General features: G+C 48.5%; 102 protein-coding genes and 3 tRNA genes (2 of these 105 cut by a window edge). 45 read left to right on the plus strand and 60 right to left on the minus strand.

Features of this window, described 5'->3' with window-relative positions; genetic code table 11:
* The 5 genes from BWI97_RS06585 to hisG form a co-directional block, all read right to left on the minus strand.
* Positions 1-718: the 5' portion of an exodeoxyribonuclease V subunit beta gene (locus BWI97_RS06585; RefSeq protein ID WP_102200446.1), read on the minus strand. Its footprint begins 2609 nt before the window's first position; the window shows 718 of its 3327 coding nt (coding positions 1-718); it begins with the start codon at positions 716-718; the stop codon falls past the left edge of the window.
* 98 nt (positions 719-816) lie between these two features.
* Entirely contained in the window at positions 817-1353 is a 537-nt protein-coding gene (locus tag BWI97_RS06590) for a hypothetical protein (protein WP_102200447.1), read from the minus strand.
* A 92-nt stretch (positions 1354-1445) separates the two neighbouring features.
* Positions 1446-2510, minus strand: coding sequence for a histidinol-phosphate transaminase (hisC, locus tag BWI97_RS06595; protein WP_102200448.1), 1065 nt, complete (start codon positions 2508-2510; stop codon positions 1446-1448).
* A gap of 24 nt (positions 2511-2534) precedes the next feature.
* Positions 2535-3812 carry a histidinol dehydrogenase gene (gene hisD, locus BWI97_RS06600; protein WP_094815416.1) on the minus strand — a complete coding sequence of 426 codons (1278 nt, stop codon included), beginning with the start codon at positions 3810-3812 and terminating at the stop codon, positions 2535-2537.
* A gap of 27 nt (positions 3813-3839) precedes the next feature.
* Positions 3840-4703, minus strand: a complete 864-nt coding sequence (hisG, locus tag BWI97_RS06605) for an ATP phosphoribosyltransferase (RefSeq protein ID WP_094815414.1) — start codon at positions 4701-4703, stop codon at positions 3840-3842.
* A 264-nt stretch (positions 4704-4967) separates the two neighbouring features.
* Between hisG and BWI97_RS06610 the strand changes: the two genes are divergently transcribed.
* The 5 genes from BWI97_RS06610 to BWI97_RS06630 all read left to right on the plus strand — a co-directional run bounded on the left by BWI97_RS06610 (position 4968) and on the right by BWI97_RS06630 (position 9082).
* Complete coding sequence (locus BWI97_RS06610) at positions 4968-5420, plus strand: GNAT family N-acetyltransferase (RefSeq protein WP_102200449.1); 453 nt, start codon at positions 4968-4970, stop codon at positions 5418-5420.
* 189 nt (positions 5421-5609) lie between these two features.
* On the plus strand, positions 5610-6419 hold the full coding sequence (locus BWI97_RS06615) for a glycosyltransferase family 2 protein (RefSeq protein ID WP_102200450.1): 810 nt from the start codon (positions 5610-5612) through the stop codon (positions 6417-6419).
* Positions 6406-7248: a glycosyltransferase family 2 protein gene (locus BWI97_RS06620; protein ID WP_102200758.1), complete on the plus strand. Its 843-nt coding sequence runs from the start codon at positions 6406-6408 to the stop codon at positions 7246-7248. Before BWI97_RS06615 ends, BWI97_RS06620 begins: the two co-directional genes overlap by 14 nt.
* On the plus strand, positions 7248-7955 hold the full coding sequence (locus BWI97_RS06625; protein WP_102200451.1) for a glycosyltransferase: 708 nt from the start codon (positions 7248-7250) through the stop codon (positions 7953-7955). The genes BWI97_RS06620 and BWI97_RS06625 overlap by 1 nt, the downstream gene beginning before the upstream one ends.
* A 137-nt stretch (positions 7956-8092) precedes the next feature.
* Positions 8093-9082, plus strand: coding sequence for a glycosyl transferase (locus BWI97_RS06630; protein WP_102200452.1), 990 nt, complete (start codon positions 8093-8095; stop codon positions 9080-9082).
* A gap of 95 nt (positions 9083-9177) precedes the next feature.
* Here the strand turns inward: BWI97_RS06630 and BWI97_RS06635 are convergent, their stop codons facing one another.
* The 3 genes from BWI97_RS06635 to BWI97_RS06645 form a co-directional block, all read right to left on the minus strand.
* On the minus strand, positions 9178-12627 hold the full coding sequence (locus tag BWI97_RS06635; protein ID WP_158242702.1) for a sialate O-acetylesterase: 3450 nt from the start codon (positions 12625-12627) through the stop codon (positions 9178-9180).
* A 132-nt stretch (positions 12628-12759) separates the two neighbouring features.
* Positions 12760-13161, minus strand: coding sequence for a DUF2809 domain-containing protein (locus tag BWI97_RS06640; protein ID WP_199181995.1), 402 nt, complete (start codon positions 13159-13161; stop codon positions 12760-12762).
* Positions 13158-13394 carry a DUF3820 family protein gene (locus BWI97_RS06645; protein WP_102200454.1) on the minus strand — a complete coding sequence of 79 codons (237 nt, stop codon included), beginning with the start codon at positions 13392-13394 and terminating at the stop codon, positions 13158-13160. The genes BWI97_RS06640 and BWI97_RS06645 overlap by 4 nt, the downstream gene beginning before the upstream one ends.
* 361 nt (positions 13395-13755) lie before the next feature.
* On the opposite strand from BWI97_RS06645, the gene BWI97_RS06650 reads away from it, so the two are divergent.
* Entirely contained in the window at positions 13756-14361 is a 606-nt protein-coding gene (locus BWI97_RS06650) for a pseudouridine synthase (RefSeq protein WP_094815398.1), read from the plus strand.
* A gap of 48 nt (positions 14362-14409) precedes the next feature.
* Here BWI97_RS06650 and BWI97_RS06655 read toward each other — a convergent pair whose 3' ends face one another.
* Complete coding sequence (locus BWI97_RS06655) at positions 14410-16935, minus strand: ATP-dependent Clp protease ATP-binding subunit (RefSeq protein ID WP_094815396.1); 2526 nt, start codon at positions 16933-16935, stop codon at positions 14410-14412.
* Between the two features lie 95 nt (positions 16936-17030).
* Positions 17031-17699 carry a WbqC family protein gene (locus BWI97_RS06660; protein WP_102200455.1) on the minus strand — a complete coding sequence of 223 codons (669 nt, stop codon included), beginning with the start codon at positions 17697-17699 and terminating at the stop codon, positions 17031-17033.
* Positions 17700-17818: 119 nt separating this feature from the next.
* Here BWI97_RS06660 and BWI97_RS06665 point away from each other — a divergent pair, with 119 nt between their 5' ends.
* On the plus strand, positions 17819-18694 hold the full coding sequence (locus BWI97_RS06665) for a lysophospholipid acyltransferase family protein (RefSeq protein WP_102200456.1): 876 nt from the start codon (positions 17819-17821) through the stop codon (positions 18692-18694).
* 56 nt (positions 18695-18750) lie between these two features.
* Here BWI97_RS06665 and BWI97_RS06670 read toward each other — a convergent pair whose 3' ends face one another.
* The 21 genes from BWI97_RS06670 to BWI97_RS06770 form a co-directional block, all read right to left on the minus strand.
* Positions 18751-19368, minus strand: a complete 618-nt coding sequence (locus BWI97_RS06670) for an L-threonylcarbamoyladenylate synthase (protein WP_094815388.1) — start codon at positions 19366-19368, stop codon at positions 18751-18753.
* A gap of 28 nt (positions 19369-19396) precedes the next feature.
* Positions 19397-20350, minus strand: a complete 954-nt coding sequence (locus BWI97_RS06675; protein ID WP_102200457.1) for a glycosyltransferase — start codon at positions 20348-20350, stop codon at positions 19397-19399.
* A gap of 11 nt (positions 20351-20361) precedes the next feature.
* Positions 20362-21279 (minus strand): YihY/virulence factor BrkB family protein, encoded by a 918-nt coding sequence (locus BWI97_RS06680; RefSeq protein ID WP_233207769.1) that lies wholly within the window; start codon positions 21277-21279, stop codon positions 20362-20364.
* Positions 21280-21338: 59 nt separating this feature from the next.
* A complete protein-coding gene (locus BWI97_RS06685) occupies positions 21339-21755 on the minus strand; it encodes a thioesterase family protein (protein ID WP_102200760.1) in 417 nt (138 codons plus the stop codon).
* A gap of 66 nt (positions 21756-21821) precedes the next feature.
* Positions 21822-22862 carry an endolytic transglycosylase MltG gene (gene mltG, locus BWI97_RS06690; RefSeq protein WP_094815382.1) on the minus strand — a complete coding sequence of 347 codons (1041 nt, stop codon included), beginning with the start codon at positions 22860-22862 and terminating at the stop codon, positions 21822-21824.
* A 13-nt stretch (positions 22863-22875) separates the two neighbouring features.
* Entirely contained in the window at positions 22876-23973 is a 1098-nt protein-coding gene (locus BWI97_RS06695) for an Ldh family oxidoreductase (protein WP_094815380.1), read from the minus strand.
* 85 nt (positions 23974-24058) lie between these two features.
* On the minus strand, positions 24059-24910 hold the full coding sequence (locus tag BWI97_RS06700; protein ID WP_102200458.1) for a 5'-methylthioadenosine/adenosylhomocysteine nucleosidase: 852 nt from the start codon (positions 24908-24910) through the stop codon (positions 24059-24061).
* Positions 24911-24922: 12 nt separating this feature from the next.
* The gene (locus tag BWI97_RS06705; protein WP_233207770.1) at positions 24923-26203 is read right to left on the minus strand and encodes an NCS2 family permease; all 1281 of its coding nucleotides are present in this window, start codon (positions 26201-26203) and stop codon (positions 24923-24925) included.
* Between the two features lie 55 nt (positions 26204-26258).
* Positions 26259-26840 (minus strand): Crp/Fnr family transcriptional regulator, encoded by a 582-nt coding sequence (locus tag BWI97_RS06710; RefSeq protein ID WP_094815374.1) that lies wholly within the window; start codon positions 26838-26840, stop codon positions 26259-26261.
* Positions 26841-27192: 352 nt separating this feature from the next.
* On the minus strand, positions 27193-28428 hold the full coding sequence (locus tag BWI97_RS06715; RefSeq protein WP_102200459.1) for a 3-phosphoshikimate 1-carboxyvinyltransferase: 1236 nt from the start codon (positions 28426-28428) through the stop codon (positions 27193-27195).
* Positions 28429-28586: 158 nt separating this feature from the next.
* Complete coding sequence (locus BWI97_RS06720) at positions 28587-29150, minus strand: hypothetical protein (RefSeq protein ID WP_141217563.1); 564 nt, start codon at positions 29148-29150, stop codon at positions 28587-28589.
* Positions 29151-29279: 129 nt separating this feature from the next.
* Entirely contained in the window at positions 29280-29864 is a 585-nt protein-coding gene (locus BWI97_RS06725) for a DUF502 domain-containing protein (RefSeq protein WP_102200460.1), read from the minus strand.
* A gap of 170 nt (positions 29865-30034) precedes the next feature.
* Complete coding sequence (locus BWI97_RS06730) at positions 30035-31102, minus strand: M20/M25/M40 family metallo-hydrolase (protein ID WP_102200761.1); 1068 nt, start codon at positions 31100-31102, stop codon at positions 30035-30037.
* A 90-nt stretch (positions 31103-31192) separates the two neighbouring features.
* Positions 31193-31768, minus strand: a complete 576-nt coding sequence (locus BWI97_RS06735) for a hypothetical protein (RefSeq protein WP_094815366.1) — start codon at positions 31766-31768, stop codon at positions 31193-31195.
* Positions 31769-31795: 27 nt separating this feature from the next.
* Complete coding sequence (locus BWI97_RS06740; RefSeq protein WP_102200461.1) at positions 31796-32335, minus strand: helix-hairpin-helix domain-containing protein; 540 nt, start codon at positions 32333-32335, stop codon at positions 31796-31798.
* Positions 32336-32383: 48 nt separating this feature from the next.
* Positions 32384-33394 (minus strand): OmpA family protein, encoded by a 1011-nt coding sequence (locus BWI97_RS06745; RefSeq protein ID WP_102200462.1) that lies wholly within the window; start codon positions 33392-33394, stop codon positions 32384-32386.
* Positions 33395-33688: 294 nt separating this feature from the next.
* Positions 33689-35557 carry a transcription termination factor Rho gene (rho, locus tag BWI97_RS06750; RefSeq protein WP_094815360.1) on the minus strand — a complete coding sequence of 623 codons (1869 nt, stop codon included), beginning with the start codon at positions 35555-35557 and terminating at the stop codon, positions 33689-33691.
* Between the two features lie 225 nt (positions 35558-35782).
* Positions 35783-36931: a mechanosensitive ion channel family protein gene (locus BWI97_RS06755; protein ID WP_102200463.1), complete on the minus strand. Its 1149-nt coding sequence runs from the start codon at positions 36929-36931 to the stop codon at positions 35783-35785.
* Positions 36932-36955: 24 nt separating this feature from the next.
* The gene (locus BWI97_RS06760) at positions 36956-37561 is read right to left on the minus strand and encodes an NTP transferase domain-containing protein (protein WP_102200464.1); all 606 of its coding nucleotides are present in this window, start codon (positions 37559-37561) and stop codon (positions 36956-36958) included.
* A gap of 9 nt (positions 37562-37570) precedes the next feature.
* A complete protein-coding gene (gene moaC, locus BWI97_RS06765) occupies positions 37571-38041 on the minus strand; it encodes a cyclic pyranopterin monophosphate synthase MoaC (RefSeq protein WP_102200465.1) in 471 nt (156 codons plus the stop codon).
* Positions 38042-38124: 83 nt separating this feature from the next.
* Positions 38125-40338 (minus strand): DPP IV N-terminal domain-containing protein, encoded by a 2214-nt coding sequence (locus BWI97_RS06770; protein WP_102200466.1) that lies wholly within the window; start codon positions 40336-40338, stop codon positions 38125-38127.
* A gap of 199 nt (positions 40339-40537) precedes the next feature.
* Here BWI97_RS06770 and BWI97_RS06775 point away from each other — a divergent pair, with 199 nt between their 5' ends.
* The 3 genes from BWI97_RS06775 to BWI97_RS06785 all read left to right on the plus strand — a co-directional run bounded on the left by BWI97_RS06775 (position 40538) and on the right by BWI97_RS06785 (position 44076).
* On the plus strand, positions 40538-41728 hold the full coding sequence (locus BWI97_RS06775; protein ID WP_102200467.1) for a molybdopterin molybdotransferase MoeA: 1191 nt from the start codon (positions 40538-40540) through the stop codon (positions 41726-41728).
* 218 nt (positions 41729-41946) lie between these two features.
* A complete protein-coding gene (locus tag BWI97_RS06780) occupies positions 41947-43134 on the plus strand; it encodes an AGE family epimerase/isomerase (RefSeq protein ID WP_233207771.1) in 1188 nt (395 codons plus the stop codon).
* 237 nt (positions 43135-43371) lie between these two features.
* Positions 43372-44076 (plus strand): hypothetical protein, encoded by a 705-nt coding sequence (locus BWI97_RS06785; RefSeq protein ID WP_141217562.1) that lies wholly within the window; start codon positions 43372-43374, stop codon positions 44074-44076.
* Positions 44077-44154: 78 nt separating this feature from the next.
* Here BWI97_RS06785 and BWI97_RS27605 read toward each other — a convergent pair whose 3' ends face one another.
* On the minus strand, positions 44155-44613 hold the full coding sequence (locus BWI97_RS27605; RefSeq protein WP_141217561.1) for an endonuclease/exonuclease/phosphatase family protein: 459 nt from the start codon (positions 44611-44613) through the stop codon (positions 44155-44157).
* A complete protein-coding gene (locus BWI97_RS06795; protein WP_102200469.1) occupies positions 44565-45125 on the minus strand; it encodes a hypothetical protein in 561 nt (186 codons plus the stop codon). The genes BWI97_RS27605 and BWI97_RS06795 overlap by 49 nt, the downstream gene beginning before the upstream one ends.
* Before the next feature lie 278 nt (positions 45126-45403).
* On the opposite strand from BWI97_RS06795, the gene BWI97_RS06800 reads away from it, so the two are divergent.
* The 5 genes from BWI97_RS06800 to BWI97_RS06820 all read left to right on the plus strand — a co-directional run bounded on the left by BWI97_RS06800 (position 45404) and on the right by BWI97_RS06820 (position 51250).
* Positions 45404-46423 carry a dipeptide epimerase gene (locus BWI97_RS06800; RefSeq protein WP_102200470.1) on the plus strand — a complete coding sequence of 340 codons (1020 nt, stop codon included), beginning with the start codon at positions 45404-45406 and terminating at the stop codon, positions 46421-46423.
* Between the two features lie 44 nt (positions 46424-46467).
* Entirely contained in the window at positions 46468-47559 is a 1092-nt protein-coding gene (locus BWI97_RS06805; protein WP_102200471.1) for an aminotransferase class I/II-fold pyridoxal phosphate-dependent enzyme, read from the plus strand.
* A 51-nt stretch (positions 47560-47610) separates the two neighbouring features.
* Positions 47611-48753, plus strand: a complete 1143-nt coding sequence (locus BWI97_RS06810) for a C40 family peptidase (protein WP_102200472.1) — start codon at positions 47611-47613, stop codon at positions 48751-48753.
* Between the two features lie 104 nt (positions 48754-48857).
* A tRNA-Arg gene (locus tag BWI97_RS06815) sits at positions 48858-48931 on the plus strand.
* A gap of 231 nt (positions 48932-49162) precedes the next feature.
* The gene (locus BWI97_RS06820; RefSeq protein WP_102200473.1) at positions 49163-51250 is read left to right on the plus strand and encodes a glycoside hydrolase domain-containing protein; all 2088 of its coding nucleotides are present in this window, start codon (positions 49163-49165) and stop codon (positions 51248-51250) included.
* A gap of 85 nt (positions 51251-51335) precedes the next feature.
* Here the strand turns inward: BWI97_RS06820 and BWI97_RS06825 are convergent, their stop codons facing one another.
* On the minus strand, positions 51336-52133 hold the full coding sequence (locus BWI97_RS06825; protein WP_102200474.1) for an Ig-like domain-containing protein: 798 nt from the start codon (positions 52131-52133) through the stop codon (positions 51336-51338).
* 132 nt (positions 52134-52265) lie between these two features.
* Complete coding sequence (locus tag BWI97_RS06830) at positions 52266-52976, minus strand: Ig-like domain-containing protein (protein ID WP_102200475.1); 711 nt, start codon at positions 52974-52976, stop codon at positions 52266-52268.
* Between the two features lie 918 nt (positions 52977-53894).
* Between BWI97_RS06830 and BWI97_RS06835 the strand changes: the two genes are divergently transcribed.
* Positions 53895-55487, plus strand: a complete 1593-nt coding sequence (locus tag BWI97_RS06835) for a hypothetical protein (protein WP_102200476.1) — start codon at positions 53895-53897, stop codon at positions 55485-55487.
* Between the two features lie 278 nt (positions 55488-55765).
* On the opposite strand, the gene BWI97_RS06840 is transcribed toward BWI97_RS06835, so the two are convergent.
* From BWI97_RS06840 to BWI97_RS06850, 3 genes are all read right to left on the minus strand, one after another.
* A complete protein-coding gene (locus BWI97_RS06840) occupies positions 55766-56899 on the minus strand; it encodes an efflux RND transporter periplasmic adaptor subunit (RefSeq protein ID WP_102200477.1) in 1134 nt (377 codons plus the stop codon).
* Complete coding sequence (locus BWI97_RS06845; RefSeq protein WP_102200478.1) at positions 56896-60114, minus strand: efflux RND transporter permease subunit; 3219 nt, start codon at positions 60112-60114, stop codon at positions 56896-56898. The genes BWI97_RS06840 and BWI97_RS06845 overlap by 4 nt, the downstream gene beginning before the upstream one ends.
* 93 nt (positions 60115-60207) lie before the next feature.
* Entirely contained in the window at positions 60208-61620 is a 1413-nt protein-coding gene (locus tag BWI97_RS06850; protein WP_102200762.1) for a TolC family protein, read from the minus strand.
* Between the two features lie 648 nt (positions 61621-62268).
* On the opposite strand from BWI97_RS06850, the gene BWI97_RS06855 reads away from it, so the two are divergent.
* Positions 62269-63585, plus strand: coding sequence for an MFS transporter (locus BWI97_RS06855; protein ID WP_102200479.1), 1317 nt, complete (start codon positions 62269-62271; stop codon positions 63583-63585).
* A 16-nt stretch (positions 63586-63601) separates the two neighbouring features.
* Here the strand turns inward: BWI97_RS06855 and BWI97_RS06860 are convergent, their stop codons facing one another.
* Entirely contained in the window at positions 63602-64750 is a 1149-nt protein-coding gene (locus tag BWI97_RS06860) for a cysteine desulfurase family protein (protein ID WP_102200480.1), read from the minus strand.
* Between the two features lie 650 nt (positions 64751-65400).
* Between BWI97_RS06860 and BWI97_RS06865 the strand changes: the two genes are divergently transcribed.
* Positions 65401-68688: a TonB-dependent receptor domain-containing protein gene (locus BWI97_RS06865; protein WP_102200481.1), complete on the plus strand. Its 3288-nt coding sequence runs from the start codon at positions 65401-65403 to the stop codon at positions 68686-68688.
* Between the two features lie 221 nt (positions 68689-68909).
* Complete coding sequence (locus BWI97_RS06870; RefSeq protein ID WP_233207772.1) at positions 68910-72176, plus strand: TonB-dependent receptor; 3267 nt, start codon at positions 68910-68912, stop codon at positions 72174-72176.
* Between the two features lie 223 nt (positions 72177-72399).
* Here the strand turns inward: BWI97_RS06870 and BWI97_RS06875 are convergent, their stop codons facing one another.
* From BWI97_RS06875 to BWI97_RS06905, 7 genes are all read right to left on the minus strand, one after another.
* A complete protein-coding gene (locus BWI97_RS06875) occupies positions 72400-73341 on the minus strand; it encodes an aldose 1-epimerase (protein ID WP_158242703.1) in 942 nt (313 codons plus the stop codon).
* Between the two features lie 89 nt (positions 73342-73430).
* Positions 73431-74180: a LytTR family DNA-binding domain-containing protein gene (locus tag BWI97_RS06880; protein ID WP_102200484.1), complete on the minus strand. Its 750-nt coding sequence runs from the start codon at positions 74178-74180 to the stop codon at positions 73431-73433.
* A 78-nt stretch (positions 74181-74258) separates the two neighbouring features.
* Positions 74259-75323 (minus strand): sensor histidine kinase, encoded by a 1065-nt coding sequence (locus BWI97_RS06885; RefSeq protein WP_094815314.1) that lies wholly within the window; start codon positions 75321-75323, stop codon positions 74259-74261.
* Between the two features lie 145 nt (positions 75324-75468).
* Positions 75469-76137, minus strand: coding sequence for a DUF3291 domain-containing protein (locus BWI97_RS06890; protein ID WP_102200485.1), 669 nt, complete (start codon positions 76135-76137; stop codon positions 75469-75471).
* Positions 76138-76446: 309 nt separating this feature from the next.
* Entirely contained in the window at positions 76447-77292 is an 846-nt protein-coding gene (locus tag BWI97_RS06895) for a phosphatidate cytidylyltransferase (RefSeq protein WP_094815310.1), read from the minus strand.
* Positions 77261-77482 (minus strand): hypothetical protein, encoded by a 222-nt coding sequence (locus tag BWI97_RS06900; RefSeq protein WP_094815308.1) that lies wholly within the window; start codon positions 77480-77482, stop codon positions 77261-77263. The genes BWI97_RS06895 and BWI97_RS06900 overlap by 32 nt, the downstream gene beginning before the upstream one ends.
* A 177-nt stretch (positions 77483-77659) precedes the next feature.
* Positions 77660-78577: a CPBP family intramembrane glutamic endopeptidase gene (locus tag BWI97_RS06905; RefSeq protein ID WP_102200486.1), complete on the minus strand. Its 918-nt coding sequence runs from the start codon at positions 78575-78577 to the stop codon at positions 77660-77662.
* Positions 78578-78768: 191 nt separating this feature from the next.
* On the opposite strand from BWI97_RS06905, the gene dusB reads away from it, so the two are divergent.
* The 12 genes from dusB to BWI97_RS06970 all read left to right on the plus strand — a co-directional run bounded on the left by dusB (position 78769) and on the right by BWI97_RS06970 (position 91305).
* The gene (gene dusB, locus BWI97_RS06910) at positions 78769-79761 is read left to right on the plus strand and encodes a tRNA dihydrouridine synthase DusB (RefSeq protein WP_102200487.1); all 993 of its coding nucleotides are present in this window, start codon (positions 78769-78771) and stop codon (positions 79759-79761) included.
* 202 nt (positions 79762-79963) lie between these two features.
* The gene (locus BWI97_RS06915; protein WP_094815302.1) at positions 79964-80863 is read left to right on the plus strand and encodes a DMT family transporter; all 900 of its coding nucleotides are present in this window, start codon (positions 79964-79966) and stop codon (positions 80861-80863) included.
* A gap of 468 nt (positions 80864-81331) precedes the next feature.
* Complete coding sequence (gene pyrH / locus BWI97_RS06925) at positions 81332-82051, plus strand: UMP kinase (RefSeq protein WP_094811016.1); 720 nt, start codon at positions 81332-81334, stop codon at positions 82049-82051.
* A gap of 125 nt (positions 82052-82176) precedes the next feature.
* Entirely contained in the window at positions 82177-82737 is a 561-nt protein-coding gene (gene frr, locus BWI97_RS06930) for a ribosome recycling factor (protein WP_094811014.1), read from the plus strand.
* Positions 82738-82994: 257 nt separating this feature from the next.
* Entirely contained in the window at positions 82995-83585 is a 591-nt protein-coding gene (locus tag BWI97_RS06935) for a TetR/AcrR family transcriptional regulator (protein ID WP_158242704.1), read from the plus strand.
* 176 nt (positions 83586-83761) lie between these two features.
* Entirely contained in the window at positions 83762-84043 is a 282-nt protein-coding gene (locus tag BWI97_RS06940) for a hypothetical protein (RefSeq protein ID WP_094811010.1), read from the plus strand.
* Positions 84044-84085: 42 nt separating this feature from the next.
* Positions 84086-85684, plus strand: a complete 1599-nt coding sequence (locus BWI97_RS06945) for a glycosyltransferase family 39 protein (protein ID WP_102200489.1) — start codon at positions 84086-84088, stop codon at positions 85682-85684.
* A 181-nt stretch (positions 85685-85865) separates the two neighbouring features.
* Positions 85866-86843 (plus strand): GDP-mannose 4,6-dehydratase, encoded by a 978-nt coding sequence (locus BWI97_RS06950; protein ID WP_233207773.1) that lies wholly within the window; start codon positions 85866-85868, stop codon positions 86841-86843.
* Between the two features lie 4 nt (positions 86844-86847).
* Complete coding sequence (locus tag BWI97_RS06955) at positions 86848-87813, plus strand: glycosyltransferase family 2 protein (protein WP_094811006.1); 966 nt, start codon at positions 86848-86850, stop codon at positions 87811-87813.
* Positions 87806-88678 (plus strand): lysylphosphatidylglycerol synthase transmembrane domain-containing protein, encoded by an 873-nt coding sequence (locus tag BWI97_RS06960; protein ID WP_146010887.1) that lies wholly within the window; start codon positions 87806-87808, stop codon positions 88676-88678. The genes BWI97_RS06955 and BWI97_RS06960 overlap by 8 nt, the downstream gene beginning before the upstream one ends.
* Positions 88679-88739: 61 nt before the next feature.
* A complete protein-coding gene (locus BWI97_RS06965) occupies positions 88740-90368 on the plus strand; it encodes a glycosyltransferase family 39 protein (RefSeq protein ID WP_102200491.1) in 1629 nt (542 codons plus the stop codon).
* A 22-nt stretch (positions 90369-90390) separates the two neighbouring features.
* The gene (locus BWI97_RS06970; protein WP_102200492.1) at positions 90391-91305 is read left to right on the plus strand and encodes a Ppx/GppA phosphatase family protein; all 915 of its coding nucleotides are present in this window, start codon (positions 90391-90393) and stop codon (positions 91303-91305) included.
* On the opposite strand, the gene BWI97_RS06975 is transcribed toward BWI97_RS06970, so the two are convergent.
* Both BWI97_RS06975 and BWI97_RS06980 read right to left on the minus strand, forming a co-directional pair.
* Positions 91302-91856 carry a hypothetical protein gene (locus BWI97_RS06975; protein WP_102200493.1) on the minus strand — a complete coding sequence of 185 codons (555 nt, stop codon included), beginning with the start codon at positions 91854-91856 and terminating at the stop codon, positions 91302-91304. The two genes, BWI97_RS06970 and BWI97_RS06975, sit on opposite strands and share 4 nt — an antisense overlap.
* A 116-nt stretch (positions 91857-91972) precedes the next feature.
* Complete coding sequence (locus tag BWI97_RS06980) at positions 91973-92395, minus strand: OsmC family protein (RefSeq protein WP_369826551.1); 423 nt, start codon at positions 92393-92395, stop codon at positions 91973-91975.
* 188 nt (positions 92396-92583) lie between these two features.
* Here BWI97_RS06980 and BWI97_RS06985 point away from each other — a divergent pair, with 188 nt between their 5' ends.
* Positions 92584-93168, plus strand: a complete 585-nt coding sequence (locus BWI97_RS06985) for a DUF4082 domain-containing protein (RefSeq protein WP_102200494.1) — start codon at positions 92584-92586, stop codon at positions 93166-93168.
* 49 nt (positions 93169-93217) lie between these two features.
* Here BWI97_RS06985 and BWI97_RS06990 read toward each other — a convergent pair whose 3' ends face one another.
* Complete coding sequence (locus BWI97_RS06990) at positions 93218-94192, minus strand: polyprenyl synthetase family protein (protein WP_094810994.1); 975 nt, start codon at positions 94190-94192, stop codon at positions 93218-93220.
* A gap of 187 nt (positions 94193-94379) precedes the next feature.
* Here BWI97_RS06990 and BWI97_RS06995 point away from each other — a divergent pair, with 187 nt between their 5' ends.
* The 5 genes from BWI97_RS06995 (at position 94380) to BWI97_RS07015 (ending at position 98631) form a co-directional block, all read left to right on the plus strand.
* The gene (locus BWI97_RS06995) at positions 94380-95150 is read left to right on the plus strand and encodes an alpha/beta fold hydrolase (RefSeq protein ID WP_102200495.1); all 771 of its coding nucleotides are present in this window, start codon (positions 94380-94382) and stop codon (positions 95148-95150) included.
* 22 nt (positions 95151-95172) lie between these two features.
* On the plus strand, positions 95173-95892 hold the full coding sequence (locus tag BWI97_RS07000) for an SAM-dependent methyltransferase (protein ID WP_102200496.1): 720 nt from the start codon (positions 95173-95175) through the stop codon (positions 95890-95892).
* A 208-nt stretch (positions 95893-96100) separates the two neighbouring features.
* Positions 96101-96757, plus strand: a complete 657-nt coding sequence (locus tag BWI97_RS07005; RefSeq protein ID WP_094810988.1) for an MBL fold metallo-hydrolase — start codon at positions 96101-96103, stop codon at positions 96755-96757.
* Between the two features lie 18 nt (positions 96758-96775).
* Positions 96776-97474 (plus strand): CDP-diacylglycerol--serine O-phosphatidyltransferase, encoded by a 699-nt coding sequence (gene pssA / locus BWI97_RS07010; RefSeq protein WP_094810986.1) that lies wholly within the window; start codon positions 96776-96778, stop codon positions 97472-97474.
* A gap of 155 nt (positions 97475-97629) precedes the next feature.
* A complete protein-coding gene (locus BWI97_RS07015) occupies positions 97630-98631 on the plus strand; it encodes a 3-oxoacyl-ACP synthase III family protein (protein ID WP_094810984.1) in 1002 nt (333 codons plus the stop codon).
* Positions 98632-98803: 172 nt separating this feature from the next.
* On the opposite strand, the gene BWI97_RS07020 is transcribed toward BWI97_RS07015, so the two are convergent.
* On the minus strand, positions 98804-99160 hold the full coding sequence (locus tag BWI97_RS07020; protein WP_094810982.1) for a CoA-binding protein: 357 nt from the start codon (positions 99158-99160) through the stop codon (positions 98804-98806).
* A gap of 208 nt (positions 99161-99368) precedes the next feature.
* Between BWI97_RS07020 and BWI97_RS07025 the strand changes: the two genes are divergently transcribed.
* Complete coding sequence (locus BWI97_RS07025; protein ID WP_094810980.1) at positions 99369-99947, plus strand: NUMOD4 domain-containing protein; 579 nt, start codon at positions 99369-99371, stop codon at positions 99945-99947.
* 166 nt (positions 99948-100113) lie between these two features.
* Here BWI97_RS07025 and BWI97_RS07030 read toward each other — a convergent pair whose 3' ends face one another.
* The gene (locus BWI97_RS07030) at positions 100114-100410 is read right to left on the minus strand and encodes an iron-sulfur cluster assembly accessory protein (RefSeq protein WP_094810978.1); all 297 of its coding nucleotides are present in this window, start codon (positions 100408-100410) and stop codon (positions 100114-100116) included.
* A 146-nt stretch (positions 100411-100556) separates the two neighbouring features.
* Between BWI97_RS07030 and BWI97_RS07035 the strand changes: the two genes are divergently transcribed.
* Positions 100557-101084: a hypothetical protein gene (locus tag BWI97_RS07035; RefSeq protein WP_102200497.1), complete on the plus strand. Its 528-nt coding sequence runs from the start codon at positions 100557-100559 to the stop codon at positions 101082-101084.
* Between the two features lie 94 nt (positions 101085-101178).
* Here BWI97_RS07035 and metF read toward each other — a convergent pair whose 3' ends face one another.
* Positions 101179-102132: a methylenetetrahydrofolate reductase [NAD(P)H] gene (gene metF / locus BWI97_RS07040; RefSeq protein ID WP_102200498.1), complete on the minus strand. Its 954-nt coding sequence runs from the start codon at positions 102130-102132 to the stop codon at positions 101179-101181.
* 388 nt (positions 102133-102520) lie between these two features.
* Between metF and hflX the strand changes: the two genes are divergently transcribed.
* The gene (gene hflX / locus BWI97_RS07045) at positions 102521-103723 is read left to right on the plus strand and encodes a GTPase HflX (RefSeq protein WP_094810972.1); all 1203 of its coding nucleotides are present in this window, start codon (positions 102521-102523) and stop codon (positions 103721-103723) included.
* Between the two features lie 63 nt (positions 103724-103786).
* Positions 103787-103858 (plus strand) — tRNA-Arg (locus BWI97_RS07050).
* A gap of 289 nt (positions 103859-104147) precedes the next feature.
* Here BWI97_RS07050 and BWI97_RS07055 read toward each other — a convergent pair.
* The 4 genes from BWI97_RS07055 to BWI97_RS07070 form a co-directional block, all read right to left on the minus strand.
* Positions 104148-104771 (minus strand): hypothetical protein, encoded by a 624-nt coding sequence (locus BWI97_RS07055; RefSeq protein WP_102200499.1) that lies wholly within the window; start codon positions 104769-104771, stop codon positions 104148-104150.
* A 26-nt stretch (positions 104772-104797) separates the two neighbouring features.
* The gene (locus tag BWI97_RS07060) at positions 104798-105499 is read right to left on the minus strand and encodes a hypothetical protein (protein ID WP_102200500.1); all 702 of its coding nucleotides are present in this window, start codon (positions 105497-105499) and stop codon (positions 104798-104800) included.
* A complete protein-coding gene (locus BWI97_RS07065; protein WP_102200501.1) occupies positions 105483-106496 on the minus strand; it encodes a DUF4062 domain-containing protein in 1014 nt (337 codons plus the stop codon). The genes BWI97_RS07060 and BWI97_RS07065 overlap by 17 nt, the downstream gene beginning before the upstream one ends.
* A gap of 273 nt (positions 106497-106769) precedes the next feature.
* Positions 106770-107102: a hypothetical protein gene (locus BWI97_RS07070; protein ID WP_102200502.1), complete on the minus strand. Its 333-nt coding sequence runs from the start codon at positions 107100-107102 to the stop codon at positions 106770-106772.
* 558 nt (positions 107103-107660) lie between these two features.
* Here BWI97_RS07070 and BWI97_RS07075 point away from each other — a divergent pair.
* Positions 107661-108500, plus strand: a complete 840-nt coding sequence (locus BWI97_RS07075; RefSeq protein WP_102200503.1) for a PAS domain S-box protein — start codon at positions 107661-107663, stop codon at positions 108498-108500.
* A 43-nt stretch (positions 108501-108543) separates the two neighbouring features.
* Here the strand turns inward: BWI97_RS07075 and BWI97_RS27610 are convergent, their stop codons facing one another.
* On the minus strand, positions 108544-108711 hold the full coding sequence (locus BWI97_RS27610) for a hypothetical protein (RefSeq protein WP_158242705.1): 168 nt from the start codon (positions 108709-108711) through the stop codon (positions 108544-108546).
* 154 nt (positions 108712-108865) lie between these two features.
* On the opposite strand from BWI97_RS27610, the gene BWI97_RS07080 reads away from it, so the two are divergent.
* From BWI97_RS07080 to BWI97_RS07090, 3 genes are all read left to right on the plus strand, one after another.
* On the plus strand, positions 108866-110056 hold the full coding sequence (locus BWI97_RS07080; protein WP_102200504.1) for a sorbosone dehydrogenase family protein: 1191 nt from the start codon (positions 108866-108868) through the stop codon (positions 110054-110056).
* 67 nt (positions 110057-110123) lie between these two features.
* Positions 110124-110196, plus strand: a tRNA-Thr gene (locus BWI97_RS07085).
* Between the two features lie 326 nt (positions 110197-110522).
* On the plus strand, positions 110523-111707 hold the full coding sequence (locus BWI97_RS07090) for a site-specific integrase (RefSeq protein ID WP_158242706.1): 1185 nt from the start codon (positions 110523-110525) through the stop codon (positions 111705-111707).
* 35 nt (positions 111708-111742) lie between these two features.
* Here BWI97_RS07090 and BWI97_RS07095 read toward each other — a convergent pair whose 3' ends face one another.
* The 3 genes from BWI97_RS07095 to BWI97_RS07115 all read right to left on the minus strand — a co-directional run.
* Positions 111743-113302: a DUF262 domain-containing protein gene (locus tag BWI97_RS07095; protein ID WP_102200506.1), complete on the minus strand. Its 1560-nt coding sequence runs from the start codon at positions 113300-113302 to the stop codon at positions 111743-111745.
* A 58-nt stretch (positions 113303-113360) separates the two neighbouring features.
* Positions 113361-114161 (minus strand): DNA adenine methylase, encoded by an 801-nt coding sequence (locus BWI97_RS07100; protein ID WP_102200507.1) that lies wholly within the window; start codon positions 114159-114161, stop codon positions 113361-113363.
* 1016 nt (positions 114162-115177) lie between these two features.
* Positions 115178-115343 carry the 3' portion of a hypothetical protein gene (locus tag BWI97_RS07115; protein ID WP_102200510.1) on the minus strand. 242 nt of this gene lie beyond the right edge of the window, so 166 of the gene's 408 nt are visible here — the last part of the coding sequence; the start codon falls outside the window, past its right edge; it ends in the stop codon at positions 115178-115180.

The raw sequence follows: 115343 nt of genomic DNA on the forward strand, positions 1-115343 counted from the left end.
GTCGGCGTATTTCCCAAAAGTCTTCCGCACTGAGTTCGGATAGCTTTTTCAGGGCATCCCGGTGTTTATCATCCAGAATTTTCTTGCCTACGGTTTGTAACTCCGTTCGCAGGGAAGTCCAGCTTTTGCCTTCATCGGCCATTTCGGCCACGAGTTCTTCCAGTACCAGCGTCAGTTGGCTAAACTCCGTCTGCCCTACCTTACTCAGCAATTGTTCTACCCCGGCGGCTACAATCACATCCGACTCCAGACTTACTTCAAAGTTGTAGGGAATGCCCAGCTCTTCCGTAAACGCCGCTACCACGCGTTGCGTAAAGCTATCGATGGTGGAGACGGATAATCGGCTATACTGATGGAGGAGTACCTGGAAGGTTTGAGCCGAACGTTTTTCGAGTTCTGCTTCCGTAATCGGTTGCCCCGTCTGGGGGTCCGTAATTTCCTGTAAGAGCAGTTGCCGGTAGGCTTCCACTTTCCGCCGGGCCATCTCATCAAGCGTACGGTATCGGCTGATCCCCTGCAGGGTTTGCAGGATTCGGCTTTTCATTTCATGAGCCGCATCATTCGTAAACGTTACGGCCAGAATGTGCTGGAAGTACGAAGGGCTAAACTGCGACAGGCCTTCTTCGTTTGGATGACTCGATAGAGCCAGTTTCAGAAACTCTTTGGCAAGCGTAAAAGTCTTTCCTGACCCCGCCGAAGCCGCGTAAATCGTAAACATTACCGATGAAAAAAGCAGGCTGGGCCTGCTTTCGTTTAATACTATCTCAAGTTACGGTCGTTTCGTATAAAATCCCGCTGCTTTCTGAATTTTTCACCTTAAAAATTAAAGCGAACCCCAACGCCTCCCTGTACGTGCATAAAGATCGGTACGGGTAGTAATTCTACGTACAAACCAGCATCCGCAAAAAGGGACAGGGGCGAATCCCGCAGGAAGTACTCGACGCCAGCCAGACCACTCGCTCCAATCCCCGTTTTATTTTCGTAGCCATTGATAGACGCCAGACGGTCCGGGAAACTCCGGCGACTGGTAATTTGTCCCCCAAATCCGTAGTAAGCCTGAAAACGTTTGCCTTCATTGCCCGTATGGAAGAGGTAATTGGCGTTCAGGGTCCAGCCCGTATTCTTGAATCGGCCGTGTGGCCCGTACTTCCGCTCCCGTCCCCAAAGCATCCCGTAGGTACCTAAGCCCACGTCGATAGCCCGGTTATTGTTGAGGTACATCCGGGCATTGAGGCCCAGGGGTTCTCCTACTTTAAAGCCAACGGCGTACTTCTTGGCCTGACCAAAACTAACGTGTGAACCGGCGAGCAGAACGCCCACCAGAAGAACCGAAATACGGAAAAAGTTTTTCATTGGTTGGTTAAACGATAACATGGAGGGATAATCGATATAAGGAAGGAGATCTGAATTCAGACCTCCTTCGCCATACACAAGCAAAATTTGTACTAGTCGTGAACAATCGCTCGGGTAAATTCCAGCAGGGAATCAAACAACACGTTATCCTCTTCCTCGGTACCTACCGAAATTCGGAGGCAGTTGTCACAGTGTTTGACTTTAGAACGATCCCGGACGATGATTTTGTGTTCGAGCAGGTAAGAAAATACAGCCGCCGAATCCTGAAACCTCACTAACAGCTGGTTAGAATCCGTCGGAAATACTTTTTCAACGTTGGGTAATGATTCCAGACGCTGGCGTAAGCGTTCGCGGTTGACGAGAATCGTCTGTACCATTGCGTCCTTTTTCGCCACCTCCGTCAGAGCTTCGGCCAGTAGTTGCTGGGTTACGCTACTGATATTGTAGGGGGATTTGATTTTGTTCAGTAAAGCAATAATGGCTTCACTGGCAAAACACATCCCGACGCGTAAACCGGCCAGCCCCCAGGCTTTGGAGAACGTCTGCAAAACGACGAGATTCGGGTAGCGATCCAGTTCCGTCAACAACGTTGTATCCGCCGCAAAATCAATATAGGCTTCATCAACGACCACAATGCAGGACGTCGATTCAATAATTTGCAGAATGTCCGCCCGCCGCAGTACGTTCCCCGAGGGGTTATTGGGCGAACAGAGCCAGATGAGTTTGGTATGTTCATCTACGGCGGCTAGTATAGCCGGCACGTCGATCTGAAAATCCGGCGTCAGAGGTACCTTTTGAACGGCCACGTTCTGAATATTCGCGGATACCTCGTACATGCCGTAGGTTGGCGGCAGAATCAGAATGTGGTCTTCCTTGGGTTCACAGAAGGCCCGGACCAGTAAATCGATCGGTTCGTCGGAACCATTGCCCAGCATGATCTGCGAAGGCCGCACGCCTTTGAGGGGAGCCAGTTTTTCCTTGACGACCCACTGGTACGGATCGGGATAACGATTGTAGGCATTGGCCGTAGCCGAGCCTAAGGGGTTTTCGTTCGCATCCAGAAACACGCCTTCCTTGCCACTGTATTCATCACGAGCGGACGAGTACGGGGTAAGCGAAAGCAAGTGCGGACGTACTAGTTTCTCTAACTGAAACATCGGTATGTGCTATCTTTTTTGGGCTTATTCACCCGTTTCTAACTGTTCCAGACGAATTTCTACGGCCCGTCGGTGAGCATCCAGCGATTCGGCCGCGGCCATTTCCATAATCGTCGAACCAATGTTCTTCAATCCTTCTTTCGAAATGGACTGCACCGTAATTTTCTTGACGAAGCTATCCAGCGAAACGCCTGAATACGCCCGGGCGTACCCGTTGGTAGGCAGGGTGTGGTTCGTACCCGAGGCGTAGTCACCCGCTGATTCGGGTGTATAGTGACCCAGGAAAATGGAACCGGCATTGGTAATTTCATCCACCAGAGCTTCGGCATTTTCGACCGAAAGAATGAGGTGTTCGGCGGCGTAAGCATTCAATAAATCCAGTGCTTCGCTTGAATCGCGTACCAGCACGGCTTTGGAATGCTCCAGAGCCTGCGTAGCGAAGTCCTCACGGGACAATTCGCGAACCTGTTTTTCTACCTCATCCATTGTCTGAGCGAGTACGGATTCGGAAGTAGACACCAGCAGTACCTGACTGTCCTTCCCGTGTTCGGCCTGCGAGAGCAAATCAGACGCCACAAAGGCCGGATTGGCCGTCTCATCGGCGTATACGGCCACTTCGCTGGGTCCGGCGGGCATGTCAATGGCCACGCCTTCTTTCGCCACCAGCATTTTAGCCGCCGTTACGAATTGATTGCCGGGACCGAAAATCTTGTACACCTGTGGTACACTTTCCGTGCCGTACGCCATGGCGGCAACAGCCTGAGCCCCACCGATGTTGTATACTCTGGTTACACCCACCAGCTTGGCAGCGTACAAAATAGCCGGGTGCTGACTAGGCGAACACAGTACTACTTCCTTACAGCCCGCCAGTTGAGCCGGTATACCCAGCATCAAGACGGTGCTAAACAGCGGTGCTGTACCTCCGGGAATGTAAATGCCGACTTTCTCGATCCCAACGGATTTTCGCCAGCAGGTCACCCCCGGCATGGTTTCGATCTTCTCGGGAGCCTGCCGCTGAGCCGCATGGAATTTAACAATGTTCGAATACGCCTGCCGGATGGCATCCTTGAGGGCTGGCGAAAGCTGCCGTTCGGCCACTTCCATGACTTCCATTGGCACATCCAGCCGATCCAGCCGGACGTTGTCGAATTTCAGGGCGTATTCTTTCAAAGCCGCATCGCCGTGGCTTCGTACGTGCTGCAAAATGGGTTGAACCAACTGCTCGATTTGAGCCATTTGCTGTACGGGCCGGGCCAGCAGGGTATCCCAGGTTTCCGGCTCAGGGTAACGAATAAGTTGCATACACAAAGTGCCTGAAACAGACACTGATTAGTAAATCATTTTTTCGATCGGTACGACCAGAATGCCTTCGGCACCCGCCGTACGCAGGGCATCAATTTTGTCCCAGAAATCTTCTTCACTCAGTACCGAATGCACGGCCGACCAGCCTTCCGTTCCCAGCGGAACGATGGTGGGGGCTTTCATACCGGGCAGCAGAGCCGTAATGGCTTCCAGCTTTTCGTTGGGTGCATTCAGTACGATGTACTTGTTATTTTTAGCCGTCTGTACCGCGTGAATACGGAACAGCAGTTTCGACAGAATTGCCCGCTTGGCTTCACTCAGGGAGGGATGGGCAATCATCACGGCTTCGGATTTAAAGATGACTTCTACTTCCGATAAACCATTGGCCAGCAGTGTACTGCCCGACGAAACAATATCGCACACGGCGTGGGCCAGACCAATGCTGGGGGCTATTTCCACGGAACCACTGATCTCGTGAATTTCCGCTTCGATTTCGTTTTCTTTCAGAAAGTTACCCAGAATGGTCGGGTAACTGGTGGCAATGCTACGGCCCTGCAAATCCTGTACGCCCTGATAGGAATCCCCGCGAGGAATAGCAATGGACAGGCGACACTTGGAGAAGCCCAGTTTCTTGGCGATGTCCACGTTGCGGCCCGTTTCGACCTGAACGTTTTCGCCCACGATGCCGATATCTGCTACGCCATCTTCGACGTATCCGGGAATATCATCATCGCGGAGAAATAGAAATTCGGCGGGAAAATTGCTGGACGTGGTTTTAAGCTTGCCGGCTTTGGAATCAAACTTGATTCCACATTCCTTAAAAAGAGTAAGGGAGTCTTCGCTGAGGCGACCGGACTTTTGAACGGCTATACGGAGGAAATCTTGGCTCATGAGTAGATCTGCGACTTCGGGCTTGGGCCTAAAGCAAATACGATTAGGCCCGCAAAATTAGCTATTCGTCCGGAATAAGAATCATGCAGGAGCAAGGACTTTCACAAGCGGCAGTATTCTCTATTCTCCGGGAGGATCTGATGCCTTGCCCGACGCTTTGACAGCGTCCAATTTCAGTATATATGGATACAGGAAATCCGATTTTTTTTCTTTGATTCGCTTTTGGACTGTTTGCTCAATTTTACTTCATTGGTATCCTAACGCATGATTACGCTCCTTCGCACCAATTCTGAACACCCCGATTTCCGGACGCTGGTCACTTTACTCGACCGCGAACTGCACCAGCGTGATGGTGAAGAACACGCCTTCTACGCCCAGTTCAATACAATTGACGCCATTGCTCACGTAATTGTTGCCTACGCTGAAGGTAAGGCCGTAGGCTGCGGGGCGATTAAGTTCTTTGCTGAAGATACCACCGAGGTAAAACGGATGTTTGTGCATGCCGATTACCGCAGTCGGGGAGTGGCTTCGCTGGTATTAAAGGAACTCGAAGCCTGGGCTCAGGAGCTGGGATTCACGGTCTGCGTACTCGAAACGGGCAAGCGACAACCCGAGGCTATCCGGCTATATGAGAAAAACGGATACGTACCAACCCCAAACTATGGTCAATACATCGGTGTAGAAAACAGTGTTTGCTTCCGAAAAGAAATCCAGTGAAAAATGATCGGCTTTTCAGGCTGATATGAGAAGCCGATCATTGTTTACTACACTAGGCAATAAGTATTGTTTTTCTTTCTTTTGATATTAATTTTAAAGGCTAATCGTTTTCCATGAAAATTGTTTTATTTTCATCGGATAAATAGACTAACGTCTACAATTTACCCCCAGAACACCCAACTTAAATCGATGATTTCCTCTGCCAAGTCATCTTTAATTATTTCTACCTATAACTGGCCAGAAGCACTCCGGTTTTGTTTGCAAAGTGTGGCGAATCAGAAGATTATGCCTGCCGAAGTAATCATTGCCGACGATGGTTCCGGTCCAGAAACCCGTGCGGTCATTGAGGCGATGCGGCCCTTACTTTTGGTTCCTCTTTTGCATATCTGGCACGAAGATCGGGGGTTTCGTAAAGCTGAAATTCTCAACAAAGCGGTTCAACATAGTTCAGGCGAATACCTCATCCAGGTAGACGGCGATGTCATTTTACATCCCTTCTTCATTCAGGATCATCTGTTAGCTTCTGAACCAGGGGCCTTTGTTCGAGGAACCCGGGCCCGAATTACCGAAGCCCGAACATCGGAGTTACTTTCGAGTCTGGACGCTGCTTCCAGTTATCCATCGCTGCATGCCTTTTCTCCAGGTGTTTATAACCGGCTCAATGCCCTTCGGTTACCGTGGCTTCAATCGCTTGGGGAGCGAAAGGAAATGAAAAGCCGCGATGTCAGAGGTAGTAATCTTGCCTTCTGGAAGGCCGACTTTGTTCGGGTAAATGGTTACAATAACGATTTGCAGGGCTGGGGACACGAAGATGAAGAATTAGCGGTCCGATTTATCAATAATGCAATCGTGAAAAAAATTGTGAAGCTCCGGGCCGTTCAGTTTCACCTGCACCACCAGGAACAACCCCGCGAACACGAACCTTTTCACGCCCACACAATTCAGAAGGCCATGTCTTCTAAAATTAAAACTTGTTCTAATGGATATGGCCGCGATTAACTCCAATCACCTCATCAAAACAACGCTTATCATTTCAACGTATAACTGGCCCCAGGCTCTACACCTCTGTTTGTTAAGCGTGAGTCGCCAGTCCGTTCTTCCGGATGAAGTAATTATTGCCGATGACGGCTCGACCCGTGAAACACGCGACCTGATCGAAATGATGCAGAAAACCTTTCCCGTACCTCTTCTACACGTCTGGCAGGAGGATGAGGGTTTTCAGCTGGCCCGGATTCGTAACAAAGCTATTGCCCGATCTTCCCATGAGTATATCATTCAGGTAGACGGTGACCTGATTTTACACAAGCACTTTGTGAAAGATCATCTGGAAATCAGTAAACCCGGAACCTTCGTGACGGGCAGTCGGGTGCTGATGAATAAAAAATTATCCGATAAGCTGATTCATGCAAAAAAAACCAGTACGGGTCTTCTGTGCCGGGGTCTGACAAATCATACCAATCGTTTTCAGATTCGTTTCCTGCGTAACTACTTCGCCGATCGTTACAAGGCCAATAATATCATGAAACTGCGAGGTTGTAATATGGCTTTCTGGCGAAAAGATCTTATTCAGGTCAACGGCTATAACGAAGATTTTTATGGCTGGGGAAGGGAGGATAATGAAATTGCGGCCCGCCTGGCCAATGCAGGCATCCGAAAAAGAGCCATCAAGTTTGGCGGAATTGTTTTTCACCTGTATCACCCCGAGAAATGCCGGGAACACTGCGAGGAAAACGAACGACGACTTGCCCAGACCATTACCGATAAAATCACGTATTGTAGCCAAGGTGTCAATCAGTATACGTATGCACTTTCAGAGCTGTATGCCTGATGAATTCCATTCCTTTAATTTCAGTAATTCTTGTGACCCATAATGCCGAAAAATGCTTGCAAGCTTGTCTGGACAGTATTTTTCGGCAAACGTATCCTTGCATTGAACTTATTATCATGGATGGGGCCAGCACCGACGCTACGGTATCCATTCTGGAAGCAAATACTGAAAAAATAACGTTCTGGCGAAGTGAAGAAGACCAGGGTATTTATGACGCCATGAACAAGGCTCTGGAGTATGTCCGGGGTGAGTGGGTGTATTTCATCGGAGCAGATGATGAGCTGACCCACGAATTTTCCAGCATGGCTCACGAATTAGTGGATTCCAGAACCATCTATTACGGAAGTGTCTGGAAGGATGGCAGAAAGTATCTAGGTAAACTTTCCTCCTATCACCACGCCAAGACGGGGATTAATCACCAGGCCATACTTTATCCCGCTTCGATCTTTCAGCAATACCGATATGACCCGATGTATCCGATTTCCGCCGATCATATTCTGAACATGTGGTGCTGGAAGGACACTGACTACCGTTTTGAATTCAGGGACTATGTCATTGCTACCTTTAATCACACGGGTATTTCTTCATTGAAAAAAGATATCCGCTTTGAAAAGAGAAAGGCTCAGTTCATTCTGGAAAACTACGGTGTCGTAATCTGGTTGCGATTCCTGTTTAAAAAGCTTAAGGCTTCCCTTTTCATGCTATAGTGAAAAGTTTGATTACATGTCGTACTAATTGCCTCTGACCGCCCAGGCCCCTCCACGTGCCTCAACGTGGAATACTCAGTTCATCTCTGCTCTCCCTGTACGAACTATTGCCCTTTAACTAGTACCCTAATCCCCTAATGCTTTATTTCTGTACGCTATTTGATTCTGCCTACCTCTCCCGGGGACTGGCTCTGTATACGTCTTTAGAGGAACATTGCCCCAGCTTTCACCTCTACATACTCCCCTTCGATTCGCATGGTCAGCAGGTACTTGAGGCCTTATCCCTTCCACACGCCACCCTGATTAGCCTGACCGACTTCGAGAATGAAGAACTTCTGGCTGTCAAGGGCAGCCGTACTCGCGGCGAGTACTGTTGGACGTGTACGCCCTCGCTGCTTTCTTATTGTCTGCATACTTATAGTCTGGAGGCGTGTACCTACCTGGATGCCGACCTGCTCTTCTTTTCGGATCCGGGTGTGCTGATTCAGGAAATGGGTAAGGCTTCCGTACTCATCACTGAACATCGCTATAGTCCCGAGTATAATCAATCGGTATTGTGCGGCATCTATTGTGTCCAGTTCATGACTTTCAAACGTACGCCGGCAGGACTTCACGTGCTCAACTGGTGGAAAGACGCTTGTCTGGACTGGTGTTACCGTCGCTTTGAAGACGGCAAGTTTGGTGATCAGAAGTACCTCGATGACTGGACCACCCGCTTTGAAGGCGTGCATGTGCTCAAGCATCTGGGGGGTGGAGTGGCTCCCTGGAACAACACGCGGTATGACTACCTTGAGTCGAACGATCAGGTCTGGGTGCGGGATTCTTCCGTAGCCAGTCCCCTCGTGTTTTACCATTTTCACGACTTTCGTTACTGCCAAGAAGAAACCTTCCGTTTAACCAATGAAGAGTACCGGCTCAGGAAAGAAGTCATTGCTCTGGTTTACAAACCTTATGTGAAAGCCTTACAGGCGGCGGCTCAACGCATCAGGCAGGCAGACCCAACCGCCTGCTTTCATGAACCTCCGTTCTCTCTGGACTGGTTGACAACGAATGCGGGCCGTAGAGTTACTTTTTTACTTAAGGGTTCCTATAAAAACTATCATAAACATACCAGACTCTGGCAGTAGCGGGCCTAGTCCTACCCAAATGCAAAAGGGCCCCGTAAACAAACGGGGCCCTTTTGCTGCCTGTCAGATTTAAACAAACAGATGTTATAGATCATTTACAACGAGTTCACCATAATACGTCGGCTGGTGTGGAAGCCATCCGCGTCGATCACCAGAATGAGCAAGCCCGAATTGTCCTGAATTTCGATGGTTTGCGTATCATCCAGTGAACCTATCTTTTTCTCCAGAATCGGGTGACCCGTCGGCGTGAACAAACGTACGGTTACATTTTTCAGACCTTTCAGCGTCTCCAGCGTTACGCGACCATTGGTCGAGGGATTAGGATAGATACTGATGTCCTGGCTTAATGGATCCAGCACAAAATTGAGCGTACTGTTCTTGGCGGAATAACAAGAGAGCGTTCTACCCGAGGACAGGGTATACACCAGCTCCGACCGCACGGAATAAGTACCCGTAGCCGTAGCTTTAATGACGGCCTCGTCGGTGGTCAGTGAATCCGTCCCGCGTTTCCAGTAGAAGTTCTTTCCCGTACCTCCCGCCTGTAATTTATACGTACCTACTTTGGTAATGGTCGGTTCCGTCGGGAGCGGATTTACTTTCACAGTCAACACGTTCGAAACGGGCGATGTACAGCCAATGTTATCTGTCACCTGAGCGGTGTAGTTACCCGACTGTTGAACCGTAACGCGATTACCGGCATCGCTGGTACCTATCCAGGTATGCTTCAGGCTATTGTTGTTAGAGGTCAGCGTAACCGTACCGCCTTCGCAAAACTCCAACGCTCCCGAAGCCGTGATGGTTGGAGCAGCGGGCAGCGGACGCACACTAGTCGTAACCGCATCTGAGGTGGCAGACAAACAGTTGAATGTGTTTTTCGCTTGTACCGAAAAAGAACCTGCTTTTGAAATAATCAACGATTGACCCGTTTCACCCGTATTCCAAACGACGGCAGCCTCTGAAGAAACGGCTTGCAGGGTTACACTCTTATCCTCGCAGAAGGTCGTTGATCCGACTACAGTGATCCTTGGTTTTTCCGGACGGGGATTCACGGTTACGGTAACCGGATCGGATGAAGCCGATCCGCAACCAAACGCATCTTTCACGGTCACACTGTACGTACCGGCCTGCGTAGTTTGAATCGAAGAACCAGAAGCTCCATTACTCCACTGATACGAAGCTGCCGTCACCGAAGACGCCAGCGTAACGGCCGCACCCGAACAGATCGCCGTTGGGCCCTGAGCCACTACCGTAGGTTTCGCCGGTAAGGGGTGTACGGTTACTACTACTTTGTCAGAAGCATCCGAACGGCAGCCGTTGGCATTGACTGTATAAACCGTAAATTCACCGGATTCGCTTACCGTGATAGCCCGGCTATCTGACTGATTCGACCAGACGTAAGAGTTACCCTGACTAGCCGTAAGTGTTACATTTTTTCCATCGCAGAAAGCTACTGCTCCCGAAGCCGCAATGTTGGGTTTATCGGGTTTTGGAGAATACGACACGACAATGGCATTCGAAGCGAGGGATACACACCCATCGTTATCAATGGACTGAGCCGTGTAACTGCCACCCTGCTTAACTGTTAAAGTAGCCGTATTGTCCTGGCTCGTATTCCAGCGGTAGTTGATTCCGTTGCTAGCCGCCAGCGTCACTTCCGTACCCGGACAAATGTCTTTGATTTTATCAGAGGTGGTAATCGTTGGAGCCGTGGGTAGGGTACCCATTGTTAAAACTAATGCCGAAGAATTAAGCGACTCACAACCCGTAGTAGGGTCTTTTTCTTTCGCTGTGTACGAACCAGCCGTTTTCACGCTGATCGATGTCCCCGTTTCACCCGTACTCCACACGTAATTTTTTCCGGCGGGAGCACTGAGCGTAGCCGCAGAACCAGGGCAAATGACTTTGGTAGAAGACGTAAGTGCCGGACCCGGTCCAGGTTCGGTCTGCGTAATTTGTACGGCGGCTGACGTAGGCGATTCACACCCATTGCCATCGTTAATGCGTACCGAATACGCACCAGGTTGATTTACCGTTATTGTTTTTCCAGTCTGTCCGTTGTTCCAGACGAAGATATTACCGCCTCCATTGGCTGTCAGCGTAACACGACTACCGACGCAAAAGGTTGTACTGTTTGCTACTACCGAAGGCGTACCGATGTCATTCGGTACAATAAAGGGCGGAGCAAACGCGGAATTTCCAATACCATCTTTCACGCGAGCGTAATAGGTTTTTCCGGATTGCCCGACAATAGTACCATCGGTTTTATTATTCCCATCACTACTAATCCAATAGTATTGACCCGACCGACCAGCAATGCTCAGATTGAATTGATTTTTTGCCCGACAGGCAAACGTTACCTGCAACATATTCGCCGCTGCCTGCGGTTGTGAACTGGATAGGAAGTTAGAATTTACGATACTTTCGAACCAGGCCTGAGCGTGTTTTTTATGATTTTCCGGGCCCGAAAAATGCCACAAATCAGCGGCATCGCGGGGGTTTTGAATATTATCCGTTTCGGGACCCGCAAAGCAGTTTCCGGCTTGTTGAATGGCCATATTCTGTCCCTGAATTACACTGGCCCGGCTGGAGACCTGGGTTACCCCTGAAGGATACATCGATGCCCGGGCAATCATCCAGGAAACGTTTTTTCCACCCAGGTCAGACCTCGATTTATCAATTACGGTCTTGATCTGATTATAGTAGGTCTGAGCGGCGGTTCCATTCAAGCCATCCCATTCGCCCTGATGCCACAAAACAGAACGTACGCCCGTCAGATTCGTATAATATTGTAAGGAAATCCGTAAGTTGGCATAGGGCATACCCGCCGGCATGGGGGTCTTATCAGCAAAGGGGAAATAGGTTGTTTTGCCCTGAGCACTCTCGGCCCAGTTGTAAGCTCCTGTGGCAGAGTAGGCTGAATTAATAAACAGGACGGGTACGTTAAGACGAGCCGTTAACAAATCACCCAAATGCCCCCAATGCCAGGCCGTTTGCCCGTACGGAGCATACAATTCATTCTGGGTCATTTTTTTAAAGACCGGAAAAGCTGAACCGGGGTCCTGATTACTCTCACCGTTATTGCTGAAATTGGAAATAACATTGATCCGATCATCTTGCGGGGCGGGCGAATCATTTTGTTCGGTTCGTCCCTGAGCGTTCGACTGTCCAGCAATCACAAACACCTCTCCTACCCCAACGCGTTCGAGCGTAGTGCTCTCCAGAACGTTGCCCCCTGACAGGGCCCGAACTTCCACATTATACCAGCCACCACTTACGAAGACTGTTCCCTGGAAGTTACCACTACCTGCGGCTATTGGCGTCCAATTGGTGGTCACGCCGCCGTTCCGGGCGACAAAACGAGCTTCAATCCGTTCGGCATTATTGCTGAAACTACCCGCTACCGTGACATTAGCCGAATTGCCATTGTTGCGTTGAAAAACAATGCGTTCAACGGGGAAAGTAATTTTTAATTGACTAAAAGCCGAGGTTGAAAACGCTAGACAGCAAAGGGAAAGGCCATACTTAAAAATAGATTTTAATGTCATAGCATAGTGCCTATTCATGTACACAATGGTTGTTAATCTGGGAATAAAAACTCGTAAATATAAAAATCAAGAGAAACGCTAAACCTTAATCCTAGGGAGAAACCCGTATTTTGGCAGATTGTTTAAGATTATTTAACAAACGGTCTGTCCGGTTGACGACCCCTTAGAGCGGGTAAATAAATACTGTTTTACGAACACAACTCCGGTAATTCCCAGCGTATAAGCGATCAAATCCGTATACAGAAAGCCTTGGCCTAACAGGAGCTTCCCTGGCAGTGTCGACCGGAGTTGTACGAGCCAGGAAGCTTGCCAAAGCTGACTGAATTCAACGGCATAGCTGATTAGTAAAGCGACCAGGGCCAGTCGAAAGGTTCTGGCTTTTGGAGTCAGCAGGTGCAGCCCCCAGAATACCGCTACGGCCCACAGTGCATCTCCCGTAGCCAGAGGCACAAAGGATAAACGCCTGCCAATCAGACCTAACGTGATGGTTATGAGCAATAAAACCAGGTACGCTGCCCGACTAGATTTAATCATCGCTGAAAAGTCTGAGCTTCGTTTAATAAATACTCAAGTCCATTGAGCTTAATTTCGTAGATGGACTGAAGCAATACACCTAACCTGCCTTCCGGAAAGCCCTTGCGGGCAAACCACTCCAGGTAAGAGACAGGCAACTGTCTGAGGAGCTGCCCCTTGTGCTTTCCATAAGGCATCCGATAGGTTAGCAGTTGTTGAAATAACTGGGCATTTGCTTGAGGTAATTCTTCCATGGAATGAGTCGTACTTTTATTTAATTCAGGGAACAGGAATACTCGCTTTTAAACTTTTGTCTTCGCTTATTCCAGGTATTGGTAAAACGCGATTGAGCGACTTTTGCGGAAATGATAAAAATTATAGTTTAACTAGTTTTTATGAATCTAAAAAGCGTTTGTATCACGGGTTCATCTTCTTTACAACGCTACTATTTATGTGTTTATACGGTTAAAGACACCAATCTTTAAAACTTAGTTGGACCCCGGCTCTCCGTTAAAAAATTTTTCAAAAAAATGACTTATTTTCTCTAACTTCATCACTAAGTACAAACATCTAATTAGTTAATCCAGCAGCCTGATCACCAGCTGGTATGTATCTATGAGCAACCACCGCTATTTCATTGTTAATAAACCTTTTCAAATGCTATCTCAGTTTACAGGAACGGAATCTTTGCCTATGCTGGGTGAATTGGATTACGATTTTCCTGAGGGTACGCATTGCATTGGCCGACTGGACAGTACTTCAGAAGGTCTCTTAGTATTGACGACCAATAAACAGGTGACCCGCTTACTTTTTGACAGCCAAACGCCGCACCAACGCCAGTATCTGGTACAGGTCTACAAGCACGTGAGTCCGGCCACATTGCATCAATTACGAACCGGTGTGCCCATTCCGATTTCCGGAGCTTTACATTATATCACGGAGCCTTGTGAAGTATCCATTGTAGAAAAACCAACCGATCTCTTTGAAAGCGGTTGGTCTTACCCTGACGACCGTCCCCATACGTGGCTACTCATTTCGTTGACAGAGGGAAAATTCCGTCAAATCCGCAAGATGTTAAAAGCGGTTCGTCATCATTGCCAGCGGTTAATCCGGGTAGCTATTGAAGACTTAACTTTAGGTGATTTGCAGCCGGGTCAGGTACGGGAAATTCCCGAAGCCGAGTTTTTCGCCAAACTCAGAATTCCCTACCCTCATTCATAAAAAAAAGGAGCGGCTTTCACCGCTCCTTTTTGTATACTACCTATACTTCTATTCTTCTGTAATCGTTTCTGGCTTTTTCGCCGTGATGGTCAGTGTTTCACTAGTTCCATCGTGGTCAGCCAGTAGAATATCGCCTTCGGCTAAATCACCTTTCAGGATTTCCTCCGCTACGGGATCTTCCAGATAACGCTGGATGGCCCGGTTCAGCGGACGAGCACCGTACTGCGGATCGTAACCTTTCTTGGCCAGGAAGTCTTTAGCAGCTTCCGTCAGCTCAACGCGGTATCCCAACGTGGTAATACGAGCGAAGAGTTTGCCTAACATCAGTTCGATGATCCGGTGCAGGTGTTCGCGTTCGAGTGAGTTAAACACAATCACATCATCCAGACGGTTCAGAAACTCCGGTGAGAACGCTTTACGCAAGGCATTCTGAATGGTGCTTTTTACGGCTTCATCCTGACCTTCTACCCGCGTTTTGGTGGCGAAACCGATACCCGTACCGAAGTCTTTCAGATCACGTGCTCCGATGTTCGAAGTCATGATAATGATTGTATTCCGGAAGTCAACCCGACGACCCAATCCATCCGTCAGAATACCATCATCCAGTACCTGAAGCAGAATGTTGAATACATCCGGGTGAGCTTTTTCGATCTCGTCAAGCAGTACAACGGAATAGGGTTTGCGACGAATTTTCTCCGTCAGCTGACCGCCTTCTTCGTAACCCACGTATCCCGGAGGAGCTCCGACCAGACGGCTTACGCTGAATTTCTCCATGTACTCCGACATGTCAATACGCACCAGCGAATCATCTTTATCGAAAAGGTGGGAAGCCAGCACTTTCGCTAACTCTGTTTTACCTACGCCCGTAGGACCCAGGAAGATGAAAGAACCAATCGGTTTCTTCGGATCTTTCAGACCTACCCGCGTACGCTGGATAGCTTTCGCCAGTTTTTCAATGGCTGATTCCTGACCAATTACTTTACCTTTCAGGTCTTCCGCCAGCGTCAGCAGTTTTTTACCTTCATCTGTCGAAACGCTACGCACGGGAATGCCCGTCATCATTGCTACTACTTCGGCTACATTGTCTTCCGTAACCGTGTAGCGACGCGTTTTGGTATCTTCTTCCCAGCGTTGTTTCGCCCGGTCGAGTTGTTCGAGTAATTTCTTCTCCCGATCCCGCAGTTGAGCCGCTTCCTCGTATTTCTGCGATTTTACGACCTGATTTTTCTGCTTTTTGACTTCTTCAACGGCTTCTTCCAGTTGAATAATGTCTTCGGGTACCGAGATATTATTGATGTGTACGCGAGCCCCTACTTCGTCCAGTACGTCAATGGCTTTGTCGGGCAGGAAACGGTCAGAGATATAACGTTCTGACAATTTCACAGCGGCTTCCAGAGCTTCCGGTGTGTAATTTACGTGGTGGTGATCTTCGTATTTATCTTTAATGTTATTCAGAATCTCAACCGTTTCTTCAATGCTGGTGGCATCTACCATCACCATCTGGAACCGACGGGCCAAGGCACCATCTTTCTCGATGTATTGACGATACTCGTCCAGCGTAGTAGCACCAATGCATTGAATATCGCCGCGAGCCAGTGCGGGTTTGAACATGTTCGAGGCGTCCAGCGAGCCTGAAGCTCCACCGGCTCCCACGATCGTGTGAATCTCATCAATGAAGAGAATCACCTCGGGCGATTTTTCCAGCTCGTTCATCACGGCCTTCATCCGCTCTTCGAACTGACCGCGGTATTTCGTACCAGCCACCAGCGAAGCCAGATCCAGCGTTACGACCCGTTTGCCAAACAGGACACGGCTCACTTTCTTCTGAACAATCCGGAGGGCCAGCCCTTCAGCGATGGCTGTTTTACCAACGCCGGGCTCACCGATCAGAATCGGGTTGTTCTTTTTACGACGGGAAAGAATCTGAGCGACCCGCTCAATTTCTTTCTCACGACCCACGATGGGATCAAGTTTGCCTAATTCGGCCAGCTTGGTAAGATCACGGCCGAAATTATCCAGTACAGGTGTACGGGATTTTTCTGCACCCGGCTTACCGGACTCACTACGAGGGCTGGAACCGAACATGCGGCTGTCTTCATCATTGTCGTCCGTATCCGGGCCGGCATTGATATTCGGGTTCGATTGATATTCCAGCATTTCCTTAACGATTTCGTAGTTGACGTTAAACTTATGGAGAATCTGAGTCGCAATGTTGTCCTCATCCCGAAGGATAGCCAACAGTACGTGTTCAGTGCCAATCAACTGGGTCTTGAAGACTTTCGCCTCCAAATGGGTCATTTTAAGAACTTTCTCGGACTGACGAGTCAAAGGAATATTGGCCATGTTCCGAACGCTATGCGTCGCCGTACCCTTCGTAGCTTGCTCGATAGTCATGCGTAACTCATCGAGGTTGATACTTAATTTTTTCAACAGGGCCACGGCTACGCCTTCGCCTTCACGGATCATACCCAAAAGCAAATGCTCTGTCCCGATGTAATCATGTCCAAGTCGCAGAGCTTCCTCTCTACTCAGGGAGATGACTTCCTTCACGCGGTTTGAAAATTTTGCTTCCATACTTAAGGTTTAGCGTGCTTCTATTAACCAGCTAACGCCGGAAGAACAGCTATTGTTCAATTTAGGATCAGAATCTCTACTAAAATTGTCGGGAATTACACGTCCAGTGAAGAATCAGCGGTTGTATAGTGGGCTGAAGCGTTAAGAATGCTCAAGGCTTCGTTTCCCTGACAGAATAATAAATCGAGAATACTTAGATTGGGAAAAAACTGTTCCCCAAAATTTTGCCGGTAGGCTATCGGTTTATAAAACGGTCGCTCCTGATAACTTATTTTAGGCGTAATCAGGCCTCTAGCATCGAAAACTTCCTTTTCGTACCCTTTCTCATACTGGCTGGTGTAGTCAAAATTGGTTTTCAACCGTAACAGTTCCCGACAAACTGTCAGCATTTCCAGATTCAGGTCGAACAAAAAGTCAGGTTTTCGTTCATATACCCGTTTGAAGCGTTCTTCGAAGTATTCAAAGAAAGGCGTCTTCCGATAGGCTGACTCGATAGCTCCCCAGTGTCGTTTCACCCAGGGCTGTCGGTAGTCAATCCGAATATCCCGAATGAGCGTCTTCTGCTGGCTTCTCCCTTCGAGTACGGGAACTACCAAGGTGTCGATTCCCTGACTGGTTAAAATCTGACAGCGATTCCGAAAGGTCTGTTTCTGAAAATGTTCATGGCTTTCAAGCAGGATTGTGTCAAAGGATGCACCACACGTCCAAAATTCCAGACCTGGCAAATACTGTAATTCTATAACTAAACGCTTACTTTCTGACATTTGTACTTAGGGATCACTTTTTTAAAGAAACGAAAAAGATGTCAAGTATCAAATTATTTTTTAATTTTTGTAGTTAGATAGTTACTACATGTATCTTTTTGAATCTATTGATTGCATAAATGGTATTTTTCCAAGTCATATCCCGATTACCCCTCACCGTACTGTATTGGTTTTCTGACTTTTTATTTGTACTGATTTACTACGTTTTCGGCTATCGTAAACAAGTAGTATTAGGAAATTTAGCAGCAGCATTCCCCGAGAAATCAGAGGCTGAGCGGCAGGCAATCGCTAAAAAGTTCTTTCGTAACTTCTGTGATCTGATGGTAGAAACGGTGAAGTCGCTGACCATCTCACGGGAGTCTATTGCCCGTCGGATGAAATTAGAAAATTCCGAGGTTCTGCACAGTCTCATCCATCAGAAAAAAACGGTGTTTGTGATGCTGGGGCATCAGATGAACTGGGAGTGGATTTCCCTGAGTATTGCCAACGATGGAATTCCGGCAGATGTGATCTACAAGCCGCTCTCCAATTCCTTTTTTGAGCGTTTCATGCTGGCCATTCGTTCCCGCTTTGGCATCAAGCCCGTCTCGATGCATACGATTTTGCGGGATATGATTACGCGGAGAAACGAACCCCGTGTCATTGGTACCCTGGCGGATCAGGCTCCGCACCATCCGGATTCGGCGTACTGGTCCACCTTCTTTCATCAGGAAACTGATTTTTTTACGGGTACCGAGAAATTAGCCCGTAAGTTCAACACTCCATTGGTCTTTGGCAAAATCAGAAAAATCAAGCGAGGCCATTACAGCTTTCACCTTGAACTGATTGCCGAACCCTCCTATCAGGATATTGAGTCGGGTCTGCTGACGGAACATTACGTTCGCTGGCTGGAAACTATGTTACGGGAACAGCCTGAACTTTGGCTCTGGTCGCACAAACGCTGGAAACACAAACGCGAAACGCACCCGACCGAAGACGAAATGGTACTGGCTTAGCTTTATATAAAAAGGGGACTGATTTGAATCAGTCCCCTTTTTATAGGTAGAAGGTTTTATTCCCACTCCCCTAAACCCTGACGGATCACTTCAAAATCATTGTCCGTCGCATCCACAATCGTAGAGGGAATCAGTCCACCCGGACCCCCATCAATGACCAGATCAACCTTGTGCTGAAACTGGTGAAAAATTTCTTCGGGATCGGTTGGGTATTCCATAAAATCATCATCAGATTTAATGGAAGTCGTCACAATGGGATGCCCCAGCTGACTAACGATTTCCCGGGTAATGGCATGATCAGGAATCCGGATACCAATTGTTTTCTTTCGGGGATTCAAGGTTCGGGGCAACTGCGTATTGGCCGTGAGTACGAAGGTGTACGGGCCCGGCAGTATTTTCTTCATCGTTTTGAAGGCAACATCCGAAACCTTGGCATAGTCAGAAATGTGACTCAAATCATTACAGATGATAGAAAAATCACTCTTATCGGGTTTAATTCCTTTCACCTGAGCGATCCGTTCGATGGTCCGGGCGTTGTGAATATCGCCACCCATACCATATACGGTATCGGTTGGGTAAATAACGATTCCGCCCTGACGGAGCACTTCCAGTACCCGGGCAATTTTACGGGGCTCGGGATTGATGGGATGAATAGACAGAAATTCAGCAGGCATATGGATTCGGGATAAAAGGTTACCGTGCTTATCGTCGCAGTTTTTGATAGGTTCGGTACACCTGATAAAACGGAATTTTTAACTGACACGCCCACGCAATTGCTTGCAGGGACGAAGGCAACGGTTTGAATCGTCGGTATAAGGCCGCGTACTGAGCTCCCAGTGCATAGTGTTCCAGGAAAAAACATTGCCGAAGGCCATTTCGCAACCGAATGAGCAGAGCCGTAATTTCCTCTGGCGTTTGGACCAGAACAGCAGCTTTTTCGCATACCTTCCAGGTGGACTCCATCTGCTGCGTACGCCGAAGTTGCTGCTGCTTCGAATGCGAACCTTTCACCTGCCGATACCCTACCCAGCATTCATCCTTGAAGCCATATTTCCAGCGGCGGGACGCTCGGACCAGGAAGTCAAAATCTTCGTAAAGCAGACTTTCATCGTAACCGTCCAGAGCCTCGTACACCGACCGGCGGGTCATGGCCGTTACTGTCAAAATGGGCGTGCCAGCCAGCACTGCTGCAAACACATCTCCGCAAGGAACGTGCTGCAAACGCTTTCCCTGAGCCGTACGCTTATACCAGGTTCCCAGCTTTTTGCCCGTTTCGTTAATCAGTACAGCATCACCGAAAATGGCCCCATATTCTTCGGAAAGCGTTTCAAAATAAGCTACCTGCTTGGCAATCGTATCGGGAAAAAGTACATCATCCGCCGCCAGATCCACTATGTATTTGCCTTTTGCCAGGGCTAATCCCTGGTTGAAACTCCGGCATACGCCCCGGTTATCGCAGTTTTGAATGAACTGATCCTGCGGCCGTAACACCCCTTCTATTATGGATACGCTACGGTCTTTACTGAAATCATCGACAACGATTAACTCAAGGGCCGGGTACGTTTGCCTAAACACGGATTGCAGGCATTCCGTTACAAAACGTTCGTGGTTATAACACAGACAGATAATTGAAACCAGGGGCTGCTTCCTACCCATTTGAAGTACAGTTATTCAGTTTCTTCCTGCTTGGAGGCATCGTCCAGGCTCTGATTGACCTCAAAGCCCAAAATCAGTACCAGAGCCACCAGATACAGCCAGATCATTAAAGCCACCAGCGTACCCACCGCTCCGTACAGTCGGTTATAGCTGGCAAAATTCGAAAGATAGTAGGAAAATCCCTGCGTAATCAGAATGATCAACAGGGAGGCGGTGACCGAACCCGCATTGAAGAATCGCCAGCGTTTATGTAAAGCCGGAGCAATGTAGTATATAATGGAAACGGCCATAAACAAAACGACGAAAACAGTCAGGTAACTAATGCCCTCAACAAACGAATATGTAGAATCGACATTGATCAAACGACGCTCGACTAAAATATCTACCGCAATTCGTCCGATAATGAGTACACCCACGGCTACCAGTAGTACCACTGCCAGGAGCACGGTCAATAAGATGGATATCAGGCGGGTTTTGATAAAGCCGCGATCGTCCTGCGTACGCTGGGTAATATTGAAGGCCCGCATGAGGGCAATCATGCCATTGGTTGCCGAAAACAGGGCAAACAGAAAACCGAACGACAATACGCCGCTTCGTTTTCGGCTCACAATGTCTTCAATGGTAGGCAGTACTTCTTTATAGATTCCCCGAGGCATTGCCTCCGACAGAAAGGCCATGATCTGATCATCCAGCCCCGCAATTGGAATATAAGGAATCAGGGTAAAGAGGAAAATTACCGCCGGAAAAAGAGCCAGGGTAAAACTGTAGGCAACCGCCGTCGCCCGCTGGTCAATGTCAAACTGCAGGACATTGGCAAACAGTACCCGAAGCAGGTGATACAAAGAAAAACTTCTTCGCCGAATACGTACATTTCTTAAGAAGGTCTGTACGCGTTGCAGGGGCTTATGTTTACGGGAAAATTTCGCCATTGATGCTTCTTGATACAACTTCTGGAGTGGGCTAGGAAATTGACTACGCTTTAATTTACCTACTCTTCTTTAAAGTAAGGCTGCAATTTATCCAAAAAGGCGACGGGAGCCATGATGGGCCGATTCGTTTGCCGGTTGATAAAAACCAGCGTTACCTCACCGGTATTCAATAGCACATCTGATTCATTGAGCAACTCGAAGTGAAAGATGATGCGGGCCCCGGGCCGTTGCTCAATACGCGTCCGAATGGTAAGCAGTTCGTCATAACGGGCCGGTTTCAAATACCGCGTCTTCATCTCATAAACGGGCATCATCACACCCGACTCTTCCAGAACCTTATAGGCAAAACCTAAACTACGCAACGCTTCCACGCGGCCAATTTCATAAAGCCGGGCGTAATTGCCGTAGTACATATATCCCATCTGATCCGTATCGGCATAACAGACCCGGTACGTATGCTCATGCTGAAAAGCCATTCGCTGTATAATTAAATACGGGCGGATCATTCATCGAAGAATCATCCGCCCGTAGGATACTTTGGTTTATTTTTTAATTCCTAACTGGTTTAACGCTTCCTGGTAGAGTTTGGCGTTGCGTAGGTGATCTTCGTAGGTAACCGCAAAAATGTGGTAGCCATTCAGTTTCGGACTCGCACAGAAATACAGGTAATCGTGCTTTTCCCGGTTCAGTACGGCATCGATCGACGACGGTTCAGGCAGGTTGATCGGCCCCGGCGGCAAACCCGTGTTGATGTAGGTATTGTACGGAGATTTGTACAGCAATTGATTGTGTAGCAGACGTTTGATACCAAAATCACCGATGGCGTAGATAACGGTCGGGTCCGCCCGCAAGGGCTCCGATATCGCCAGACGGTTCAGATACACACCCGCGACCCGTGGTTTTTCATCCTTCTTTTTCGTTTCTGCCTCTACGATACTCGCCAGCGTAATCACCTCTACGGGAGATAAACCTACCGCCTTGGCTTTGGCTTTGCGATCATCCGTCCAGAATTTGTCGTACTCCGACTTCATCCGACCCATCAGTTTCTGCGGTGTTGTATTCCAGTACACCTCGTAGGTATTGGGCAAGAACATGCAGAGAATGGTTTCGGGAGTAAAGCCATAAAACCGGCAAACTTCAGGATCATTCAGCATGCGTTTGAATTCGGTGGAGTCAAACTCGAACCTGGTTCCAATTTTCTCAACCAGATCCTGCTTCAAACGGACGTTATTAAAAGTAAGTTTTACGGCCGTCTGATTGCCCGAACGTAAGGCTTTAATCACCTCGTAATTGCCCGCACTCGGTTTGATTCGGTACCGACCCGGCTTCACGTGATCGGGGTACTTGAGAACCTTTGACAGAAAGCGGAAATACATTTCGTTGTTTACCATTTTATTGGCTTTCAACGAATCAATAACCGTTTCGAAACGAGCTGATTTACTGGGAATTAACAAATAGAAATCCCGGTCTTTCTCCGTATTCAGATTGGCCGTGTAAAAAATTTGCCAGAGGTAAAAGGAAACAATCGGAGCCAGAATGGATACGATGATGATAAAGTATTTGAAGAATTTATTACGAACCATGGGTCGAAATAGGTTACACGCTAGGAGAATTATTCATTTCGCCGGGAAAGGCTACGCCGAAACGTTCGCCCAGGCTTTTTAAATCAGCGATTACAGGAGTTAGTACCGGAATTCCTTCCGTCCGACGAATGGCTTCCATTTCCCGCTCCGGATCGCCTGGGATGCGTACACTTTCCCCGTTCAGTCCTTCCGCCGAGCGGAATCTACGAATCCATTGGTCCAAATGGGTTTTAAATTCATCCGCTGGTCGGAACGCATCCACCCGCATGGCCCCCAAGAAATGCCCCGTCCCAATACCTACGCCTTCTTCCGCAGCCATGAACCCAGCCGTAGCAAAGGGAGGCACCCAGGGTCCGTAGTTGGCTCCGGAAAGGACGCCCGAAAATAAATCGACCATCGCCCCCAGTCCGTAGCCTTTATGACTGCCGTGTTCCCGATCACCCCCCAGCGGTAGCAGGGCTCCGCCCTTCCGTACGGCATTGGCATCGGTAGTGGGCTGACCTTCGGCGTCCTGTACCCAACCGGTGGGCGTATCCAGATTTTTCCGCTGGAGAATTTCCAGTTTGCCGTAAGCGGCCGTTGTAGTGGCCATATCCAGCAAAAAGGGAGGTTCTTCCTTGGCGGGCATGGCTACACAGATGGGGTTCGTTCCGAGAAGGCGTTCTTTCGAAAAGGTCGGCGTAACGAGCGGTCCGGCGTGCGTCATGGACCAGCCGATCATGTCCCGTTCCAGGGCCATGGAGGCATGATAACCGGCAATACCGAAGTGATTGGAATTGCGTACCGCGACCCAGCCCGTCCCTACCTTGTCGGCTTTTTCCATCGCAATTTCCATCGCTCTGGGAGCTACAACGAGTCCTAAGCCCGCGTCGCCATCCAGAACAGCCGTAGAAGGCGTTTCATGGACGATCCGCATCTGGGGTTTCGGATTCAGACGACCGTGATCCATCAGCCGGACGTAACCGGACAACCGGGCCACGCCGTGGGAATCAATGCCGCGTAGGTCGGCAGAAACCAGCACATTAGCCGCCAGCGTAGCTTCGGATTCGGGACAACCCATGGCTAGAAAAATATCCCGAACGAAGGCATTAAGTAATCGATGATCAATCATTCACACGTATAATCACGGCCAGCGTGACTTGGTTTTTCGGTACAAAAATATCAGTTGAAGGTCAGAATGGAAAAGGATTGAGGGATCACTTCAGGCGTTCGAGCAAGGCTTTTACCAAAGCCGCCGAGTTTCGGGCCGCAATCGGTCCGTAGGTATGCATGTCTACTGAAGCCGAATGGTTGGCATTATCCGAAAGACTGCGAATGATCAGAAAGGGTATGCGTTGCTGCCAACAAATCTGACTGACGGCCGCCCCTTCCATCTCGATGGCATCGGCCTGCATGGTCCGACGGATGTGTAGACTGGCGGAATCAGAGGCCATAAAAACGTCCCCCGTTACGACGGTACCGCTGTAAATGGTCGGTTGGTAAGTCCCCACTTTTTCCAGCTTTACTTTCGGAATTACGACCCCTGCTACGAGTAACAACGATGAGTCAGCCGGGAAATACAGCGGGTTTTCCTGAAAATTATACGGATTACGCGTGGGTCGAACGGTCATTCCCTCTTTCAGTACGCGACCGTAATCATGGTAAGCTACTTTGGTAGCCATGACAATATCTCCGGGCTGATATTTTGGATTCAGGCCGCCGGCGATTCCCGTGAAAATCACTTCGCGGGGCCGGAAATGTTCCAACAGTAACGTCGTGGTCAACGCAGCGTTTACCTTTCCGATCCCACCCTGCACCAATACAATTTTCCGACCTTCCAAACTACCCGTGTAGAACGTCAATCCTTCGATGTGTTGTTCACGACGACCTTTTATTTCTTTTTTAAGCACTTCTACTTCATCAGCGAAAGCACCCATAATCGCCGTCAGATTACTACTTTTTCGGGGGAATCTGGTTTGAGCGTCCGGCGTAGTGGAATAGGTAAGCTGAGCAGAAAGATTAAAACAGATTCCGAGCAAACCTACGAGTACGAGTGTACAAATTTTCATGAAGTAAGGAGCTTATTCTACGATCAAGGCGACCACGCACAGAGCAATGATGCACCAAAACGCCAAAGGTAATTCACGAAACTTACCACTGGCTGCTTTTAGCACCGCATAACTTAAAAAGCCCCAAATGATTCCTTGCGTAATGCTATAGCTAAAGGGAATGAGTACCATGGCCAGAAAAGCGGGTACCGCTTCCTCCCACTCGTCCCAAGGAATTCGGGTAACCGTTTTCATCATAAGCACCCCCACCAGCACCAGCGAGGGGGCCGTAGCCACGGAAGGTACCATGCTCAACAAGGGCGATAAAAACAGACAGGGCAGAAAACAGAACGCTGCCGTAATGGCGGTCAATCCGGTACGTCCTCCGGCTTCAATACCAACCGCAGACTCGACATAAGCCGTACCGGGACTCGTACCGACCAGACCCGCCAGCGTAGTTGATACCGCATCAGTGAGCAAGGATTCTTTCAGCATCAGCGGCTCTCCGTCGGCATCCAGCCGGCCCGTGGCTTCCGCCAGGCCTACAAAGGTGCTCAGGCTGTCGAACAGATCGGTAAATACAAAGGCAAAGATGACGGGTGCCAGCGACCAGCTCAGGGAACCTTTCAGATCAAGCTGAAGCAGCAGGCTGAAATCCGGGGCGGCTACTACTCCCTGCCAGTTGACCAGTCGCGGACTGTCATCCAGCCGACCGGGTAACAAAGCAAGTAATGTGGTCAGTACGATTCCCCAGAGCAGGGCTCCGTGTACTTTCTTCTGAATAAGAACCGCGGTCAGAAACAGACCTATCAGAAAGGTACAGACGGCGGGCGTCAGTGGTCCGATGCTAATCATCGTTGCCGGATTAGCAATCACAAATTTCGCATTACCGAATCCAATCAGGGTAATGAACAGTCCAATGCCCGCCGCGATACCGTATCGCAAGGACTTGGGGATTGTTTTAATGAGTAAGACGCGTACGTTAAACAGCGAAATGATCAGGAAGAAGACGCCCGACCAGAATACGGCACCCAAAGCCGTGGGTACGGGAACTTTCATACCCTGCACGACGGTAAACGTAAAAAACGCGTTGAGACCCATGCCTGGAGCCACCACATAAGGGCTTTTGGCATACAGACCCATCATCAGGCTACAGAAGAAGCAAACCAGCACGGTAGCGGTTAATACACCCGAGAAGGGCATTCCGGCGAGGGATAAAACGGAGGGATTTACTACCACGATATACGCTGTGGCCAGAAAACTGGTGACGCCGGCTAGTAATTCAGTACGAATAGAAATGGGGACATGATCCATAGATTTCATGTCCCCAATTTCCATCAAAAAAGATCAAAATGCGAATCTTTTCTAATTAAAGATATTTACGCAGACGACTCAGGGACTCAGGGGTAACGCCCAGGTAGGAGGCTAAATGGTACTGCGGAACACGTTGAATCAGCGAGGGATGATCCTGTAACAGGCGTAGGTAACGGCGGGCCGCATTGTCAGCAATCTGTGAATCAATACGTCCTTCCATATCCTGGATGGTACGCTCCAGCATCATCATGGAGAAACGTTGATACGCCAGGGATTCTTCAAAAAGAGCCTTGCGACGTTCACTGTTCATGACCAGCAAGGTAGAATCCTCCAGGGCCTGTACGGTGTAGGGACTCAGGCGATGAGCAGAGTATCCTGTTACACTCGTTACAAACGAATTTTCATCCTTTAAAAACAAGGTAACTTCTTTGCCTTTATCCGTACGAAAAACCCGCATCACACCTTCGATGATAAAAGCGACTTCATCGATGTGATCTCCTTGGTGAATAAAATAGTCTCCTTTCTTAAACGTGCGTGTTTCGTACGCACCGTTAATAGACTGCACATCCTCATTAGACAGCTCGACATATCGCCGGATGTAGGACAATAAGGGCTGGGTGATCGTTTCAGAGAGCATAATTTTCAGGAAATATGTAACGGCGGTTTAATTAGGGGCTAAAGTAAGAAATTTTCTTAGATTTTACACATTTAAACCGCTTTCAAAAAGTGACTTTCTACTTATTTTTTAAACATTTCATACGTGTATCACACTTCTATAACTGTAGATCTACCTTATACTATACGTTTTTTCGTAAAAAGTTAATTATTGAGCTTCACTAGCTAATAATTAGGGGATACTCTTGAGAAATGTAGATTAGATGTATAGTTAAACAATCAGACCGTTCTAACTAATACAGTAAGAACTTGCAGCAGATCAATTGATTCGCTGCAAGTTCCTATTTTATTTTCTATAAATTGAGTACTAATCGTTATAAAATGGTAACGATTTTCCCCAAATCCTCCCAGAAGTGGGGATAAGATTTTACGACTACAGAAGCATCATCAATTTCCAGATTTGTACGCATGGCTAATGGGGCAAAAGCCATGGCCATCCGGTGGTCTTCATACGTATGAATGGAAGTCCCCGGCCGATCCCAGCTGGTCCGTTCGTTGGTCACAATTCGGTATCGGGTATTCGCTTCTTCTTCCACTAGGTTGGCATCGAACTTCTGTAATTCCTGCTGAATGGCCAGTACGCGATCCGTTTCCTTCACTTTAAGGCTTTCGATCCCCGTAAATTCGGCCGGAATACCCTTCACTGCCGCAATCACGGCAATAGTTTGAGCCAGATCAGGGCAATGAGTAAAATCCCAGCTAAAGGACTGCTGGGCAGGAATCTGAGTTAGCAGGAAACCCCTTCCGGTATAAGTACTTTTGACCCCCAGCTGTTCCATGATGGCGATGATGGCCGAGTCTCCCTGCAGTGAGTTTTCTTTTAACCCCAATAGCTCGGCTTCCGATCCTTCTGGCCCCAGGGCTACAAGGCTATACCAGTAACTGGCAGCGGACCAATCCGATTCCACGGCGTAATCACTGGAATGATACGGCTGGGCGGCTACCTGAATCTGTCGGTTTTCCCAATCAGCCGTGACATCCGCTCCAAACTGCCGCATTTGCTGGATCGTCATTTCGATGTACGGAATCGACCCGAGCTGTCCGGTCAGATGCAGCGTCAGCCCTTCCGGCAAAGTAGGGGCAATCATCAGAATAGCTGATATAAACTGACTACTCACGTCACCCCGCATCGTCAAGTTTTTGGCACCCGCGTACGAGAAACCTTCCAGCTGAAGCGGTGGATACCCTTCTTTATTCTGATACGTGATGCGGGCTCCCAGTTCACGCAAGGCTTCTACCAGAATACCAATGGGCCGTTCCTGCATCCGGGGGGTGCCGGTCATGACTTTCTGACGATTGGCCGTTGCATAATAGGCCGTCAGAAAACGCATGGTTGTACCCGCGTCAAGTACATCGGCTATGGGTTCGTCGCGTTGCAGCAGCCGTTGCATGGTTTGCGTATCGCGAGCTTCTGACAGGTTACTAAGTGATCCTGTTCCCCCCGCCAGAGCGTTGAGAATTAGAGCACGATTGGACTCTGACTTGGATGCCGGTAGCTGAATTTGGGCCTGAAAAGGCTGAGTGATCTTATGGAGGAGAAGCTTTTTCAAAACGGTACAGAAAAATAGATCGGTGATTGCAGGGCCAAAATTATTCTTTTTCGCTGGTTTTGTCCCTGTTTTCTGGCAAACTGTGTTGCCGCTGTATAAATAAAGGGCTACTTCCCAGTGGTTTCCGGAAGTAGCCCCTCGCCTATTCGCTGTGTCTTTTAAAACGTCTGCAGTACTTTCAAGCGGTGTCGATTGCCAATTTTCATGGCTTTGTGCGTGGACTTGTAACACAAGGCACCCAGCCCAATCAAGCCACCACTGACAACGGCCGTCGAAGGCGTTACCCGCAGGGGTGCTCCTTTGAATTCCTTATTCCAGACCGGACTAAAGAAATCCATGATGAAGTATAACGCACCAGCCGCGGGCAGCAGATACCCCGCCTGCGTAGCCAGCGAACTTCCTTTCATAAAGTACACCTTCCGAATATCTTCCAGTCGATATTCAGTGTATTCCTGCTGGTTGGTGATTTCGCTAAAATCGGCGAAGACAAGCGTGGAGTCCGTTACTGCGAAAATGTTGTCACGGATTTTACGACTCTGACCTTTGGCCTTGAAGACAAATTCATCGCCCGCAAAAAATCGCTTCCGCCCCCCCGGATAATCCACGGCAATGTATTTTATGGTCTGGCGGGACGTTAGTACCCGGCCCGTTGGCGAAGGAGGTTGCTGGGCGTACAAAGCGGGTGCCCCAAGCAACATAAGTAGAAAAAGTAGCCGTTTCATGATTTCAATTACGGATGGAGGTATGGAGGAAACGTACGGTATCAACAAAACGTATTTCCTACCCCGCGGTTTCAAACAAAGGTATACAATCCCTCGCTTACTCCACAGACACCTAAATGCTGGTTAGGATTAATGAATCGAGACGCCACCGGAAACAATAAATTTCATCACTTCGGTTGCGTTAGCTTTTACGGGTTTTACGTTTTCTTTGGGCATGATGAATAAATGGCCCGAAAAGGCGTACGATTGCGGGAAATAGACCGCTACTGAGCCCGGCAGTTCCCACTCCGAAAGATCAGATTGGGTTAAGAATCCCAGCCGGTATAATTCCGTATTCGTATCCATCTTCACGAGCACGGGCTGGTTAAACTTTTTCTTATCGCCGACGAAAGCAGAGGTTAAATCTTTCAGGGAAGAATAAATAATTCGTACCAGTGGTAAACGATTGATAAACTCTTCGAAAAGATTAAATACGGGAATGATGACAAACGTAGAGCCCAGAAAACCTACAAGAAAGACGATCGCCAGCACGATGAGCATTCCCATTCCCCAAAGTCGAACCTGATTTTCACCCGTACCGATTCCCACTGGGACCAGGCCGTCGAGGTATAAAAAGGATTGATACAGAATATAGCCAGTGAAGAATAACGGAGCAATTAACAGTAAGCCTCGAATGAAGTAACTGACAAAGCGATTTACTAATCTTTTTTTCATGGGAGAAACAGATAGAAGGGGGAATCTATTCTACAATTCGGATTCCTTCGTCAAAGTTCATCCGGTTGCAATTTTAAAATCTCCAAGTATCTACAATTGAAAAGAGTCGCAGGCCTGGGCTTACGACTCTTTCGATGGTATAGGAATAGCGATTTTTTTATTCTTTACGCTTAAGTCAGATAACGAAAATCCTGTCCCGCTTCCAGTTTCAGAAGCATTTCGTACATCAGTCGAATGACTTCCTCCACGTCCTGCTTGTGCACGGTTTCTACCGTCGTGTGCATGTATTTGAGGGGCAGAGAGATCAGGGCGGAAGCCGTTCCTTCGGCGGCGTAGGCAAACGAATCCGTGTCGGTTCCCGTTGAACGACTGACAGCCTGCCGCTGAAACGCAATCTGCTTTTCTTCGGCTACTCCGATCAGAAAATCCAGCAGATTATTCTGTACGGCCGGACCGTAGCACAACACAGGACCACCTCCGCATTTCAAATCTCCCTGTTCTTTCTTATCGTACCGGGGTGACGTAGTATCGTGGGTAACGTCGGTACAGATCGCCACGTCCGCTTTCAGACGCCGGGCAATCATCTCAGCCCCCCGAAGACCAATTTCCTCCTGTACAGCATTGACTACATAAAGCGTAAACGGTAGGGAAACGTTATTTTCCTTCAGCATACGGGCTACTTCAGCAATCATGAAGCCGCCGATCCGGTTATCCAACGCCCGACCTACGTAGTACCGATCGTTGAGTTCCGTCAGCTCGTCTTCGAAGGTTACGACACAACCCACGTGAACGCCTTTTTCCTCCAATTCTTTTTTGGTAGCCCCGCAATCAATCGTCAGGTCCGTTACCTTGGGAGCAGTGTCCTTTGCCAGATCACGTACGTGAATGGCAGGCCAGCCGAAGATACCTTTGACGATTCCTTTTTTGGTGTGAATATGAACACGCTTGGACGGAGCAATCACGGCATCCGAACCGCCATTCCGACGAACGTAGATATAGCCGTCGTCGGAAATGTAATTAACAAACCAGGAAATTTCATCCGAGTGAGCTTCAATGACCACCTTGTACGGCTGGCCGGGGTTAATGATCCCTACTACGGTACCATACGTATCGACGATGTAGTCGTCAATATAGGGTTTAAGATAATCCAGCCAAATCCGTTGTCCGGCGGCTTCAAAGCCCGTTGGAGAAGGGTTATTCAGGTATTGATAGAGAAAGGTTTTGCTACTTTCAGTCATCATAGAATAGAAAATGTGTAGTGATTCGTTAGGTGCTTCGAACGAAAGTTCGTAGGACCCGTTTGCCAGTGTACTAAAAATCCGGACCGTTTACCTGCCTTTTCGCAGTTCGTCCTGCCATTCTTTCAGTTCTACCCAGCGGCCCTGCGTCGCCAGACGAGCCTGATCAGGCCAGGTCGTCGGGTCATGCATCTGGAATCGGGAACCGGCGGCATTCAGGATTTCTTTAATTCGCTCGGGCGAAACGGCGGCCAGCTGCGTAAAGCTGGAAATACCTTCATTATTTAACAGCTGCTCGATTTTGGGACCGATGCCTTCAATGACTTTCAGATCATCCGGTTCTTCGTACAAGATCGGAGCGGCGGTTCCGGTTGTAATTCCTGGAATACCTTCAATCGGCGTTATGTCCATCGGAATTTCCATCAACGGCGGTTCTTCCACGACAATGGGAACGGGTGGTTTCGGCTTGGGCGGATTCGTCTTTGACTCGCGACAGTGCTCCAATTCTACCCGTTTGGTAGCGATTTGCATTTGCATCGTGTCGATCTTGCCGTGCAAGGCCCGGCGGCCCAGTAACCAGCCCAAACCAGCCACCAAACTCATAAACGCGACCGCTTCGAGTACGGCAATGGGAATATTCTGACTTAATGATTGTAGGAGTAACATAGTTGATGTCGAAGGATGAAGCTCTCTTTATTCTTTCCCCTTTTGCAATTCCTGTTGCCAGGCCCGAAGTTCATCCCACTTGCCTTCCTGAGCCAGGCGAGCCTGACGGGGCCAGGTATTGGGATCCTGAATCTGAAACCGGGAACCCGCCGCCCGCAGAATGGACATTACATGCGAGGGTTCGGCTACGGCTAGCTGAGCAAACGTTTTGATGCCGGCCTCGTGCAGGAGCTTTTCAATCTTCGGGCCGATTCCTTCAATTTTTTTGAGGTCATCTTCTTCGTGCGGTACGGCAGCAAATGGTTGTACGGCTTCTTCCGCGGGGGGAGCCACAATGGGTTCGGGCAGCGGGCCGGCGGTTCGAACCGTTGGCTTGGGTACGTACAGCCCTTTGTGACACTGATCCAGGTCAAACTCAATCTGGCGAATTTCCGCTTCGAGATGATGGAGTATATTCTTACTTTTCAGAAATCCAATCAGGTACCCCAGGATACCCGCCCCCAGCAGAAAAAGCAAGTGTTGAAGCCACGCACTTTCCAGTTGTAAGGGATTAAAATGTTCATACATAATTGCAGTGATTTGAAGGATAAGTCAACCTGCCAAAATGGCTAGTGCTTACCTTTTTTGTTCCTGAACAACGATCGTAACCCGACGGTTGGCTTTTCTGCCCGCAGGCAGGGCATTATCGGCAATGGGTTGCGTTTCGCCCTTTCCATCGGTTACCAGCTGTTCGCTTTTCATGCCTTTCCGGATGAATTGTTTCTTTACCGCTTCCGCCCTACTTTTCGATAAACGCAGGTTATGATCGTCGGGCCCTTCGCTGTCGGTATGACCAATCAGCGTCAAGCGTTTATTTGGATGTTGTCTGAGGTATTTCTTCGCTTCCTCAAAAAATTTATCGTTGTCTTTTGTCCGAATAAACTGGTTACTACTAAGCGGGAAATACAAATCCATGGGTTTGAAAATCCCATCGTACGTCGCAGCAGCGGCCAGCTCTTCTTCGTTTTGTCCCTTCGGTGCTCGTAATACGGGAGCAGGTTCAGTCGATTCAACAACGGCGGGTTCAGATACTGCCGGCTCGGCTACGCTGGTTTCAGCAACTGTATTAGGAAGTTCGTTAGTACCCGCAAATGCAAACCCAGCTCCGTAAATGGAGTCAGCTGGACTAAAGGCCAGATCCAGTTGTTTAGCATCGATCCGCAACTGACTTGGTGAGACCCCAGCCTTCACGAAGTACTGACGGATGGCATCCGCCCGGGCTTGTCCCAGCGTAGGAAACGAAGTATTGTTTTCCTCAATGGATGAATAAAAGCCCGTAACGGTCAGCGTTTTCTTAGAATTCTCCTTTAAGTAACCCGCCAGTGCCTGTAATTGAGGCTCGACGGCTCCAGTCACGACTCGTCCGTTTGACCGGCCAAAACTCAGGTTGTTTTCGGAAGTAACGTGGAAATGAGAGCCGTCCTGAATATCCAGGGCAGGACTGATGAAGGCTTCCGACGATTCCGTTTTCGTAAGGGGTTTGGGGTTTCCATCACACAATTGTTTAATCTGACAGACGTGCCAGTAGGTCCCTCCGGCTATCCAGCCGATGAGTACCAGCCATGTCAGGGTTTTGGCGATTGACATACAGAAGGTTAGCTAATAAATGTACCGATAAACATAAACTTGTTTTCTTAGACTAAGCTTCAGGATGTGGGAGTCATTCACGATTCGGAGCAGCGAAAAAAGACAGAAGCCTAATCGAAAGCAACAAGAATTGAATGATAAATGCAAATTTACTTTCGATTCCAATCCTGCCTCGCTTTATCCAGGCATTTGGCAGAATCACTTAAAAAGCAACCGTATTTAACGGAAAAAGTTATAAAAAAAGCCTCACCCGTAGGCGAGGCTTTTCATATACGCTTATCGTAAGGTCAAATCTTAGCGATTCATTGACAACAGGAACTCTTCGTTCGAACGGGTACCTCTCATTTTTTCGAGCAGGAACTCCATCGATTCCACCGAGTTCATGTCGGACATATACTTCCGCAAAATCCAGACACGCTTGAGCGTTTCGGGATCCATGAGCAGGTCTTCGCGACGTGTACCCGAAGCTGGTACGTCGATGGCGGGGAACATCCGGCGGTTGGACAGTTTCCGGTCCAGCTGGAGTTCCATGTTACCCGTACCTTTGAATTCTTCAAAGATTACCTCATCCATCCGGCTTCCGGTTTCGATCAGGGCCGTAGCGATGATCGTCAGCGAACCACCGTTTTCCACGTTACGGGCCGCTCCGAAGAAGCGTTTGGGTTTGTGTAAGGCGTTGGCATCTACCCCACCCGAGAGAATCTTACCGGAAGAGGGTACCACGGTGTTATACGCACGGGCCAGACGCGTAATGGAATCCAGCAGAATTACGACATCGTGACCGCATTCGACCATTCGCTTGGCTTTTTCCAGGACCATGCTGGATACTTTCACGTGACGGTCCGCCTGTTCGTCGAAGGTAGAAGAAATCACTTCCGCCTTCACACTACGCTGCATATCAGTTACCTCCTCGGGACGTTCGTCAATCAGCAGAATGATCAGGAACACTTCCGGGTGGTTACGGGCAATGGCGTTAGCGATTTCTTTCAGTAATACCGTTTTACCCGTTTTAGGCTGAGCAACGATCATCCCCCGCTGTCCTTTTCCAATCGGAGCGAACAAATCGAGAATACGGGTAGAATTTTCACGGCCCGAAGTAAACAGGTTCAGTTTTTCCGTCGGGAACAGCGGCGTCAGGTATTCGAATGGAATCCGATCCCGAATTTCCTCTGTCGTTTTTCCGTTTACGGACTCAACCCGTAACAGGGCAAAATACTTTTCTCCTTCTTTCGGCGGACGGATGGCTCCACGTACGGTATCCCCCGTTTTCAGGCCGAACAGCTTGATTTGGGAAGGAGACACGTAAATATCATCGGGGGAAGCCAGGTAATTGTAATCCGCCGACCGCAGGAAACCGTATCCACCATCGGACATGATTTCGAGTACGCCTTCGTTTTCAATCAGGCCATCAAACTCCCGAATGTGCTGGTTATAGTTTCGCTTCACCTGCTGCTGCAATTGCTGCGAACGCGGGTTGGGCTGCAAAGGCTGACCACTTTCGTCAGTACGACCTTCACGGGGCTCACGGGTATTGGGACGATTCGGGTCAGGGCTTACCGGATTAACTGCCGGGGCCGATTCACTTTCCGAAGGCATCACTTCCATCGTGGACTGATACGCTTCATCCAATGAGAAATCATTCGCCAATTCGGCGGGGATTTCCATTTCATCTACGGGTTCAAAACTAGCGTCCTGCTCTTCGTTTTCCGGAGCTACTGGAGCAGCCGAAACAGGAATAGCAACGGGTACTTCTTCAGAAACACTGCCCCGCCGGATACGTGCCCGTTTATGGCGGTTTTCGGCTTCATTCTGGGCAGTAGTAGATGCTTCAACCGAAGCAGGCTCGGGCTGAGACGCGGGAGTCGCTGCAGCAGGGCTTTCTTGAACTTCTTCCTGAACTTCTGAACTTGAAGATTCCGTTTCGGAAACGGAAGGTGCAGCGGGCTCTTGGGCCGTTTTTCGTGTACGACGAGCCCGTGGTTTATCGGATGCTGCTGGCATAGGGGTAGGACTGGCCGGCTTCTCTTGGGAAGCCTGCCGCTCTAAAATTTTGGTAATGAGTTCGGATTTGGACAGTTGGGTTGGATTGGATATACTCAACTCCCTTGCGATTGCTCTCAATTCGGACAGCAGCCGCAAACTCAGCTCTTCTGATGTATACATGAAAATTACGTATCAATCACGGCCGTGCCGGAATAGAATGAAACAGGATAGTCAGGCGAAATTGATAAATGCGTTGAGTTCTTTAGAATTCATTCACAGGAGGGTAAAAGCTACTACTGTCGGGGAAGAGGATGGTACCGGCTTCTGGGATGCGTCGCTGGGGTGAATGAATTGCAAAGGTAAAATGTTCTTCAGCAATTTGTCAATATCTCTATGTAAACTTTTTTAGGACAGCGAATTATCACTGACGGACTGGGTTTGAAAATCATTTTTAAGATTTACGGTGCTGATTGGGCTGGCAAAGCGAACGTCGTTTGCTTCGACAATCTGCATAATTTTAAAATTCAGCTCTTCCTTCACGCGATTAAACGTCCGGAAATCGCTGGTTTCTACGTGATAAATGATCAATACGTCAAATGACTGATCGCCGAAGGTATCGAAACGAACGCTTCCGGGCTTGCTTTTGGTAAATTCATGGGCATCAATAGCGTCCTGAATCTGATCAATCACTTGCTTTAGAGTCGCCGCAGACGTTTTTAAATCCAGACGAATGGTGTACTTCGCTCGTCTGAACTCCCGCTGACTCTGGTTTTCCAACATTTGAGAAACAATCAAGCGATTGGGAACGGTCATCATACTTCCGTCTACCGTGCGTATACGTGTACTGCGAAACCCGATTTTTTCGACGTCGCCCATCGTCTGGCTAATCTGAATGGAATCGCCAACGACAAAGGATCCATCGGCAAAGATGGTAAAGGAAGCGATCAGGTTTTCGAGCGTTTCGCGGGCAGCCAGAGCGACCGCAATACCTCCAATACCCAACCCTGCAATCAGTGTCGCAACATCAATATTAAAAATCTTGCCTGTGATGATTAATCCGGAAATTACCACCACCAGCACAATCAGAATGTCCTTCAGAAAAGGTACCAACTGATCGTCTACTCTGGTTTCGGTCCGTTCGGCCCTTCGTTTGAATACGACAGCCAGAAACTTAACGAAACGAATCACAGCCCACGTCAGGGCCAGGATAAGCAAACTTTTATAAATCCGGTAAAGGATGAGTCGAATGCCAAACTCGGTTTTGTGAGCTAAACCCCAGTGGATGGGAATACGGATCAGGTCGAAAGCAAAATACACCATGACCAGTAAAAAAACGTATTCCAGCGGACGGCGTAATAGTGCGACAAACTCCTGTACACTTACTTCGTTTTCCCGGGAGACCTTGCGAACGACGGCGAAAAGTACCTGGCTGAGTAATCGTCCAATGGGGCGACGCAGTAAGGTACCGACTAGCAGAGTACCAATAAAACCAAAAAAATTGAACCAGTGATTACCTGGAAGTACTTTATTTAAAAATTCCTGAAACGGTTCCATTCGAACTGAACGGGATTGTAAGCCTTAGCACGACGAAGACGCCAGCTGCTCTTTCCAATACCGGTAGGCTTCGGGGGTATCAACGCTAATTAACTCTGAGGGCTGCGGGGGACACAGAAGTGTAACGTCGGAAGTTGTTAAAAATTTCCGCAAGCTTAAATGATTTTTTTCAAATAATAAGCGAATCAGCGAAAAACTCCTGGGTTCGTAAATCGTTACCAGGGGTTCCGGTAACGCATCAGCCCCGGCAAAAGCGGTTGCCAGGCTTGCGGGGTTACGATTTTGAACTAACGATTCAAGCGTAACGTGCTGAACGAGTGGCATATCCACTGCTAAGACCAACCAGGCTACGGAGGAATTGGTTCCGAAGGCCGTAAGTAATCCGCCCATGGGGCCCTTTTGGCAGGAATCAATCTGATAATTTCCCACGGATGGCCGTTGCTGCTCCGGATTTACGGATACGTATACGCATTCGCAGTATCGTTGCAGGCATTCATAAGCTCGTTTCCACTGCGGCTGGTTTCCGTACTGAAGCCAGGCTTTGTCCGTACCCATACGAGTACTTTGTCCGCCGCCCAGTACCAGTCCCCAGAGCGGTGGCGTCACCTCGGTATCGGGAAGTAAAGCCATAAGTGCGTATTATTTTCCCTGAAAATCGGATTTACCTCCGGTTTTTTTCAGCAAACGGGTTTCCTCAATGACGATCTCGTGGGAAAGGGCCTTACACATGTCGTACACGGTTAGAGCCGCAATGGTAGCTCCGGTGAGGGCTTCCATTTCTACGCCCGTTTTTGCTTCCAGGGCACAGGTACAGTCAATCTGCACCCGATCTTCAATGACTTCGATCTGAAATTTACAGGAATCGAGCCCCAGGGGATGACAGAATGGAATCAGTTCTGACGTTTTTTTGGCTCCCATCGTTCCGGCAATAATAGCCGTATGGAAAACGGGACCTTTCTTGGTACGAATGTCGCCATCCTGCAAGGCCGCCAGTACCGCCTCGGGCAGACGTACCACACTACGGGCCGTAGCCGTACGCCGCGTTACGGCTTTATCGCCCACGTCTACCATGGTTGGATTGGCCTGTTCGTCAAGATGAGTGAAGCTCATAAGTGTGTTTTCAAAAGTCGATAAAAAAACGCGTATCCGGGAGTCGCTCCCGGATACGCGTTCAAATGTACTTTTTTTACGGATTATCGGGCACCCGGAGGGCAGTTTTTCAGCAAAAAGTCCGTATAGGTTTTCGACAAATGCTGAGACGTTCCCTGACCTTCGGAAATACTGTGCGTCCGGTTCGGATAAATCATCAGACTGAACAATTTACCGGCCTTGATCAGTTCGTTGATCAGTACCTCCGCATTCTGGTAATGGACGTTATCGTCGCCCGTACCGTGAATGTAGAGCAGGTTACCCTTCAGATTTTTCACGTGACTGATCGGTGAACCTTTCAGATAGTCGGCCTCGGCTTCTGCCGGAATACCCATGTAGCGTTCCTCGTAAATGTTGTCGTACAAATGCAGGTTCGAAATGGCCGCGATGGCGATACCGGTCTGATATACGTCAGGGTACTGCATCAGGGCATTCAGGGTGGACATCCCACCCCCACTCCAGCCCCAGATGGCGATCCGGTCTTTATCGACGAAGGGCCATTTGATGATTTCCTGCGTGGCCAGAGCCTGGTCTTTGGCGTTGATAATGCCGTTGTTCCGGTAAATGGCTTTCCGCCACTCCCGACCCTTCGGAGCGGGCGTACCCCGGTTATCCAGTGAAATGTAGATGTATCCTTTGTCGGCCATACTACCCTGAAACAGACGGTTGTAACCCACGCCAAACTGATCGGTTACCGTGGCCGAAGCGGGTTCGCCGTAGACATAAAACACTACCGGATACCGTTTGGTCGAATCAAAATTGGTCGGTTTCACCATCCAGCCGTCCATTACGGTTCCTTCAGCGGTTTTTACCTGGAAGAATTCGACTTTCATCCGGCCGGGTTTTAATTCCGGCAGACTTTTGCCATCCGCGGCTTTGTGCGAAGGTAGACTGATGAAGCTCTGGGTCGGCTGCGTATTGGCCGAGGAAAAATCGTGCTGGGCCCACAAGCCGTTGGGAGAAATTTCATAGTCGTTCGTGCCTGCGTACGTGGCCGGGGTCAGGCGTTCAGCTTTTCCTTTACCGTTGAGCTTCAAGCGGTACAGATACTGCTGCGTGGCGTTGGTGGGGGAAGCGGAAAAGTATACCCAACCGTTTTTCTCATCCACCGTATAGATTTTAATAATGTCGTAGGGTTCTGCCGAAACGAGCGTTTCCTTGCCCTCTTTCGTAACGCGGTACAATTGACGCCAGCCCCCTTTTTCGCTCAGGTACAGGAATTCCTTGTTACCGGCCAGCCAGTACCAGTTGGTCACTTCGCTTTCGGCCCAGTTACTACGAACGTCTACCCAGGCATCGTCCTTTTCGGTGTTGATGGCCTTCGCCGTTCCCGTCGTTCCATTGGCTACGTAGAGCGTGCTAACCTGTTGACGACGGTTCAACTGCTGAATGAGCAGTTCCTGACTTCCCGGAATCCATTCCATGCGGGGCAGCAGGTTGTTGTCCGGCTCACCGGGAATTTGAATCGGTGTAATTTTTCCGGTGGCCACTTCTACCGTTTTCACAAACGTTGGAGACGGTTTCTCGCCTGCTTTCGGGTATTCAACGGGAACGTTAAAGGAGTACGTTGAATCCGTATTGTTGATCATCAGGAAGTTCCGGATCTTACGGGCATCCACCGTCCAGAACGCGATGTATTTGCCATCGGGCGACCAGCGGAAGCCATCGCGGCAGTCGAGTTCTTCTTCGTACACCCAATCGAAGGTACCATTGATCAAACGATCCGTACCGTCGGTAGTCAGGGCTTTGGCCGTTCCCGTACTCAGGTCTTCTACGTACAGGTTATGACCGGAAACGTAGGCCGCCTGCGTCCCGTTGGGCGAAAGCTTGGCAAACATCAGCGAGCTTTCGGGTCGCGACGCTCCGAGCTTTTTCAGGGAATTACTGGCCAGATCAAGCACGTAATAATCGCCCCGGGTCGGGTACCGCCATACACGTTTGGCATTGGTATAGAGAACGGCTTTTTTGAGGGTAGGCAGGTAATCAAACGCCAGGACGCGAATGGGTTGCGTAGCTCCCTGCGGAATGAGCTGCTCTTTTTTAATGAGCGTCGTTTTCGTACCCGTTTTTACGTCAACCTGTACGAGCTCGCCACTCTGAAACTGCCAGTACGCATTTCCATCGGGCGACCAGTGAAACTTGCGGGCATCCAGGATGGTCAGGGCCTGGGGGCCATACGGCTCGGTACTGGGCTGAGCCAGCGATACCACCGAAACCAGTAAAGTGATCAGGGGGATTAGGAAGGACTGTTTTCTCATAAACTTGGTTTTGCATGTGTGACTGGAGCCGGTTCACCACGCTATCCTTATCAGATGGGGCCAGAGCGGTTTTCCGACGATCACAATTCCACAAAGAGAACCAAGAAAATTAATATTTACAAAGCATTCGCCGACCGAAGCATTGATTGAATAGACATCCTCTCCCATCTTTGAGTTTCATTTGTTCGCTGCTGCTCTTATGCTTTCCGTACACGAAGCTTTTACTACTGTTTTTTCCCAGACGATCCACTGGGGTACTGAATCGGTCTGGCTCCACGAAGCCGGCGGACGCGTGCTGGCGGAAGCCATTACGGCCGACCGTGATTTCCCGCCTTTTGACCGGGTAACCATGGATGGCATTGCCTTGTACCTGGAAGCTCCCATTCCGGAGGGTTTATTCCGGATTGAAGCTACGCAATACGCGGGCGAGGCGGCCAAACACCTCGTCTCCCGGGCTTCGGCTATCGAAGTGATGACCGGGGCGGTATTGCCCGAAGGAACCAATACGGTGGTTCGTTACGAAGATCTTGTCTTTTCCAATTACGGAGATAAACGCTTCGCGGCCCTGCAAAATCCGGCTACGCCCGGACAGAACATTCACACCAAAGGCAGTGACCGTGTAACGGATGAAGTGCTCATTCCGACGGGTACACGCCTGGGATCATCCGAGATTGGTATCCTGGCTTCCGTGGGAAAAACGCAGGTACTGGTTGAAAAACGTCCCAAGGTAGCTCTGATTTCTACGGGTGATGAATTAGTGGAAGTCAATCAGACGCCCCTGCCCCACCAGATTCGCCGGTCGAGCGGTTACCAGCTGGCGGCGGCTTTGCAACAAATCGGGTTTTCGAGCCAATTGTTTCACCTACCCGACCTTCCAGAATCCCTGGAGACGAACATTCAGGATATTCTGAATCGTTTTGAGATCCTGATTCTGACGGGGGGTGTATCGGCGGGTAAAAAAGATTTCATCCCCGCTACGCTGGAAAAACTGGGCGTACAGAAGCATTTTCATCAGGTGGCCCAGCGACCAGGGAAACCGCTGTGGTTTGGCACACGGGGTACGCAGCATGTGGTATTTGCCCTGCCCGGAAACCCCGTATCGACGTTTGTGTGCTTTTTACGGTACGTTCGCCCCTACCTCCTCCACGAGTCGGCGGTTGCTGCCAAAGCCGTACTGGCGGAAAATCTCGTATTTAAACCTAATCTCACGTACTTCGTACCCGTGGCCGTTAGTTTTGCTGAAGATGGCCGACTCATGGCCCTACCGCTCAAAGGCTCGGGTTCCGGCGATTTCGCGAATTTGCTGGATTGTACGGGTTTTCTGGAATTACCCGCCGATCGCTCGGAGTTTCAGGCGAATGAAGTATTTCCGTATCTGGCGTTTCGGTAAAACCTCCGCCTGGATTGATTTGATTCGTATTTTGCTCTACGGGTAAACCCCCTTTTTTATTAAGCTAGGAATAGGTTTACAGGTATGGCGTTTTTTGAACAATTAACACTATACGTCAGAAATAGAAAAGGCAAACAGTGCCCGCTCGTATCTGAACCGTCCCGCTATTCGTCTGCTTGACCCAGGAAAGAAAGTACTGCTTCAAAATCGCTAAACCTATGCTCACGCTACCCGCTATGCTTCAGGAAGTTCAACAAGAGTTCCGGCGAATCTTTCAGTATTGGGAAACGCACGACGTCGATCCCCGGGGCGGGTTTTATGGTCGCGTGGATGCTCAGAATCAACCCGATCCGGCGGCGGATAAAAGCATTGTACTCAACGCCCGGATTCTCTGGTCTTTTTCGAATGCATACCGGGTTACCAAAAATCCGACCTATCGTACTTTGGCCGACCGGGCCTTCGCGTATATCCAGCAATACTTCCTGGACCCGAAACACGGCGGGGTGTACTGGTCGGTCCAGGCCGACGCTACGCCACGTGTCACGACCAAGCAGTTGTACGGCCAGGGGTTTGCTCTGTACGGCTTGAGTGAGTACTACCGGGCTACGAAGCAGGCCGAGGCCTTAACGGCCGCTCAGCAATTATTTCGTACGCTGGTTGACCGGGCTTATGATTCTAAAAACGGTGGCTTCATTGAGGCGTTCCATCAGGATTGGTCCAATACGGACGAGTACATTTTAAGTAAAGGCGAACTCCGCAAGTCCATGAATACGCATTTGCACCTGATCGAGCCTTTTACCAATCTGTATCGGATCTGGCCCGATGCGAGCGTACAGAAACACGTCCGTTCGATGCTGGAGCATGATTTCATGCAGCACATCATCGACCCCACGACGTACCACATGCGGTTGTTCTTTACGGAAGACTGGCAGGTACGCTCGACGGAAGTATCCTACGGGCATGATATTGAAGCTTCCTGGCTACTCTACGAAACCGCTGAAGTACTGAATGACAAAGCCTTACTGGCGAAGACGAAAGAGTTGAGTTTAAAAATGGCGACGGCAACACTCGAGGGTCTCAACCCTGACGGGGCCCTGACTTACGAATACAATCCCCAGACCGGGCACAAAAACGAAGACCGGAGCTGGTGGGTGCTGAGCGAGCAACTGGTGGGTTATTACAATGCCTATCAGCTGTCGGGGAAGCAACATTTTCTCGAAAAAGCCCGCAAAAGCTGGGAGTTCATCAAAACGCATTTACTCGATACGAAAAACGGCGAATGGTACGAGAAAACCGATGCTGCTCATCATCCTTCGTTGAAAGCCGATAAAATCAACGCCTGGAAATGTCCGTATCACAACAGTCGGGCTTGCTACGAAATCATGCATCGGCTTCAAGCCAAGTAATGAGTAAAGTTTTAAAAAAAAATCAAAAACTTTATTCGTTGTCAAATAGCTCTGACCTACAATTAGTTACCTTTTAGCAATCAACTTACCCTTCTTTTCTGCTCCCGATATTTTCAATCCCTTTCCAACCCGACCTTTTAAAACCGGGTCATCAAACGTAAAAAGCTTTTTCAGACCTTCCCGTCTGCCACTGCATCAGTGCGAGATTACGTATTTATTTTAACTAACGACTATTCCATGAAACTGACGAAATGGCTATGCGTGTGGTTCCTGGCCGCCGGAATCATGAGTTGCAGCAAAGAGAGTTCAACTCCTTTTTTATTAATGACGACGGATTTTACGCAGGGCGTAAGTCAGGACTGGAAGGCCGGTTTTGCCGAATACTCTACGGAAACCGACACCAGTTCCATTCAAATACGGTCGGGTGCCCGAAAATTACCCGCTCCCCTGAACACGAACGAATCGGGCTTCATGCTTTCGGCGTACAACCGTAGCGACGATATGTTCATGTACATTTACCAACGCCTTCCCAACTTTGCTCCCAACACGAAGTACAACGTGGAATTTTTCGTTAAACTGGCTTCTGATGCCGCCGAAGGCAGTGTAGGCGTAGGCGGTTCACCCGCTCATTCGGTCTATCTGAAAGCCGGAGCAACGGGTACTGAGCCCGTGACGAAGCTCGAAGGAACCCAGTATGTCTTCAATCTGGATAAAGGCAATCAGGCCAATGAAGGAAAGGACATGATTATTCTGGGAGACATTGCTACGGGGCTAAGCACGCCTACGTACAAGCTTATTGAGCGTAACAGTACGAAACCATTTCAGGCTACATCCAACGCCAAAGGTGAACTGTTTCTTGTTGTTGGTACGGATTCCGGTTACGAAGGCCTGACGACGCTGTACTACAGTCTCATTCAGGCCCGCTTTACACCGGTTCAATAATATTGGTTTTTCAACGCTTCCTATCTGCTCTATTACGGAAAAAGCCCCTGCATTGGGGCTTTTCTTTTTGGATGGAGCTTACTGGAATTTCAGATCCGCTACGATGGCTTTGTGATCGGACTCCTTCATATCCAGGGTACGGAAACCTACCGTTCGGAAGCCTTTGTTGGTCAGCACGTGGTCGATGGGAATCATCAGGGGGCCGTAGCCATTGCGATACGTTGGACTAATGCCAAAACCCTTGCGGGACGCCTGCATCCCCGAAGATGCCACCAGCGAACGATACACGGGCGAGAACACACTAACGTTAAAATCGCCCGCCAGAATGGTCGGCACGGATTCCTTCGCCGCCTGATCGAAGGCGTATTGCAGGCGTTCGTTCCGGCTTTCAAACCAGGTAGGATTCAGGGGCGTCTTCGGATGTACTGAAATCAGGGCAATTTCCCGTCCTTTTACGGTAGTATGCACGTGTAGCATTCGATTGGCAGTCACCGCGGCGTGGTTGACCCGCAGGGGGGTTCGGCTGCCAATGGCCACGTAACAATGCGTTTTCGAATACACCAGATAGCCGTACGGATACTCGCGGTGCAGTTCCTGCCGAAATTTCTGGAACAAGGGTGGCGTAGCTCGGCAATGAGTATAAGGTCAGCGTTTTCGCGGCGAATGCTTTCCAGGATAGCGTCGTACTCCCGATTCGTAAAGAGTACATTGGTATGCATGATTCGCAGATCGGCTGGCTCCGCCGCCGGAGTTTTACTCGTCACCCAGGGAAGTACCAGCCAGGCATTCAGCAGTACACTGAATAAAGCCACCGCGTACAGTCGGTTCCGAAAAAGAATCCAGTAAACGAACAGGAATCCGGCAATGGCCAGACACTGGACGGAAAAGTGGCTGAACAACTCGAAGAAAAAGAAGTAGCTTCCCAGACGCCCCAGCAGGCATACCAGCAACAAAGCGTACGTGCAAAGGGCGACCACAGACTGCCAGAAATGAAATTGTTTTTCAGCTTTTCGGTTTTGAACGGGAATCGGACTTTCGATGGTTTTCACGAGTTCAATGATTAATGATGGCGGAGGGAAGGAATGACACGTTTGATTTTCGCAAAAATACGGGAATGATTCTGATTCTCAGAAGTTCAACTTCAATGCCTTTTGTACCTTCCAAAGAAAGCATCGTACAAATCAAGTAAATACCAAATAATACCTGCCCTTTCAATAAAATTGCACAATTTTGTTCCTTGGTTAATGCAATTAAGGCCTTAAACCAAAGCTTACGTTTAGGGCCTAATTACTGCTTATTTCTATTCGTCTTTTATCCTTCTATTCCATTGAAACTGCTTCTTCACGCTCATACGTTGCGGCTCCGCCACACGTTCACGATTACCCACGAATCCCGAAACGAGCAACCTACGCTCATTGTTGAACTTCAGGACGGCGAGTTTTCCGGCTACGGCGAGGCTACCGAAACCACGTATTACGGCGTTTACATCGAGGGCATGAAGGCTCAGCTGGAAGCCGTACGTACGCTCATTGAGAACTACGCGGGTGGTACGCCCGAAGAATTTTTCGACTTCATCGAGCCGCATTTGCGTAATGACCATCCCTTCGCCCTGTGTGCACTGGATGTGGCCTATAACGATTTGTACGCGAAGAAAGCGGGCAAAAAACTGTACGAGGTCTGGGGACTGGACCCCTCCCATAATCCCATCACCGACTATACCATCGGTATGGATACCCTGGAAAAGATGGTGGAGAAGATGAAGGAAATGCCCTTTCCGCTCTACAAAGTCAAGCTGGGGACCAAGGAAGATATTGCGATCATTCAGGAACTACGGAAGCACACGGACGCGGTATTTCGGGTGGATGCCAATACGGCCTGGGATGTGGAAGAAACCCTTCAAAATTCGCGGGCGTTGAAAGAACTGGGTGTTGAATTCATCGAACAGCCCATGAAAGCCACCAACTGGGAAGGCATGAAACGGGTATTTGAAGAATCTGCCCTCCCGCTGATTGCCGACGAAAGCTGTATTGTAGAAGCCGACGTGGCCCGTTGTTACGGCTTTTTTCACGGCATCAACATCAAACTGATGAAGTGTGGAGGCCTGACGCCCGCCCGCCGCATGATTGCCCACGCCCGTCAACTGGGCCTGAAAGTGATGGTCGGTTGCATGACCGAATCGAACATTGGCTGCTCGGCCATTGCCCAGTTGTTGCCTTTGCTGGATTACGTGGATATGGACGGTATTCTGCTCGTCGACGACGATTTGTCCACGGGTGTATCGATTGAGTACGGCAAAGTGATTTACGCCGAAGAAAATGGTACGGGAGCCCGCTTATTGAATCGCTAACACGGTTTCAGAGCAAGCATTCGTGGGATTGAAACGCAACGTTTATGTTTTATACGGACGAACTTCCGGGACGAACCGTCGTACTTGACCAGCGGGAATACCTCTGGTGCAGCGGCACTTCGTACCTGGGTATGAGCCGAAATCCGGTCTTTATTGAGCGGGTACTGGAAGGCATCCGTCGGGTGGGTATCAACTGGGGCAGTTCCCGGAACAATACGCTTCGCCTGGCGATTTATGAGGAGGCCGAACGCGTACTCGCTCAATGGATGGGTGCTCCGGCGGCCCTGACCGTTTCGTCGGGTATGATGGCGGGACAGGTAATCCTGAAATGGTTAACCTTTTCGCAACCGGGCGTTCTGGTTTTATACGCACCCAATGTCCATCCGGCTCTTTGGGCGGATGATTTCCTTCCCGCTACGGAATCGTACGAAACCTGGTTCGCTGAGCTGCCCGAACGCATTCGGCAGTCGCAGGCACCGGAAGTAGTGATCGTGACTGATTCCGTGGGTTCCCCGCATACCCGACTGGTTCCCTTCGACTGGATGAATCACTTACCCACCGAAGCCCGGATTACGGTCGTGGTCGACGATTCGCACGGTCTAGGGGTGTTTTCTCAGGGCCGGGGGATTTATTCGCAATTGTCCGCACCCGCGAACGTACGACTCTTATACGTCGCTTCCCTGAATAAAGCCCTGAGCGTGCCAGCGGGCGTACTGGCCGGGCCCGTGGAGGTGATGGAGGCAATCCGCCACTTTCCGATGTTTAGTGGAGCCAGTCCGGCAAATCCGGCCAACCTCTGGGCGTTCACGCAATCGCTGGAGCTGTACGATGAAGCCCATCAGTTGCTCAGCCAGCGGGTGGATCAGTTTGTTGAGGAACTGAGAGCGTCGATACGGCTTTTTCACTGGCTTCCGGCGTATCCGGCCTTTACTACGACGCAGCCCGGCCTGCACGAGTATCTACGCGAAGCGGGAATTCTAACGGCCTGTTTCCCCTATCCCGGCCCCAATGATCCTGCCATTACGCGGCTGGTCATTACGCCCCTGCACGAGCCTTCGGATATTAGCCGTATGGCGGCGGCCTGTCGAGCGTACGAAGTCAGGACCAGTGTAGTGAGTGAACAGACGGAAGCTTAACATCGTTAGCCTTGCGTAAGCGATGCCGTCCTTCTTATCTTTTTTGAACTGATGAAGAAAATCCTAACCCTGGGTCTTTGCCTGACCGCATGGTCCGCGATGGCTCAGCATACCCCGATGAACGAGATTATTACCAAAGTCCAGCAGCAGTATGCCCCCGATAAACGAACCGTCATTTTTCAGGTAGAAGCAACCGAAGACGGGCACGTAAGGGGTAAGACCAGCAGTCCGGAAGCCCATCAGGCCCTGCTCGCTGAACTGAAAGCCGCGGGTATTTCGGTACAGGACGACATTCAGGTACTGCCCTCCGCTGAACTGGGTGAGAAAACGCAGGCCATCGTTCGCGTTTCGGTGTGTAACATTCGTTCCGCACCCAAACACGCCGCCGAACTGGCGACGCAGGCCCTGCTGGGTACGCCATTGAACGTCTACGAACAGGAAAATGGCTGGTACCGCGTCCAGACGCCCGACCAGTACATTTCCTGGGTCGATCATGGCTCCATCCAGCTGGTTACAAAAGCCGAGGCCGAAGCCTGGGAGAAGACCCGCAAGCTTTTGTACCTGACGCCCTACGGTTTTACGTACAGTGAGCCAAATACGGACAGCCAGACGGTATCGGATATTGTCGCCGGCGATTTGCTGGCGTACCAAGGCGAGAAAGGTTCCTTTTATGAAGTAGCGTACCCGGATGGCCGAAAAGCGTACATCAAAAAGACGGACGCCCGTTTTTACGCCGACTGGCTGGCTTCGGTACGGATTTCGGAAATTTCGCTGGTGAATACGTCCAAAAAACTCATGGGACTACCCTACCTCTGGGGTGGTACGTCGTTTAAAGGCGTCGATTGCAGTGGTTTTACGAAGACGGTCTATTTTCTGAATGGCGTGCAACTCCCCCGGGACGCTTCCCAGCAGGTACACGCTGGAATGCTGGTCGATGCGGAGAAAGACTGGGCGAAGTTACGGCCCGGTGATTTGCTCTTCTTTGGGAAACACAACGAGGACGGTACGGAGAAGGTGGTACACGTGGCGATGTGGCTGGGCGAAAACCAGTTCATTCACGCTTCGAATTACGTCATGGTCAGTAGCGTGGACCCGACGGCGACGAATTACGATGCGTTCAACGTAGGTCGGTACCTGCGGAGCAAACGTATTATTGACCATTACACCAACGCCCTGAAACTCAGCAAAAAGTAAATTATTTAAAAAAAGGCTGCGGGGAAAGCTTGACAAAGCCTCTTGAAGTCACTACTTTTGCATTCCCGATCGGAAAGATACCCAGTATCAAACGATCAAAGGACGGTTGCGTAGCTCAATTGGATAGAGCATCTGACTACGGATCAGAAGGTTTGGGGTTCGAATCCCTACGCGACCACTCAAAGCCTGCTTCAGCTGAAGCGGGCTTTTTTGTTTTTCAATCTTCATACTTTCGTCACACCAAAAGTTTTGTAAAACGACCCCCAATCCCGTTTTTTACACCCTCAAACTACGTTGCACGTAGTAAAAACGGAAATTGGACCAATATAGTCCTTCTTCACTTACCTAATCAATACGCTTCTGCCTGACCAGGATCTTATACCATTGATCAGCATTTTTTCGCGTACGTATGTCTCTTTTTCCTTTTCGAATGAAGTATTACAGGCTCAGCCTGAAGTGTTTCCTGTTGGTGTGGTGCTCCGTGTGGCACGCGGTGGCTTTTGCCCAAAGTAATCAGGTGAATGTGTTTCTGGGGTCTTCCGGCGATCATGGACAGCTATCCCCGGCGGCGACCTCTCCCTTTAGTCAGCTGAGTATTCTCCCGCTTACATTGCCGGGTACGCACACGGGCTACGAGTATCTGGCGAAGGACGTACTCGGTTTTACGCACAATCGCTTTGAAGGCGTGGGCTGTCAGGGCAGCGGTGGACTGCTGTTACTGAAACCATTTCTGGGTACGCAGGACGATGGCAAGCCCCTCCGCAAGGCTTCTGATGCCGCCCAACCCGGTCAGTACGCCATCTCGTTTACGAACGGCATACGTATGAAAGCGACCGTTCTACAGAATGAGGGCCAGTCCGAATACACCTTTCCCGAAGGTGCTAAAGGCTTTCGGCTCGATCTGGAGCATACCTTTAACCGGGCCTTCGTCGGCGAACAGCATACTCTGAACGGATCCCGGGTGTCGGGATGGATTCAGGCCAAAACAACCTGTCATGCGGGTACGTATACGATCTATTACGCCCTGGACCTTGGTACTGCCGCTACCTGGACGGAGGAATCCAACCACATCCTGATCGCCCATTTGTCGCCCGCGACGCGTCAGGTTCCGGTACGGATGGCCTTTTCGGCGGTCGATCAGGCCTCCGCCGAACAACGCCTCCAGCAGGGAGCTACGCAGACGTACGCGTCCCTTTTCCAGCAATCTACTGCCGCCTGGAACGACCTGCTGGGTACCGTTCAGGTGGAAGGCCCTAAGGATCGCACCTCGCTTTTCTACTCGTTACTATACCGAACCATGCAGTCGCCCTTCCGGATTTCGGAAGCCGATGGCCGTTTTCGGGGAACGGATGGAAAAATTCACGAAGCCACCAGCCCCCGGTACCACGGTTGGGCCATCTGGGATAACTACAAAACGCAGCTACCCCTGCTGGCTCTGCTGTATCCCGGCCTGTATCAGGACATTACGCATTCCATTGCCAACCTCTACCGCTACGGCAAATACGATTTTGCGGGGCCGACCGAACCCGCCAACTCCGTGCGTACCGAGCACGCGGCGGTGGTCCTGCTGGATGCCGTCCGGAAAGGGTATACGCTGGATGTACCCGCTATCCGGCAGGCCCTGCTGGCGGATACGGCCCGTTTTGATTTTAGCAAGCCGGATAAATTCCTGGAAGCGTCCTACGATCTGTGGACGATGGGAAAACTCTTCGAGGGCCTGCACGAGAAACCCCTGTCCGAGCATTTCCTGCGTAAATCCCAGGGGTATCGCTCCTTGTGGGAGAAGGAATTCAAAGACCTGAGTAAGTCCGACGTGGACCGCATGTCGGCTCGCAGTATGTACCAGGGTACCATCCGGCAGTACCGCTGGTCGGTACCCTTTGATGTTACGGGTCTGGTGCAGTTGGCGGGCGGCCGGAAGGCCTTTACGGAGCAACTCGACGACTTTTTTGATAATCAGTATTTCAACCGGGCCAACGAACCCGATTTGCAGTCGCCGACGCTGTACTACGCCAGTGACAAACCCTGGAAGTACCAGCAGCTCGTGCAGCAACTGGCCGTTGATATGGTCGTGCAGTATTACTTTAATGATAACAGTCGCGGGATTGGAGCCCACATCGACCGCATTTACAAGAACGAACCCAAAGCCCTGGTACGCACGATGGATGACGATGCCGGAGCCATGTCGGGCTGGTTTGTACTGACGGCTCTGGGCATTCAGCAGCCGCTGGTGGGCGAACCCATCTATTACCTGAACGTTCCTTTATTCAGGAAAATTACGATTCGGCTTCCCACGAAAAATCTGGAGATCAGCGTACCTAATTTTTCCAATCAACGGCGATACATCCAGCGGGTGACCCTGAACGGCAAAGATCTACAGCGACTCTGGCTTACGCACGAGGAACTGAGCGGAGGGGGCAAACTGGTGATCGAAGCCAGCGATAAACCGACCACGTACGGAACGGGGAATATCTGGATTTCGGGTAGTAAAAACTAACCTTCGTTTTTTTAAACCGCTGGTTAACCCACAAAAAAGCCCGCTTCAAGCTGAAGCGGGCTTTTTTGTAGTACTAGAAAAATTCCTATTTGTGTTGAAGACGTAAGGCCGAAAGAGCCTGCTTCAACGAAAGCGAAGCGTTTTTGCCGGCCTTGTATTTACCTTTAAACAACTGCTTCAAATCTTTCGCAGCTACGCGGCCACCGCTTGCAAAATCAAATGGAACGTATACGGCTACTAAACCCGCAGAATCGTCCACTAATAGACCCATGACTACTTTATCTGAAATGGCTACGTACAGCTCATTTTCACCTTCTTCAACATCATACCGCTCATAATAATAAGTAACGGCTTCCTGAGCGACTTGGTTAGTAACAGTCAAGAATAGAATCGAATTAATCAAGGCAGCGTTTTCAAACTGATACCCAACCCCTCTTAACTTTGCATTCTCTCCCTGATATTCTAAGGTGTTGTCCGTTTCCTGTACCAACGTTCGGGTTTCCTTAGCTTTCACCGTAGCTTTACTATTACCGAAATCCAATGCTGGTTCTTTCACGAATGAAGCTACATAGGGAATCACCGTTACCTTACTTTCCACGCGATTTTTACCATCGGCGGACACCCCAGTAACGGTGGTTTCGCCAATGCGATTCCCCGTGAAAGTACCGTTTGCATCTACCGTACCTACGGTTTCGTTGCTGGAAGTCCATTGGTACTGACTGGCCGTGAGCGTATTATTTCCCTGCGTTAATACAAACTGATGTTCTTCATCGAAGTGGATTTGTAGTTGCGGCTGGTCGATCGAAACGGCCGGAGCTTCATCTTTTTTAGAGCAGGACGTAAAAACCCAAAGCAGGCTTACGATTAAGAAAAGGTGTTTCATGAAAGCAGATTTTTGCTGGATATGAGGTAAGTACGGAAATAGGTAGCGAGAATCCAAATAATAAGTTTTTGCCTGCCGCCCTATCTGTCAACATAAAAAAAGAAGGCCTGCCAGAAGCCTTCTTTTCGTAGTCTATTTTTCACTGATGCTACTGCCGGGTAAACGGCCACCCTTGACATAGGGACTGTACTGCACCATCAGGCCGTAATCATTGGTGTACTGATAGCGGATGGTCACTGTTTTTTCGTCAGTAAACACGCTGGCTCCGTTGGACTCTCCTACGTACTTATACCGCTCATCGAGGAAGCGGCTGCCTTCGTTGGCGATGTCCTGCGAATCCATCAGTAGTACGCTGGCTGAGCTGAGTTTGCCCGCCGTGAAGTTGTACCGGATCGCCCAGGTTTTACTGTTTTCGCCCTTAAAAGTCGTTACAGTGGCGGATTGCTCGCGTAATTCGCGGGTCTCTTTACTCTTAACCTGTTCTGGGGTCAGGTTAAAATCCGTTATGGGTTCGCGATAAAGCGTGCTGTACGGAACCACGGTCACCTTGCTGGTCCATTGCTTTTTCCCATCCTTCGAGCTTGCCGTAATGGTCGTTTCGCCAATTTGCTCGGCTTTAAAATCGCCATCGTATACGGTTCCTACGTACTCATTGCTTGAGGTCCAGCGATATTGACTGGCTTTCAACTCGCCCGTCCCCTGCTTCAATTTAAACTGGTATGTCTGATCGTAGTGTAATTCAAGCTGGTCCTGATCGAGCGTAATAGGCGGAGCATTGTCCTGATCCTTGCCGCAGGAACTTAGTACATACAGGCAAGTGATTCCAAGGAAAAGGTGTTTCATTCGAGAATAGATCTATAAAAGTTCTTCAAAGTTGGCAATTCCTTTTCACATCCCAAGCAGGTCGTTCAGGAGTCGGCTACCGCAGACGGTTGTCCAGGATAGGCCATTGTGGAAATTTCTTCGGTCCCTGCCAGGCTAATATCCTCAGGTCTATCGCCGTACCGCCATACGGTCCTGATCGCTATCCTGGTCCTAATCAGCAACTTCCATGGTAAGGGTGGTGCGGGTTTTTCAGGAGCCTGCGTCCGGTAGCTGGAGTGAAGCAGAATTGGGAAATCCCTAGCAAACCGGACTGACAAGCCAGCTGTTCCGCCATAAGCGGAAAATCCGAAGTAAATGATTGCTTTCAGACGTAACCTGAGAAAAGAATACGGCTACTGCTCCCATCCGCAACAGGCTTTTAGTAATCGCATGAACTGTTCAGGGAAAATATCTTATTGTTGATCCTGCGTCCTGAGGTAAGGATCATAGCCCTATTTAAACTACGAAGGCGTACATACCCTAAACAAAAGAAAGTGGTCAATTTTTTGTACTGAATTCGATTTGCACAGAAAAAAAAGCTAGTTTAAATCCGTATTTGCAGAATATTATCATGATCAATTTTCATGTCATGGGAATTTATTTCCCTGTAATGGGATGTTTGTAGAAAAAAAGTCTCATTTACAGATCGGTTATTGCCCCATTCGTTAACATTTTATAATTGGTCCGGTCTTTTTGTAAAATATTTTACAAACAAGATCCGTAAGTATTGACGAATACTTAAGACACTTGTGCCCTCGAGCATTGGCGGATGTTCGAGGGTTTTTTTTGCCTTTTTGTGGCTCTACTTACCCGATTCGTAGATTTTGTAGGTTTAGAATACTTTTTTAAAACCTGATTTGCGTCACCATCCATTTGAATCACGTTCCGCCAGACGTTATGAAAAAGGTCTTTTATCGCCTCACTACACTGCTCAGCCTTGCCTTACTCGGCATTGGTTTCGGCTGCGAAAATCCCTTCGAAGGAATTGAATTTCAATTCAAGGATCCACTCACTCAGGCTACGCTTCACATTCAGTATACGGATGCGAGTGCTGGTTCCAGAATCAAAACACCCCCCAATTTGCAGGTAGCTGTGGTGGGTGAAGATGCCAATCGTGTTAAAAATCTAACCGGTGGAGAGCTCATCAAACCCAGTTCTGAAGGTTTCCTGGGTTTAGCCGTAGACCCTGATCAGTTACCCTCCAGCCAGAATCCGGTCACCGTGGCCGTATGGGCACAAGCCGATGGCTATCTCAGCAGACTTACGGAATGGCAGCTCAATACGCCCGATAATGTCAATACTACCGTTCCGCTGATTAGTGCCAGTCAGCCGCCAGCGGGGATAGCCGCCTCGCAGCAGGATCACAGTACAGGGGCTCATACGGTCCAAACGACGGCGATTAACGGAGCAAACGCCCAGTGGAGCTTACCGCAGAATACTTCCCTGAGTACCGTCGATGGACAGAATGCCCGGGGTGAAACCAAGACTACCCTCTACTACTATACGCCGCAGGTTGCAACGACGTATTTACCCAATCGTTCGCTCCGGTCCTTTAATGCGATTGGTCAGAATGGGCAAAAGCTTCCGGCGTTTTTGTTTCAGGGCCTGGTGTTCTTCCAGTTGGAAGGCTTTACCCGGGAAGGGCAAGTCTTACGCCGTACGTCCGCTCCGACGGAAGTCACCGTGGCGATTCAGCCGAATCAGCGGCTACTCAATGGACAAGTCCCGAAAGAAGGCGATTTCCTCCCCTTCTGGATGTTTGATGTTACACGAAATGCCTGGGTGCAGCAGGCCTCCCTGCGACTCCAGCGAAACCCGCAGAATAATCAGCTATTCATCAAAACCCAGCTTTCCCAGCTAACGCACTACGCATTAGCCGAAACCCAGGAAATCTGTGAAAACGGCCCAACGTTCCGATTCCAGACGAATCTTTCGGGGGTGGATATTCGCTACTACGCCCGGTTGGTTGATGCCGCTACCAATCAAACCGTTTACGAAACGTACGTGGACCTGAATAATGGTGCCCAGCGAACGTTTTCGGGGATGATTCAGCGAACGGTGAAATTGCAGGTGTTCCGGGCCAATAACCACACGGGCGGGGATCAGAATACGCCCATTTATGTATCCGAAGCCGTTGACCTCTGCGATACCCGAACCATTACCGCTCCGATCAGTTTCGCAACGCCGCCTACCAAAGTATCACTCATCTTTGATGTTACCTGCCCGGAAGGACGTCAGGTGGATGAAGCCAAACTACCCGCTGAATTGCGGATCCAGTATCAGATTGTGGGTACGGAAGACTGGGTAGACCTGATTACCATGACGCGTACGGTTCGGGCAGTGGCCTCCAATCGCCTGGAAATCGGCAAACGCTACCGCTTCCGGGCGACACCCAACCCCGCCATCGGCTGGCCCTTTACGCAAAAGGATACTACGCTCAGACAAGCCGTATACCGATTAGACATCGAGTCAGATACGTTTTGTCGGTAGTTGTTGGAGGGGGTTAAGTAGGTTTGGGTAGGTTTCAAGTTTGATTGGTCTTGAATGGTTTGAGTACAAAAGGACATCCTAAAAGCCAAAACTTTTGAGATGTCCTTTTGTATGATTTAATGCTAACAGGGCCCAAACTTAATCTAACCGACAACTATTAGCTACCAGCCACTAATAAAAAGACATCCTGAAAGCTCACAACTTCCGGGATGTCTTTTTATTACTCAAACTTGAAACCATTCAAACCTCAAACCTGAATGAAACCCCTCAAACAACTCCTACTCCACCTGTACCGTCTGCCCGTCCCGAATTTCTTCGGAGGCTTTTCGTACCAGTACGTCTCCAGCTTTTACATTTCCGAATACTTCTACGAGACTGTCGAGGGTATTTCCAGTGTCTACGGTTACCCACTGGGCTTTGTCGCCATTCATTCGAATTACAAATACTTTTTCCGAAGAAGTCACAACCGCGGTTCGCGGTACAAATAGCGTAGGCTGCGAGCGTTCGACGGGCAGTCGCACCTGAGCGTACATGCCCGCTTTCAGTTCGCCTTTCGTATTTGGAATGTCAAATTCAGCCATCATCGAACGCTGGGCGGCCTGTAGACTTTCGGCACTACGGGCCAGACTGCCTTTGAATACGCGTTCAGGAATGGCATTCACCGTAAAATCAACCGTACTCTTTTTACCCAGCTGATTGGCATACGCTTCAGGAATGGCTACCGTAAGTCGAAGCGTGCGACTATCTTCCAGTACCAAGAGAGGCTTTCCGGCTTCCCCCGCTCCGACCAGGGCTCCGGGACTGATATTCCGTTCGATGATCACGCCATCGAAGGGAGCCGTCAGCGTCAGGTACTGTTTTAAATCCTGCTTACTTCGCAGATTGGCTTTTGATGCCTGCACGCTTTCCTGAGCGGATAGTACCAACGCACTGTCGGCCTCCATTCGGGATTGAGCCTGATCGATTTCCTGCAAAGAAACCGCTCCTTCCATCCGGTTGGTTTCCAGTAATCGGCGATAGGTGAGCTTACTGGCCCGGTATTTCGATTGTTGCTGAATAAGATTGGCCTGCTGAGCCTGTACCTGAGCCTGGGCCTGATTGACCTCCGCCAGTACTTCCGGGGCTTCGAGTTGCACGAGTACCTGCCCTTTGCGAACCCAGGTACCACGGTCTACGCCGACCTGACGGACGAAGCCTTTTACTTTGGCGTATAGATTTACCCGGTTCCAGGGCAGTAATTCGCCCGGTAGGGTTACTTCTTTACTGGGTTGCATTTCCCGTACCTGCGTGGATTCGAGCCGGGCGGGAGTGGCGGGTTTTGCTTCCGCTTTTTTTGTTTCACTTCCGGCGGGACTACAAGCGTACACACTAGCCAGAGCCGGAATCAGCAGCCAATTGATTGAGGGTTTCATACCGTTTCTTCTTGAAGTTGAAAAGATTTGCTTTCGGGATCTTCGGGATCCAGGGATACCGACTGGAAGGAGGCTTTCGCCTGTACCTGCGTGAACACACAGGGCAGAATCAACAGGGCGGCCAGGGTTGAAGCCACCAGACCTCCGATAACGGCCTGTCCCAGCGGTGAAATCTGATCACCCCCTTCACCCAGACCCGAGGCCATGGGTAACATCCCCGCCACCATGGCAATACTGGTCATCAGAATGGGACGAATCCGGCTACCCGCCGCCAGTACTACCGCCCGGTTGGCATTTCGAATGGAAAGCCGCAGGTTTTCGGCATTCGTAACCATCAGAATGGCATTCGCCACCGACACCCCTACCGACATGATGAGGCCCATGTACGATTGCAGATTCAGCGTAGCTCCGCAGGCCAGTAGCATCAGCAAGGCTCCGGCTACTACGGCGGGTACGGCGGACAGAATTACCAGTGATAATTTCAGCGACTGATAATTCGCACTCAGCAGTAGGAAAATAATGACGATCGCCACGATCAGACCCGTTTGCAAACCACTGAGCGTATCCGTCAGCAGTTGGGTTTGTCCTTTCAGTTCAACAATCACCCCCCGGGGTGGATCACCTGCGTCTTTGATGGCCTGCTGTACGGCTTTCTGTGCTGTACCCAAATCGATTTTCTGCAAGTTGGCATTGATGGTCACCAGACGGTTCGGTCCGGCCCGGTCGTATTCACCCGGAGCGGTTTCTTCCGTAAAGCGGGCCACGTCCGAGAGTACCGGGTGCATTTCCCCGGATTTGAGTGGAATATTTCCAATCTCGTTCGAGGAAGTCATCAGGTACTCGGGAATCTGTACCTGCACCTGATACGCCAGTCCTTTCGCATCATCGAGCCAGAGGTTTTTATCCGTAAACCGGCTGGAAGACGTCGCCGCCACCATCGAGCGGGCCACCTGCGTGGAGGTTACGCCCAGTTGTCCGGCCCGCTCCCGATCCATCGTCACCCGCAGGACGGGATAGTCCAGCGGCTGGGCAATCTGCACATCCCGCAGGAAATCGATCTTTTCCATATTGGCCTTGATCCGCTGGGCAAATCGTCCGGCTTCCTTCAGGTCTTTCGCTGCCACGCTTACTTCAATGGGCGTCGCTGATCCCTGGCTCATCATCTTGTCCGTCAGCTCAATGGGTTCGAAGGAAATGCGGGTACTCGGCAGGGCCTGGCCAATCCGGCGGCGGAGTTCCTCCTTGAGGTTGTCCATTTTTACGTGGTACTCTTCCTTCAAGGATACCTGCATCACGGCTTCGTGGGGACCGCTGTTGAAGACGAAAATGTTGGAAGTACCATAACTCGAAGGCACTGTACCGACGTAGGCCGAGGAAATTTCCACGTTTTCGGGCCCTACGGCCTCCTTAATAATATCCAGGATTTTCAGCGTTGCGGTTTCCGTCCGTTCGACCCGCGTGCCGTCCGGTATGCGAATCCGCATTTGAAACTGGTGACTATTGGCGTGCGGCAGAATGTCCGTCCCAAGCCATTGAAAGCACAACACAATCAGCCCGATACTACCCAGTAAATAGGCGGTTACGACCAGCTTGCGGCGAGCAATGAGCTTTTGTAAAAACTGCGTATACCGGTGTTTGAAGCGTTCGAAACCCGTTTTGGGTTCGTGCGTATCTTCCTCCAGGATACCGAGTCGTTCCCGTTCGTCCAAAGCCAGCGTGGGGGCTTCGTGCGAGGGATGGGATTTCAGCAGCCAGTTGGAAAGTACGGGTACGAGCGTCTGCGAAAGTAAAAACGAGGCGATCATCGCAAAACCTACCGAAAGCGAAAGTGGCAAAAACATGGACTTCGGTACCCCCGTCATCACAAAAGCCGGAGCGAATACCGCCAGAATGGCCAGCAGAATCAGAAACTCGGGGAATACAATTTCCTTACAGGCCTCCCAGATGGCCTGGGCCTTGGGTTTGCCCATTTCCAGGTGCTGGTGAATATTTTCAATGGATACCGTCGCCTGATCGACCAGAATACCTACGGCCAGAGCCAATCCCGAAAGGGTCATCGTATTGATGGACTGCCCGAATAGATGGAGCATCATCACCGCAATCAGTACCGAAACCGGGATGGTCAGGACGACAATGATGACACTTCGCCAGTCCCGCAGGAAGAGTAGTACCATCAAACCCGTCAGCAACGCACCGAGTACCCCTTCCGTCACCAGACTTTTCAGGGCATTGGTTACGTAAATGGATTGATCGAATTCGTAGGAAATCTTGACGTCTTCGGGTACGGATTTCTGGATTTCGGGTAAGGCATTTTTCAAGTTCGTTACTACCTGTAACGTCGAAGCATCTGATTTTTTCACAACCGGGATATACACCGCCCGGCGACCGTTCACAAGGGCATAACTGACCGTCACGTCGGCACCGTCTTCCACTGTACCGATGTCCCGCACGAAGACCGTCGGACCCGAACCCGTGCGAATCGGGATGTTCAGAAAATCTTCGGGTTTCTGTACTAATGAGTTGACGGGCGTCATTACCGCCTTATCTCCCACCCGAATATTCCCGGCGGGCGAGGGCTGGTTATTGCTGACGATGGCTTTAATGACCTCTTCCGGCGTCAGCTGATAACTCTGGATGCGTTTGGGATCGACACGTACGACGATGGTCCGCTGGTTTCCACCAAAGGGTGGCGGACTCGATACGCCTTCAATCCGGGAAAACATGGGTCGCACCCGCGAGGAGGCATAATCCTGAATTTCATTAAGGGAACGGGTCGCACTTTCAAACACGAGCTGCCCAACGGGCACCGAACTGGCATCGAAGCGAACGACCTGCGGCGGCACCGTCCCTTCGGGCATGTAGGCCTTTGCCCGCGAGACGTTGTTGGCGACCTCCGCCGCCGCCTGAGCCATGTCCGTACCGGGATAAAATTGCAATTTGATCAGCGACAAACCCTGAATGGTTTTCACATCGACGTCCTTGATACCGGATACGTACAGGAAGTGGTCCTGATACCGGGTGGCAATGAAGCCGTCCATCTGGTCAGGAGCCATACCGCCGTAGGGTTGCACGACATAAATGGTGGGCAGATCAAGATTCGGGAAAATATCGACGGGAATCGTTCGCAGGGATAGTACCGAAAAGAACAGTAACCCTACCACGGCCACCACCACCGAAATGGGCTTCCGCAAAGCGGATCGAATGAGTTGATGCATGAGCGTTGTGAGTTTAGCGTTTGGGGTTTAGTGTTTTTATGTTTGGGGCTTAGCGTTATCTCAACTCAAAACCCTTAACACAAAACCCAAAACTCATTTAGGCACTTGATTCAGAAATACCGCCAGATCACCTTCGGCGGCGGCGATGCGTAAAAGGGATCGCCAGGCATTGCTGGTGGAAACGTAGGTATCTACCTCGGCCCGGTTGAGGGTTAGGAAGGTTTGTAGTACCGTGGGCAAATCGGCGAGGCCGTTTTTGTAGCGGGCCTGAGCCTGATGGTACGCCTGTCGGGCGGCCCGTAACTGCACGGGAGCCTGTCGGGCCTGTTCAAGGGCGACGCGAAACTGCGTCTCGGATTCCCGCTGAATCCGTTGCAGGCGATTGTCCTGTTCCTGATACAGGTGCTGGAAGCGTTCGGTCTGGGCGACCTCCCCCCGGTATTCGCGTTTGAGGCGTAAGGCATTCGTCAGGTTCCAGCGGGCCGATACTCCAAAGAGGTAATTACCCACCTGATACTGGATGCCGTTGGACAGGTCCGTTCGGTAGACATCTCCGTCGTTTTGTACCCCTGAACCCCTCGCCCAACCCGCTCCCACCAGCGAGATCGTGGGCCACAGCGAGCGGCTGGTGGCCGTGCTGCGGGCGGCTGCCCAGTCGATCTGGCTGCGGGAAAATCGTAAAGCCGGATGATTCCGGAATAAACTGTCACTCGCGGCGGGTGACAGGGGCAACTGGGTATAAAAAGACAGGCTATCCACCTGTAGGTTATCCTGTACCAATCCCGTCAGCTCCGAAAGCCGGAGTCGCTGTACCTGTTCCTGTTGTTGACTTTCCAGTAACAGAATGCGGGCCCGCGAAGCCTCCGCCGTCGCCAGCGAGCTATCCACGCCGGGACGCATACCCGAACGAACGCCGGAGTCGACGATCCGTTTGAAGGTCAGGGCCCGATCCAGGTTTTGTTGTTGAATGGTTACCAGTTTCTGTTGAATCAAAAGCGTTAGATAGGCATCGGTCACCCGTACCTGATGCTGAAAGCGTTCGTTCGCGTAGTCTTCTTCGAAACGGTGAACCTCGGCATTGGCAGCCTTGATGTTCGCTTTTACGCGACCGAAATTAATAACCCGCCACTCCGCAACGGCCGTGGTAAAACTGCCAAATACGCCTTCATAATTGTTTTCGGGACGTACCCCACCAGAAATGGCCACGGCGGTTCCTTCGTTATTGAAGACCGATCCCGTGATGCTGTTGTTGGTGGCGTAGTTGTACTGGTGCTGGAGCGTTACGATGGGGAGTCGCTCGGTCAGGGCCGCCGACTCCCGCTGCTGGGCACTCTGAATTTCCGATTGTTTGGCTTTCAGTAGTGGATACTGCGTAACGCTTCGGTCGAGTACCTCCCGTAAGGTTTGCACCTGACCCATACCGGGCAGGGCTCCCAGCAGACAGGCCCCGAGTAAGAACCTTCGCGGGCTTTTCCTACACAAAAAATTCAAGGGAAGAGAGTTCATACGCATACACCGACCGTTTAACGCTGCGATCGATGGTTGCAAAACAAGAAGGCAATTCTGGAAACATTTGGGAAAAGAAATCCCGGGGTTCACCAAATTTTATGAATCTATTTCTCACCTTATACTTTAAAAAATAAGGCAATTCTTTCCAAAGGCATACGGATAGCTGCTCACTGGTGCAGCTATCCTAATCGGTACCGATACCCAGACAGGCTCCTAGCTGCTTTTATCTTGCGTACTCAGGCAGTTTCTAACTGCCTGATGGTAGGTACAAGTATGGAAACTTACACCAGTAGCTCCCTGCCTTCATCGAATACCCTAACCCCGGAGGGGGTTTAATATCAGTAGCCCCGGATGAAATGCGGGGTAATCATGGCGGAATGATCATCGCCGTTTCCATGGGTATAACCCATGGCTAATTACATTAAACCCCTTCGGGGTTGCGTAATAACACTTTCCTATTCTATCCAATTTCTTGCTTCTATACCTACACATGCCAGACTCGCCAACCCCGCCCCCGTATGAAATGCGGGGTAACTCACCGTATAGTTACATACCCTACGAGAAACATACCTCCATTGCCCGAAAAATCCCCTTAAACAAATTCATTTTCAGAACGTTATGAAAGGGCAATAATCCCCTAAATACATGCCGCTGAAATCATCCGCGTATGCGTTAGCTCTGAGTGAACGTCGCTGGTTACGCTATTTTGCCTTTTTTTACCTATACGTCATGCAGGGCATTCCGGCGGGTTTCGGTTTATATACCCTGGCTAATTACCTCACTGCTCATCAGATCTCCCCGGCTGCAGTGGGAGTTTTTGCTGCAACGGTTGGCCTGCCCTGGTCTTTTCAATTCATCTGGGGACCAATTATCGATAAGTATCAGCAATCGAGCATGGGTCGGCGGCGGCCCTGGGTATTGCTCGCTCAAACTCTCGCTTTACTGGCTTCGCTGGGTTTATTGGTTGTCGACGATCCGATCCGGGAGCTATCCTCGTTGCAACTGGCCTTTTTCGTGCATAGTGTTTTCGCTTCGGTGCAGGACGCCAGCGTAGATGCTTTGGCTATTTCTGTCATTCCGGAAAACGAACGCGGTCGCCTTACTGCCGTCATGCGGGGCGGTTTCCTCGGCGGCATTTCGCTGGGTTCCGCTGGCCTGGCCGTAGTCCTGCACGCCTACGGATTTCATGCGGCCGTATGGACGCAGTCACTGGTACTTTTATCCCTAACCGTACTGACCTTTTTCATCAAAGAACGACCCGAGCAGGCGTTGTTCTCCTTGAAACAAATTCCCTTCGTACAGGCCAGTCTTCCTTCAGCCAGGGGGTTATTCCGCGAACTTTTTCGGGGTTTAACCGAAAAACGGAGCCTGCGGCTGTTTATTCCTATCCTTTTATATTATGGCTGTCAGGCAGTATTCAGCCGGGCTTATTCCGTACACCTGATTCAGCGACTGGGCTGGTCTGACGCAGACGTATCGGTTCTACAGGGTACTTTGGGCACGCTGGTCGTGATTGCTGTTGTACTCTTGGGTGGAATTATTGCCGATCGCATGGGAGCCCAGCGACTGATGGGCCGGGTCATGCTCGGGGCGGGGCTATTTTTACTTACGTTCAATTTACTGCATATCTATTGGCACGAGCTGGCCGTGGGACGGATGGGTCTGGTGGCCCTTTCCATGATGGACCCGAGTTTCAGCGTAGCCAGTATGCCCGTACTCATGGCACTTTGCCGGAAGTCCGTGGAAGGCTCACAGTTCACCGCGTATATGGCGATGGTTAATCTTACGGACATCACCGGGGCTTACGTATCGGGTCAGGCCCAGATGAGTATACCCGCTCCGATGCTGGGGGCTGTCTGTGGCATAATCATCCTGGTAGCGGCTTTACTCGTGTGGTTCCCTTACCCCTGGACTCGATTACAAACAAAAATTGCCAGTCCGAAGACTGGCAATGAAGTATAAGGTCAATTGAGCTTACTTAGCTTACCCGTTCCGCACCAGCAATGACCGTGAGTTTTTCCACGACGGTATCAATTTCCTCCCGGGTATTATATTTCGAGAACGAAAAGCGGGCCGAAGGACGTGAAGGGTCGGCTTTAAGAGCCGTCAGCACGTGTGAACCTACGTCTGAACCGCTACTACAGGCGGAACCACCCGACGCAGAAATACCTTCAATATCGAGATTGAACAACAGCATTTCGCTATCGGCAGTTGGCGGGAAACTTACGTTCAGCACCGTATACAAGCTCTGTGCCGAGTTCTCCGGATCACCGTTGAAACGTATGTCGGGGATGGCCTCTTTCAGCCGTTCGATCATGTACGATTTCAACCCCTGCACATGTTGCTGGTGTTCGCTCATTTCGGCATACGCCAGCTCCAGGGCTTTCGCTAGTCCGGCAATGCCGTAGACGTTTTCCGTTCCACCCCGCATGTTACGTTCCTGGGCTCCCCCGTGAATGAAAGGAGGAATCCGGGTGCCGCTTTGCAGGTACATGAATCCAACGCCCTTGGGTCCGTGGAATTTATGGGCCGCTCCCACGATAAAGTTCGTCTTCAGGCGTTGCAGATCGTGCACGTAATGGCCCATCGTTTGTACCGTATCCGAATGGAACAGGGCTCCGTACGCCGTCGCCAGTTCGCCTACCCGATCCAGATCCAGCAGGTTCCCCACTTCGTTGTTACCGTGCATGAGTGAAATCAGGCTGGTGGAGTTCTCTTTCAGCAACGCTTCCAGATGATCGTAGTCCACGTAACCTTTGGCATCCAGCTCCACGAAAGAAACCTTCGCGAGTCCTTTTTTCTGTAAATCTTCCGCCGTATGCAGCACCGCGTGATGCTCAATCTTAGACGTGATGATATGTTTGATTCCTTTGGCAAGAACCGTATTCTGGATAATGGTATTGTCGGCTTCCGTTCCTCCCGAGGTGAAAAAAATCTCCGAAGGCGAGGTGTTCAGCAGCTCGGCCACCTTTTTCCGGGCCTTTTCAATCGCTGAACGTACCACGCGGCCATGACCGTGGATGGACGAAGGGTTACCAAATTGCTCCCGCATCAGGGGAAGCATCTCTTCCAGTACCAGCGGGTCCAGAGGAGTAGTCGCCGCATTATCCAGATAAATTCTTTTCATAATTGGGGATGCTAGTAAGCGTATAACCTGAGAAGAAAGAAGTTTGCTGATTAATTGGCAAAGATAACAGCAATCCCGCATTTACGGTTCATGGGAGGGCGGTCTTACGCGAGCAGGACTGCTCCAATTGGATGTGGCTTCTGTCCATCGTATAGCTATCAAAGTTCCTAAGTTTCCTACAAGGATCGCTTCGTATAGCCCATCACGTAATTGTCAATTCTTTGGCTCTAGCCAGTTTCAACGTATACTTAAGACCAATTTAGAGCCTGTCGGCCAATTTTAATTGGCAATATGTCTTCTCCGCAAATATTTAGCGGTTCTATTTTGAGTAAAAGTGGCTAATTCATTGGAAATAATAAGACAATTTAGATTCTATAAAAATAAGGGGAGTTGTTCTTTTTAAAAGAGCTGTATGGAAATAGTACAATCTTACCATAAACAAAAACTTAATGATTATTTAACATTACGAAAATTGATTTATTTAAATATTAAAATGAGCATTTCCTATAAATCAATACATTATTGTTATAATTTAAATCCAAATCAAAAAAGCAAGACTTGAAAAAAGACAAAAACATGTGTTTCTTTGTATTGAATTTTACATAGCATACCCTGTAAAAAGTTCAATTTAATCAAATTCCAAATTTCTTATGATGAGGAAATTTTTACCACTAACCCGAGCTTTAGGATTTCTGGTAACGCTGGTGTTACTGATGGCAGGCCAGTCCGCCTTTGCTCAGGTTACCACCTCTTCCATCAGCGGACGAGTTACTGATGTTAAAGGTGAAACCCTGCCCGGTGCATCAGTTGTAGCCGTTCACGAACCTTCGGGTACGCGTTACGGTACAGTAACTAATGCAAACGGTTTATTTTCCCTGCCCAACGTGCGAGTAGGTGGCCCTTACCGGGTAACGGTATCCTTTGTCGGTTACACCGAACAGAGCCAAACCAATGTTTTCGCCGAATTAGGTGGTACTGCAACCGTTAATGTCACGCTTTCCGACGCTGGTACGCAACTGAGTGAAGTGACTGTTAGAGGATCGGGCGAAGATGTACAACGCGTAGGTGCCTCTACGAACCTTTCAAATCGTCAATTGAATACGTTACCGACGATTACCCGGAGTATTGGAGACTTTACGCGGATTACGCCTCAAGCCAGTGGTAACAACTTTGGTGGACGCGATGGTCGTTACAACAACATCCAGGTTGATGGTGCTAACCTGAATAACAACTTTGGTCTGAGCAACGATCCGTTGCCCGGCGGCGGAAACCCCATCTCACTGGATGCTATCGAAACGGTTTCTGTCAACATTGCTCCTTTTGACGTACGTCAGTCCAACTTTACGGGTGCCGGTATTTCAGCCATTACCCGTAGTGGTGACAATGAATTCAAGGGATCGGTTTACACGTTCTACCGGGATCAGTCTTTCAACGGTACGAAAGTGAAAGATTTCACCATCGAAAACCTGCCGAAACAACAAAGCAAAATCTTTGGTGCTCGTTTGGGTGGACCCATCATCAAGAATAAACTGTTTTTCTTTGCCAGCTACGAATACGAAGAAGCGAGCCGTCCGGGTATCAACTTCGTTCCCAGTGGTTCTTCCGTTACCGGCACACCTTCCAGCGTTAGCCGCGATTCTCTGGCCCGGGTTTCTAACTACCTGCGGGAGAAATTCAATTACAACACGGGTTCGTACGAAAACTTCCCCAACTTCGTTAATAAGAACTCCAAAATTCTGGCCCGCATTGACTGGAACATTAACACCAAGCACAAGCTGACGGTTAAGTATAGTGACTTCAATGGAACAGACGGACAAGCTCTGAACGGAAGTAGTGTACCGAACGGCGGAATTAATCGTGGTGTAAACCCGCTGCTGCCAAATGGCTTGACTCGTCTGCCGAACAACCGCTTCAGTACGCGTTCGATGTCTTTCGAAAACTCGAACTACGGCTTTGAAAACACGGTTCGTTCCGGTACTGCTGAATTGAACAGTACGATCAACAGCAACATGTCTAACCAGATCATTGTAACGGCTACCAAAACCAATACGGTTCGTACCTTCAATGGCGGCGTATTCCCAACCATCGACATTTTGGATGGTAGAGGTCAAAACCAGATTTCTGCGGGTATGGACCCCTTTACCCAGAATAACCGGGTTGTAAACGATGTGTACAGCGTGATTGATAACTTCACCTATACGCTCAACAAGCATACCATTACGGCCGGTGCTTCGTACGAGTACCAACGCGTAGGTAACATGTTCATGGCTCCTTCGAATGGTTACTACATCTTCAACAGCATCAGTGATCTGGTGAACGATCGGGCTCCCATCTATTATGCCCACACCTATTCTTTGGTTCCTGGACAGAAAGAAGTATTCTCGGCTGATTTGAAGATTGGTTTGCTGGGTATCTACGCTCAGGATGAATTTGCCATCAATCCTAACTTCACGCTGACGGCTGGTTTACGGGTCGATAAGCCTTTCTATCTGGATCAAGCTTTGTTGAATCCGGCAGCCAACAACGTACAGTTCTTTGCTAAAGATGGTGTTTCTAAAGTAAACTATCAGACCGATTACCCCAACTCAGACTGGTATTTTTCTCCCCGCGTAGGCTTCAAGTATACCACGGGTAAAAACAATTCCTGGACGCTTCGTGGCGGTACCGGTTTATTTACGGGCCGTTTCCCGCTGGTATGGCTGACGAACATTCCTTCGAACTCGGGTATGTACCAATTCGGAGGTAGCATTACGAACCCCGCTACGCTCGCAAACATTCGCCTGAACGCGAATCCCGATACCTACGCTAATTTATTCCCTCAGCAAGCGGGCACGGCACTTCCTAACGACGTAGTATTTGCGGATAAAAACTGGAAGTTCCCCCAAGTATGGCGAAGCAACCTGGGTATTGATAAAAACCTGGGTAATGGCTGGAAAGTAACCGGAGAATTCCTGTACACGAAAGACGTAAACGCCATTCGGATGCGGAACGCCAACCTCGTAGCTCCTACGGGTACGCTGGCGGGTCCTGACAATCGCGAAGTCATTACGGGTTCGAACCGTTTGAACACCAATACGTCTTCGGCCATTGTACTGGAAAATACGTCGAAAGGTTACGGTTACTCCCTCACGGGTCAGATCAGCAAGGCGTACAATAATGGCCTGTATGGTTCATTAGCGTATACTTATACGGATGCCAAAGACGTAACGGCTAACCCTGGCAACCGGGCCTCCTCCGTGTGGAATGCAAACCCGAACGTTGGAACTTCGAACAGTCTGGAACTGGGTTACTCGCAGTACATGGTGCCTCACCGTATTGTAGGTACCCTCTCCTACCGCAAAGAATACATCAAACACGCCGCTACGACGCTTACGTTGTTCTTTGAAGCAGCTTCACAAGGTAACTTCAGCTACGTATACAACGGTGACATCAATGGTGACGGTAACAACACGACTGACCTGATGTACATTCCCCGCGATCCTTCTGAGATCACGTTTGTAGCTTCCGGTACGGGTGCCAATGCAATCTCAGCTGAAGATCAGTCGGCGGCATTCTTCCGCTTCCTGGAGCAGGATAATTACCTGAGCAAGAACAAAGGCAAATACGCCGAACGGAACGCTGCTCGTCTGCCCTTCTACTACCAAGTGGACCTGAAACTGTTACAGGATTTCTTCATCAACGTAGGCAAGAAGCGTCACACGTTACAGTTTAGTGCTGATATGTTGAACGTACTGAACTTCCTAAACAAAAACTGGGGCGTACGTCAACTGTATCAATTAAACAATCCTCTGATTTACCGGGGACTGGATCGTACGACGCAACGTCCGACGTTCAACTTCGCTCAGGTGAGTGGTGGTTTCCCAACGTCTAACTTTACCCCTAACCTGACGACTTCCAGCACCTGGAGTCTGCAATTAGGCGTACGTTACCTGTTCTAGTGCATTTTAAATAGAAGTATAAAACCTGGCAGTCTGAGTTCATATTCTGCCAGGTTTTTTTTTAATGAGCAGCCCACTTCATCAGCATATCCCCAATTAACTCCTTAATTCCAAATCAAACTCTTGTGAAAACATTTTTAAAAAAAAATCCAGAAAGACACTCGCGTGTTTAGGACTTTTTTTTAGCTACTCTGTGTGGGTTTAATCAGGTTCAGGCTCAGGTGACGTCGTCAACTGTCACCGGAGTCGTGGTTGACAACAAAGGTGAAGCACTACCCGGTGCTACGGTGGTAGCGATTCACGAACCTTCGGGTAGCCGCTACGGAACCACCACGAACGCGTCGGGCCGTTATACGTTGATTGGTGTCCGCGTAGGTGGGCCTTTCCGCATTACTGCTACTTTCGTTGGCTTTCAGGAACAGGCCAAAACGGACATTTACACCAGCCTGGGAACTTCCGCTGACGTAAACTTCCAATTATCGGATGCTTCTTCTCAGCTTTCTGAAGTAGTCGTAACCGGTAATCAGAATGGCGTGTTCAGTTCAAACCGCACCGGAGCGGCAGCTTCCTACGGTCGCGAAACGATCAATACTATCCCTACCCTGGGTCGTACGATCAATGACATTACCAAGTACAATGCCTATGGTAATGGTCAATCCTTCGGCGGTCAGGATGCCCGTTTCAACAACATTACTATTGACGGTTCCGTATTCAACAATGGCTTTGGTTTAGGTTCTTCAGCTTCAGCCGGTGGACGTACGGGTACTACGGCCGTTTCACTCGACGCTCTGGATCAGGTACAATTGAACGTAGCTCCTTTCGACGTTCGTCAGACGGGCTTCTCTGGTGCTAGTATTAACGCCGTGACGCGTTCGGGTACCAATGAAGTTTCGGGTTCGGTGTACTATCTGTTCCGTAACTCGGATATGGCCGGTAAGAAAGCCGATGGCCGCGAATTACCCCCAGTAACGATCAACAACAATACGTTTGGTTTCCGGATTGGTGGCCCGATCATTAAAAACAAACTGTTCTTCTTCGCCAATATGGAACGCTACACTAGCAGTGTTCCCGCCCTGGATTGGGTAGCCAATCGTCCGGGTGCTACGGGTAACGTATCCCGTACCACAGCGGCGGATCTGGAAGACCTGAAGCAGTTCATGGCCACTAACTTCAACTTTGATCTGGGTGCGATTGATAACTTCAACAACCAAATCAAAAGTACCAAAGGGCTGCTTCGCCTGGACTATAACATCAACGATAACCACAAATTATCGGTCCGTTACTCACAGCACGATTCACAATCGGAACAAGCGATCAGCAATAGCTACAGTAGTGGTACGGCAGGTGCCGAAAACCGTACGGGTTACGCAACGGGTGCTTACAACGGTGGTTTAGCTCTTTCTGCCCAGAATACAGGCTACAAAATTGCGGATAACACGCGTTCGGTTGCAGCGGAATTAAGCTCTACGTTTAACGGGCAGTTTGCGAACCGCTTAACGGCTACGTACAATAAGCAAATTGAAGATCGTACCTATAGAACTGGACTTTTCCCAACCATTGATATTCTGAAAGATAACTCTACCTACACATCCGTAGGTTTTGATCCGTTTACCCCCAACAACAAACTGAACTATTCAACGCTAAACATTACGAATAACTTCAGCTACTTTGCCGGTAAGCACACGTTAACTTTCGGTTTAGCCTACGAGCATTTTACGTCTAACAACGTATTCTTTCCCGCTTCCAACGGCGTATACGTGTATAACTCGATTGAAGACTTCAAAACGGCGGCTTTAGCTTACCTGGCTAATCCTAATGCAACGACCTCGCCCGTAAGCGTTAACAAATTCAATTATCGCTACTCGTTATTACCCGGAGGAGCCGAGCCTTTGCAAACGTTGAAGAGAGCTACGTATAGTGCTTATGTGCAGGATGAGTTTCAGGTAAACCCCAACTTCAAGCTGACGGCCGGCGTACGAGCGGACATTTTTGCTTACGATAAAGCGACGGCCCGAAATTTCTACAACCCGGTTTTGACGGAAGATTTAGCGGGTAAATTCCACGATGAAAACAATAACCCTTATACGGTTAACACGGGCGTATTTCCTAAACCTCGTCTGTTGATTTCTCCCCGGATTGGTTTTAACTGGGATGTAAAAGGAGATAAGATGACTCAGGTACGCGGCGGTAGTGGCTTCTTCGTTTCCCGTATTCCAGAAGTATTGGTATCTAATCAATTGGGCAACAATGGAATCAATACGGTATTGATTACCCGGGAACGCACGGATAATAATCCGAACAACATTCCTTTCACACTAGACCCAAGCCGATTTATTCCAGCGGAAACGGACATCAGAAAATTGAGCCCGTATACGGTAAATGCTACGGATCCCAATCTGAAGTACCCACTGGTCTGGAAAACGAACCTGGCCATAGATCAACGTTTACCCTGGGGTCTGATCGGAACCTTGGAAGTCATCTATAACAAAACTCTTCAGGGCCTTCGGTACATTGATGCCAACTTAAAGACGCCCGATCGTAATTTCGCTGGCCCAGACACCCGGGATCGATACCCGTCTGCTCGTTTCGTTAACGCTCCTGTAACTAGCACATTCGTCATTAAAAACACGAATAAAGGTGAGGCCTATACGCTGACGGCTAAGTTAGAAAAGCCTGTTTCTAAAGGTTTCGGCGGTATGCTCGCCTACACCTACGGCCAAGCAAGGGATTTACAATCGGTTGGCAGTACGGTTCAGGCTAATATTCCTGCCATAAACGGTCAGAACTACCTGGGTGTATCTTACGCCGATAACGATTTGCGTCACCGAATCATTGGTTATGCGAACTACCGAATCAATTACGGAGGTGCTTTGGGTGGCTCCACTACGTTCACGTTAGGTATGACTTCTGCTAGCGGAAGCAAAATTTCCTACACGTACAGCGGTGACTTAAATGGTGACGGTCAGCGAAACAACGAGTTGATTTACGTTCCAACCGATGCTTCACAAATCAGTTTTGTTCCGCTTACCGTTGGCACGGGTACCAATGCTCGGGTCTACACGGCTGCGGAGCAACAAGCTGCCTTTGAAGCGTATATTAACAACAACAAATACCTAAAAACGCGTCGAGGCAATTACGCCGAACGTAACGGTGGCCAATTCCCCTGGCTGACTCGTTTTGACTTTACGGTTATTCAGGAATTTTACATTCTAACGGGAGCAAAACAAAAGCGTAATACGATCCAGTTACGGGCGGATATTCTCAACGTAGGTAACCTGTTGAATAACAAATGGGGTGTGGGATACGTCTCTACTTCGGCTAACCCATTAGCTTATGCGTCTACGAATGCTGAAGGTGTCCCTAGCTATCGATTTGGCACGCAAAACATCAACGGCCAAACGATTCTGCTGAAAGATTCTTTCGTAAAATCGGTGACCCTTGACAATGTATGGCAGGCACAAATTGGCCTGCGTTACATCTTCAATTAATCCTTGAAGAAAGGTAGTACCAAAAAGACCCCGGCTGGTTTCAGCCGGGGTCTTTTTTTGTTTGAATTGGGTTTGATTGGGTTTAACGTTTGATAGGCGTTTGAAGTTTGAGTTAGTTTCAAGTGTAGGATGTGTTTGAAGTTTGACTATCGAAACTTGTCAAACCTTATACCTGATCAACCTCAAACATTTTCAAACGTTACACTTCCTCAAACACCATTCTCTAACTCAAATACACCTGGTAATTCATCTGGTACGTTTCTTCGGGCTGTAGTTCGTACAGGCCTTCGCCGTTGTTGAAGGCGTTCACATTCGCCGTCAACGGTTCCATCGCTACGCGTTGCCGATCCGGGAAGGTATAGACCACTTGGTAATTTACTTTCCCCTCCCCTCTCGTGTATTCCAGGTTTAGCGTCACGCCTTGTTTGGCGGATACCAGCTGCGTTAGGTAACCGGCTTCGTTGAGCTGATAGATGGCATCCAGCGAGCGGTTTTTCAGTTTATAGCCTTCCGTGGCATCAAAGGGTTCGCTACCAGCGGGCATCATGAATGCATCATCCAGGTGGATTTGCCGGGCCGCCGGGAAATAGATCGTCCAGTCATCCACTGTACCGCCGGGTAGCTGAAAGTACGGATGCCAGCCCAGAGCCACGGGCATGGTTTCGCCACCCGTATTCACGGCCTGCGGCATAATATCCAGTTTTCCGGTACTCAGCAGCTCGTAGCGGATTTCGAACCGGAACGGAAAGGGGTAACCCTCGTAACTGCCGTCGTGTTCGTACCGCAGGCGAATCCCCGCTGCCGAAACGGAGGTCCATTCTTCGACGACTTCAAAATTTTCGTGATGGACAATTCCGTGGATGGCCGCCTGCTTTTCGGGTTCGTTGATCGGTAACTGATAGGATTCGCCCCGGTAGGTATAGTGTCCGTCTTTGATTCGACTGGGCCAGGGAAACAGAAAGGCACTCGCATATTTAGGATTTGCCCCAAAGGCTTCCGCGTCGGCGGGCGTATCAATAACCGTAAACGATTCGCCTTCCTTGGTAAGCGTCAACTGACGAATGATTCCACCGAGCTCGGGCAAAATGTGTACTTCATCACCGGTAATCGGGTTTTTCAAAATGTACGACTGATAGGAGCCGTACGTGGAGGTAAGGATATTCATAACCCTGTTCAGGCAAAAATAAACTGGCTCTTCACCAGCCATGACAATAGGTGAGAAAAATCAAAAGCCAGTCGAAACTGGCTTCTGGCTTATAAACTTAGTAATTCTTTGAATCGAATGGCCTGACGGCGGGAAATTTCGATCTTTTCGGGCTTGTCGCCGGGGCTGCGTAAAGTAGCCAGCAGCCCGCCCGAGAACCAGGGTTCGATCTTATCGATGTAATTAAGATTGATGATGTGCTTGCGATTAGCCCGGAAGTAAATCTTGCTGTCCAGACGGTCCTCCAGAGCATTCAGGGATTTCAGTACCAGCGGCTTTTGGTCGTCGAAGTGCAGGCGAACGTAGTTGCCCATACTTTCAAACAAACGCACCTTACCCAGTTTCACAAACCAGCACTTTTCACCATCCTTGATAAAAATCTGATCGTTTTCCGACAGGGCTTTGATCGTACCATCCACCCGGCCTTTTTCATCCATTTCGTGATGGTGGATTTCTTCTTCCGCCCGTTGAATGGCTTCCGTCAGACGCGACAGCTCCACGGGTTTCATCAGGTAATCCAGAGCGTTCTGTTCAAAAGCCTTGATGGCGTATTCGTCGTAAGCGGTCGTAAAGATCACTTCGGGGACATCGCCTTCCAGACTTTGCAACAATTCAAAGCCATTTTTACCCGGCATCTGGATATCCAGAAACAGCAGGTCCGGCTTGAGTTCATCAATCAGCTGAATGGCCTCATCGGCATTGGCGGCTTCGCCCGCAATATGAACTTTGGGGAAATTTTCCAGTAAGCGTTTGAGTTCATTACGAGCCAATCGTTCATCGTCGACAATGAGTGCTTTCATATTCGATTTCGGTTGAGTACAGGGAGCTAGTAGCGGCGAGTAGCCGCTGGGTAGTTATATGTTGTAAGGAGTTTACTATTAGACGTTCACCACGACGGGTGCTTCTTTCGGCTTGGGATTTTCCATAGGAATCATGATCTCCGCACAAACCACATCTTTAGCCGACTGGTAGATCTTGAATTCTGCTTCTTCGCCAAAGAGAAGTTTCAGGCGGCGTTCCGTATTTTTCAACCCAAATCCGCCCGATTCGGTATCCTGCAAAATGCCCGTATTCGAAATCCGAATGTCCAGTCTATTCTGTTGTAATCGCGTTTCGATACTCACAAAGCCGCCCTTGATAGGTTTAGAAACCCCATGTTTGATGGCATTTTCAACCAGCGTCTGCAGCATCATGGGTGGTACCAGACAATTGATCGTTTCGGGGTAAACGTTCCGGCGTACTTCGAGTCGTTCTTCGTACCGAATCTTTTCCAGAGCCAGATAATCGTCTACGGTACGCATTTCTTCGCCCAGCGTAACGGTCTGACGACGGTCGGCCAGCAGACTACTCCGCAGGATATTCGACAATTGTGTAATGCCTTTCTGAGCCCGGTCGGGGTCTTCCAGAATCAACGCCCGAATGCTATTGAGGGCATTGAACATGAAGTGCGGATTGAGCTGAGCCCGCAGTACCTTAGCTTCGGTCTCCTTCGCCAGCGACTCCAGTTTGACCTTTTCTACGGCAATTTCCCGCGTACTTTCCAGGTATTTGAAGACATGATACAGAATCAGCCAGATCAGCATGGGTTTTCCCCAGAAAAAGAGAAAGCTCAAAAAATGCCCACTCGGCGATTCCAGATCGGTCGTAAACACATCGAATGGGATGTTTAGAGCCGTCATGATACAGGCAAACAGAAAGGCCGTACACAGCACCTGCGGTAAGGCTTTGGGAGCATCCAGTACGTCGCGGTGGTGTTTTTTGACGTAACGACGGTACTGGTGCGTCAGAAAAATACTGAGAATAATATTGATGACGTAGTTAAGTACGAGCACCCAATTTTCGGTATCCTTGAATTCCAGCGAATACGTAAGCAGATCGTTGGATAGCCACAAAGGCCATCCGATCAGTTGGAATATCCAGTATGTTTTTTCTTTATCGTTCATAAGAACTAGCTGGCGGTCGTTTGCTCGAAGATCTGTTCAGGGCCATGCCGTTTCCGAATATAGCCCGAACCACCGTACTCCCTTCTGTTTTTTAGGACTAGCGGGGAAATACGTAGATAAAACCGATAATTCAAGGGCCGAAGTTTTAAAATCCGGGTTCGAACGGTACGGGGACGAAACGAGCGAATAATTCCTCGCCGTACCACTGCTGCTGTTCTTTTTGCCGCATGGCTTCTTTGTGATCAGCGGTATGGTACGCGAAGGCCTTCATAGCGTCCAGGCTTTCCCATACGCTGAAAGTCGCCTGCTGGAAGTACGGCACTTCGCCCATGCCAATGGAATAGATCAGGCCGGAAGCCTGCTCCAGTCGGGCGGCAGCCCGGTACGAGTTTCGCCAGAAAGCGGGCAAGGCCCTTAATTTAAGCGTAGCCCGGGTAATTACCGCAATCGGTCCGGTACCCTCCTCGGCGGGACTATCCGTCTGAAAAGGGTTCGAACCATTCCAGGCTCCGTGACTATGAATGGTTTCCATAGCAAATGTGCGAACGGTGGATGCCCGCTGCTGTACCTCCTGCCAGGAGGCAGCAGTAGTAAAAAAGTCCCTGGCCTGGCTTTCCGATTGCCAGACGGCCAGAAAGGCGTACCGCGAAAAGTCGGGTTTGAGACTGAAGACTTTCCCCTGCCCGGTGCCCATCCATTTGAAGAATGTGAGTTCGGATAGTTGCCGTAGTTTGCGGGGCATGAGTCCCATCTGCTGAATGGCCCACCAGCGATGCTTCGGCGGGTAAGTCATGACGCAAAGAGTAATGTACATGGCAAGGGTGCTTTCTTCAAGAACTCGCAGCAGGCCCAGGTGTTTTGAACGGTCGGAGAATTTTTACGGCTCGCGAGCAAAAAAATACCCCGCATTGCATACGGGGCTATTCATATTGAACCCCTCCGGGGTTAAGGTGTCTGGTTGAAGAGGCAGGAACTGGTGCAGGTTTCCAAACCTGTACCTGGCATGAGGCAGTTTCCAACTGCCGTATCAGGGGCATTACTTACGCAATGAAGGCAGGTAGCACTTGCCGTATTATGGGTACAGGTTTGGAAACCTGCACCCGTGGTTTTACCCGTGTGCTACCTATTCAAACACTTTCAAAAACGTCACAATAAACGGAGCGGACAGTAACAGACCGTCGAACCGATCCAGAAAGCCCCCGTGACCGGGAATGACCGAACCCGAATCTTTAATCTGAATGCTTCGCTTAAACAGGGATTCGACCAGATCGCCGTAGGTACCCGCCACCACGATTACACCCGCAATCCAGTACCATTGCCAGGGGTTAAGGTCGGTATAGGTTTGTGAAAGGATGAATGCGACCAGCATGGCCGTAATCGCTCCTCCCAGACTACCCTCCCAGGATTTTTTGGGTGATACGCGTTCAAAAAGCTTGGTACGGCCGAATTTGGTCCCGGCGAAATACGCTCCTGAATCACTGGCCCAGAGTAAAAACAGACATCCCAGTACCCGCTCGTAACTGTACACCCCCCCTAGCAGAGCAATCACGGTAATCAAAGCAAAAGGCAGGGCTACGTAGATGATACCCAGAAAGGTATACGCAATATTGGTAAAGGGCTTTGCCTCGTTTTTCTTATACAGCTTGATGAAGAAGATGAGCGTAAAGAGCGGAGAAAGTAGAAAGTACAGCTCAAAATCCAGGTAATGTTTTTCGATCAGAAAGGTCAGGATATTCATGAAGACCCCGACGCCGGTTCCGTAGTACTTGAGCGGAGTAATGTCATCGAGACCTACGAGCCGGTAAAATTCCAGCTGACTCAAACCGCCAATGGTTGCAAACAAAACCAGGTAGGTCCACTCGCTCCAGTACAGACAAAAAATCATCAAAGCCGCTCCAATGACCGCCGCAATGACCCGTTGTCCTAAATTTGAATAACTACTCAGCCTGGTCTGTATTCTTTTCCTCATGTTGAATGATAAATTCGGCAAAAGCCGCGTCTTTAACCGGAACGTGCAACTCGCAGTGTCCAAACAAATACGAGCGATCCTGTTTGCTCAGTACGACCCCCTCAATTTGGTATTCATCCAATAGCCAACCTTTGACGAGTTCCACTCGCCAGGGCATATAGGACTCGTATATCTTAACCCAGCCTTCCACGATTCGTTGGTTTATAACGGTTGTTAACGCTGATTTTTGAAAGTTGTTTTGGTTAGGGTTACGCAGAAATCAGCCAACGCTCCTATTAATGACGGCGACCGTTGTGTTTCTCTATTCTGGCAAAAATACTACAGCTTTCAGGGCTTCCCGGTTTTGAACGCAATTTGTTTGAATAAATTACGACTGAGGTATCGCCCCCTGACTGCGTTGATAGATCAGCCGCAGTACCCCGATCGTCAGTGCGGCCGACACCAAGGCGTACGGCAAGGGCATGGCTTCGTTGCTTTCCACGTCCAGCTCGGTGATCTGCCGATGCCGCAGGTAAATCATCACGACGACAAAACCATTATTGACAAAGTGGGCGAAAATGGGTACCCAGAGGTTTCGCGTCCAGACGTACAGGTAGCCAAATAAAGCTCCCAGAATCATGCGGGGGAAAAAGCCCATAAATTGCACGTGGTACGCACTGAAAATAGCCGCCGACAACCATACTGCCACGTGTGAACTTCCCCACCAGCGTTCGAACAACCGTTGCAGCGTGGCCCGAAACAGTAACTCTTCTCCCAAGGCTGGAATCAGGCCAATGACCAGTAAACCGAGCATAAAATGGCCGAAGCTAGGAAACTGTGTCAGGAATTTTGTCAGGGTTTCCAGTTGTTTTTCGCTATCTACCATCCACTGCGGCAAGGGTAAAAGCTGGTTCCATTCAAAAATCAGACTATTCAAAGGAATGTATCCAATGACGAGTACTAGGATCATGGCCCAGATCAGCGGATCGGTCGAACCTTTTTCTACGAAAACGATGTTGCGTTTTTCAGTCAGGTACCAAAACAGATACGCCGTAAGGATAAAACTGAAAACGGACGTGATGGCCTGCATCAGCATCGTGGCCAGCCAGCTGTGGGGATAATCCTGCGGATGAGCGATAAAATCGGCAGCCCCGGCAGCAAAGTCTGCCCCCGTCAGGAATTTGACCAGGGGATAAACAATCGCTATCTGGGCGATACTGCCTAAAACGACCATCAGGCCGAAAAGGATTAGCAAACTCGCAAAGGGAGAAAATCGTCGGGTGGGAAGATCAGGCGTTTCGATCATTTCGATGTAATTTTGTATGCTTCAGTGATTCGTACTGAATTGAATCGTTTACTAAACAGGTTTTTTAGAGTGGTTGGTTGTAAAGGTAACGCAGGTTCGGCGGTAAGGCTGGTTATCATACCTGGTCCAGACACAATCGTACCACTGCTTTTGAGATAGATATTCCCCAACGTTTACTTCGTCACAGTCGAATGGTTAAGATTAAAGATATTGAACTAGGTGATTTTCCGTTGTTACTGGCTCCCATGGAAGACGTCAGTGATCCTCCCTTTCGGGCTGTTTGTAAGGCCGGTGGAGCGGACTTGATGTATACGGAATTCGTATCCAGTGAAGGCCTGATTCGTGACGCCGTCAAGAGTCGGCAGAAACTTGACATTTTTGAGTACGAACGGCCCATCGGTATTCAGCTCTTCGGTTCGGACATCGAAACGATGGCGGAGTGTACGAAAATCGCTACGGCCGTTTCGCCCGATCTGATCGACATCAATTATGGCTGTCCGGTCAAACAGGTGGCTTGCCGGGGTGCCGGTGCTGCCTTGTTGCAGGACATTCCTAAAATGGTCGCCATGACCGAAGCCGTGGTTAAAGCCACGCACTTACCCGTGACGGTAAAAACTCGTCTGGGCTGGGACGACTCCACCAAGAATATCGAAGATGTAGCCGAACGCTTGCAGGACATCGGTATTCAGGCCCTAACGGTCCACGGACGTACCCGCGTGCAAATGTACAAGGGAGAAGCGGATTGGACACTGATTGGCAGAATCAAAGAAAATTCCCGCATCCGGATTCCGATTTTCGGGAACGGCGATATTACTACGCCCGAAAAGGCTTTGGAGTACCGGAATCGCTACGGCGTTGACGGTATCATGATTGGTCGGGCCAGCATCGGTTATCCCTGGATTTTCAATGAAATCAAACATTTCCTGAAGACAGGTACTTTTTTAACGCCCCCAACCATTGCGGACCGTGTGGCCGTATGCCGGCAGCATCTGGAATTTTCCATTCGCTGGAAAGGTGAAAAACTGGGTGTACTGGAAATGCGGCGGCACTACGCCAGTTATTTCAAAGGCATGGATGGAGCCAAATCCTTCCGGAACCGATTGGTACAGGCGGATACGTTTGCGGAAGTCGAAGAAATTCTGCAGGAGATCAGTGCTACGTATAGCCTGGAGGCTAGTTATTAATTGATCGTTATTAGTTAGTAGTTGTTGGTTGTTAGGCATTGGGGAGGAGTGGTAGGGTTGGATTTACTAGTAACCAGGAACTACTAACTAGCAACCGCTACTTTTCTGGTTGGCGTTTGTGCCAGGTTGTTTAGGGTTGGATTCATAAGAAGTCAATCACTAAAAACCAGCAACGAACAACCATCCCTTTCTTCCCCCATGTATGAATCAGAAATCTACTCCAGCCATGGCCTGGATCATCCTGATGGGACTTGCTCTTACCTGGGGCAGTTCCTTCATTTTGATGAAACAGGCCCTGCATACGTTTTCCGGCGTACAGATTGCTTCGTTCCGTCTGCTGGCGGCCGGAGCTTTTTTTGTACCCATCTTACTCTCACAGATCAATAACCTGCCCACGCTTCGTCAGTGGTTCTGGGGATTTGTTTGCGGGATGGTCGGCAGTTTTTTGCCGGCGTACCTGTTTTCCTACGCGGTCATGCACATGAACAGCTCACTGGTCGGCATCCTGAATGCCTTTACGCCGCTGTTTGTACTGATTATTGGCGTACTCTTTTTCAGGCAGAAAATCAATAAACGACAATTAATTGGCCTGGCTTTAGGGCTCATGGGCTGTATTCTCATTACACTCAGTGGTACCCAGGGAAGTCTTTCGTTTAATTCGTACTCGTTGCTGGTTATATTGGCCACGATCCTGTACGGTATCAACCCGCACTTGTTAAAAACCCATCTTTCGGGCGTAAAACCCTTCATCCTGACGGGACTCACCTTCGTTACCATCGCTCCGATTGCCATGGCCTTTCTGCTGCAAACCGATTTTGTGGCCCGCTTTAGTATGGAAGGAGCGGGTTGGTCGTTTGCCGCGGCGGTAACGCTGGGTCTGGTCGGCTCGGGCATTGCCATGATTTTCTATAATCAGTTGTTACAGATGACCGGACCGGTATTTGTCAGTTCCGTTACCTACCTGATTCCCATCATTGCTGTGGCCTGGGGTGTACTTGACCACGAACAGGTACAGTTTCAGCATTTCATTGGCATGGGGATTATTCTGATTGGGGTATATCTGGTTAATGCTACGACTAAGCCAAAGGGAGTTGATAGTTGATAGTTGATAGTTGATAGTTGATAGTTGATAGTTGATAGTTGATAGTTGATAGTTGATAGTTGATAGTTTTACAAATTATATTTCTTTTCAACAAATCAACTTCTTGTTTTTCAGGATGTCCATGGGTGGTACCCATGGCTAAGTACATGGAACCCCTGCGGGGTTGGTAGACTACTAACCCCGCAGGGGTTCCATGTACTTAGCCCCGTATGAAATGCGGGGAAAGTTTTTTAGGTAGCATCGTAGCTACTAAGACACCTCTTCCAAATATGTCCTTTTACAATACACTGTGCTCAGGCTAAAATAAAGTCAGTTTCTTACCCTTCGCCTCGACAAATTTCTGTTCGGAAAGGCCTGATAACCACTATAAAATCCAGTCCGTCTTTCGGTTTTCCTCAAAGAAAAGTCTTCGGGCAGTTGCCATTCTCCCAGCCGTCGCCTTAACTTAGCGACCCAAAAACTGCCTATATGGAAACGCCGAAGTACAAGCGAATTTTACTGAAACTAAGTGGAGAGGCTCTCAGCGGGGAAAAGAAATCGGATAAAATCATCGATTCTTCCATTCTCGAACAGTATGCCAAAGAAGTAAAACGCGTTGCAGATCTCGGTGTTCAGGTAGCGATCGTGGTAGGAGGCGGAAATATTTTCCGGGGGAAAGAACTCGAAGCAACCGGTCTGGATCGGGTACAGGGCGATTACATGGGCATGCTCGCCACCGTAATCAACGGGATGGCTGTTCAGGCAGCCCTCGAGAAAGAAGGGCTCTTTACGCGATTGATGTCAGCGGTGAAAATGGAGCAAATCTGCGAACCGCTTATTCGTCGCCGGGCGATGCGTCACCTGGAGAAAGGCCGGATCGTTATTTTTGGTGCGGGTACCGGTAACCCTTACTTTACGACCGACTCAGCGGCCAGCCTCAGGGCCATTGAAACCAAAGCCGATGTGGTTCTGAAAGGTACTCGCGTGGATGGCGTCTATACGGCAGATCCCGAAAAAGATCCAACAGCAACCCGGTACACCAGTGTTTCGTTCGACGAAGTCATCGCCAAAGATCTCAAAGTGATGGATCTGGCTGCTTTTGCTCTTTGCCGGGAAAACAAATTACCGATCGTTGTATTCGACATGAACAAGCCCGGAAACCTGCTAAACCTGGTGATGGGTCACGAAGTGGGTACACTTATTTCCTAATGAATCGGTAAGTTATCAGGTTTGATCCCGTTTGAAATCGTTTGATTCCCGATCGGCTCGATCCAACGTTTCAATCCTTTCAAACCATTCAAACCACATTAAACTTCACACTTATTATCTCCGCAATGGACGAAATAGAGTTTTATCTCGAAGCTGCGAAAGAAACAATGGAAGGGGCTATCAAGCACCTGAACATTGAATTAAGTAAAATCCGGGCTGGAAAAGCATCGCCTGCCATGCTCGAAGGTGTCATGGTCGAATACTACGGCGTGCCGAGTCCGCTACAAAACGTAGCCTCGATCACGACGCCCGACGCCCGTACCATTAGCGTAAAGCCTTTCGAAAGGAAGATGGTAAACGATATCGACCGGGCCATTCGCAATTCAAACCTCGGTTTTTCACCGGCGAATGACGGTGAAGTACTTCGCATCAGCATTCCTCCCCTAACGGAAGAACGCCGCCGTGACCTGGTAAAACGCGTAAAAGCAGAAATCGAAACGGCTAAAATCAATATTCGCAACGCCCGTCAGGATGCCAACAACAGCATCAAAAAACTGACGAAAGAAGGCGTCTCCGAAGATGAAGTAAAACAGGGTGAAGAACGCGTTCAGAAACTGACGGATCAGTACATTATAAAAATTGATCAGGTCTTTACCGCGAAGGAAACTGACATCATGTCCGTTTAAGCTTCATTTTACCGCATTTATCAAAAGTCCTGCCCGAACCGGCAGGACTTTTTGTTTATTCGCCCACCCTCCCAACCTATTACGTCCCTGAAGGCTCTATTGCAGTAAAGCGACTCAGCCGCCCGTTTCATCCCATTCCCTCACGTTATCTGAAACCTAACGTACTGTTAAAAATAAGTTAATATTTATTTGGCTGGGTGAGGACAATTATGTGCGGCTTCCAATTACCTTTGGACCGAAAAACGATTTTAGTCGAAATGACAGGAACACTGGTAAAAGACGAACAGATCAAAGAAGCCATTATCCAGGCGGCACAGAAAATCTTTCAGCAGTACGGGTTAACCAAGACCACGATGGAAGATATCGCCAAAGCGATGGGTAAGGGTAAAAGCACGCTCTATTACTACTTTTCCAGCAAAGAGGATATTTTCGTTTCGGTCATCAATAAAGAAATCAACGAAGTTTTTGATTCGATGGTGGCGGCCTGCCAGCAACAGCAATCGGCTCGTACCAAAATAGAAGTAGTCATCAAAACCAAGGTAAAAGCTTTACATAACAAACTGAACCTGTACCGGATCCTTTCGACGGAATTACCGTGCAGTCGCGACATGATGGAATCCTGCCGGATTCAGTTTAGCCAACGGGAAATCGATCTGTTTGTAGAAATATTGCAATTCGGCGTCGATCATCAGGAATTTAATGAATCGATCCAGTCGAATCTTCCTTTTCTGGCTTACGTGGTAGTTTCCGCTTTCCGTGGTTTAGAGTTTGATTTGTTTTTTTCCGATACCGACCTGGATGCCAAAATTGATTTACTATTAACGATCCTGGTGAAAGGCCTGCAGTAACCCCCGAAATCTTTTTTAACGTAACCTCACGCGTATTACTCAGTTATACATACCCCTAGAGTTCCCCTGTTTTGTCCGTCCGCTGCCCAGGGCAGTAGCGGACCAGCCCCAAAGGCCCCCTGATTTCTTTGAGATGGCAGCCGCCATTTTCGTCGAGTATTTTCCCATTAAAGACCATGAAAACATCCGTGAATCCTCTTATTTCTGCTTTGAAGAAGCTGCTGAAAAAAAGCTTCTATGTCTATTCTTCCGTTCGCCTGAATCATTCCTTCAAAAAAGACTACGGTCTGACTTACCAGGAGTTGTGTGAACTCACCAACGAGCTTGAATACCTAACGGGTCAGGAACTCTCCGAACCTTCGCTGCGTAGCATCGATACCGTAGGTGATTTGATCAATGCGTTTCGAAGTGCTCCCATCCCGCTTCCAGCGACGGCTCTTTCGGCTACTTTGCGATAATATGTTCTGGACTGGCAGCCTAGGCTGCACGGGTTTACAGCTATGAAATCGTTAACACGATCCGAATCTCTGTTACTACTCGGGCTGTTCATTTTCCTGTTTTTTTCGCTGGGAACTTCACAACTCATGTTGTATTCCCTCGACGAAGCAAAGAACGCCGAGTGTGCTCGCGAGATGTACGAACGACAGGATTGGGTCGTACCCACCTTCAACGGACAGCTTCGCACCGATAAACCGCCCCTGCACTACTGGGTGATGATGGGGAGCTACGCTCTGTTTGGCGTTAGTGAATTTTCGGCCCGGCTGGGTTCCATCCTTTGCGGCATGGGTACCATTCTGCTGATTTTCGCTTTTGCCTGGCGTAACTTCAATCCCCGGGTCGCCTGGATTTCAGCGTTAGTATTACTGGCTTCCCTGCACGTTGGGGTCCAGTTTCGCATGGCCGTACCCGATCCGTACCTCGTTTTTTTCCTGACCCTGGCCTGGGTATCGTTCTACGGCTGGTACCAGCAACGGCAAAAAACGCTCAATCTGGCGATTTTCTATACGTCGCTGGGCATGGGTGTACTGGCCAAAGGACCCGTGGCTCTGGTACTCATCTTTACAGCGATTGGCCTGTTTCTGCTTTTTCAGGGGACTTTCAGAAAAGCGTTTCGATTAGGGTTAGTACCTGGCTTAGTCTGGACGCTGCTCCTGGCCTTACCCTGGTACCTGCGTGTACACGAAGCTACCTCGGGTGCCTGGACCGAAGGATTTTTTCTAAAGCACAACCTCGAACGCTTTCAAGCCCCCATGGAAGGGCATGGCGGATTTTTCCTGATTACCCCCTTATACGTATTGATTGGACTATTACCTTTTTCGATCTTTATTCCGCAGGCCTTCGTACGGGCCTGGAAACACCGTAAGGAAGTACCAGTACTGGCTTTGGGACTTAGTATCGCCATCGTTGTTATTGGATTTTTCAGCTTTTCGGGGACGAAGCTTTTCAACTATACCGTTCCGAGTTATCCCTTCGTGGCGGTACTGATCGCGGCCTTTCTGGATTCGGTGCTTGATCAGGAAATGGCCTGGAAAAAACTGCGGCCTTCGCTCATTACTTACGGCGTACTGGCAGCTTTACTCCCCATAGCCTTTTATCTGGGTTTACGGCTTGATCCGGTGGTGTCACACCTGGCGGGCTGGGCGATTATCTTTCTGACCTTTCCCCTCGGAGCGGCAGCGGCCTGGTGCCGATTCCGGCACGGCGAATTCAGCCGTACGATGCTGGCATTGGCGGGATCGTTTGTAGTGACCGCCGTACTGTTTTTCCAGCTGGCCTACCCGATCATTGATCGCGAGAACCCGGTTAATCAAACCATTAGTTCGATCAATCCGGAAGAAAAAGTCATCGCTTATAAGCAGTTCAATCCGGCGTATGTTTTTTACCTGAATCGATCGGTGGATGTAGTGAATACACCGGAAGCGTTGGCGGAAGTTTTACGGGCGGAAGGTTCTGTAGTCGTTATTTCACGGACGGAATTTCTGCCCGAATTATCGACCTTTTCCCAACTGAAAGAACTAACCCGAAAGCGGGATCTTTTTGAAACACCTACGACCATTTTGTTTCGAAAAACGCCGTCTCCGTTACCGCGTTCTTTGTAAGCGTTTCCCGTATTGGTCCCATTTTTTCGCCTAAAAACAAGGCTCTTTTAAAGGTTTTGTCCAATTTAGTAGCTATAAAACGTTTATAGCCCGCCAAACAATCGTAACTTCGCACCCTTTCTGATTACCAGGCGGTAATACCGTTGCTACACATTGCCTAGAAAGAGTGATCATGAAATCCATGAAAACTATAAAACAATACCTTATCACCGGAGGGGCAGGTTTTATCGGTAGTCACCTCGCCGAACGGTTGCTTTCGCAGCCCGGTGTGGCCGTTACCTGCATTGATAACTTCGATGATTTTTACCCGGTATCCCAGAAACGTGAGAATCTGAAAGGTCTGCTTGAACATCCGAACTTTCAGTTTATCGAGGCCGATATTAGTCAGCAGGAGTATTTGCTCGACGTGTTGAAAGGGCAAACCTTCGAGGCCATTATTCATCTGGCGGCTAAAGCGGGCGTTCGTAAAAGTATCGAGTCTACGCGTCCGTACTACGAATCGAATGTCATGGGGACGCTTTCGCTGCTGGAAGTGGCCCGGCATTTATCCATTCAGAAGTTTATTTTTGCCTCTTCGTCCAGCGTATACGGTCAGAATCCGAACGTTCCCTGGAAAGAATCCGATACGAACTTATTGCCGATCAGCCCCTACGCTTCCTCCAAAATTTCGGGGGAAATGCTGGGCCGTACCTACGCTCATTTGCACGGCATCCAGTTTCTGGCTCTTCGCTTTTTCACCGTATATGGATCCCGGCAGCGACCCGATCTGGCCATTCATAAATTTGCCGAACTCATTCTGGAAGCCAAACCTATTACGCTCTACGGAGACGGCAGTACGCGTCGTGATTACACACACGTCAGCGACATCGTAACGGGCATTGAGCAGGCCATGGCTTACGAAAAGCCGGGTTTCGAAACGTTTAACCTCGCTTCGGGCAAACCCGTTACCCTCCGGAAACTGGTCGCTTCCCTCGAAGTAGCGTTGGGTCGGGAGGCGATTTACGAATACCGGGAAGAGCAACCCGGCGATGTTTCGCAAACCTACGCAGACCTCAACAAATCGCAGGAGTTACTGGGCTATCAGCCCGTGGTAACCCTGGAGGAAGGGCTGAAAGAATTTGTTCGCTGGAAAACGTCCCTTCCCCACTTAACTCATTGATTGCATGCAAACGGCACCGCTTCTTTCCCTGGTGATTACCCTTTTAAACGAAGAAGACAACATACAACCCCTGCTGCAACGCGTACGCGAGGCCATGCAGGGTCTGGATTATGAATTGATTCTGGTGGACGACGGCTCTACCGATGCCACCATTGCCCGAATCAAACAGTACGCGGATGATCGCGTACGACTGGTCGTACTAAACCGCAACTACGGCCAGACGACGGCCATGTCGGCGGGTATTGCGGAGGCCAAAGCTCCGTATATTGTTACGCTGGACGGTGATTTACAAAACGATCCCGCCGATATTCCCATCATGCTCGAAAAATTACAGCGGGAAGGCTGGGACGTTGTTGCCGGGGTACGGGCCAAACGGCAGGACGGCATGTTGTTACGGAAAGTTCCCAGCAAGATCGCCAATGCCATGATTCGTAAAATGACGGGTGTATACCTTCATGATTACGGCTGTACGCTGAAAATTTTCCGTCGGCAAATTGCCCAACACCTGGGACTATACGGTGAACTACACCGCTTCATTCCGGTACTGGCCGCTATGCAGGGAGCCAAGATGACGGAAATGCCGGTACGTCACCACGCCCGGCAATTTGGCAAGTCGAAGTACGGCCTGGGCCGTACTTTCAAAGTCATGTCCGATCTGTTACTGATGGTCTTTTTCCAGAAGTATTTCCGCCGACCCATGCACTTGTTCGGCCCCATCGGCATTCTGACGTTTTTGTTTGGAGCGTTGATCAGTCTGTATCTGCTGGGCGTAAAACTGACCGGCGAAGACATCGGTACACGTCCTTTGCTGACGGTAGCTGTCGTAACACTACTGGCTGGTTTACAAATCATTACCTTCGGTTTCATGGCTGAAATCATGATGCGAACGTACTACGAATCGGGTACGAAGTCTACCTATCTCGTTCGTGAATTGTATTCGGCCTCTTCCCCCGTTTCTACCCTTGAGTAAGTTATCACCCGCCGTCAAAACCATCCTGAAGCTGTTGCTTACGAGCCTGGCTTTGGGATGGCTGGCGTATCAAATGGACTGGGAGCGAATCTGGCCGTTACTCCGCCGGGCCCAGTGGGGCTGGATTTTGGTTGCTCTGGTGCTGTATAACGTTTCCCAGCTGTTGAGTACCAGTCGTTTTCAGCAACATCTGAAAGCGGTTCCGCTGTCCGAACCCTTCTCCTTCCTGTTGAGATTGTACTATCGCTCGATGTTTTTCAATCTGTTTTTACCGGGGGGCATTGGCGGCGATGGCTACAAAGCCTGGCTGTTGCGTACCCGTCACCAAACCGATTACCGACTCATTCTTTCGGTACTATTGCTGGACCGGGGCAGCGGCATGCTGGCCATTACCTTTCTGATTGCCCTGCTGGGTGGTTCGAGTAGCTGGCTGATGAGCCAGTTTGGCTTACCGTACGGCTGGCTGTCGGGGCTGGCTCTGCTCGTGGGAGCGGGCGGCTGGGGCGTATACCATTTATTCTTTCGGAAATTCGTACCCGTGTTTCCTGCTGCGTTTTCGCTCTCGCTGGGTGTGCAGTCCACGCAGGTAATCGTCATTCTGCTCTTACTGCGATCCATCGGTGTGACGGATCATTCACTGGAATACGGACTGGTTTTTCTGGTTTCCTCCATCGCCTCCGTACTTCCCCTGACCGTGGGTGGCATTGGCGTTCGGGAATTTGTCTTTTTGACGGCGGCGGAGCACCTGCCCATTCAGTCCGACCAGGCAGTACTCGCTAGTCTACTCTTTTTCTTTATCAACGCCCTTAGTTCTTCGCTGGGTGCCTTTATCACGTTACCCGAGCGGCCCGAAACGCGTGATTAATTGAATTCCTGCCTTATTTTTGGCATCCCTACCTTCGGGACAGTTCTACCTCTTTGAATGCATGCACGCTGAACGTTTTTTATTTAGTCCGATCTACTGGATTATGTGGCTGGCTCTGGCCGCCGTCTATATCATTGGTTTATTCGTTCCCCTATTTGATACCGACCCGGCTCACCACGCCCTGATTGCCCTGCACATGGTGGAGACCAATGACTGGGTTAGCCTCATTGACCGGGGCCGGGATTACCTGGATAAACCGCACCTGCTTTTCTGGCTGAGTGCCTTGTCCTTCAAAACGTTTGGCATTAATACTTTTGCGTATAAGTTTCCCTCCATGCTGGCTTCCATCGTGGGTTTTTACTCGGCTTTTCGGTTGGGTAAACTCCTGTATTCGGAGGCGGTAGGCCGACTGGCTGCTTTGATTTACGCCTCCTGCTACGCTCAGTTTCTATCCAATCAGGACGTACGGATGGATGCTCTGCTGACGGCCTGTATGGTGTTTTCCGTCTGGATGTTACTGGCCTTTGTTCGCGAAGGCAAACGCAAATATGCCCTGGGTTCGGCTCTGGGGCTGGCTCTGGGTTTTGCGACCAAAGGAGGAATTGGCCTGGTGATGCCGCTGATGGCGTTAGGATTTCAGTTGCTGTACGAACGCAACTGGAAGGCCATTTTTCAGTGGAGCTGGGTCTTTATCGGTTTTTCGTTTCTGGTCTTTATCAGTCCGATTCTGTACTGCTACTATCTGCAATTCGATTTACATCCCGAGAAAGTCATCCGTGGCATGACGGGCCTTTCAGGTATCAAGTTCATTCTTTTGGGGCAAAGCGTTGAACGTTTTCAGGGTGAAGCCTGGGGAAGTTCCGGCTCCAACGACTACTTCTTCTTTTTCCATACCCTCCTGTGGTCGTGTCTGCCCTGGGCCTTTCTAATCTATTGGTCGCTCTTTCGGGCAATACGAAATTTCAAAGCTCAGAAAGAAGTACTCACGTTGGGAATTATCGTCTCGATGATGCTGATTCTCTCGATGGCTCAGTACAAATTACCGCATTACCTGAATCTGCTGTACCCGTATCTGGCAATTCAACTGAGTGGGCAGTTGTTGTCCAGTTCCGAGAAAACTATTCGTTCGCTGATGATCGTGCAGGCGGTAGTAGTTACGCTCATGATGGGGATTACAATTTACCTGAATACGGTGATTACGCCCATTCCTGGAATCATCAATCAACTGGTTGCTCTGGCTGTGGCAGGATTTCTTTTATATCTGAGCATTCGTCAATCGCCGGTTTTTGCCCGTCTGGTGGCAGTATCGCTGGCGGGGATTTCCATTACTTTTATGTCGCTGAGTGCCAACGCCTATCCGTACCTGTTCCGCTATGATTCGGGATACGAGTTTGCCCGTACTGCTGATCCGGCCGTTCGGGATTCGTTCAGTTTCTATCGGATTTACAGTTATACGTTCGACTTTTATACTAAAAAGTTACATCCGCCGCTACCCGAAGGTAAAATACCCGAGACCCGCTGGATACTAACCGATTCGACGGGCCTGGCTGAACTTCGGCAGGCGGGCGTGAAAATGGCTCAGATCCGGTCCAATCCGCATTTCCATTTATCGACGCTGAACGGTGAATTTCTAAACCCAGCTACCCGATTACAGGCCTGCGAACGACGCTACTTAATTGAACGCTATTAATAATCCCTGAAACCATCTCCGTATGAAACTAGCAGCGATCGACATTGGCTCTAACGCCGCCCGTCTGCAAATCTCCAAAGTACTGGAAAACGAGGGCGTACTGACCTTCAAAAAAGTAGAATATGTCCGCTTTCCTCTACGCCTGGGAATGGACGTATTTACGACGGGTTCGATCAGTGCCGAAGGCGAGGTTCGCCTGTATAAAATGCTTCATTCATTCAAACTCCTGATTGAACTGCATGAGTGTAAAGATTACCTGATTTGTGCAACTTCAGCCATGCGGGAGGCTTCCAATGCCAGTGACATTGTCACACGCATTGAAGGGCAGCTCGATATGAAAATTCACATCATCGAAGGAGCGAAAGAAGCCGAACTGATCAACAACGTCGTGGTTCAGTCCCTGGATACGGATACCAATTACCTGCACGTGGATGTGGGCGGCGGATCGAGCGAGCTGAACCTGTACGTGAACCGGCAGAAAGTGGCGAGCCGTTCGTTTAAAATCGGCTCCGTACGCTTACTGGAAGGGAAAGAGCAGAAATCCGACTGGGAGAAAATGCAACGCTGGATTCAGGACCACATTGGCCCCAAACAGGCGAGTATCCGGGCGATTGGTACGGGTGGAAACATCAATAAGCTGTTCAATCTGGCCAAGACCCGCGTCACCGAATCCAGCATGGACATCAAAGAACTGGAACGGATTCAGAAATACATCGGCTCTTACTCGCTGGAAGATCGTATTAATAAGCTCCAGCTCAACCCCGACCGGGCGGACGTGATTGTACCGGCTTCCGAGATCTATCTGTCGGCCATGCGTTGGTCAGGAGCGACGGAAATCCTGGTACCGGACCTAGGACTGAAAGACGGCATCATTCAGTACGTCTACGACCGCTATCAGCATCGGAAACGCAAGAAGGACACCGATCCTATCCTTTAACGAATATCCATACGCTTCGGTAACCCTAACTGCTTGGCATAGGGTGCCGGAGCGTAAGCATACACCCGTTCGAGCAGGTGATTGACATCTTCCAGAAACTCGAACTGAATATCGGGGTGCAGCTTCGTCAGTTTCTTCAGTATAGCTTCCGTCCGCTTGGCGATGTATTCGGCCAGGCCATCGGTTTTGGACGTGTACTTTTGCACATACGGCAACTGCTTTTCAAAGCATTCATTCAGCAGATACAGTACCAATTCCACTTCCCCGTACTTATCCTTGGTAATCTTCACGTGATAGGTGATTTCGGCGTGCAGTCGCCGCATATCCGTCATTAACCAACCCGACGAATCCGGGTCGAGTTTGTAGAAACGATCCATCTTGTTACGCAGATCGTCGCGTCGTTCTGGCAACGTTTGGCCATCTTCCAGCAATTGAAAAATAAGCTGTTCCTGTAAGTCTTTGTGTTTATTGATGAGCCGCAGTAGTAGTTTGTCTTTTTCCTCCCGCGTGAGGCCCAGAATGGCCGCTTTTAATTCTTTACTAATGGGCATACCTAAATAAAATTCGAAAACACAAAATCCTCTTCGAAGATACAGCACCTGAGGCTGAAAATAAAACGGGATAACTCACGCAAGGAGTTATCCCGTTTCCGTGCAATAATTTGTATTTAAGCCAATGAAGCTTCCAGTGAAATGGACGCCTTCAGTAACTTCGAAATGGGACAATTCGCTTTCGCTCCAGCCGCAATTTCCTGGAATTGTTCTTCGGTGATATTTGGGATTTTTGCCGTCAGAACGATATTGCTTTCTGTGACTTCGCCTTTGGAAGGATCGAGTACCACGGTGGCTTTCGCGTTGATTTCATCGGCCGTAAAACCTGCTTCGTTCAAATCGAAGCTCAGTTTCATGGCGAAACAGCCCGCGTGAGCTGCCGCGATGAGTTCTTCAGGGTTCGTACCCTTGCCATCCGCAAAACGCGTATTGAATGAATACTGAGTGCTGTCGAGTACCGTACTAGCGGTCGTCAACGCTCCTGAACCTTCTTTTCCGCTGCCTTTCCAAACAGCTGTAGCATTACGTTTGATCATGATTGTAGATAGATTTATGGGTGATTGTCGTCGAAAGATACGGTCAAAAGAATAGTACTATCATGAGCTCAGGAAATTTTAACAATGATTTTACCTGTAATGGGTAAGGGGCTCCCTGAAATGTGGTATTTCGTCGCGAGGCCATCCTTCGGAGCTTTGTCCCATCAACCTTCTTAAAGCTCCGATAACCAATGAAAACCCGATCTCTTTTTTTAGTCGCTCTCTCCTTCGCTCTTCTGCTTGGCTGTAAGGACAAAGGCGAAGACACCAAGCCCCAGGAGAACCCGATCTCTACGTTTGTGAAAGGTACGGACGTGACGTCAGAACAATTCAATAATGGCCGCTGGGAAGTTGGCATTTACTTCAGTGCTTCGGTTCCCGGAAAAATCACGCAGGTGGGAGCCAAGATGCCCGAAGTTGGTACGTACACCGTTACGCTCTGGGATGCAGCCGACCAGAGTGTCCTACGCCAGAAAGCTGTAGAAGTCGATGCCCCCGAAAAGCTGGTTTTAATCCCCATCGATCCGCTGGAAATTACGGATGCCACGAAGAAATACGTCGTTAGTATCAACAACCTTTCGATGGGTGTAGCCAAGAAGTACTACGTTCACAAAAAAGGTACGACTGATTTTATGCCTTTTGTCCAGGGAAGCATTCTCTTTCATAGTGAAGGTGAACGGATCGTTCCCAATAATTCCACGGCTTCAGTATTTCCCGTAACCATGAAAAAGAATTTTGTCATCGGTATTCCCGAAATCACTTTCGTCCCAAATTAACCCCATCGTGTAATTTAAAAGGCTTACCCGTGATCGGATAAGCCTTTTTTTATTTGGTACGTTCGATGGTAAACTGAACCAGATTCTGGAGCGATTCCCGGTAGATGTTCGCCGGAAACTCGCTCAGGATGGTCAGGGCTTCGTTCACGTAGCGTTGCATGACCTGCGTGGCGTACTCGATGCCGCCGGAGCTTTTGACGAAATCAATGACCTCTCCTACTTTTTTCGGGTTCTCCGAATCGTTTTTAATGGTATTGATAATCCGCCGTTTCGTCAGCCAGTCGGCCCGATTCAGGGCGTAGATCAACGGCAACGTCATTTTCTTTTCCTTAATATCGATCCCAACGGGCTTACCAATTTCAGCATCGCCGTAATCAAAAAGGTCGTCTTTGATTTGAAAGGCAATTCCCACTTTTTCGCCAAATAGCCGCATTCGCTCCACCATTTCCTTGGTTTGTTGCACCGACCGGGCTCCCACCGCACAGCAGGCCGCAATCAGGGTTGCCGTTTTCTGACGGATAATTTCGAAGTACACTTCTTCAGTAATGTCCAGCCGGCGAGCTTTTTCAATCTGCATCAACTCCCCTTCCGACATCTCCTTCACCGAGCGGTTGATGAGTTTGAGGAAATCGAAATCTTCGTTATCCACGGCCAGAAACAGGCTCCGCGACAACAGGTAATCCCCCACGAGCACGGCAATTTTATTCTTCCAGAGAGCATTGACCGAAAAGAATCCCCGGCGGTAATTCGAATCATCCACCACGTCGTCGTGTACCAGCGTTGCGGTATGAATGAGTTCAATCAGCGAAGCTCCCCGGTACGTCGATTCGTTGATCGTCCCGCAGGTACCCGCCGCCAGAAAGACGAACATGGGCCGAATTTGTTTCCCTTTTCGCCGAACAATGTAGTTCATGATCTGATCGAGCAACATGACGTCGCTTTTCATGAACTCTCGAAATTTTCCCTCAAATGCCTTCATTTCAGCATTGATGGGAGCCTGTATTTGTTGTATGGAAAGACTCATGTGTGGTGATCGGTATTCAGAGACAACCGCCTGGGGTACTTTCGAGGTCAGTATTTTTTAGCCCTGAATACGGTAATCCTCGGCAAGTTTACGAAGGATTGACGTCGGGTGGATAACTTTGTCCGCAAAAGTTGTATAGCTAACCCGGAATGATGACGTTAAATTCCGGAAAAGACCATAGTTGCTTATGAAATTATTTTTTCGGCAAGCGGGCGAAAGCGGCCCGGCCATCGTGATTTTACACGGCGTATTTGGCTCGGCCGACAACTGGCTGACCGTAGGCAAGCAGATTGCTGAAAAAGGCTTTCGGGTATTCATGCTCGATCAACGCAATCACGGCCGCTCTCCCTGGAGTGATGACTTTGGCTACCAGGAAATGGCGGAAGATTTGCACGAATTCATTCAGGATCAGCAACTCACCGATCCTCTACTGATTGGCCATTCCATGGGCGGAAAAACGGTTATGCAGTTTGCTCTGAACTATCCGGAGCTATTGGATAAGATGGTGGTGGTTGATATTGCTCCGCGGTTTTATCCCGTCCACCATACGGGGATTCTGAAGGGAATGAACCTGATGCCTTTGGCTACCCTCAAAAACCGTCAGGACGCCGAAACCTTTTTCACCCAGTACGAAGACCACCCGGGTACCCGGGCTTTTGTCCTTAAAAACCTGGCCCGTGCCGATGAAGGAGGTTTTACCTGGCGACTGAACCTGCCCGTTATCACGCGGGAAATTGAAACCGTGGGTAGTGAACTCAGTGGCATTCATCCCGTATCGAAACCAGTTCTGTTTGTTCGTGGAGAACTTTCTTCGTACATCACCGAAGAGGATGAAAAAGAAATTTTCCGCATTTTTCCGCAAGCTCGCGTGGAGACCATCGCCGGAGCCAGTCATTGGGTACAGGCCGATCAGCCAGAAGCTTTTATTGAAGCGGTCATGAACTTTGTGAAGGAATAGGCTTCACCGGAATTATAACGAAATGAATACCCAAGGATCCGGCTCTAGGGCCACTCTGTTTCTGATTCCCACCGTGCTGGCTCCGGGTACGGCTGATGCTGTATTGAGTCCGCAAATCCGTGAAGTCATTCTTCGTACGGACGTTTTCTTCGCGGAAAATCTGCGTACCGCCCGGCGGTTTATTTCAGAATTAAAAACGGGCAGGAAAATTGAAGACCTTACCTTCTTCGAGCTACACAAGGACACGCCCGTGCAGGAAACCCGCCAACAACTGCGGCAATGCCCGGGCAAAGACATCGGTGTATTGTCCGAGGCGGGTTGCCCGGGCATTGCCGATCCCGGAGCGGTGGCGGTACGTCTGGCTCATGAATCGGGATTGCGGGTGGCTCCGCTGGTAGGGCCTTCTTCCATTCTGCTCACGCTGATGGGATCGGGTTTTAACGGACAGTCTTTTGCGTTTCACGGGTACCTGCCCATTGACAAGGGCGAACGGGCCAAACGGGTGCGTGAGCTGGAAAAAGATGCCCGTAGCGGACAGACCCAACTTTTTATGGAAACACCGTATCGGAACGGAGCTTTGCTCGACGAGCTTTTACGCAGCTGCCAGCCGCAAACGCTCCTGTGCATCGGTTCGAACCTAACGGCGGAAGACGAGTTTATTCAAACCCAAACCATTCAATACTGGCGGGAGCATAAGCCCGATTTGCACAAAAAACCGACGATGTTTGCTTTGGGAAATTAGGGTGGTGGTTAGAGTTTAAGGTTTGATTGGGTTTGAGGTTTAAGAAGGTGGTCCAGGGGTTGTACCCCTGGTTACTGACGTTGAACCCCTTCAGGGTTTGAAGCAATAGGTTAAACCTTTCTTACGCAACCCTTAAACCTTTCAAACGTACTCCAATTACATTCAAACCTCCTCAAACACATTATTCCTTCAAACGAATTCATAGAAAATGCTATACTTACAAGTGTTTACCTTCAATGGCTTTCAGGAAAATACGTACGTTCTCTGGGATGATACGAAGGAAGCCGTCATTATTGATCCCGGCTGCTCGGATCGTCAGGAACGGGAAGAGTTAACTGAATTTATTTCCGACGAAGGCCTGAAGGTAGTCAAATTGCTCAACACGCACGCCCACGTCGATCATGTGCTGGGGAATGCGTTTGTGAAGCGAACGTACGGCGTTCCGTACTACCTGCATCCGCTTGATGTACCGGTTTTAAAATCTGTAGCAGTCCGGGCTCCCTCCTACCGCATTTTTGATTACGAAGAAGCCGAACCCGATGCCTGGCTCGAAGAAGGCGTACCCGTAACTTTTGGTGATACAACACTGGAAGTTCTCCACGTACCGGGACACGCTCCGGGGCACGTAGCGTTCATCAATCGCGAATCGAATCTATGTATCAGCGGTGATGTACTTTTCCACGGTAGTATTGGACGCTGGGATTTTCCGGGCTGCAATTTCGACGACCTTATTTCCAGTATTAAACATAAACTGTTTACGCTGGACGATGAAATGGAGGTATTCCCCGGTCACGGCCCCGCTACCACAATCGGACGCGAACGCCTGGAAAACCCCTACGTAGGTCAGAACGGACAGTACGCTTAACCCGCTAATTTTTCTCGTATGCTCAAGCACCTTCCCAATGCCATGACCTGCTGTAACCTGCTTTGCGGCTGTGTAGGCATTGTTGCGGCTTTCAACAACGATCTGCTACTTTCTTCGTACCTGATCGTCATTGCCGGTATATTCGATTTCTTCGATGGCTTTGTAGCCCGCCTGGTGAAGGCCAGTTCGGCCATTGGCAAGGAACTCGATTCGCTGGCCGACATGGTCACGTTCGGCGTACTGCCTTCCATCATTATTTATCACCTGATACTGGATAGTGTTCCCGATCTACCCAGTATCTGGAAGTGTTACTTTGCTTTCGTGATTGCCGTGTTCTCGGCACTGCGGCTGGCAAAATTCAACATCGATGAACGGCAGACCTCGGGTTTCATTGGCCTGCCGACGCCCGCCAATGCCTTTCTCATTGCTTCCATTCCGGTCATTCTGCGGCAACACGAAGACTGGGCTCCGTATATCCTGAATGCCAATTATCTGATTGTTTTCAGCTTTCTGATGTCTTTTTTACTGGTGATGGAAGTGCCCTTGTTTGCCCTGAAGTTCAAAGGCTTCGGCTGGAAAGGCAACGAAATCAAGTATCTCTTTATCGGCATTTCGGCGGTACTGGTGATTCTGTTGAATTTTGCCGCCATGCCTCCCATCATTGCCCTGTACATTCTCTTGTCACTGATTAATAACCGATTAAATCCCGTTTCCTAAGACAATAGCGTCCGTTTCGGAATCACTGGGAGAAAAATCTGCCAAAGCTCGGACCGGATGTTCGGGCTTTGGCATTTTTGCAATCCCCAGTTCCGTGAAAAATTAATTACATTTTTCAACAACAAAATCCTAATTTACGGCCTTACTTTTTTTGTATGCCTTACGCTCAGATTACCGGATTAGGCTTTTACGTGCCCGAAAACGTTGTTACCAACCAGGACCTGGAACAACGTTTTGAAACCTCAGATGCCTGGATTGTGGAACGTACCGGCATTCGTCAACGTCGCTACTTTACTCCCGGAAAAGATACCAATGCCAGCATGGCTGCCCAGGCCGCCCGCCAGGCCCTGGAGCGTGCCGCCGTGGCTGCAACGGACGTAGACTTTATTATCTACGCAACCATTACTCCCGATTACTATTTTCCGGGACCGGGTTTTGCCATGCAACGCGAGTTGGGGATGACGGGCGTAGGCGTGCTCGACATCCGGGATCAGTGCTCGGGTTTTGTGTACGCACTGTCCGTAGCCGATCAGTACATTCGCTCGGGTATGTACCGTACCATTCTGATTGTAGGCTCTGAAATTCAGTCTTCTTTCCTGAATCCAACGACCGAAGGCCGGAGTGTAGCCGTCATTTTTGGTGATGGTGCCGGTGCTGCGGTCGTTCAGGCCACGGAAGATGCCGAACACCGAATTCTTTCTACGCATCTCCACGCCGATGGTACCTTTGCCGAAGAGTTAATGGTCAAAGGTCCGGGGAGCAGTAGAGAAGGTCGGTGGTACGATTCGGCGATGAAAAATCCGTCCGAAATGGAAGTGTACATGCAGGGCAATACGGTATTCAAACATGCGGTGGTACGCTTTCCTGAAGTAATCCTTGAAAGTCTGAAAGCCAATCATTTACAACCTGAAAATATCGATTTGCTGGTACCCCATCAGGCCAACCTACGTATCTCTGAGTACGTTCGTCAGAATCTGGGTTTGCCCGAAGACCGCGTCTTTAACAATATCCAGAAATACGGAAATACGACCGCCGCTTCCATACCCATTGCCCTGACGGAAGCCTGGGAATCCGGACGTGTGAAACCAGGACAGCTGATCTGCCTGGCGGCCTTTGGAAGTGGCTTTACCTGGGGTGCTGCCCTGATTCGCTGGTGAGTACAAACCTTCGGGTAGGAAGAGTAGTTTACAGCTTTAATATGCCTAACTTCTTTTTAGAATTTAAGCAAAGTTTTAAAAAAGTTACCCCCTAAATTTTACCGTATCATCTTTTTTTTTACATTTATTTTAAATTTTACCCCAAAACTTTTATATCAATACTTTCCAATGATCAATACTGCCCCGTACCCAGCATTACGAGCGTACAGGCCTGCAGAGCTATTACGCCCTGCTCCTCCGCCATTTTCTCAAATTCGGAATTTTCTGTACCTGGGTTAAAGATAATCCTCCTGGGTTTCAGGCTGAGCATATAGTCATAGAGTTCAGGCTGCCGGGTAGGATTAATGTACAACGTGATGGTATCAATATCCTCAAGTTCGGGTTTTCCGTGCAGAATAGGGTATCCAGCTACTGCTCCGTTCTCTTTACCTAGTAGGACAATTTCGTGTCCGTAGCTCAGCAGTCGATTGGCTGCTAGATACGCGTATCTTCCGGGATGAGTCGATGCTCCTACGATTAAAGTTTTCATTAAAATTTTAATTTTATTAACATTTGGTATGAAAGAAAAATCCGAATTTTTTTCTACATTCGGCTTTGGTTTTGCAGAGATGCGTAAAAAAACTTTACCATCTACTCTGTTTTAAACTCTTCTTTCACCGCCCGCCCGGAACCTAATATCAAGTCTTAAGTCTGAGTTAACCCGTCAACCGTACTTGCCGGAAGTTAATTAATTAACCATGAGCGAGAAGAAATCAAGTAGTTTTTGGAATGAAAAGTGGATTGAAATCCCTTTTGAGGGTGTTGAAAATCCCCCCCGTTACGAAGTATCGAATTATGGAAGGCTTCGTAGCTTTCAGAATGATCCCGAAGGTGACATCATCAAGGGATCGATCATTCAGGGTTACCGTTCCCTGAATATCCGGATACGAGGAGGTAAGGTGATCAACCGTTACCTGCATCGATTGGTTGCTGATTTTTTTGTGAATCGGCCTTCTGCTGATCATAAATTTATTATCCACCAGGATCACGACAAGCTGAATAACCATTGGGAAAACCTGAAATGGGTGACGCGGGACGAAATGACCGAACACCACCGGACGAACCCCCAGGAGAAACCTCGCCCCAAACGAACTAAAAATTATAAGCTTACCGAGAGTAAAGTAATCATGATCAAGAAGATGCTGAAAAGCGACAAAAATCGTCTGAAAATGATCGCTAAACAATTCGGCATTACGCATACCCAGCTCAACCGGATTCGTTCGGGTGAAAACTGGGGTCACGTAAAGGTGGAAGACGAAGTTGAAGGCGTAAAGTAGTCTTTACCCTTTTCTATTTAAAAGCCCGGCCAGTCATTTGGCCGGGCTTTGAGGGTTTACAAGTACAAGAGGTCAAACCTTTCCTGAGTGTTTCCGGCTGATAAGTCGACCAGCTCTCCAGTACTCTTTATCCGTCAGGATTTTCCTGTCATTAGCACCGAAAGAATTACGCTTTCGGTTGAAAGACGAATCCCTCCCCCTCGGCGTCAAAATCAATGGTTAGTCCGATTACATACATGAGGTGCCGCCGATCGACGTACACGGGAATATCGGCTACGGTAAACTGATCGTCGTGGTCCGTTCTCGTATCAAATCCCAGCAAAAACGAAGCTCCGCAGGCAGCCCCCTTCAGTCCTACCCGCAGCCCATAAAATTCAGGTAGTTTTTTGTCTTCAATAATGGCCCGTATCTGCTCCTGTGCCGACTGCGTAAATGAAATGGGAACAATTTCCTGCGTGATCATTGGCTAAAAATGCGGTGATTCGCCGCTCAATTATCTACTTTTGAACGTTAATATACGTGTTCTTTCGACTCTTTTTGTTCCGAAAGCCCGGTAAAGTATCCTCGTAACCCTAAAATTTGTACTTTAATTCACTACGTTCTTTTTCTATGCAAACGCTTTTTAGTGATCTGCTTAAAGTAGTCTTACCCGCTGCCCTGGTTTTATACGCGTTTTATTTATCGATAAAAGCTTTCCTGAACAAACAGCTGATCGAACAACAACAGGATGCTAAACTGGAGTCGCTGAAAGTGGTACTACCGTTGCGACTACAGGCGTACGAACGACTTTGCTTATTTCTCGAACGGATCAGTCCCAGCAATTTACTCATTCGGAACGCGGGTCAGGCCTTTAGCTCTCTGGATCTGCAACAGTTACTGGTCGCCGAAATACGACAGGAGTTCCAGCATAATGCCGCTCAGCAGTTGTACATCCGCCCGGAAAGCTGGGAACGCATTCGACTGACGACGCAGGAACTTACCGCACTCGTCAACCGGGCGGCTTCCGAAATAGCCCCGGATGCTCCAGCCCTTGATTTGGCTCGTAAGATCAGCGAACTCTCCAATGGTCGTCCAACCGAAGTCTGGCAGGAAACTCTGGCTCTGATCAAAACGGAAGCACAGAGCATTTGGTCCTAGTCTGTCCTTTACCAAAAGCAGCGTATCTACGTCCTTTACGGGTCAGATACGCTGCTTTATTTTTATCCGAATGCTCCTCAATCGATTCAGTCGTTTAGAACACCGCCCGGGCGATTCGCTGTACGGAGTCCGATTTACCCATGGTGTAGAAGTGCAGAACGGGCACACCGAAGTCCAGCAATTCCTTGCACTGCTGAATACCGAACTCAATTCCTACTTCGCGTACTTCCTTGTCCGACTTACAGGCTTCTACGGCATGTACCAGCTCTTCCGGGAAATCCAGGTGGAAAATGCGGGGCAGTACCGTCAGTTGCTTCTTGGTTGAAATGGGTTTCAGGCCCGGAATGATGGGTACCATAATGCCCTCTTTCCGGCAACGCTTCACGAAATCAAAGTATTTCTGGTTATCGAAAAACATCTGCGTTACGATGTACTCCGCTCCCAGTTCCACTTTTTTCTTCAGGTACCGCAGATCATTACTATGATTCGGAGCTTCGAAGTGCTTTTCCGGATACCCCGCCACACCAATGCAGAAGTTCGTCGGCTGAGCCTCCGTTTCTTCGTGCAGCAGACGTCCGTGGTTCATGTCTACCACCTGCTCTACCAGTTCCGTCGCATAGGCGTGGCCGCCTTCTTTCGGCTTGAATACCCCCGCCGACTTCTCCGGATCGCCGCGTAGAACAAGTACGTTATTGATCCCCAGGTAATGCAGGTCGTAAAGGAAATCTTCCGTCTCGTCTTTGGTAAAGCCGCCACAAATGACGTGGGGCACGGCGTCTACCTTAAACCGCTCCATGAGCTTGGCACACACGCCCACCGTGCCGGGCCGCCGCCGGACGGGTACTTTCTGAATCAATCCGCTGGGATGGCGTTTTTCGATGAGTTCTTCCCGGTGATAGGTTACGTCCACGAAAGGTGGCTTAAATTCCATCAGGGGTTCAATCGTATCAAACAATTCAGTGACACTCTGGCCTTTAAGAGGGGGAATGATTTCAAGGGAAAAAAGAGCTTTTCCGTTCGCTTGCTGGATGTATTCGGTAACTTTCATGTAAAAGCAATGATCAGTCGGGCAAAGTACGTAAAAAGATTAGGCTTTAACAGGCATCCGTTCGCATTTCTCAGGACCGGGAACCAGCATCGTACGCCAATCACTGGTTCCTTGGCTTATTTTCATTAATTTTGCCTGAGTATGAACTGAGTAATCGATTTCTCGTGTTACTCTACTGAACAACCTTATATATCATTCTGTTCCATCGTGATTTTAGCTGCAACGTATCATCTTTTTGTCGACTAGGGACGTCCTATTTCTTTCTTTTTATCATTCCGTAGAAAGCTGGTTTAGCCTCACGTACGCGGTGAGTCCGGAGTAGGAAGGTACACCTTTTTATTCTTCCTATGCTAGTCCCCACTTTCTACACTAAGACCCAAGTATAGTTTTGTTTAGCACTGAAAAAGACATAGAAACGGCGGTATTGATCGCCCTGGTTACGCCTAAACAAACCGAAGATCAGACCCGTGAATATCTGGCTGAGCTGGAATTCCTGGCTGAAACGGCGGGCGTGAAGACGGTTAAAACGTTTGTCCAACGCCTCGAACGCCCCGACCTGAATTTGTTTTTAGGCAAAGGCCGCTTTGAGGACGTGATGGCTTACGTCATTGACCAGGGTATTGATCTGATTATTTGTGATGATGATCTGACGGGCCGCCAGATCCGTAACATGGAAACGGCTTTCCAGGAACGGAACAAGGAAGTCAAGATCATCGACCGGAGTTTGCTGATTCTGAACATTTTTGCCATGCGTGCCCAGTCCGTTCAGGCCCGTACGCAGGTAGAGCTGGCTCAGCAACAGTACGTATTGCCCCGACTAACCCGGATGTGGACCCACTTATCGCGGCAACGCGGGGGTGTGGGGATGCGGGGTCCCGGGGAGAAAGAGCTGGAAACGGATAAGCGGATTGCAAACGACCGGATTGCCTTTCTGAAGGACAAACTGGCCCGTATCGACCGTCAGGCCGTCACCCAACGCAAGAACCGTGAGCAGATGGTACGCGTAGCCCTGGTGGGTTACACGAACGTCGGGAAATCGACGTTGATGCGGCGACTGGCCAAGGCCGAAGTGTTTGCTGAAAACAAACTCTTCGCTACGGTAGATTCGACGGTACGGAAAGTAACGATTGAGACCATTCCCTTCCTGCTGACGGATACGGTAGGATTCATCCGTAAACTGCCTACCATGCTCATCGAGTCCTTTAAATCGACGCTGGATGAGGTACGGGAAGCGGATGTACTGCTGCACGTCGTGGACGTATCGCATCCCGGACACGAAGAGCAGATTCAGGTGGTAAACCAGATTCTGGCCGAAATTGGAGCCGGTGATAAACCAATGATTCTGGTCTTCAACAAGATTGACCTGTATCAGCCCAGTCCGGAAATGGAATTCGAGGCTCAGGAGGGTAACTTCTCTCCGATCGATTTTCTGAAGAATACGTATCTGGACACGGAAAAGCCGAAAGCCATCTTTATCTCGGCGGAAAAGAAAGAGAATATTGACGAACTGCGTCAGGCTCTGCTGGATCTGGTGAAAGCCAAGCACTTCCAGATTTTCCCGAACTGGCTGGAGGAATCAAATTCCTACTAAAAAGGCAAGGGTATTGGTTTTTGCGAAGATTCCTTAGATTTTTGCAGGAATCAATATCCTTTTGGCACCGTAGTTCAATGGATAGAATAGGCGTTTCCTAAACGCTAGATGCGGGTTCGATTCCCGCCGGAGCCACTATATGAAAATAATCTACTGATTATCAGTAGATTATTTTTTTGTGGTCACGAAAATAGTCACGATTTTTAAAAAGCTCTGTTTGCTTACCGTTGTTGGTGTTTAGCGTAGCGTCACCAACAATAGTAGGCTTGACATTATCTACGCTTGGCTCTCGTCATTACTAGTTATCCTAACGTCTCTTATATCTTCATTCGAAAGAAGATTCTCTTGTCTTCCTAAATTTACAAGCTTTCGCTGCATTAGATGGATTTTAGGTACTAAGATCATTATTGTTGGTGACGCTACGCTAAACACCAACAACGGCGGGAAAATTACCAGACACATTATTTACACCTTTAACAGAATTGTTATTACCAATTATCATAACTGAATTAGTAATATTGTTAAAGGAATTTCCTTCAATTGCTGAACCACCTTTACTGTTTCTTTTTCTTCCTACAAAATCTTCCATTCTTAAGGCCATATTTTCAATATCCACTAAACTTACAGCGGTATCTCTAGTTTCATTATACAACCGTTCTATGGGCCGAAAATAAATAGATTCGTAATCTTTATTATCATAATCTTGGTGCCATACTTGCCCAATATCTCTATTAAGTTTTTCAGCAGTTTGTCCAATCGTATAAAGCCTCTTACAATTATGTATTTCTACGCATATCTCTAATCCGTCTATTATATCGCGAAGCTCCTGTTCTACCGTATCGAAAAACTTAATGGCATGAGTAAAAATATATTTAACGTTATAAGGAACTTCTTTTTTCCAAAAATCAGTAACAGCTATTTCAGAAATGTTTTTTCTAAGATCATTATTAAATCTAACTATATAATTAAATTCATATTTTAAATCTTTTAAAATGTCTTCGAAAGATTGATGAGAATAATTTGACATCCCGGCAAAAGTAGATTTCATTATTGCTTAAATTATTTAGACAAAATCTAATCAATATCTAACTTATTTAACATCATATATTCTCTACATGACTTCTGGAATTCTATAGTTAAAAAGTATAGTTTTTTTAGTTTATCAGGAAAATCTTTATTGTAATTATTTAAAGCTACCTGTCGCATCTTTATTTTCTCCTCAAGAGAATATTTATCTTCGCTATTAATTGTTTTAATCATGTATAAGAGTTCACTACATTGAGGAACTATATCTCTAGTCATAATATTTTTCAAATCAAAAAACATTTTATTTATATTTTCATTGTCTATATATAGATTAAGCTTACTTTGATAATTAGAAAAATTCAAAAACGTTTCTCTGACCTTTATAATAGTTTTGTCTATTTCACTATTACTACTTAAATCATTAATATATCCAACTATATTAATTGACAGATCTCTAATCTCGTAGAGTCTATCATTGGCTTCGACTATCACTTTCCTTTCTTCTGCAGCTAATCCAATATATATATTTGAGATTACATTAAGTTTTGTTTTTAATTTATCATTTTCATTAATAAAGGTTTTTTTTACATCTTCAACTAAAAAAGTAATTTCAGAGATATCTTCTTTTGTAGCTAAGTTTTCTCCTTTCTTATTAAAATAATTTGGCAAATATTTCGTCAAAATAAAACCAAAACTGATAATACCGAAAATAGAAAAACCCTCAATTAAATAACTAACTATATTTCCCATGTGATTTTATAATTTTCTTTCTAATAGCTTTAAAAGCCATTTTACCTTCTTCAGTTATCGTCCAGTAATCATTTTTATCTTTCAAAGTTCTTCTTTTTACAGACAATTTAATTAAATCAATAACCACTAAATCAGATAATATATTTTTTACTACATTAATGGGTATAGGAAAACTACTTACTAACTTTCGATTTGTATTTGATTTAATTATTCTAGCTATGTAAGATGCAGCTTCTTGAGTTGTAATTTCAGACATTAATGCAGGAGCTAAAATATTAAATAATTGCAAAAAATTATAATCATCGACTTCTTCCCATGCTATTGAGTCATCGTATCTAAAGCCAATTGCTACTTTATGATTTTCCAAAGTATTAACTATTGAATCTTTAGACTCCGAGTTAAGGAAATTTAATTGAATTTCCTTTTTTTCATTAAGTTCTCTTAATAACGCATTTTCTTTACTTAATCTAGCTAGTTCTTTTAACACATCAGGGGAAGCAGCTTGATCTGCTTTAATCCATCCCACTCTTGGGTTATCTATAAAATGTTTCATTAATGAAATAGAGACTTTAGCATATAAATCCTCTTTATTTATCCAAAAATTAACTAACTTGTTTTTTATTTTCTCCTTAAATTTTTTGAGTTTATCTATCTTAATAGAATCAGATTCGCTATAAATACTTGGCCAACTAGAAGAATCATTTATTATGAATCCTAAAGTAGGAATGCCTATTGATGAAGCATAATCATATTCCTTTTCTGTATAGCTAATTCCATCATGCATTGAACCGTACTTATGAGCAGAAATAACTATATAATAGTCACAATCATCGATTTGCTTTTGAATAATTTTCCATTGCTCATCATTTCCAGCACTGAACATTTCCATTCCTACAGGAATATGGCCAATTTCCAATATTGCCTTTATGACTAATTCTCGTTCAGGTTTCAAATCTTCAAACGTAGAACTGACAAATATTTGATACTTAACTTTCATTTATTAGTTCGTCTTATAACAACAAATATATTTTTATCAACCATATTTTGATACCAAGTCAGATACTTTATTATAATCACTAGCATAACTTATTAATATTCAAACACCTATACATTCCCGCCGGAGCCACCACCTATGATAAAAGCCCTGTTTTTCAGGGCTTTTATCGTTTTAAGTCGCAATACAGGTCTCAGATTCGTAATACCATTCCATACCTCTGTTCTTAACAGTGCCTTAACCCCAAAAACGCAGGTAGATCAGGTACCCCACCTATCAATTATCCTCCACCCTACTCCCCTGCCGAGGTAGCTGTTTAAGAACGATATCCAGCATCACTCTTCTGTTTTCTTCGTGGGCTCGTTCTCCTACCTCTTCATTGTATACCGATAATGCTTTGGAGACTTTATACACTTTTACCAGGTTATACAGGCCGCTTAATTTTTTGCCGTTTTCGAACAGGGTGATGGTTTCTCCTTCCACAAACTGAGGCGGATTTCGGGTGTAATACGCATCGATTAATTTGCCCTGGGGAGTTATACTGTCTGGCGTCACCAGCCATACTTTTACTTCGGTAATTACCTCTTCAATATAAACTGGAATTGCCATGTGCGTGGACATTGTTTAAGAATCAATGTACGATATACGTATAAATAAGGAATTTCCCATATTCCTTTTCCCTTGCCACCCCTTTTTTGCTTCGGTATCCTTATCCTTTCGTAGCGGCTACCTAGTTCTTTTCTTGGTCATTGTAAGTGTTAAGTCGAAAGGCATTTCTCCTTTCAGGTATACCGTCTGGCTTTTATTGAATTGCGGTCATTCCTACCTAACCCTGATGTCATTAAGCGTGAATCAAATCTGGACTCCTAGAGTTTATAGCGTCACTCGACTTCCGGCCTGGGCGAACTCATTCATCCAGCATTAATAAGCGGTATGTGAGGATCGACGCTGTTCCTGCTACGTTGCGTACCCACCAGAGCGGGCGGGCGGCTCTGGACCTTGTTTCTACACTTCCATCCCCCTTTGCCAAACAATCCCCCCAAGATTGAGCATCCCGAAACCCGCTTTTTTAGTACTATTACTCCATAGACAAAAAAGATTTTCGTCCCTATTTCTTGCGTGGCTCCCTACCTATTATCTTCCGTGTGCTAGAAGCAACAATTCAATATGAGTAGTGACCCATCTTTTCCATCACGTAAAAGTCGCTTTTCCGATTTAGAACGTCTTTCGTTCGCCCTGCAAGCCGCTCAGGTGGGCACCTGGGATATGGACCTAGAACGAAAACAAGTCTGGTGGGATGAGCGATGCCGGGAGTTATACGGTTTTGTCCGGGAAGTAGAAGTTCCCTATGCGATCGTGTTGGAGTATATTCACCCGGACGATCAAACCCGCGTCGATCAGGCCATCGCCTGGGCCTTAAATCCGAAGTCGCTGGGTGATTACGACATTGAATTCAGAACCATTGGCGGCGAAGATTACAAGTTACGCTGGGTACATGCCAAAGGACAGGCGTTCTTTGATGAGCACGGCAATGCCTACCGTTTTTCGGGCATTATTCAGGACATTACCTCACTGGTACTGGCCCGGCAGGAACTGGAATCCAACCGACGCCACTGGAGTACCATCGTGGAAAATTCTCCGGCTCCCACGGCGGTCCTGGCGGGCCGGGAACTGACCATTGAGACCATCAATAAATCCATGCTTCAGATCCTGGGCAAAGAGGCTTCGGTTATAGGTCAGCCCCTACTCGAGGCCGTACCCGAATTTACGGATCAGCCCTTCATGGCGATTCTTCAGGATGTTTTCCGCACGGGAAACGCCTATCACACTTCCGAAGGTAATGTATACATTAAGGTCGGTGATCGCTTGCAGGAATTCTGGTTTAGCTATTCGTACACGCCCTTATTTAACCAGAAAGGCCGGGTAGTTAGCATTGTCTGTACGGCGATTGACATCACAGCCCTGATCGAAATCCGTCGACAGATCACAACGCAACAACCCGGCTGAGCATACCGGTTCTACCCTGACTGACGATTTTAGCTTTACCAATTTACTTATTACGCCGTTCCAAAATTTCCTGCAGGAGAGCTTCGGTTAGGGGTTGGCCCTGTTTTCTGATTTCTTCCAGTTCCTGAGCAGTGAGTTGTTCGTGAGCCCTTTGCTGTAGGTCACGCGTTTCATCCGGATTGGTTTGCGACTGATTTGGGGTAGCTGCCATAGCGTTAACGTTAGATGGTGATCAAACCTTAGGGCTAAAAAATTCGGCCAGCGGGAAAGAACGCCCGGGTGACTTATTGCGGGAAATGGGCTGCCGTTTCCGGGGCTGGTATTTTTATTTTAGACCATGAAGTATACTTAATGATTCCTACCCTATGCTTCGATCTTTTCTTGTACTAGGACTCAGCCTGACCTTGAGCTGCGGGTACGTAGCCTGTCAGTCGCCCGAGCAGACGCAGGCTGAAAAGCCCCTTGCCGTACAACTGCAACTCCTTTCCGATCAGTTGGATTTGCCCACGGCCTTTGCCGTACCCGGTGACGGATCGGGGCGTTTGTTCGTAACCGAACAAGTCGGACGTATACGCATCATCGATCAAAATAAACTCGTCGCCCAGCCTTTTCTGGATCTTACTAAGGTGGTCATCAAAAACAACGGCTACGATGAACGCGGCCTGCTGGGACTGGCTTTTCACCCGCAGTACGTCAAGAATGGCAAGTTTTACGTGTACTACAGTGCCAGATCGCAGGGCGGCGGCAATCACAAAAGTGTGATTCAGGAATTTACGGTATCGGGTAACAAAAACGCAGCCGATCCGCAAACTGGGAAGCTGGTGCTGGAATTCAGCGAGCCGGAATCGAACCACAATGGCGGCGATTTAAAATTTGGTCCGGACGGATTCCTGTACATCGCCGTGGGTGACGGCGGCGGAGCGAATGACCGCCACGGCGAGCACGGCAACGGTCAGAACATGAATACGCTGCTGGGTAAGATTCTGCGGATTGATGTTAATAAAGCTCCTTACGCCATTCCTGCGGACAATCCGTTCAAAGCTCAGGCGGGGGCACGACCCGAGATTTACGCGTATGGCCTGCGGAACCCCTGGCGGATTAGCTTCGACAAGAGCAATGGTAGGCTTTTCGCTGGTGACGTCGGACAAAATCAGTACGAGGAAGTAGACCTCATCACGAAAGGCGGCAACTACGGCTGGCGGGTGCGTGAGGGGTATCATCCCTTTAACGAGAAAGACCCCGATCCCAAAAATCACATCGATCCGATTACGGAATATCCGCACAGCGAAGGCATCAGCATCACGGGCGGTTTCGTCTACCGGGGCAAGGCCATTTCGGCTCTACAGGGCAAATACATCTTCGCCGACTGGTCGGGCCCAATCTGGTATCTGACGGAATCGAAGGGCAAAACCTGGCCCCGGGGCGTGGTACAGCCACGTAGTCGTCCGGCGAACTGGCAGGTGTATAGTTTCGGTGAGGATGAGCAAGGTGAACTCTACATACTGGGGGTAAATACGGAGAATAACCGGGGCTTTCTGTACAAATTTCAACCATAAATCAAGAAAATATTGGCACAGGGCTTGACAAGGGCCTTTTTTAAACCCTATCTTTGTGCCACCAAACGCCTCCTTAGCTCAGTTGGTAGAGCGACGCATTCGTAATGCGTAGGTCGCAAGTTCAAGTCTTGTAGGGGGCTCTTAGCATTGATTGTTATCCTACTTACCGCTGAGAAATCAGCGGTTTTTTTTTGCCCTAGCTTTTTTCAATTCTAAGGGCACTTTCAAAACCCTACTTTTCAGCAACTTATTTGAGGGTACATTTCTAGGTACGAAATCTGAATTGAGGTACACTAGACCAGGCAAGGGATACTCCCAGAGGCACAAATTATTGTCAGAGGTACACCTATATTTTCCTTACCAATTCACAGCGTATCGTGCGGTTCAAGAATTGACTTTTTTGAATAGTCAAATTTCATTTTTAACCAATCTATACGGCCATGCCTAAAAAAGAATGCTACTTAGTGTGAATTTCAAGCTCCGACTGAAAGCTGAAACCGATCGGAACCGCCCTGTAAAAATCTATACTCGTATCCGGATCGATGGTCAAGTTGCCACAGATTTCACCACTGGGGTGACGGTGCTACCCGAAAAGTGGGACTCAAAGGCTCAAAAGATAAAAGGCTCATCCCGGGAAGTACAACAGGATAATTCTACTTTAGAAAACATACGTACGGACATTAAAGAGATCTTTAATAGTTTACGCCTACTAGGTCAACCCTGTACGGCTAATATCGTCAGGTTGAAATATTTAAAGGGAAACGAAGCCGTACCTACGCTCCTGATAACGTACCAGCGTTTCCTTGATAATTTAGAGGAAAAACAAGGCACTGATAAGGGCTTAGAGGACAAGACAATTGATAAATGGTATAGTTATAAAAAGCATCTGCAAGGTTACGTTGAAAATGAGCTTAAAAGGAAAGATATCGCGTTAATTGAGTTCACTCCCTATCTTTCTGATAAGTACTTCAATTACCTGATGACAAAGAAAAAGCACGGCAATGATCACGCAGTTAAGAACATGCAAAATTTAAGCCGGGTGTTTGACTTTGCAAAGAGTAAATCCTGGACCACCGAAAATCCGATCGCAAAGCTTGAATTAAAGCAAAACCCACCAAAGCCAATCGTTTATTTAGATGAATCCCAGCTAGATAAATTAAGCAACCGTAAATTTAACGGCGTTCTTAGTGAAGTCGTGGATTGTTTTTTATTCCAGTGCTACACCGGCATGGCATATGCAGAACTGAATCAATTTAATCAGGATAAGCACTTGAAGGATTTTAGAGGCGAACCCATTATTAGAATTTTCCGATACAAGCAACGAAAGAAAAACCCGGAAGCCTGCCTAATTCCTCTTTTGCCGGAGGCAGAAGCACTGTTAAAAAAATATGATGGCGTTTTGCCTGTACCTGATATTCACGTATACAATAGGCATTTACACGTTTTAGAGCCTATTGTGGCTGCTGAATTTGCCATAACCAGTCACGTTGGGAGAAAGACGGCTGGTATGTATCTTCTTAATAATGACGTACCAATTGAAAGTGTTAGCCGAATTTTAGGACATAGTTCTATTTCTACTACTCAGAGACATTATGCCAAAGTGCTTGAGAAGAGAATTTTAAAGGACACGGCTCACTTAAGAAAAAGATAGCAAATAGATCCTCAATAAATTGAGGATCTATTAATTTAATTTCTAATTGATTGATTACAATAAGGATGAGTAATCTGAAGGTTATCTACCGTTCCTATTCCGCCATCTTGAACCCTTAAAATATGATCATAAGAAATAGATTTTTGTTTATCAATATATCCATTGCAAACTGGACATTTAACTTCTGTCTTTAAGGCCATATTTATAAAGACCAAACTTTTAGTTTCATTGGAAAAATTAACAGAAGTAGGTTTTTCTTGACCTACCACTATTTTACCAGACAAACCTGCCCAAAACACCAACATTTCATCTGATATTTCTGACCCCGACTGGGCTTGATTATAAATTGAATTCAATAAGTTACTATATGCTCTCACTCTATTTGTTGATCCAAATTTTTGCAAAATTGTAGATATGATTTCTTTATGTGCAATTAATGCTTGTTCAATTATTGCACGAACACGTGTGAATTTTTTAAAGAATTCTTTATCATTATTTGCAAGCTTTTCGCTTATAAATTTAGCAGTACCTAGAAACAAAGGGGAAGAATGAATTCCCGAATGACCATAAAAGTAGATGGCCGGATGAAGTCCTAAACTTCCATTTTCATTTCCAGTAATTCTTGAAGATAGTTTATTTGCTCTCCTTAGTACTTGCACTGTATGCTCGCCTGTAATATCAGGTTCGCCATAATTGATTGAGACTTCTTTATTAGAATTAGATATGCACGAAATTTGCAAAAATTCTATTAAAATCTGCAAAGCAGTTCTTATTCCTTTAGAACCTCCTAATGGTAAGTCCAGAGTTTTTAAAGGGGCTGATACCTCCGGATCAAATAAGCTCACATGCAATTCTTTAGCAAGCCTTTCCACTTCTTGGATATTTTCGGGATTGAATTTAGACCAATATTTATTCCCTTTACCGGCTCTGATGATAGCTCTTGCGGAAACCGGAATTGGATGTAATCGATTTCTAAGCAATGATTCTTCAACTTCATCAAGTGGAGTTCCTCTAGTATTAATTTTAAAAAAAGAATCTTCTGCTTTCTCAGCATTACCTTTAACCCATTGGACAGGTAATGCTCTTGAAAAAGTGGACGATAATTTTGAGTCGATATCATTAGAGGCTAAACGTGACCTCAAATGTTGATAAGTGCCTATTTTTGCAGCTATCAGTTCTCTTGTTTTCTTTGCAGCTCTTAATTGATTTGTCGAGATTGCTTCACCGAAAAGTTTTTTAGATATGGGCCCGTCTCCATAGTCGTCCTCTGTCCAAGCTCTCAACACACTCAATCTATGCCCACCATCAATTACAAATACATAAGTAGGTGACTTCCAAAGAATAACTGATGGAATTAAATCACCATTGATAAAGCATTCTAATAATGAAACTACTTGTTCAGGGGTCCAATGATTAGTTTCACGTTGAAAATCAGGTTTTCTTAATAGATTACCTGTCATCCCTTCACTTGAAACATCCCTGACTGGAATGCTTTGAATTAATTCAAAAGAATTATCATTATCATCGACTTGAGCAAAATCAGCTCTTGCAATCATTGCATCAAGATTTACTAACAGTTTTTGATTTACAGCCATGTGAATTAGATGTAGGTAATAATGGACAACTTAAAGTAAGCTTATTTAAAGTAAGAATTCAATAGTTCCACGTCAAACATTCAATTTTTATCTTCTTCTCCTTTCGACGGCCATCAACTGCCAGCGTTTTCGTGACATCGTGGTTTTGCCAAGCAAACAGTTCACGGTATTCAAGTAGAAGTTGCTCTGGATAACTTGACAGAAGGAATTTACCCTGCATTGTTGAGCAAAAGTCCAGAAGCTTGCGGAAGTCATCCATACTGTACCCTTTATAATGTCCCTTATCTGAAGAGACATAGGGAGGATCCAGATAAAAGAAGGCATCCGGAGCATCGTAAGCTTTCATCACCTTTAATACATCGTAGCTTTCTATAGTAACCCTTTTCAATCGATCCTGATAGGCTTGAGTAAAAGCCAGTTTTTTATTAGCGATTTTTTTAGCCGTACTCCCTTTTTTATCGTAACCAAACCCGCCGCCGATCACGCAACTAAAACTCATATTGGTCTGCACCCATACGGACCAAGCCATGGCCAGCTGGTCATTTATCTCGATTTCTCCAGAGTCGTATTCCTGATCAGCCGCTTTATGCTGTGCCCGGCTATGGAAAGTCTCGTCGATTTTATTCTGGAGGTCTTCAAAATCATATTTGAGCACCCGGTAAAATGTTATCAGCCGATTGTTGATATCGTTGACCACTTCAGCCTTAGATGGAGGCTTTGCGAAAAAGACGGCACCCCCTCCAAAAAAGGGTTCGATGTAAGTATGGTGCTCCGGGATCCTAGGTAAGATTTCGCTGAGCATGCTTTGCTTACCTCCGTAATAACTAATGGGTGTTTTAAGATTAAGAACTTTAGTCATAGTATTGTTAATGAAGTGTAAAAAGGCTTCAAAACTCTACTAAACTGGCCATGCTCTAAAGGACAGGAAAATGACGTTAAAGCGTCAAATATTTGTCTACCTTTGAGGTGCTAAGAGCAGCAGCAGTGTCAGCTGGCCAAAACGGACAAACCAATGATAGAAGATCAATTCACAACAGGCAAAGAGCTTGGTAGGAAAGCGTATGCTAAGATCCTCCTGCAGGGGAAGCGTTGGCAATCAAGAAACATACCTCAGTGGCTAAGGGATAACCTATTGGTACCCTATTACATAGCTCAGGTAGATGATGAAGAGCATCTGTTCATGATCCAATACCCCCTTGCGTCAGAGGAGAAGGTACACTTTGTACTGTACGCCAGGCGGGGTATTAAAGAACATGAGAGGAGTACCTAGATTTTTAATGACGAATAACGAGGCCGCACAACCAGGTGCGGCCTTTGTTGTATGTACCACTAAGCCTGGTGTTGTGGCTAAGCTTCAACACTTCGGTACCAACGATCAGGCAAAGGCTTACGTCAGTGGCTTACCCAGTGACTCCATCCATACTATAGTGAGTCGTCACATCGTCTTCGAGATCGTTCATGTCATCAATCCTTCTGATGATGTATCAAGAGATAAGCTAACAAAGCTCTTAGCTCGAATGGTCGAATGGTATAACCTTACTCAAGCATCTTCGAGTAGTCAATCTTCCAATGACAAAGCAAAAGGTCATTGATCAACGACAAACGATCGATCAATGACCTTGGAGAGTTCGATGGCCGACCCTACCCCCCCCCTCAGCTATTCTTGGAATTCCCGGCGGCGGCGCCCGGGCGATGCTAAAGGGCGAGCTGTCAATCGTGCCTCTCTGTTTACTTTTGAAGGCCGCAAAAATTTTTGAAAATTGATACTCAAGGTGTTAGAAAAAAGCACGGTTTACTTTTTTTCGACCTTCAAATGGGCTTTTTCAAGCTCTCTTTGAAGATCACCGTGCTCCTTATCGAGCTTCACTATCTCTTTTACGAGTTGGGCTCGTTCTGCTCCGGTTGTGTCAGCGAGTCGGTTACTTCTGAGGGAAGCTTCCCGGTTGACTCTGCGGAGTTCTGAGAGGAGTTCGTCAACTCCCCTGGTTGCTGGGGCTGGGGAGCTACTGGAGGCGTTACGGCCGGTTTCGCTGGAGCCTTC

Source organism: Siphonobacter sp. BAB-5405, from assembly GCF_002872335.1.
In the GTDB taxonomy this organism is placed as follows: domain Bacteria; phylum Bacteroidota; class Bacteroidia; order Cytophagales; family Spirosomataceae; genus Siphonobacter.

What these genes read in the sequence shown, in the direction of transcription:
- BWI97_RS06590 (WP_102200447.1), bottom strand. Translation starts at nt 1,353, where the DNA reads ATGAAAAACTTTTTCCGTATTTCGGTTCTTCTGGTGGGCGTTCTGCTC.
- hisC (WP_102200448.1), bottom strand. Translation starts at nt 2,510, where the DNA reads ATGTTTCAGTTAGAGAAACTAGTACGTCCGCACTTGCTTTCGCTTACC.
- hisD (WP_094815416.1), bottom strand. Translation starts at nt 3,812, where the DNA reads ATGCAACTTATTCGTTACCCTGAGCCGGAAACCTGGGATACCCTGCTG.
- hisG (WP_094815414.1), bottom strand. Translation starts at nt 4,703, where the DNA reads ATGAGCCAAGATTTCCTCCGTATAGCCGTTCAAAAGTCCGGTCGCCTC.
- BWI97_RS06610 (WP_102200449.1), top strand. Translation starts at nt 4,968, where the DNA reads ATGATTACGCTCCTTCGCACCAATTCTGAACACCCCGATTTCCGGACG.
- BWI97_RS06615 (WP_102200450.1), top strand. Translation starts at nt 5,610, where the DNA reads ATGATTTCCTCTGCCAAGTCATCTTTAATTATTTCTACCTATAACTGG.
- BWI97_RS06620 (WP_102200758.1), top strand. Translation starts at nt 6,406, where the DNA reads ATGGCCGCGATTAACTCCAATCACCTCATCAAAACAACGCTTATCATT.
- BWI97_RS06625 (WP_102200451.1), top strand. Translation starts at nt 7,248, where the DNA reads ATGAATTCCATTCCTTTAATTTCAGTAATTCTTGTGACCCATAATGCC.
- BWI97_RS06630 (WP_102200452.1), top strand. Translation starts at nt 8,093, where the DNA reads ATGCTTTATTTCTGTACGCTATTTGATTCTGCCTACCTCTCCCGGGGA.
- BWI97_RS06635 (WP_158242702.1), bottom strand. Translation starts at nt 12,627, where the DNA reads ATGACATTAAAATCTATTTTTAAGTATGGCCTTTCCCTTTGCTGTCTA.
- BWI97_RS06640 (WP_199181995.1), bottom strand. Translation starts at nt 13,161, where the DNA reads ATGATTAAATCTAGTCGGGCAGCGTACCTGGTTTTATTGCTCATAACC.
- BWI97_RS06645 (WP_102200454.1), bottom strand. Translation starts at nt 13,394, where the DNA reads ATGGAAGAATTACCTCAAGCAAATGCCCAGTTATTTCAACAACTGCTA.
- BWI97_RS06650 (WP_094815398.1), top strand. Translation starts at nt 13,756, where the DNA reads ATGAGCAACCACCGCTATTTCATTGTTAATAAACCTTTTCAAATGCTA.
- BWI97_RS06655 (WP_094815396.1), bottom strand. Translation starts at nt 16,935, where the DNA reads ATGGAAGCAAAATTTTCAAACCGCGTGAAGGAAGTCATCTCCCTGAGT.
- BWI97_RS06660 (WP_102200455.1), bottom strand. Translation starts at nt 17,699, where the DNA reads ATGTCAGAAAGTAAGCGTTTAGTTATAGAATTACAGTATTTGCCAGGT.
- BWI97_RS06665 (WP_102200456.1), top strand. Translation starts at nt 17,819, where the DNA reads ATGGTATTTTTCCAAGTCATATCCCGATTACCCCTCACCGTACTGTAT.
- BWI97_RS06670 (WP_094815388.1), bottom strand. Translation starts at nt 19,368, where the DNA reads ATGCCTGCTGAATTTCTGTCTATTCATCCCATCAATCCCGAGCCCCGT.
- BWI97_RS06675 (WP_102200457.1), bottom strand. Translation starts at nt 20,350, where the DNA reads ATGGGTAGGAAGCAGCCCCTGGTTTCAATTATCTGTCTGTGTTATAAC.
- BWI97_RS06680 (WP_233207769.1), bottom strand. Translation starts at nt 21,279, where the DNA reads ATGGCGAAATTTTCCCGTAAACATAAGCCCCTGCAACGCGTACAGACC.
- BWI97_RS06685 (WP_102200760.1), bottom strand. Translation starts at nt 21,755, where the DNA reads ATGGCTTTTCAGCATGAGCATACGTACCGGGTCTGTTATGCCGATACG.
- mltG (WP_094815382.1), bottom strand. Translation starts at nt 22,862, where the DNA reads ATGGTTCGTAATAAATTCTTCAAATACTTTATCATCATCGTATCCATT.
- BWI97_RS06695 (WP_094815380.1), bottom strand. Translation starts at nt 23,973, where the DNA reads ATGATTGATCATCGATTACTTAATGCCTTCGTTCGGGATATTTTTCTA.
- BWI97_RS06700 (WP_102200458.1), bottom strand. Translation starts at nt 24,910, where the DNA reads ATGAAAATTTGTACACTCGTACTCGTAGGTTTGCTCGGAATCTGTTTT.
- BWI97_RS06705 (WP_233207770.1), bottom strand. Translation starts at nt 26,203, where the DNA reads ATGGATCATGTCCCCATTTCTATTCGTACTGAATTACTAGCCGGCGTC.
- BWI97_RS06710 (WP_094815374.1), bottom strand. Translation starts at nt 26,840, where the DNA reads ATGCTCTCTGAAACGATCACCCAGCCCTTATTGTCCTACATCCGGCGA.
- BWI97_RS06720 (WP_141217563.1), bottom strand. Translation starts at nt 29,150, where the DNA reads ATGAAACGGCTACTTTTTCTACTTATGTTGCTTGGGGCACCCGCTTTG.
- BWI97_RS06725 (WP_102200460.1), bottom strand. Translation starts at nt 29,864, where the DNA reads ATGAAAAAAAGATTAGTAAATCGCTTTGTCAGTTACTTCATTCGAGGC.
- BWI97_RS06730 (WP_102200761.1), bottom strand. Translation starts at nt 31,102, where the DNA reads ATGACTGAAAGTAGCAAAACCTTTCTCTATCAATACCTGAATAACCCT.
- BWI97_RS06735 (WP_094815366.1), bottom strand. Translation starts at nt 31,768, where the DNA reads ATGTTACTCCTACAATCATTAAGTCAGAATATTCCCATTGCCGTACTC.
- BWI97_RS06740 (WP_102200461.1), bottom strand. Translation starts at nt 32,335, where the DNA reads ATGTATGAACATTTTAATCCCTTACAACTGGAAAGTGCGTGGCTTCAA.
- BWI97_RS06745 (WP_102200462.1), bottom strand. Translation starts at nt 33,394, where the DNA reads ATGTCAATCGCCAAAACCCTGACATGGCTGGTACTCATCGGCTGGATA.
- rho (WP_094815360.1), bottom strand. Translation starts at nt 35,557, where the DNA reads ATGTATACATCAGAAGAGCTGAGTTTGCGGCTGCTGTCCGAATTGAGA.
- BWI97_RS06755 (WP_102200463.1), bottom strand. Translation starts at nt 36,931, where the DNA reads ATGGAACCGTTTCAGGAATTTTTAAATAAAGTACTTCCAGGTAATCAC.
- BWI97_RS06760 (WP_102200464.1), bottom strand. Translation starts at nt 37,561, where the DNA reads ATGGCTTTACTTCCCGATACCGAGGTGACGCCACCGCTCTGGGGACTG.
- moaC (WP_102200465.1), bottom strand. Translation starts at nt 38,041, where the DNA reads ATGAGCTTCACTCATCTTGACGAACAGGCCAATCCAACCATGGTAGAC.
- BWI97_RS06770 (WP_102200466.1), bottom strand. Translation starts at nt 40,338, where the DNA reads ATGAGAAAACAGTCCTTCCTAATCCCCCTGATCACTTTACTGGTTTCG.
- BWI97_RS06775 (WP_102200467.1), top strand. Translation starts at nt 40,538, where the DNA reads ATGCTTTCCGTACACGAAGCTTTTACTACTGTTTTTTCCCAGACGATC.
- BWI97_RS06780 (WP_233207771.1), top strand. Translation starts at nt 41,947, where the DNA reads ATGCTCACGCTACCCGCTATGCTTCAGGAAGTTCAACAAGAGTTCCGG.
- BWI97_RS06785 (WP_141217562.1), top strand. Translation starts at nt 43,372, where the DNA reads ATGAAACTGACGAAATGGCTATGCGTGTGGTTCCTGGCCGCCGGAATC.
- BWI97_RS06805 (WP_102200471.1), top strand. Translation starts at nt 46,468, where the DNA reads ATGTTTTATACGGACGAACTTCCGGGACGAACCGTCGTACTTGACCAG.
- BWI97_RS06810 (WP_102200472.1), top strand. Translation starts at nt 47,611, where the DNA reads ATGAAGAAAATCCTAACCCTGGGTCTTTGCCTGACCGCATGGTCCGCG.
- BWI97_RS06820 (WP_102200473.1), top strand. Translation starts at nt 49,163, where the DNA reads ATGTCTCTTTTTCCTTTTCGAATGAAGTATTACAGGCTCAGCCTGAAG.
- BWI97_RS06825 (WP_102200474.1), bottom strand. Translation starts at nt 52,133, where the DNA reads ATGAAACACCTTTTCTTAATCGTAAGCCTGCTTTGGGTTTTTACGTCC.
- BWI97_RS06830 (WP_102200475.1), bottom strand. Translation starts at nt 52,976, where the DNA reads ATGAAACACCTTTTCCTTGGAATCACTTGCCTGTATGTACTAAGTTCC.
- BWI97_RS06835 (WP_102200476.1), top strand. Translation starts at nt 53,895, where the DNA reads ATGAAAAAGGTCTTTTATCGCCTCACTACACTGCTCAGCCTTGCCTTA.
- BWI97_RS06840 (WP_102200477.1), bottom strand. Translation starts at nt 56,899, where the DNA reads ATGAAACCCTCAATCAATTGGCTGCTGATTCCGGCTCTGGCTAGTGTG.
- BWI97_RS06845 (WP_102200478.1), bottom strand. Translation starts at nt 60,114, where the DNA reads ATGCATCAACTCATTCGATCCGCTTTGCGGAAGCCCATTTCGGTGGTG.
- BWI97_RS06850 (WP_102200762.1), bottom strand. Translation starts at nt 61,620, where the DNA reads ATGAACTCTCTTCCCTTGAATTTTTTGTGTAGGAAAAGCCCGCGAAGG.
- BWI97_RS06855 (WP_102200479.1), top strand. Translation starts at nt 62,269, where the DNA reads ATGCCGCTGAAATCATCCGCGTATGCGTTAGCTCTGAGTGAACGTCGC.
- BWI97_RS06860 (WP_102200480.1), bottom strand. Translation starts at nt 64,750, where the DNA reads ATGAAAAGAATTTATCTGGATAATGCGGCGACTACTCCTCTGGACCCG.
- BWI97_RS06865 (WP_102200481.1), top strand. Translation starts at nt 65,401, where the DNA reads ATGATGAGGAAATTTTTACCACTAACCCGAGCTTTAGGATTTCTGGTA.
- BWI97_RS06875 (WP_158242703.1), bottom strand. Translation starts at nt 73,341, where the DNA reads ATGAATATCCTTACCTCCACGTACGGCTCCTATCAGTCGTACATTTTG.
- BWI97_RS06880 (WP_102200484.1), bottom strand. Translation starts at nt 74,180, where the DNA reads ATGAAAGCACTCATTGTCGACGATGAACGATTGGCTCGTAATGAACTC.
- BWI97_RS06885 (WP_094815314.1), bottom strand. Translation starts at nt 75,323, where the DNA reads ATGAACGATAAAGAAAAAACATACTGGATATTCCAACTGATCGGATGG.
- BWI97_RS06890 (WP_102200485.1), bottom strand. Translation starts at nt 76,137, where the DNA reads ATGTACATTACTCTTTGCGTCATGACTTACCCGCCGAAGCATCGCTGG.
- BWI97_RS06895 (WP_094815310.1), bottom strand. Translation starts at nt 77,292, where the DNA reads ATGAGGAAAAGAATACAGACCAGGCTGAGTAGTTATTCAAATTTAGGA.
- BWI97_RS06905 (WP_102200486.1), bottom strand. Translation starts at nt 78,577, where the DNA reads ATGATCGAAACGCCTGATCTTCCCACCCGACGATTTTCTCCCTTTGCG.
- dusB (WP_102200487.1), top strand. Translation starts at nt 78,769, where the DNA reads ATGGTTAAGATTAAAGATATTGAACTAGGTGATTTTCCGTTGTTACTG.
- BWI97_RS06915 (WP_094815302.1), top strand. Translation starts at nt 79,964, where the DNA reads ATGAATCAGAAATCTACTCCAGCCATGGCCTGGATCATCCTGATGGGA.
- pyrH (WP_094811016.1), top strand. Translation starts at nt 81,332, where the DNA reads ATGGAAACGCCGAAGTACAAGCGAATTTTACTGAAACTAAGTGGAGAG.
- frr (WP_094811014.1), top strand. Translation starts at nt 82,177, where the DNA reads ATGGACGAAATAGAGTTTTATCTCGAAGCTGCGAAAGAAACAATGGAA.
- BWI97_RS06935 (WP_158242704.1), top strand. Translation starts at nt 82,995, where the DNA reads ATGACAGGAACACTGGTAAAAGACGAACAGATCAAAGAAGCCATTATC.
- BWI97_RS06940 (WP_094811010.1), top strand. Translation starts at nt 83,762, where the DNA reads ATGAAAACATCCGTGAATCCTCTTATTTCTGCTTTGAAGAAGCTGCTG.
- BWI97_RS06945 (WP_102200489.1), top strand. Translation starts at nt 84,086, where the DNA reads ATGAAATCGTTAACACGATCCGAATCTCTGTTACTACTCGGGCTGTTC.
- BWI97_RS06950 (WP_233207773.1), top strand. Translation starts at nt 85,866, where the DNA reads ATGAAAACTATAAAACAATACCTTATCACCGGAGGGGCAGGTTTTATC.
- BWI97_RS06955 (WP_094811006.1), top strand. Translation starts at nt 86,848, where the DNA reads ATGCAAACGGCACCGCTTCTTTCCCTGGTGATTACCCTTTTAAACGAA.
- BWI97_RS06965 (WP_102200491.1), top strand. Translation starts at nt 88,740, where the DNA reads ATGCACGCTGAACGTTTTTTATTTAGTCCGATCTACTGGATTATGTGG.
- BWI97_RS06970 (WP_102200492.1), top strand. Translation starts at nt 90,391, where the DNA reads ATGAAACTAGCAGCGATCGACATTGGCTCTAACGCCGCCCGTCTGCAA.
- BWI97_RS06975 (WP_102200493.1), bottom strand. Translation starts at nt 91,856, where the DNA reads ATGCCCATTAGTAAAGAATTAAAAGCGGCCATTCTGGGCCTCACGCGG.
- BWI97_RS06985 (WP_102200494.1), top strand. Translation starts at nt 92,584, where the DNA reads ATGAAAACCCGATCTCTTTTTTTAGTCGCTCTCTCCTTCGCTCTTCTG.
- BWI97_RS06990 (WP_094810994.1), bottom strand. Translation starts at nt 94,192, where the DNA reads ATGAGTCTTTCCATACAACAAATACAGGCTCCCATCAATGCTGAAATG.
- BWI97_RS06995 (WP_102200495.1), top strand. Translation starts at nt 94,380, where the DNA reads ATGAAATTATTTTTTCGGCAAGCGGGCGAAAGCGGCCCGGCCATCGTG.
- BWI97_RS07000 (WP_102200496.1), top strand. Translation starts at nt 95,173, where the DNA reads ATGAATACCCAAGGATCCGGCTCTAGGGCCACTCTGTTTCTGATTCCC.
- BWI97_RS07005 (WP_094810988.1), top strand. Translation starts at nt 96,101, where the DNA reads ATGCTATACTTACAAGTGTTTACCTTCAATGGCTTTCAGGAAAATACG.
- pssA (WP_094810986.1), top strand. Translation starts at nt 96,776, where the DNA reads ATGCTCAAGCACCTTCCCAATGCCATGACCTGCTGTAACCTGCTTTGC.
- BWI97_RS07015 (WP_094810984.1), top strand. Translation starts at nt 97,630, where the DNA reads ATGCCTTACGCTCAGATTACCGGATTAGGCTTTTACGTGCCCGAAAAC.
- BWI97_RS07020 (WP_094810982.1), bottom strand. Translation starts at nt 99,160, where the DNA reads ATGAAAACTTTAATCGTAGGAGCATCGACTCATCCCGGAAGATACGCG.
- BWI97_RS07025 (WP_094810980.1), top strand. Translation starts at nt 99,369, where the DNA reads ATGAGCGAGAAGAAATCAAGTAGTTTTTGGAATGAAAAGTGGATTGAA.
- BWI97_RS07030 (WP_094810978.1), bottom strand. Translation starts at nt 100,410, where the DNA reads ATGATCACGCAGGAAATTGTTCCCATTTCATTTACGCAGTCGGCACAG.
- BWI97_RS07035 (WP_102200497.1), top strand. Translation starts at nt 100,557, where the DNA reads ATGCAAACGCTTTTTAGTGATCTGCTTAAAGTAGTCTTACCCGCTGCC.
- metF (WP_102200498.1), bottom strand. Translation starts at nt 102,132, where the DNA reads ATGAAAGTTACCGAATACATCCAGCAAGCGAACGGAAAAGCTCTTTTT.
- BWI97_RS07055 (WP_102200499.1), bottom strand. Translation starts at nt 104,771, where the DNA reads ATGAAATCTACTTTTGCCGGGATGTCAAATTATTCTCATCAATCTTTC.
- BWI97_RS07060 (WP_102200500.1), bottom strand. Translation starts at nt 105,499, where the DNA reads ATGGGAAATATAGTTAGTTATTTAATTGAGGGTTTTTCTATTTTCGGT.
- BWI97_RS07065 (WP_102200501.1), bottom strand. Translation starts at nt 106,496, where the DNA reads ATGAAAGTTAAGTATCAAATATTTGTCAGTTCTACGTTTGAAGATTTG.
- BWI97_RS07070 (WP_102200502.1), bottom strand. Translation starts at nt 107,102, where the DNA reads ATGGCAATTCCAGTTTATATTGAAGAGGTAATTACCGAAGTAAAAGTA.
- BWI97_RS07075 (WP_102200503.1), top strand. Translation starts at nt 107,661, where the DNA reads ATGAGTAGTGACCCATCTTTTCCATCACGTAAAAGTCGCTTTTCCGAT.
- BWI97_RS27610 (WP_158242705.1), bottom strand. Translation starts at nt 108,711, where the DNA reads ATGGCAGCTACCCCAAATCAGTCGCAAACCAATCCGGATGAAACGCGT.
- BWI97_RS07080 (WP_102200504.1), top strand. Translation starts at nt 108,866, where the DNA reads ATGCTTCGATCTTTTCTTGTACTAGGACTCAGCCTGACCTTGAGCTGC.
- BWI97_RS07095 (WP_102200506.1), bottom strand. Translation starts at nt 113,302, where the DNA reads ATGGCTGTAAATCAAAAACTGTTAGTAAATCTTGATGCAATGATTGCA.
- BWI97_RS07100 (WP_102200507.1), bottom strand. Translation starts at nt 114,161, where the DNA reads ATGACTAAAGTTCTTAATCTTAAAACACCCATTAGTTATTACGGAGGT.